Consider the following 115343-nt stretch of genomic DNA (forward strand, 5'->3'; position numbering starts at 1 on the left):
GTGGCGCGCTCATGGCCCAAGCCGCGGGCCATGCGCACCGAGGTATCGATCGCCGCATGGGGTTCCACGCGGGTATAAAGCAGCTGATAGGTGCCCAATTCCAGGACGGCGAGCAATTCGGGGGTGATGTCTTTGAGCGGCCGTGCAGCGGCGCGGGAGACGATAGCGTCCAGCACACCGCGGGCCCGGAGGCTGCCATAGGCCAGCTCGGTGGCAAAGGCGGCGTCGCGGCCGGAGAGCTTCTGCTCGCGCAGCAGGTTCGGCAGCAGCAGATTGGCATAGGCCTGATCGCGGCGCACCGCCATGAGTGTCTGCAGCGCCACGATGCGCGCCAGATCCACCTCATTGTCCCGCAGGCTCTTCACCTGCTGGCGGGGACTAAGCCCGCCAGATGTCTGCTGGCCGCCGCGGCGGCGCTGGTGCTCACGCCCGCGCCCGGCATCGCGGGAGTGCGAGATCACTGAGCCGCGCTCACGGCGCTCGCCCCGACCGCCCCGCTGCTCGCCGCGGTCAGCACCCCGCTTCGTCGAACGCGACCCTTTCTTCGCACGGGAACGGAATCCACCACTGTTACTCATCGCCACTGCATCCCTTCTGCGTCTGCTGCCTGCACCCCGCGCGCCCACGCGGTGGCCTCCATCATTTTCTTGCCCGGTAGCTGCACTTTCTCCACCACTAGCGGCGTGGTGCCGGTGCCGAGGAATACGGCCTTTTTGCTCAGCTCTACCGCCCCCGGCGCCAGAGTGGGCGCAGCATCGGATTCCTCGGCGATACGGGCAGCACCAATCTTGACTCGCTTCTCGGCCGCATCGAGCACCCAGGCACCCGGCGCCGGGGTGAAGGCGCGAATGGCGCGGTCGACGGCGATCGCCGGCTGGCTGAGATCCAGCTTGGCGTCCTGGGTGCTGATCTTCGGCGCATAGCTCGGCTCGCCCTGCTGGGCCCGCGCCTCGATAGCGCCGGACTCCAGGCCATCCATGGTGGCGACGAGCAGCTCCGCCCCGGCATAGGCGAGGGTGGTGAGCAGATCATCGGCATTATCGCGCGGGCCGATGCGCTGAGTGAGGGTGCCGAGCACCGGGCCGGTATCCAAGCCTTCTTCAATACGGAAAGTGGAGGCGCCGGTGATGTCGTCACCGTGCAGAATCGCGGATTGCACCGGGGCCGCGCCACGCCAGGCCGGCAACACCGAAAAGTGCAGATTCACCCAGCCGTGCGGGGCCGACTCGAGCATATCGGCGGGGATGAGCTGGCCATAGGCCACCACCGGAATACAATCCGGTGCCAGCTCAGCGAGGCGCTGGCGCACAGCCGCACCATCCTCACTATCGGACTTCAACGTGGCGGGTTTGAGCACCTCGATGCCGCGTTTTTCGGCGAGGGCCGCAACGGGCGAGGGGCTGAGTTTCTTGCCGCGACCGCGCCGGGCGTCCGGCTGAGTGATCACGGCAACGACCTCGTGGTCGGAGTCAAGCAGCCTGCTGAGGGCCACGACGGCGGGTTCGGGGGTGCCGGCAAATACTAGGCGCATGGGGTGAGGGGATGTCCTTTGACAAGCTCGCGAAGATGGGCAGTGATGCGTCGATAAGCATAGTGCAGCGGGAAACGATGCCGCTGCTAGAACCACTCGGAGGCGCGGATCTCGGCCATGGCCTCCTTGCGCAGCGCGGGGCTGAGGCGGGAGAGGAAGAGCACGCCGTCGAGGTGATCGGTTTCGTGCTGCACACAGCGTGCGAGCAGCCCCGTGGCCTCGAAGCTGATCTCCTTACCCTCGAGATCCTGCCCGGTGCAGCGGATACGGGCGGCGCGCTCGACGTCCTTATGCACCCCCGGAATGGAGAGGCAGCCTTCATTACCTAATTCGGTGTCCTCATCGAGGGCCTCCCACTGCGGATTAATGACGACCCCGCGGGCGCCCTCCGTCTCGTGGGAGCAATCGTAGACAAAGATGCGCTGCAGAATCCCCACCTGATTCGCCGCCAAGCCCACCCCGTGGTGTTCCTCCATGGTCTCGAGCATGTCCTCGGCCAGGGTGCGCAGCGCGCTATCGAAGGTGGTGATCTCATCGGCGCGACTGCGCAGCACGGGATCGCCGAATAAACGAACCTCTCGAATGGTCATGGTGGCAGAGTCTCCTTGGACGTTCACGGGGATAGATCAGAATTAACTCCCCCACTATAAGCACCGCGCCACTCGCAGCGGGCATAGTGCGCGGGGCTCGCACGCTTATCGACGCCGCCCTGGTTCCAGCAGCCATCCGCCGCGCCGGGCGCAGACGCCGCTGCCGCCGACAACGCCACGCGGCCCGCCCCAGCTTTCTCGCAGGGAGAGCGGGACGGGCCGTGGTGTCTCGACCGTATATATAAGGTGCGGCTAGCAGCTGTGCGCGAGCTGTTCGCCCTGGGCGGGTGTGATGGCGGCGATGGCGGAGGCGGCCGCGATGCCGCTGGTGCGCTCGAAGTGCACCGGCTCGGGCACCCCCGCCGCCTGGGCTGCGGCCGCAAGGCCCGCAGAGCGCGGGGTGGGCTGATGCGCCGCCGCCTTCTTCGTAGAGTGGGAGCGGGCAATCGCCAGCTGGATGGCCTTGGCCACCAGCCCGGGCTTATTCACCTGGGCCCAGGAGAGCAAGCGGGCGATGCCGTGGGTGCTCAGGCGGGTCACGCGTTGAGACAGGGTCATGGTTTAGTCCTTTTCTTGTCCTGCATGCACTGCCTCAACAATGCTGCTCACTTCTTCATAGGCTGCCTCGCGGTCACGTTCCACGAGGCCGATGCGGGTGCGGCGGTCGAGGATATCCTCCACCGTTAGCGCCCCTTCGTGGGTGAGGGCGAAGGCGATCTCGGCGCGGGTGATATCCAGCCCGGCCACCCGGTCCAGCGGGCGCTCGATCGGGGCCGCCGCCACCACCGTGGGGGCCTCATAGCCATAGCGCTCCACCAGCGAGGCGGGCAGGCCCTCCAGCTCGGCCGCGGTGACCCGCAGCATATCGGGATGGGTGGGAGCGCCCACATAGGGCAGGGTGTGGGTGCGGCAGGGGCCGGCACGCAGGCCCTTGCGGCGCAGGATCTCATCGATGGCTTCCTCGGCCATGAGGCGGAACTCAGTGTATTTGCCGCCGACGATCGAGATCAGCCCGGTGGGGGCCTCGATGGTGCTGTGGCGGCGGGAGAGATCCGCGGTGTTGCCATCCCCGCCGGCGTCGATGAGTGGGCGCAGCCCAGTGAAGGCGCCGATGACGTCCTCGCGGGTGAGCGCGGTACCCAGGCCGCGGTTGATGGCGTGGAGAATGAACTCGATATCCTCCTCCGGGGTGGGCGGCACATCTGGAATCGGACCGGGGGTGTCCTCGTCGGTCAGGCCAATGTAGACGCGGCCGAATTGTTGCGGCAGCAGGAACACGTAGCGAGAGATGGACCCAGGCAGCGGCACGGTGAGCGCGCCGGTGGGGTTGCCGAGGGTGGCAGCGTCCACCACGATGTGGGTGCCGCGGGAAGGGCGGATGGTGATCTCCGGATCCACTGCCCCAGCCCATACCCCGGTGGCATTGACCACCGCGCGGGCGGAGATGCTGAACTCGGAGCGATCGAGCACATCGCGCACGGTCACTCCGGTGCCGTGGGCCTGCACCACCTCGGCCTGGGTGATAATGCGCGCGCCTTCGCCGGCGGCGGTGCGGGCTACGGCGGTGACGATGCGGGCGTCATCGATCATCTGCCCGTCATAGTTCACCCACGAGCCGCGGAGTTTCTCCTGCGATGCGGTGGGACACAGCTTGAGGGTTTCTTTCTTGGAGGCGTAGCGGGAGCGCGGCAGCACCGCGGAGCTGGTGCCGGCCGCGATGCGCAGCATATCGCCGGCGATAAAGCCCAGGCGCATGGCCGCCTTTTGTACCAGGTTGGTGTCTGCGCCCAGCAGGGCCACCTGCGGCAGTGCCCGCACCAGGTGCGGGGCGTTGTGCTCCATGAGCAGGCCGCGCTCCTTGGCGGAGTGCAGCGCAATGCCGATCTCGAACTTGGCCAGATAGCGCAGGCCCCCGTGGGCCAGCTTGGAGGACCAGCGGGATGTGCCGAAACCGAGGTCGCGCCGCTCGAGCAGCACGGTGTTCAGGCCGCGGGTGGCGGCATCGAGCGCGATACCGGCGCCGGTGATGCCACCGCCGATAACCACGAGATCAATATCTGCGGGGTTGTCCTCGAGATAGGCAATATCCTCCGCACGACGAGCTGCGTTTAAGGCAGTGTTCATGGCAGTACGTACCCTTCTAGGATGATTCTCAATTCTTGGTCCCAGGTGCTGCTGGGCTGGTGCGCGCGAAGAATCGGCGCGAAGATGCGGGAGCTTAATGCGGAGTGCTGCAGAATCGAGCAGCACATGGTGGCTAGGGCGTGCGCATTGCGCTGGCAGATGGTCTCGGGCGCCTGCTGCTGCACGCGCTCGATCACCTGCTCGAGGATGGCGATGATCCTGATCTGTGACTCGCCGAGCCGCCGGAAGAAGTAGGTTCCCAGCAGCTCGGGCTGCTCCTCCACGATGATGGTGATCACGGGGTGCACGGCCACCATGCGGGCCGCATCCAGCAAGGCCTCCACCATCTGCGGGCCGGTGGCGGGCTGCCGCTGCAGCGACATCGTGACCTCGATCAATTCGTGGGTGAGCAGCTTGCTGATCACAGCGTCCTTGCCGGAGAAGCGCGCATAGAGCGTGGGGCGCGAAATCTTGGCCCCGCGGGCCACTGCGGACATGGTGGTACCGCGAATGCCCGCCTCGAGCACGAGCTCGCGGGCGGCCTGCATAATCGCTTGGTCAATATCGATCCCCATGGCTTCATTCTCGCCGACGCAGCTACGGGGGTGTCAACAACTCCCGCTTTACATCTTTTAGCCGCTCACCTCCGGCCAGCCCATCGCCGCAGTTCAGGCGGCCTCCCTGCATGCAGGGGTGAACTTTACACACCCCGCTCTACGACGCCTTTTGGCTGCTACACCCTCTTTCGGGCCCCCGAACGCGCTTGTAGCGTGAGCGATATGAACACTCTGCCCACTCCCCCCATGTCCTTTTCCATCTGGGGTACTGAACAGGAAGCCAAGCCTCTCAGCGCGAACCTGCAGTCGCTGGTGAGCAAGGTTGTCGGTTCCACCACTCCCCGACCAGCCCCCGCCCAGCCGGATGTGAAGATCACCGAGTCCGCGCTGAGCGAGGCCCAGATCGAGCAGCTGGCCGCGATCGTCGGCGCCGGCTATGTCACCCAGGATCGCGAGCAGCGCATCCCGCGGGCCCGCGGCAAGTCCTACTTTGACCTCCTCGATTGGCGCGAGGATGCCGTGATCGATGTCCCCGATGCCGTGATCGCTCCGGCCAGCAACGACGAGGTGCTGGCGATCCTGCAGTGGTGCACGAACGAGCGCGTGGCCGTGGTTCCCTTCGGCGGCGGCACCTCCGTGGTCGGCGGCGTCTCTCCGCTGCGCGGTGACTTCGATGCCGTGCTCAGCCTCGATCTGGCGCGCTTCGACGCCATCGAGGATGTGGATCCCATCAGCGGCGAGGCCACCCTGGGCGCGGGCATGTCCGGCCCCCACGCCGAGATCGCCCTAGCCGAGCATGGCCTGCAGCTCGGACACTTCCCGCAGTCCTTCCCCTACGCCACCATTGGCGGTTTCGCCGCCACCCGCTCCTCGGGGCAAAACTCTGCCGGCTATGGCCGCTTCGATGAGATGGTGGCCTCGATGGAGGTCGTCACCCCCACCGGCATCACCACCGTCGGTGATGCGGCCCCGGCCTCGGCCGCCGGCCCGGACATCAAGGAGATCTTCCTCGGCTCCGAGGGCGCCTTCGGCGTGATCACCAAGGTGCGGCTGAAGGTGCACCCCATCCCCGAGACCAAGGCGTACGAGGCCTTCGTCTTCGATGACTTCGCCCACGGCGTCGCCGGGGTGCGCGCGGTGGAACAACAGGGCACCGGCCCCACCGTGATTCGCCTCTCCGATGAGATCGAATCCGCCACCAACCTCACCTCCACCGACGCGATCGGCGAGTCCGATGCCGCCGCCCCGCACGGCTGCCTGTGCCTGACCATGTACGAGGGCACCCGCGAGCATGTGGCCTCCCGCCATGAGGAGACCCGCAACCTCTTGCTATCGATGGGTGCTACCTCCGTCGGAGAAGCCCCCGTGCGCAAGTGGGAGAAGGGCCGCTTTGGCGCGCCTGTGCTGCGTGATGCCCTGCTCGATGCCGGCGTGCTCTGCGAAACCTTCGAAACGGCCACCACGTGGAGCAATGTGCCGGCCCTGAAGAAGGCCGTCACGGCCGCTGTCACCGCCTCCCTCGGCGATGGCGATTCAGTGGCGCTTGTGCTCTGCCACGTCTCCCACGTCTACGCCAATGGCTGCTCGCTGTATTTCACCATCCTTGGTGCACAGAACGATCAGCCGCTCCAACAGTGGGGCACCGCCAAGCGCGCAATCCTGCAGGCCATCACCGATCATGGCGGCACCATCACCCACCACCATGCGGTGGGCAAGGATCACGCGGGCTTCATGGACAAGGAAGTCGGCGAGATGGGCCTTGGCGTGCTGCGCGCGATCAAGAGCCACCTCGATCCGGCCGGCATCTTAAACCCAGGAAAGCTGCTGCCATGAATGAGATCGCGATCTACCAACGAGAGATTTCCCGGGTAGCGCTCCTAACCAATCCTGCCGCCGGCAAGGGCGTGGCAAAGGCGAAAAGCGCCATCGCGGAGCGTCGCTTCAACGAGCTCGGCATCGATGTGGTGAGCATCTCGGGCGCTACTCCCGCCGCCTCGGCCGAGCTGGCCCAGGAGGCCGTGGCCTCTGGGGTGGATGCGCTGGTGGTCTGCGGCGGCGATGGGCTGATCAATCTCGCCCTGCAGGCCCAGGCGACCACCGATGTGCCGCTGGGTATCATTCCAGCGGGCACGGGTAATGATCACGCCCGCGAATACGGGCTGCCGCTGGACCCGGAGAAAGCCGCCGAGCTCATCGCCCGCGGGGTGTGCCTGCGCACCGATCTCGGCGTGATGCGCACCGATAGCGGCCGCGAGCGCTTCTTTGGCACCTGCGTGACCCAAGGCTTCGACTCGATCGTCACCGAGCGCACCAATACCATCTCCTGGCCCAAGGGCTCGGCCCGCTATGTGGTTGCGATTCTGCTCGAATTCCTCCACTTCCATTCCATTCCGTCGAAGATCTACCTCGACGGCACGCTGGAGATCGACGAGCCGATCACTCTTGCCGCCGTGGGCAATACCCGCTCCTATGGCGGCGGCATGAAGATCTGCCCCGATGCCCTCCACAGCGATGGCCTGCTGGATCTCACGGTATTGGGAAGGATGAACCGCTACAACGTGGCGAAGAAGTTCCCGCGCATCTACACCGGCAATATCCGCAGCGTCGAGGGCGTGCACCAGTATCGTGCGGAGGAGATCCGCATCGAGATGCCGAATATGCCTGTCTACGCCGATGGCGACCGCTTCGATTTGCTGCCCATCACCTACTCGGTTGCCCGCAACGCCGGCTTCTACCTCATCCCCACCCCTTAAACACCGATTCACCCCTCCCCGTGGTTGCACAGGGAGGGGTGTTTTTTACGCTTATCGACGCCTTCTCGCAGGCCACACACCCCTGCTGCTATAGCGAAGACACATCCGCCCCGTAGCCGATGCTACGGGGCGTCTGGGTACCGCTTTAGCGGGCGTCGACAAGCTCGGGCTCTGTATCCTCCTCGACCTCCATCACGGCCGGGCGCTGCCGGTAGCGGAGGATGAGAACGGAGATGATCAGGCAGAGCACCGTCATGACCAGCAGCAGGAACGCGGCGCTGAGATACATCGCCCCCGTATCGCCTTCCACGCCACCGATGAAGAGGTTGCGCGCATAGGTCATGGGGTGAATATCGTGCAGCAGGCGCAGCGGCTTCGGCGTGAGCTGAATGGGCCAGACGCCACCGAAGCTGAAGACGCCGTAGGCGAAGAATCCGAGCGCCAAGGTGCCACCGATGAGCCGGCCGAAGGCGATGCGCAGCAGCTGGAAGAATGCGGTGCCATTGACAGCGAGGATCACCAGACCGAGGGCGAAGGCGGCGCGGTGCTGCACGCTAAAGCCGAGCAGCGTGCCCAACCAGGTGAGCAGGAAGAGCAGCGCAGTATTCGCCGCCGCGACCAGTCCGAAGCCACTGAGCACCTGCCAGAGCGGGCGGCGCTCCGAATGGCGGCCCAGAATATGCGGGGCGAGCATACTCACCAGCACCATCATGAGGATGCCGAAGACCAAGATGAGGATGAAGGTCACGCCACCGGAGAGCTGCTTGGAGGTGGGATCGTTGAGGTCCTGCAGCTCCTGGACGGGGTTGCGGTAGTCCTGGGAGTACACCACGGGCACCGCCATCTGCTGCGAGGAGGCCGCGATATTGCTGATCGTAGGCGCCTGTGCGGCGCCATCGACCAGGCCGGTGCGCAGCTGGCCGGTGCCGTCTTTGAGCTGGCGGACGCCGTCGTCAAGCTGATAGGTGCCATCGAGCATCTGCCCCATGCCATCGTCGAGCTCCACCGAGCCGGAGCGCAGTTGCCCCGTGCCGTCCTTGAGTTGCAGCACACCGGAAAGATACGGGGCCTGGGGATTATTCAGGTTATAGCTCATCTCCGCCGTGCCGTTTTTCAGCAGCTGCAGCTGATTGGCGAGCCCCTCGGGGTTGTTATTGTCCAGCCCGGCGACGATCTCCTCGAGCTTCGCGGCCTCCTTGTGCAGCTGCACGGTATGCAGCACCGAGATCATGGGCCGTAGCTGCTCGGCGGCCGCACCGGCCTGGCGTGCCAGCGGGATGAGCTTATCGGTCAGCTGGCCCACGCCGGCATCAATCTGGGCCGCACCAGCGCCGAGCTGGCCCGTGCCATCGAGCAGCTGGGCCATGCCATCATCGAGTTGGGCGGCGCCATCGCGCACCTGGGCGGTGCCGTCCTTGAGCTGATGGGCGCCATCGATACCCTGCTCGGTGCCATCTTTGAGCATGGCGGCACCATCATCGAGCTGCACCGCGCCATCGGCGGCCTCATTGAGGCCATCGCCGAGCTGGTTCATGCCCGCGAGGATCTCGCTGGAATAGCCCTCGGTGATGCCGGCCTGGATACCGGCTTGGATGCCGGGGATCAGCCCCGCGGTCAGCAGCGGCGTATTGGTGCCGTAGTGATCGTTATAGGAGATCACCACCTCGGCCTGGTGGGGTTGATCATCAATCACCGTGGCCACCTGTTTCGAGAAATCACGCGGAATGGAGATGGTGGCCACATAGACGCTTTCTTTCATCCCCGTGCTGGCCGCCTCTGCCGAGATCGAATCCACATTGAGGTAGCTGGTCTCCACCAGCCCCTTTTCAATGTCGTCGCCAAAGTTCACCTGCTGCCCATCCTGAGTGGTGCCTTCGTCCTCATTGACTAGGGCGATCTGCACGTCATCGAGGAAGTGCGAGGGATCCCACATGGACCACATCCATGCGGCTGCCACCAAAAGCGGTGCAACAAGCACCAACACAATGGCAGAGCGGATGGCAACACGGCGCTTCCGGCCGTAGAGCGGGGGTGTGATTCGCCTAGTTTTCATGATGTATGTCTCGCCTCTACAACTCGCAGTGGACGGTGATACGGCGCGATACCCACCGCCTTAGGAGATCAGCAGGTGTATGCACCGTTGTTTTTTCGACACACTCCCCCTCACAATGCGGGTAGCCGGCGGGCCGACCCTATCCCGTGTTGAGAACCGAAGACGCCCATCAACTATCGGCGCATCTTCGCACGTCAAGCGTGGGAGCGGTGTCTTAGACCTGAGAGTATTAACCACAATGAGCGCTGAATAGGCGTTCTTTACAGCTTTATGCAGATACGTACATAGCGTGGGGTAGCCCGATCATCACTGCAGGTCACAGAAGAATCCGCAGCGTAGAGCCCGATATATCGTCACCCCCGTACCCTTTACAGGTGACAGAGCTAACCAGTACCCACATTGTGGGGGAAACGCCACATTTTCTGAGTGAACCTGCTAATCGCTCCACCGAGCGGTGCCCTAGGGCTGTGGGGCTGCTGGGGCCAGAGAAGCGTCGATAAGCGGCGGCGGCGCAGCTGGCCGATAGATTCAAAAAACTATAACTATGATGGGGCAGCATGGGTGATGCAGTAAGTAATGAGACCTACACGCCGCGACAGCGCACGCGCTATCGCCAACGCCTCATGGATGATCTGGAGGTGTTTGACCGCCACCTCCAAGACGCGGAGTTCATCAACGAAGGCACCATCGGGCTGGAGCTCGAGCTCAACCTCGTCGATGAGAAGATGCAGCCGACGCTGTGCAATGACGCGGTGCTCGCCGAGCTCTCCGATGAGTACCAGTCCGAGATCGGGGCCTATAACGTCGAGCTGAATCATCCGCCGCTGTCCATCGCGGGCACGGGGCTGCAGCAGCTGGCCGATGGGCTCACTGAGCGGCTCGAAACCGTGCGTAAGGCCGCGGCCACCGCCGGCGCAGAGGTGGCGATGGTCGGCACCCTGCCGAGCGTGAGCACCGATTTTCTGCGCGGGCCTTCCTGGATGACCCCCGAGAATCGCTATAAGGCGCTGTCCAATAGCATCGTGGAATCCCGCGGCGAGCTCGTCCGCATCGAGCTGGAGCGCCAAGAGTCCTATAACGAGGAATTCGAGGACATCGCCCCCGAATCCACCTGCACCTCCATCCAGCTGCATCTGCAGGTGGCGCCGGATCGCTTTGCCGATGCCTGGAATGCCTCCCAAGCCATTGCCGGGGTGCAGACCGCGCTCAGCGCCAACTCCCCGCTTTTCGCGGGCCACAAGCTCTGGCACGAGTCCCGTATCCCCGTGTTTGAGCAGTCCATCGACACCCGCACCCCGGAGCTGATTCATCAGGGTGTGCGCCCCCGTGTCTGGTTTGGCGAACGCTGGATTACCAGCGCCTTCGACCTCTTCGAGGAGAATGTGCGCTACTTTTCACCGCTGCTGCCCGAGGACCGCCTCGAGGCCGGCACCCCCGTGGTGACCGATGGCAAACCCGGGCTGCACTACCTGAGCATGCAAAATGGCACCATTTGGCGCTGGAACAGGCCCATCTACGATCCCAATACCGAGCTGGCACACATCCGCGTGGAAAACCGCCTCTTGCCGGCCGGGCCCACGGTGGCCGATATCGTGGCCGATGCCGCCTTCTACTACGGCATGGTGAAGTTCCTCGCCGATCAGACCCGCCCCGTGTGGTCGCGCCTGACCTTCGAGGATGCCGAACGCAACTTCTTCGCCGGCGCCCGCAATGGCCTCCACGCCAACATGACCTGGCCCACCCTCGGCACCATCCACGTCTCCGAGCTAGTCACCGAGCATCTGCTCCCCCAGGCCGAACAGGGTCTGAAGAACCTGCACGTCGACCCCGCACTGATCGACCGCTACCTCGGCATTATCGAAGGGCGCGCCCGCACCCGCCAGAATGGTGCCACGTGGCAGCTGGCCGCCCTCGACGATGCAGCCGCGACCATCATGGCCGAGGGCACACGCTCGCGCACCGCCGTCGAGACGCATAGCGACTCCCTCAACACCCCGGATTCGCCGGTGCGGCGTGCGGCCATCACCCAGATGCTCAAGGCCTATCTCCGCAACCAGAAATCCGGGGAGCCGGTGCACACCTGGTCCACCAGCACCTCCTAGGTGGTGGTGTGGTGACTCGCGGTGGCTCGCGGGCGGCATCATGTCGCTGAACGCGGACATGCACGGCCTAGACTAGGTAGACGTGAGCTGTTTTAAGAATCTCCCGTGCCGCTGTTCCTCCGACTCCATGCCGAACTCGCCGCTGCGTTCTGGCGTGTGGGCGAGCGTGTTTGGTCTCGCCGGAACCCTGCACTTTGTGCACCCGCACAACTTCGATGCCATCGTGCCTGAAGCTGTGCCTGGCACCAAGCGCCAGTGGACCTACGCCAGCGGCGTCGCCGAGTTGGCACTCGCCGGCGCTATTGCCGCCACCACTCTCGCACCCAGCCTGCGCCCCTATCAGAACAAGCTGGTGGCTCCGGCCGCTGCTGTATTCCTGGCAGCGGTGTGGCCGGCGAATATGAAGATGGCCTGGGACTGGCGGAATAAAAAGCCGCTGCTCAAAGCACTCGCCTTCGCCCGCGTGCCCGCCCAGATCCCCATGATCAACTCCGTGCGCAAGCTCGGCGCCTGAGTCGCTTAGCGACGCTTAGTGGCACTTAAAGGCACCAGTGGGTGCCGCTGAACGCCGTGACGCGCTGCTATTTCCACGCATCCATGGCGGTGAGCGCCTCACCAGAGCCCACAGCATCGGTGGTGATCACGGAGATCGTGCCATCGGTTTCCACGATCATCGCCGCGATCTGGCTGAGATCACCGCGGCCAGCCGAGCGCGCCGCCTGGTAGATATCGGCCGTGCCCACACGCGCCTTCTTCATGCCCGCATCGAGCATCACCCCGTCGCGCACCACCACAATCGCGTCGGCGGTGACGATCTCGCGCAGCGCCGTGGAGTGACGGATGACTTTGGCCACGACGTATTGCAGCGTAAGCAAAATGGCGATAGCCACAATGCCGGTGGCGTAGCTGAGATCCTTCGTCACCATCGCAGTCGAGAGGATCGAGCCGATGGCCACGGTCACAAGGAAGTCAAAGGCGTTGAGCTTCGCCAGCGAGCGCGCCCCTGCTATGCGCAGGAAAAACAGCAAGGTGACATAGCTGGCCGTGCCCACGGCGAGCGCTCGGATAATGGGAAACCACGAATCAAACCACATAGCTGCCAGTGTGCCCGACGAGCGCCGGCTAAGCGAGATCACCCCCGTTATGCGCCGCTAGATGAGAACGTCCTCTGGGTCGATCACCTCGAAACGCAGCAGCACTACCGGGGTGTGCGCGTCAAGCGATACTCCCGCAGCCCCTAGGTCTGCGCGGAATTCCTCCGATTCCCAGAACTCGCGGTGGGCGTGCTCCCACTCGGCCACACTGTCATAGCCCTCCCCTTCATCGCGGCAGTGCTGCAGATCCACCTGGTGCAGCGGCACTACCCGTACCGAGGTGGTACGGGTGACACACACCGGCTCATCCGCGCTATCAACTACCAGCTCATAGCCGCCGAGCAACTGCAGCGGATCTATGCCCTCGTGCTCGTACTCCACCACAAGGCCCGTGGTGGTCGTTTTCCGGCCATCCATAATCGCCGCCACCAACTGATCTCTCAGAGGGCCGGGAAAGGCATACTCCCCCACCGGAATACGCCCGCGCAGCGCCTGAAGCGCGGTGCTGTTCTGAGTGACCATGTACGCCATTCTGGCATGAGCCGCTCGATGTCGTGAGCGAGCAGGCGCCGGGCCGGCTGGGGCGCACGTAGTGGTGGCCACGCTAGAATCGCACTCGGCTCCGTCCTCTCACGGGGACGGCTTCTTTCGTCGCTGCGCGGTGTACCCGCGCGCGATCGTGAGTACCTCGCGCAGCACTGCTTGGCGAGAGGATCACAGCGAGAGAAAGGAGGTGCTATTGGCTTCAACGCCTGAACGCACGCCCGGTCGAGACGAAGAAAACCCCGGTGCCAGCCGGTCTAAGAAACTGACGCTGGCTACCGAGGTTCTACGCTTCTTGACCGCTATCGTGAAGCTCGCCGTGGCGATCTTCACCTAGGGTCATGTACCCGGCACCCTCACAGTGCTGCAACACCGTGGGGGTGTTTTTTAGTTCCAGCAGGGCGGTGGTACGTGCTCTGCTGTTAGCTCCGAGTATAAGACCCGTCCTCCCAGCGCCGCAACGGCGGGGTTCACCCCTGCCTGCCGCTGCGCTTAGGCGCCGCCACTCTCCCACTGTCCTTGGGAGTTGTCTTTCTCTGCGGGCGGGGATGTCGCCTTCTCTGTGGAGTCATCGGCGCTGAGTTTCGCGGCACCCAGCGCGCACAAACGGATGATCCATTGGAGGGTGAACAGAGCGAAAAGGAAAATCAGCAGCATCAAGATGACAGCGGCAATATCCAGCACTCGAGTCCATTCAAACGTAGCTGCAGCCACTCCAATGAACATTATGGCGATCCCCCACTTCAGCGTCACCCGCATCCGCTTCAACGCAGACTTGTGTTTGCGCTGTCGCCGTTGGAGCGTGGTTTCGTTGGGGTCCGCTGCGCGCTGCTGCTCTTCAGGGATAGCTGCGGCGTGGGCCTGGGCTGGCTTCTTCTCGTACGGCTCGTCGTCACCGTCCTTCTCGGGCGCTTGTTTCTTTTTCTCTTTCCCCTCCACGACGGCGTCGTCGCCATCGTCTTTATCGTCTTCCTTGTCGAATCCGCCGGCGTTCCACTCGTTCCGATCTGCATCCTCATCGGCGTCGGCGTCTCGCCCGTGCTCGTCGTCCTCGCTATCAGGAGTGGCTGCTTCGTCCTCCGACTCATCCCAGTCCGAGTCCTCATCATCATTGTCCTCGGCCAGGTGCGTATCGGGCTGCATTCGCAGCGTGTCAGCGAAGGGTTTCGCGGTCCACTGACTATCGTCTCCCTCCGCCTCGGCCGGCTGATGCGTCTCGTCCTCTTCATCGGAGACAGCCCGGCGCGACCGCGATCGAGGCGTGGTGTCGCTGGGGTTGTTCTCCGCTTGGAGTCTGGCGAGCATCGCAGCGAAGGGTTCTTTGCCCTCGGGGGTGTCGGCGCCGCCGTGGCTGCCAACCATGGCGTCATCATTATCGGTGTCGCTGGTCTGCTCGCCGCTCAACGACGTGGCGCTGTTGAAGCTGCTGCGCATCGAGGAGCTAGAGGCGTCGCCACTAGGTACGACACCGCCAAGGTCCATGCGCTCAGACATCGACCCCTCAGACATCGCATTCTCAGCTGTCCAGTCCGCGCTAGCTGGGTCCTCGCGGAGTGCTTCCTCGCTTCCCCACGGCGTATCGGGTTCGGCCTGGAAGTGAGTGCCCTGACCCTGGGTGGTCTCCTCCTCGGATGCGTCTTCTGCCTCCGAGAGGGCGTCCCATGCCGGGGCGAAGTCCCACGCTGTGGTGGCGTAGGTGAACTCTGGGGCGCTGTCCTCCCACGAGTGAACGAGCTCGCCGCGGGCAAGGGCGTCTAGGAATGTGTCGTCGTCGAGATCCTCGACGTTATCGATCAGCTCTGGCTCATCATCGAGTTTCTTCTCCGCCCATGCGGTGAAGTCTCTGGCGAGGATGAGCGGTGTGCCATAGCGCAGGGCGAGGGAGTTTTTGCCGTCGTCCGAATCAAGGTCATCGCTCACGAGCGCGTCGCAGCGGGTTTTGGACACGGCTTGTTTATATTCCAAACCGAGCAGCAGACATAGCTCATCGAGCACAGCCCCGTGTGGCCGGAGTTCTCCATGAACGTAGGTGGAGCCGCGAAACGCCACACGTGCCCCACTATCAAGCAGCTCTGCTGCTTCCTGCGGGCTGAGGACCCGCTGCCGCACCGTATCTGGGGCGGCTGCTTCTCCTGCGTTCTCGCTACGGGTGGCGGGATCATCGTCCGTATTCGCATCGTCGGCACTGGTGGCTGGCTCTGTCTCCGCCGCGGCCATCTCGCTGAGCGCAGCAGCGTCCCACTCCTCGTCACAGTCGCCATCCCATGCAGGCTCGTACGCACTGGTCTCGTTCTCGGCTTCTTTCTGCGTGGGAACGTCAGCCCCAGTCGCCTCACTGGGCGCTTGAGTAGTGTTGTCGCACCAGCTATCGAAAGCCGCGAGATCAATGATCGGGAGACCAAACTCGCGGGCGCGCTTGGCTTTGCGGGAGGTGGAGCTAGGGTCGCCGACGATGAGAACGTCGCACTTTTTGCGGGATACGCCCCAGCGGTGCTCGAGATCATGGGCTGTGCAGAGTTTCTCGAAGTCGCTGTCGGTGCGCTCATCCTCGCTGTTGTAGCCGCAGCCGCTAAACGCCACCCGGGTGCCGGGAACGAGCACGCTGTCGAGGTCGACGGTGCGTGGATCTACCTCGGGCAGCTCGATCTTCGCGCGGGTATTCGGGCGGGTTCGATCGAGGACTTCTCGGCGAAGGGCATAGTCCCACACCCCGCGCGAGATCGCCCATGCAGAAAGCAGCTCGGCGGTTTCTACCACCTCTTTGGCATCCTTCGCCTTGGTGGTGCCGCCGAAGCAGCTGGCCCAGGCGTTATCGGAATCGGTGGCGTGGTCCTGGTCGAGTTTCATCGGCTGCTGCTCGGCCCAGACCGGCTGGTACACCGCGCCTTCGGTGTGCGGGTTGGCTGGAGGTACAAGCACACCGCGTTCGATGGCCATGCCCTTGCGCTTGTGGTGCTCGTACATCTCCAGGCAGCGATCGCGCAGGCTGGTTTTTTCGAGCGTGATACCCAAGTCGGCGCAGTCGTAGCCCACGCCGAGGTTGACGGCGAGACCGCGCTCTTGATGGCGTATGACCCGCTCAAGTACAGCTAGGCGGTCTCCGACCACTAGCCCACCTGCGGCTTGGCGTAGCAGCAGCGGCCAGAAGTCGCTGAGATCGGGGGCTAGGGCGAGCCCGCGTGGCGGCACGTTCATGCGGCTGCCGAACTCCCCGAGATCGCAGTTGGGGTTGATCCAGCTCCCGAAGTCCGCCACGATCTTGCCCTTTTTCGCGATCACCACGTGCATGCGGGCGATGCGATCGGTAATACCCAGGCTCACCCCGTCGAAGGCGATGAACACAAGGCGTTCAGGATCGATGCGGGGGCTGATGTCTCGTCGCACGCGCCGCATCACCGCGTTGCTGGCCTGCAGGTGCTGTGGAGTCACTGCGCTGCTAAAGCGCAGATGCTCCATGTCCACTGCCCGCGACAGCGCCGCATACAACTGCCCGTTGGTGCCCATATTCTCGTGGACGTCTATGACGCAACGAGGAATGGTTGTCCCCTGTGCCTGATACACGGTCATTGCCCAGCCCGCCACGAGCGGGAATTGCGTGACACTGCCCGTCGATTCCGCGCACAGCCGGCCATCCTTCACCGCCGGTCGCGTCACCTCCCAGCGATGGCGCTGAAACTCCACGGTCTCTTCCGAGTGATCAAGACGCACCGTAATCGTTGTCTGCGTGGCATGGGTGACGGTGCCGAAACTACCGTTGTAAAAACGCCCCTCCGGATCGTCGATGAGCACCCGGACCCGCATGCCACGGCCATACCGTAGCTCTTCTACGCCATTGAACGAGTTTTCTCTGGCGTTGCCCTCGTAGTGCGCGCGGGAGACGAGAAGCTGCCCCTCTAGCTTCTTAAGCTGCTGTTTATTGATCTTGTTTACTCGGCGGCTATAGGAGCTCAGCGTCACCCACTCCCCCGTATCCCCCGCGTCATGATCCACGAGGGTGTTCAGCGCGGCCAGCACCCGTGGGCCCGCAGATCCTTCGCGCATCTGGTTGAGGATCTCCACAAAAGTTGCGTCGGTGTGGCGCCAGACTTTGCTCAGGGTGATCCGCTCCAGTTGCAGCGCCGGATACACCACTGCGGAGAAGAAATACGGGGTGGCCCAGCGCTCAAGAAAACCCTCCCGTTCATTTGCTCGGACAACAGGCGGCAGCTGTAGCTCATCCCCCACGAGCACCAACTGCACGCCACCAAAGGGTTGCTTGTTCTCCCGCACGAGGCGCAGCGCTCGGTCCATCATGTCAAAGTGATCGGCCCGCACCATGGAGATCTCATCCACGACCAGCACGTCGATGGCGCGCAGCGTGTCCTGTACCGCTTGCGAGGGGTTCCATGCCCCACCAGGAGCAACATCCTCGGGCCCTATATTCGGCCGGAACCCAAAGACCTTATGGATGGTGTAGCCATGCACCCTGTGTGCGGCCACGTTCGTCGGCGCAGTCACCATCACCGTGGGAACGAAGTCTGCTCCCGCATTGGTGGAAGGCTCGAGGTGCTCGAGATAGAGGCTGAGCAGCGTGGATTTACCGCTTCCGGGTTTTCCGCTAATGAGTACATTTTTCCCCGCGCGGATCGCGTCGAGCGCATAATGAAACTCGGCGGTCATCATAATCGACATGCACAAATCTTTCAGGTCACGATAATAATGCAGAGATTGATTCTAATATCTCCGCACCGGTCTGCCCGGGAAAATCACCACACGAGTTTTTTTACCTTCCTGTTTCGCGCTTATCGACGCCCCTTCCCACCCCGAGGACCAGCACAGTGCAGCCCGCTCACGCTGGGCCGAGACAGAACTAGGGACTGAGAGCCTCGTGGCAGCGTCGTGGAGCAGCCATAAATAATGGCGCCCACCCCACACCTCGCACCTCGCCCGCCGCCTAGGGGCTGCTGTGGCTCACTGGGTGGTTGTCTCTACAGGAAAAGACGAACCACTTTCGCTGCGGTCACAGTGTTTTACCGGTAGCGGGTGAATAAAGCACTCCACAAGAAACAGGAGCGGCAGTATCAAGCCGAACGTACCACCCAAATAGTCTTCGGCATCGTTGCACTGCTCGTCGGTGTCATTCCCGCCTTAGAGTTTATGCCCTTTTTCGGCAACGAATCTGGAGATCCGGCTATCTTCTACTGCCAGATAGGCACGGCTGTGGTGCTCTGTGGTTTTGTCTACTTGTACACACGCAGGAAAAATAGATCGACCAAGAGCAGAGATGAAAGCTAGCGAATAACCGTGAGAGCCTGAAGTGCCGCCTCGCGAATTTCGCTAACGGAACGCCTTAGATCGAGGGCCACACACCCCATAGGGTGACCATTCATCACCCAGCGCTGCTCGCGTGGAAACTCAGACTCATCGTTATATCCGAGGTCGGCGTAGACCAACATCCCCGCCACGGGTTCAACGAAGAACGCGATTCATGGATCAGTCACCGTGATACTAGCTGTAGAGGGTGATGTCGAAGTGTTCAAGAACAGGCGCGATCGATGCAAAGGTCTCACGATCGGGCTCATAATCGCTACCCGAGGATACAAACCCGGCTGCATATAGCTTGTCCTCAATGATCGCGAACGCTGGGCCACCGGAGTCACCATGGTCGGCCGGCGCATGGGCTTCAAACATAAGCTCACTGAACCCCTTGCGGTAGTCCCCGCAGCTAAGGCCAGTACGCCACCCTAGGCGGCAGATCTGGGGGCGGACCTCGTCCATCTGATCGACCGTCAGATATCCCACCAAGGAGGCTGTAAACGGCGGGGTGGAACGCCAGACTGCCTCGGATCGGGACACGTCCACCAGAGCCCAGTCTTTCTTGTTAAGAGTGAATTCAGACTCCACCACCCTGCCGAGAAACGCCTGCTCGCCGTATTCGTTGCGACCGTAGATGTCATCTCCTTGATCGCCACAGTGCCCCGCGGTGATCATGAAGTCTCGGCCTTTAGCGCGCCCGAAAAAGCCCGCGGAACACTCGGTGCCCGCGGCTTTGTTGTACACCTTTACTCCCGGCACCACGGTGGTGGAATCAGAAAGCCACTGCCAATCCGCACTGTTGTGGTAGCGCACTTTGCCCTCGGGCAGCGGGTGGCGTTCCTTCGCAGGGGGTGGCTGCCCTTCTGGGGTGAAGTTCTGGCTCGGAGCTGCAGCGGTGGACTCTGGGTTCGGTGCGGCGTTCGTCGTTGAAGTCACCGTGGTGGTGCGCGTGGACGTAGCAGCAGTGGCCGAGGTGTCCGCGATGTCATTGGCAGGCGAACCATTCCCACATGCTGTAAGCGATAGCGCAAGAACGGTAGTGGCCGCCACAGTAGCTGGACGTTGAAGTATGCCTGGAGACTGAGGATCTCGTTCGGCTAAGAAAGCTTTCATGGAACACTCCGACACAGGCGGCTATTGGATTCAAAGAGGCAGTGCTTTGGCGTCAAAGGCGCACCAGAACAGTGAGGATGAGGGAACCTCGTGACCATCGCTAGGACACAACCCACTTTCCGCAGACGATTTCTGCATAACAGCCTCGGAACGACTATCGGTTCTCATAGCAGCGCTACATGCCTTCGAACCCCATCATCAATCTACCGAAACGTTCTTTCGATTTACCGGCACCGGCGCGCCCTCGGGCGGCAAGATCTTCGGGTACTTCCTCCCGTTTCCTCCACCCGCGGCCTCATTCTGAGCATCACCGCCAGACGCACGCTCCTGACCGCTAGCACCGCCAACGGCCGAGTCCACTGCCCCACCGGCGTTGCGTCCAGGCGCCGGATCCCAGTGGCCGTCCACCAGCCGACGCTGGCATACCCATCCAATTCCAAATAGCGCAGCGCCAAGCACCGCAATGAGCATCAAGCCCAGAGCTCCGCCTCCTCGGGACGACCAGCCCAGAAGCAGTCCCAGCCAGCCGAAGTCGGCATCGCCGAAGGTGGTGTTCTCCTCCCCGAAGGCGCCGAGAACCCCAAGGAGGAACGCCGGCAGGAAGGTGATAAGCAAACCATTAGCGAAGGCACCGCAGACCGCACCGCGACGCCCGCCTACGGCGTTGCCGTAGACGCCGGCGGCACCACCGGTAAAGAAGTGCGGCACGAGTCCAGGCAGGATCAGCGCTGCCCCGAAAGCAGGGTTGAGCCATGCAGAGAGAACACCGAGTCCCACCAAACCGCCGAGGAAGGAGGAGATGAACCCAACCAGCACGGCGTTTTGGGCGTACGGGAACACGATGGGTGCGTCGAGCGCTGGGATGGCTCCGGGCACAACTTTGGCAGCGATTCCTTGGAATGCCGGCACCAATTCACCCAGAATGGTCCGCACACCGAAGAGGATCACGGCCACTGCTACGCCGAACTGCAGGCCTTGGGTGAGCGATTGCATGAGGTAGTTCCCCACCCCCGTCGCTCCATCAGGAAATGCGGTATAGGCTTCTTCAGTTCCGGCCCGTGCGATGAACAAAACCGCAAGCACCACGTACATCAACGCCATAGAGAGTGCTGTGGCCACCATGGAGTCGCGCAGGAACCGCAGTCCCTCAGGCAGATTGAGCTCTTCGGTAGAAGGCGATTGCTTACGTCCCTTCCCGCCCACGGCCTTGGCCACGGATCCAGAAAGCACATAGCCTGCGGTGCCAAAGTGGCCGATAGCAATCGAGTCGTCCCCGGTGATCTTTCGGGTCCATGGGTGTGCGATGGCCGGCAAGGAGACCATGACGATGCCCAACAGCAACGCACCTGCAATCACCACCACCCACGGGGAATACCCCGCCGGGGCAAGCACCATTACCAGCAATGTGGCCATGAACAGCACGTGATGCCCGGTGAGGAACACATACCGCATAGGAGTAAACCGCGCGAGCAGGAGGCTCACAACGAATCCAAGAATCATGATCCACGCGACTTGCCCGCCGAATTGGTCCTGCGCGATTCCCACGATCGCTTCATTGGTAGGTACGACGCCATGTGCACCTGTGGCCCCAGCGATCATGGTGCCGAGTGGCTCGAGCGATGCGGTAACCAGCCCCGCGCCAGCTCCAATGAGGAGGAAGCCAAGAGTGGCTTTGATCGCTCCGCCGAGTACGGTGCCGATTCCGCGCCCCATCGCCGCCAAACCCACGGCGGTGATAATGCCGATGAGGAATGCGGGCACTGACAGGATTTCGTTGACGAGGAAGTTCGCTACATCAAGAGTTATTTGGGTCACTGAACTCATCGGTTATGCCTTTTCGCGCCTTGTGATGTCTTGTCGTAGTGCTAGATGTCGTAGAGCTCGCGTAGGGCGGTGTCTACTTGTTGCGTGGATGTGAAGTCGTCGACCACGTATACCGGCACGCCCACATCGCCGAGGGTTGCCGCGATCGCGCCAGAGGTGAGCAGGAAGTCTGCCTCCCCGGCGCGGCCTTTGGCTGAGATGGTGTCTGTGGCTTCGACGGTGAGATAGGGTGCCCATCCCCACTCTTCGAGCACCTGCTCGAGGGTGTTTTTGAGGAAGAGTGATGTGCCCAGCCCGTTACCGCACACAGTTAGGATCTTCCCTTTGGAAGGCACGGAGTCGGCGCTAGGGGTGTGCTGTCTCGTGTCTTCTGTAGCTGTTCTCACAGGTGTGGTGCCAGCCGGTTTAGGCGCATCGTGTGCCTCGCCATTCAAAATGGCTCGCAGGCTTTCCTCGCTATCGGCACTGTCTAGGTCTTCACGCCGGGTGCGTAGCAGTTTGGCAAAGTCCTTCATCGCCTCAAGGTGGGCACTGGAATCTGTTGCGGCTAGTGCGGCAACGATATGCACAGGGTCGTTGCTGGCGTGGCCAAAACGTACTGGCGTCTCTAGTCGGAGCCATGCGAGAGCGGAGTGTGTCACGGCCTCGCTGGGCCGCGCGTGCGCTAGAGCGAATCCCGGCGCGAGCACGATATAGGGACCGTTGTCTTCCACGCTGCGTACCATCTGCGCGGTGTAGTCAGCGGTGGTCGCACCGGCATCCTCGAGTAACTGCCCAGCTAAGCGTATCGCTTCTTGCCAGTCGTGTGCCTCGCCGTGAAATGCCGTAGCTCCCGGGGCGAGTAGCGTGTCCAAGCCTGCCATGTGCTCTCCCTTCCTCACGTGTCTAGGACTTAGGCTACATCACTGTTTGCCGGCTACTTATCGACGCTCACAGTCACCCCGCCTTTTGTCTCAAATTTGAACCATTGTGGGTGTAAACCTTCTCCCAACGGTAAGACTATTGGCCATAATGGTCCTCATGTCTACCTTCGCTGAGGCCCTCGAGCAGCTCCGTGCCAACCAGCCCAATCCCGCCCGTTATGGCTATGCCTTTGAGCGGTTGATGGTCAATTACATCAAGGCTGATCCGGTGCTGAGCACCGAGTATTCGGAGGTATATCAGTGGTTGGATTGGCCGTACACCAATGGCCGCTCGGATTACGGCATTGATCTGGTGGCCAAGCGTGCCGAGGATGGCGCGTGGACTGCGATCCAGTGCAAGTTCTTTGACGATGCCACCACGCTGTCTAAAAGGCATCTCGATTCTTTCTTTGAGGCCTCGGGGCGTTCCTTCCGCACGGAGTCCGGTGTGGAGCAGTTCGCCAACCGCGTGATTATCTCTACCAAGGATGAGTGGAGTAAGAATGCGGAGTCGATGCTGGAGAATCAGGTTATTCCTGCGGCTCGCATCGGCTTGGCGGATATCGCCCAGTCCCCTATTGATTGGGATCTCACCTTCCCTGGCGACACGGTAGAGATCAACCTCACCAAGAAGGAAACCTTCGAACCGCGCCCGCATCAAGAACGCGCTATTGCTGCGGTGATGGAGGGCTTAGAAACCCACGATCGGGGCAAGCTGATCATGGCTTGCGGCACCGGTAAAACCTTCACCTCGCTGCGTTTGGCCGAGCGGGTTGCCGAGGCCAATGGTGGCCGAGCCCGTGTGTTATTTTTGGTGCCGTCTATCGCGCTGTTGAGTCAGACGATGAAAGAGTGGCTGGCCCAAACCCGCATGGACCTTAAGCCTTATGCGGTGTGCTCTGATTCGAAGGTTTCAAAGAAGGCCGAGGACATCGCGTCCTATGATCTGGAGATTCCCGTCTCTACCAATGGTGCGGCTATCGCGGAGCGTTTCTCCCACGGCCGCCGCGCCGCCGGGCTGCAGGTGATTTTTTCCACCTACCAGTCCATTGAGGCTATTCACGACGCCCAACAGCAGGGTCTCGATGATGTCGATCTCATCATCTGCGACGAGGCCCACCGCACCACCGGTGTCACCCTCGCCCACGAGGATTCCTCGAACTTCGTGAAGGTCCATGATCCGGACTACATCCGCGCCACCAAACGCGTGTACATGACGGCCACCCCGCGGCTGTTCGATCAAACGGTCAAGGACAAGGCCGAGGAACACTCGGCGGAGATCACTTCCATGGACGATGAAGCCGTCTTCGGACCAGAGTTCTTCCGTCTCGGCTTCGGCGATGCCGTCGATCACGGCCTGCTCACCGACTACAAGGTGCTAGTCATGACAGTCGACGAGGATGTCGCCGCCGAGGCTCTGGCTCGGAAAACCGGCACGGAGACCGGCGGCATTAACCTCGCCACGGCCTCCGCCATGATCGGCGTCTGGAATGCCCTAGCCAAACGCTCTGGCACGCTCCAAGGTGGAAAGGCAGGTTTCAGCGCCACCGAAGCACCCATGCACCGTGCCGTGGCCTTCGCCAAGGACATCAAAACCTCCACCACCATTGCCACCACTTTCCCCGCGCTGATCGCCAGCCACCAAGAGCAGCTCCGCGAGAACTCTGCGCTTGACGACGCCGCCCTGCACAACATCGACCTCAGCATCAACGCAGAACACGTTGATGGTTCGATGAACGCCATGCAGCGCAACTCCCGCATTTCCTGGCTGGAGTCCACCATGAACGAACATGAGGCTCGCATCCTCACCAACGCCCGCTGCCTCAGCGAGGGGGTGGATGTGCCGGCACTCGACGCCGTAGCCTTCTTCAATCCTCGCAACTCCATGGTTGATGTGGTCCAATCCGTGGGCCGAGTGATGCGCAAAAAGGAGGGCAAGGACTACGGCTACATCATTCTTCCCGTGGCGGTTCCCCCGAACACGTCGCCGTCGCAGGCGCTCAACGACAACACCCGCTTCAAGGTCGTGTGGCAGATCCTCAATGCGCTCCGCGCCCACGATGAGCGCTTCAACGCCAAGATCAACTCCATCGCGCTCAACTCCCCAGCCGACACACTGGATGCTGAGGCAAAGAACGGTGCCGAGGCGCTGCCTTTAGAAGTCGATCACGTTAGCAGCACCCGCGAGATGATCAACGAGACAAACACCGCCGCTGACTCCGCGAGCAGCGAGGAGGGCGTCACTGAATCCACTCTGGCGTTGTTCTCCCTCGAGCAGTGGGAAGAGGCCATGTATGTCAAAGTGGTTGATAAGGTTGGCTCCCGCACCTACTGGGAAGACTGGGCAGACGATGTCGCCGCCATCGCGCAATCTCAAACCGAGCGCATCACCAAGCTGCTAGCTATCGCAGACGTCAGCATTAAGGAAGAGTTCGATCACTTCCTCGCCGGTCTGCGAGGCAACCTCAATGATGCGATCACCACCGAAGAAGCCATCAGCATGCTCTCGCAGCATCTGATCACCGCCCCGGTATTCAACGCGCTCTTCAGCGAGCATGACTTCGCCCAACACAACCCAGTCTCTCGAGTGATGCAACGCATGGTCGACGCGCTCGAAGGCGCCAATCTTGACGCGGAAACAGAGTCCCTGCACCGCTTTTATGATTCCGTGCGGGTACGAGCCAGCGAAGTCACCTCCGCCTCCGGCAAGCAACAGGTGGTCAAGGAGCTCTACGAAAAGTTCTTCCGCAAAGCCTTTAAGAAGCAATCAGAGGCCCTCGGCATCGTCTATACCCCGGTAGAGATTGTCGATTTCATCCTCCGTAGCGCCAATGAGCTGTCTACCACACACTTCGGGAAGGGCTTGAGTGATCCAGGCGTGCATGTGCTCGATCCCTTTACCGGCACCGGTACCTTCATGGTGCGGCTGCTGCAGTCTGGACTCATCCAGCCCGAGGACTTGGCTCGTAAATACGCCACTGAGCTCCACGCCACCGAGATCATGTTGCTCGCCTACTATGTGGCCGCCGTGAATATCGAATCCACCTATAACGCCCTCAAGGCAGAAGAAGCACGGCGCAACAACGAGCCTGAACCAGAGTTCGTCCCCTTCGAAGGCATTGCACTGGCCGATACCTTCCAGATCACCGAAGAAGACGACACCCTCGATCTGGATTATTTCAAAGACAACAACGCCGCTATACAGCGGCAGATGGACGCACCCATCCACGTGATCGTGGGCAATCCGCCCTACTCCGTAGGCCAAACCAGCGCCAACGACAACAACCAAAACCTCAAGTACCCAACCCTCGACGCCCGTATCGCCGAAACCTACGCGGGTAGATCCACCGCGACCAATAAAAATAGCCTCTACGACTCGTACCTGCGGGCCTTCCGCTGGGCAACCGATCGCATCGGCGAGCGCGGCATCGTCGCCTTCGTATCCAATGGTGGCTGGATTAACGGCAACACCGCCGACGGCGTGCGCCTATCGATGGCTGAGGACTTTAGCTACATCTACGTCTTCAACCTGCGAGGCAACCAACGCACGGCCGGCGAGCTTTCCCGCAAGGAGGGCGGCAAGGTTTTCGGTTCTGGCAGCCGCAACACCGTAGCTATCACCATTGGCATCAAGGACCCCACCGCCTCTGGCTGCACCATCCACTACCGCGATATCGGCGACTACCTTAGTGCTGAGCACAAGCTCGAGATCGTCGAACATTCCTCCCCTGCCACTATCGACTGGACCACGATCACCCCCAACAATCACGGCGACTGGCTCAACCAGCGCGACGAGGACTTCGGAAAATGGCCCGTTATTGGCTATAAAGGAAGCTCCGAATCGTCACGGTTTTTTAATATCTATTCTGCTGGGCTTAAATCTGGCCGGGACCCATGGTGCTATAACTATGCTGGCGACAAAATCGAAACCAATATGCGCCAGCTCATCGACATTTACAATGATGTCCGCGCCGCGTTCCATTCATGGGCCAAAGACCACAACCTCACTAAGCCTAAAGAGTCGGACGTAACACGCTTCCTCACCACGGAGGCGCCTGACCGAGCCAATAATATTTCCTGGAATCAGAGTCTCAAACAGCAGTGTGCCCGCGACTACTCGATTACGTACGCACCTCAGAGCAAGAGGCGCTCGCTCTACCGCCCCTTCTCCAACCAAGTGTGCTACTTCGATTCTGCGGTCAACGATAGGTTGTACCAGCTCCCCTCGATGTTCCCCACCCCAGGGCACGACAACATCGGTTTTGGCATTTCTGGCCGTGGATCCTCGGCCCCGTTCACCGCTCTTGGTTCCGATAAAGTAGTTGATCTCGTCGGTATCGCTGGCGCTGGCAATCCAATTCAATTCTTCCCCCGCTGGACTTGGGAGCCGGTTGATGCGCCAGAGGGTGAGCTTGATTTGATGGGAGCTATGGCATCGGATCACTCAGAGGCCGTGCCGGGCTGTGAGGGCGAGATCCTCGATGGGTACCGGCGGGTGGATAACATCACCGATGAGATCCTCGCCGTGTACCAGAAAGCGATCGGCGAGGATGTGATTAAGGACGATATTTTCTATTTCGTCTATGGGAAGTTGCATGATCCCTCCTACCGCGAGACCTATGCGGCAGACCTGAAGAAAATGCTGCCCCATATTGAGACGCCGAGCTCTCGGGCTCGCTTTGACCAGCTCGCTACCGCAGGCCGGAAGCTCATGGATCTCCACGTGAACTATGAGCAGGTTGAGCCTTGGCCAGTGAAACAGGGGGGGGGGGGAAGAACTCTGCCGATCTGTCTTCGCGTGAGGCATGGCGGGTGCAGAAGATGAAGTGGGCCAAGGTCCGCGACCCAGAGACGAACAAGTTGGTTAATGACACCACAACGATCATCTATAACAAGCACCTGACTATTTCCGGCATTCCCGAAGATGCGGAGCGCTACCAGCTCGGCTCCCGTTCGGCACTGGCGTGGATCATTGACCGCTACCAAGTGAAGAAGGACAAGAACTCCGGCATCATCAACGACCCCAATGATTGGGCGGATGAGCAGGAGGATCCTCGCTACATTGTGGATTTGATCGCCAAGGTTACTCGCGTCGCTGTAGAGACCGTGCGGATTGTCGATTCGCTCAGCGATAACGCGTAGTAGCTAGTGCACTGATCCTGAGCCGCCGGGCTTGTACAGGGTTAGGGCCGACACCTCGCCGGTGGGGTTGAGTAGCATGCGCAGCACAGTCTCCGGCTGGGCTCTGAGCGTCCAGCGCGCCTCGGTGGGGCTCATCCAGCGCAGATCCTCCAAAGGGTTACTCTCGCAGCCTTCAAGGCATGCCTGCTGCAGGATCTCGCGTCGGGCGCTGCGTTCTGTGTCGAGGTCCATGTTGAGTGCGAAGAGCTCATCGGCAAGGCTATCGTCCCAGGTGTGGATGAGCTGTTCCACTTTTCTGGCGCTAGCCAGTGCTTGCTCGCTTACTGAGATGGATTCAACCACTGGGCACATCCCTTTGAAGGGTGTTTGGCTGCGCTGATATCCGATCTCGTCGAGCCAGTAGTAGAGAATTTCCTCGGCGTATTTCTGGGCTGGGTAGTAGGTGATGTTGCCTGCGAGCACCACCCCGAGTTCTGTGGCTGGGTGCCACAGCATATGGGAGCCGAAGCCGGGATAGCCGCCAGAGTGGAACACAAACCGGCCGTACTGTTCATCCTCGCGCACGTGCAGCCCGTAGCCATAGGCGTCCGCTACTGCGCGCCCATTCATTGTTGTGACCTTCTCGAGGTTTGCGATGTGTTGCTGCTCGTAGTGCACCGCGGGCCAACCAGTTGTGTGGCTCTTCCATGCGGTGATCATCTGCTGCACCCAACGGGCGAGATCGTTCATGGTGGCGCACAGCCCGCCAATGGGCGAGAACGCACCGGGGCCGGTGGGGATTACCTCGATTAACTTGTTAGGGCGACAGCGGTGCAAGCCCCTCACGAGAGTGTTGGGGGCAAGCGACGTGGCGTCGAAAAGCGACTGGCGTAGGCCGCTGGGACCTAAGATATGTTGCTCGACGATATCGGTGAAGGGTTGGCCCGTGGCGTATTCAATAGCCCGGCCGATGAGGGCGTAGCCAAAGTTAGAGTAGGTGTAGGTGCTACTGGGGTCGGCGCTGAGCAGCAGCGGCGAGCTGGCAAGCTCGATGAACTCTTCGCGGCTCATGGCTTCGACGCGGTCTGCCCAAGTGTCATCGGTAGGAAGGCCGGAGGCCATGCTGAGCAGTTGGCGGATGGTGACGGCGGTGATACTCGCATCCGCGCCAGGGATGAACTGCCCCACTGTCGTCTCGAGAGTAACAGGGTTGGTGGCGGGGATGAGGCCGTGGATGACGCCAAGCATCGCACTGGCAGTGAAGGATTTGGTGATCGAGGCGACGCGGAAGATGTCATCGGCGTTGTCGGCGGCTGGGATGCTTCGACCGTTGATCAGCGCCCAGCCGGTGTGGGTGGCGCCGGTCTCCTTCCGCGAGCCAGCGATGATCTCCGCAGCGTGCGCGGGAAGCGCCTCGGGGGTGGGAAGATGCGCGGTGGTGTGTTGTCTCGACTCCATAGGTGTCCTCACACTTAATTCTGATCGTGGGAGCTGCCCGTGGTGCGGTGACGAAGCTGGTGGTAGCTATCGCCCAGCATCGCCCCGAGCGCGTCGTGATCCTCCAATCTAGTAGAGAACGCATAAAGGGCACCGCCAAGTAGCAGCCACACGCCAAGGATGATGTATTCGGCAGGCCAGACCAGCGTGGCTGGAGTACCTGGTAGCAGAGCCCACACCACAATCAGGATGGCGCCCACGGCCCCGATGGCAGGCAGCCACGACAGCTTAGACACATAAGGCCGCTGCATCTGTGGATACTTTTTAGGCAAGGTGTATTTGGCCCACACGACCATCAGCCACACCACGCCGAGATACACCCCACCGGTATCGAGGAACCACACCACCGCGCCTGGTCCAAGCCAGCCCAAAGCGAGGGTGACGATGGTGGTAAACAGCAGTGCCACGGTGGGGGTTTTGTGTACGGGGTGGACGTGCGCGAGCGCACTGGGCAACAGTTGGGCACGGCCCATAGCTAAGAGGATGCGAGAGGACGCAACAAACAGCCCAAGGAAGCTGGTGAGTAACCCGAAAATGGCGATAGCGTAGCCGCCCATGGCGAGAGTGGGATGGCCGGCCTCAGTAAACGCAGAGATGGTGCCCAGGCGCATCACGGCGATGTGCTGCCACGGGTACACCCACGCGGTGGCAGCGAGAACGAGGAGGTAGAAACTACCGGCACCGAGAACGGTAACGAGCACAGCCACACCGATACGCTTGGGAGGAAGATCGGCGTCCTCAGCGAGCACCGCCACCAGCCCGAAACCGGCCATGAATGTCATGGCGGGGATGACAAACCTCAGCACATCAGTGATCGCGGTGGAATCAGATTTGAAGGCCGGGAAGAAGTTATCCACCGAGCCGGTGCCAAAGCCCACCACAATCAACGCTGTACCGACGATGATGATGCCGAAAAACAACAATAGCTGGACTTGGGCACCGAGCTTTACCCCGAACCAGTTAAGCGCCAAGTAGACGAGAGTGAGCGCGAGGCCGATGAGCAGCACCGGAAGGTAGACGGTCACGCCGTTGATCTCATAGAGCGGCACAGTGTTAATGGCGGGAATGAACTCGCCCAGCAGGAAGCCGAAGGCGGTGACCTAAAACGCTAAGGAGGATACATAGGCCCCGAGGAGCATCCAGCTGGCTACGAAAGCAGCCCGACGCCCGAGGACGGTGTAGGCGAACACCACTTCCCCACCGGCTCGGGGAAAAGCTGTGGTCAGCTCCGCATAGGCGATGGCCACACACGCGGCGAGACCGCAGCCGATGGCAAGGCCCAAAAGCACCCCGCCGGCCCCATAGTCAGCGAAGAATAGGGAGTTGGTATAAATCCAGCTCGACCCCACCACTCCGGCGACACCGAAGGCGATGAGCTGCCAGATAGAAAGGCTCTTTTTTAGATCATTCCTATCGCTTCCTCATTCACATGTATTCGGTGATATCGGGGAATCCGCCACAGGGGTGGGCCTGTGGCGCTTTCTCCTTGAAAACCTTTTTAGCAAAAGCTGTGTTCACCTGCAGCGCGGCTGCAGCTCAGCTACGCGCTGGTGGGCGGCTAGATGGCGTCGATAAGCGAAGCCGAAAAAACCCTCCCAGAACAGCGGGGCGTACTGCTACGCTGGGGCCCACTATCCACTCGCGTGACACGGCCCACCCAATGCCGGTCAAGTGTTTTGTACCCGACACACAGAGAGGACGTGGGGCACACCATGCCAATCCGCCTGAATGATGACCTTGAGCAGATCACCGACAGCGCTATTGCGCGGGCGCAACGGTGGATGCGCGAAGCCGAGAACGCGTCGGTAAGCAGCAAGGAAGCGAAAAACACCGAGCTTTTATCCGAGATGGTGCGCTCTGAGGGCGGCATTGACTTCACCATGGGGTTTGTGGACCGGGTGGCACGGCCGGAAGATAATGCGGTGTCGGCGCGGGAGCTCAACCGGCTCGCGAGCCCGCTTGATGCGCAGCGGCGCACGCAGAACGCGATTCCGGACTTTATGGGCGTGGTGAATAAGTCGCTGATCACCGCCGGCTCCCTTCTCGCCCCGGCAATGCCGCATGTTGCTATGCCGATCGCGCGCGCCAAGCTACGCCAGATGGTGGGCCACCTGGTATTTGATGCCCAAGGATCGAAGCTGGATAAGCTGCTCGATCGCGCCGCAGAGCAGGGCTTTCAGCTGAATGTGAACCTGCTTGGCGAGGCCGTGCTGGGTGAAAAGGAAGCGGATAGACGCCTAGAGCGCACCCTTGAGCTGCTGCAGAATCCGAAGGTCACCTACGTCTCCATTAAGGCCTCCGCGGTGGTCTCGCAGCTGAACCACTGGGACTTTGAAGGCTCGGTCGAGGCGCTCAAAGACAAAATCCGGCCGCTGTATCGCGCCGCGCAAGAACGCGCCGATCGGCCCTTTATCAACCTCGACATGGAGGAATACAAGGACCTCGAGCTCACGCTGCGGCTCTTTACCGAGCTCATGGCCGAAGAGGAGTTCCACGATCTCGAAACCGGCATCGTGATTCAGGCCTATCTGCCGGACTCGGTGGGCGCGCTGGAACAACTGGTCACCTTCGCCCGCGAGCGCGTGGCCAACGGTGGCGCGCCGATTAAGGTGCGCATCGTCAAGGGCGCAAACCTCTCCATGGAGCGCGTGGAGGCCGAGCTGCACGACTGGCCGCAGGCGCCGTATATGAGCAAGGCCGAGGTGGACGCCAACTATCTTCGCCTGCTGGACTATGTGCTGACTGAGGACAACGCCGATGCCATTCGCATCGGTGTGGCCAGCCACAACCTCTACACCCTCGCCACCGCCATCGAGCTAGCGGATAAGCGCGGGGTGAGCCGGCAGCTCGATATCGAAATGCTCCAAGGCATGGCCCCGGCCCAAAGCCGCGTGGTGCAGCGCGACGCTGGGCGCATCATCCTCTACACCCCGGTGGTGCACAAGGAAGACTTCGATGTGGCCATCTCTTATCTGGTGCGCCGGTTGGAGGAAAACGGCGAGCCGCAGAACTTTATCTATGCGATGTTCGCCCCTGATGTCGAAGGGCCCGACCAGCACACCCCCTTAGAGCAACAAGAGCAGCGCTATCTCGACGCGGTGCGGGAGCGCTGGGAGGTGCGCGATAGCGCGCGGCGCACCCAAAACCGCGCCGAGAACACCGAGGCCCAGCTGGGTCATGACGGGCATTTCCACAACGAGCCCGACACAGATCCCGCCCTCGCGGCCAACCGCGCCTGGGCGTTGGCAGCACTCGCTCAGGATCCAGGTGCGCCGGTGTCTGAATTGATCACCGATCCTGCGGTGATTGATCAGGCTGTCGCCCGTGCCCAACAGGCGCATGAGGCGTGGGCTGCGCGTTCTGGGGCGGAGCGCGCCGAGGTGCTCGACCGCGCCGCTGAAGCGCTGGGACGCTACCGCGGACAGCTAATTTCTGTGGCAGCGCACGAGGCTGGCAAAACTGTCGACCAAGCCGATCCGGAGATCTCCGAGGCCATCGACTTCGCCCGCTACTACGCAGAATCTGCTCGGGCGATCGACGCGCACTCCGGTGCACAGTTCACGCCCTACTCAGTAGTGGTGGTGACCCCACCGTGGAACTTCCCCATCGCCATTCCCATGGGCGGGGTCTTCGCCGCGCTGGCGGCAGGCTCCGCGGTGATCATCAAGCCCGCGCCACAGGCCTTGCGCTGCGCTGAGGTGGCGGTCGAGGCCCTGCGCGAGGCCGGCATCGGCGAGGACATTCTGCAACTGGTCAATGCCGATGAGGACGAGGCCGGCAAGCGGCTGATCGCGCACGAGGATGTAGAGTCGGTGATTCTCACCGGCGCCTCCGATACCGCAGAGCTCTTCCGCTCGTGGAAGCCGGAGATGGTGATCAACGCCGAGACCTCAGGAAAGAACGCGCTGATCATCACCCCCGCCGCCGATCCTGATCTAGCGGTATCGGATCTCTATCACTCCGCCTTCGGCCACGCCGGGCAGAAATGCTCCGCCGCCTCCCTTGCCATTCTGGTGGGCAGCGCGGGGAAGTCCGAGCGCATCATCAACCAGTTGGTCGATGCCGTCTCTACCCTCAAGGTGGGTGTGGGCACCGATATCTCCACCACCATGAACGGGCTCATCGAAGCACCCAATGAGAAACTTCTGCGCGGGCTGACCACCCTCGAACCGGGCGAGCGCTGGCTGATTAAACCACGCAAGCTCAACAAGGAGGGCACGCTGTGGAGCCCCGGTATCCGCGATAACGTCCAACCCGGCTCCTGGTATCACACCCACGAATGCTTCGGGCCGGTGCTCGGCATCATGCGGGCCCGCGATCTCGACGAGGCCATCGAGTGGCAAAACTCCACCGGCTATGGCCTGACCGGCGGGCTCCACTCCCTCGACGAGGAGGAAATCCGGTACTGGGTGGAGCATGTGGAAGTCGGCAACGCCTATGTCAATCGCGGTATCACCGGCGCGATCGTGCAACGCCAGTCCTTCGGCGGATGGAAGAAATCCGCGCTCGGCGCCGGAGCCAAGGCCGGCGGCCCGAACTACGTGGCCCAGCAGGGCGTGTGGAGCGAGACCGAGGCAGTCGAGGTGCCGCCGGTATCCCTCGAGCCGAGCATCAACCGGGCACTGCGCGATATCGCAGAACGCGCCCACGATGGGCGCTTGGATCTTAACGCCGCCGATCTGGAGTGGCTGCGTCGTGCCGCCCACTCGGATCAGTACTGGTGGGAGCGGGAGTTTGGTCGCACCCACGATCGCACTGGGCTGCAATCCGAGAGCAATATCTTCCGCTACCGGCCGCTACTCGAGCCGCTGCAGGTGCACCTCGGTGCTGGCTGGAGGCTACGGGATCTGCTGCGTATTCACCTCGGCGCACTACGCACCGGCACCACTGTGGTCGTCACCGGCGATGCCGAGGCGACAGCTGTGGCCCGCGCCGCAGGGCTGAGCGCCCAAGAAAGCGAGCAGGTAGCGCAGCTGCGGGTCCGCGTGCTCGGTGAGCCGAGTGACGCGATGCGCGAGCACGCCGTGCGCTTGGGCGCCACCCTGCTCACAGCGCCGGTACTCTCCGATGGCCGCCGCGAGCTGCTGCCGCTGCTACTGGAGCAGGCGGTGTCTATTACCACCCACCGTTTCGGTCATCTCACCCCCAACCCGCTGGGATAGATACCCGAGCTAGTCGAGGGGGATCCCACGGTTGCACGGCGGGTCCGGTGCCATAGTGGCGCGGGCCCGCCTGTGCATGTGTCGATGGAAGGCCCGTGAGGAAGTCCCGTGGTGACAGTCCGTGATGAGGGCCCCGAGCACAACGTACCGCTTCCCTGCTCTCGCGACTCCACGTATCCGCTAGCCGATACGCAGCGGGCCCACCTGGACGCGCAAGGGCGGGTCCTCCGAGCGGACCTCGCGTTTGATCTGTCCGGCCTTCAAGATCCGCCCCAACTGTTGGGCGGGGAGGCTACCGCGAATAATCATCCGCTCGGGCGGGCCAAAGGCGCGCTCATCCCACTCCCCTGGCAAATGCACTCCTGGGGGAAGATCCACCGGCCCCAACACCTCTACCTGCTCGGGTAGCTCGAGCAGTTCCACGAAACGATCCAAGCTGGCGCGGCCGCCGTCCACGACGGCCATGGTGGTCGTCGGTGGCAGCTCCACCTCGGCGCGCTCGGCCAGCTCCCTGTGGGCAGCGCCGATGGGATCCCAGCGCAGGAGTGCCTGCACCACGGGCACATCCTGATCGGCCACCACGATTAACTGGCCATCATTATCCCGAGAGTCCACCAAGGAGCCAACGCGCAGCCAGCTCGCTAAAGCCTCCTCGCCGGCGCGGAGATCCTGCTTACTCAGCAGCCCCCAGGTATCGAGCAGAATCGCAGCACCGTACCGGCCCCCGACGACGCGGGGCTCCGCGCCCGAGGTCGCCACCACGATGGTGGGGCCGGGGTCGATCTCGGAGACGATCTTCTCCCCACTCGAGGTCACCACCCGCACCCCGCTGAAGGCGCGGCCCAGTTCCTCGGCGGTGCGATCGGATCCGATCACCACGGCGCGAATCTCTGTGGAGCCGCATTCAAGACACTCGTGGTGGGCGTCGATACGCCCACACCACCGGCACTGCGGAGAAACCGGCACGTGGGGATCGCCGGAGGCTGGAAGCTCAAGGGGACCATTGCAGTGGCGGCAACGGGCGGCGGCGCGGCAGCGTCGACACGCAAGAGTAGGCGCATAGCCCTTGCGGGGAACCTGCACCAGCACCGGCCGCTGGGCCTCCACGGCGGCGCGCACCGCCTGATAGGCCCTGCTGGGAATCCGCCTACTCTTCGCCAGCGGATCGCCGCCGCCATAGGCGGATGCGCCGGTGGCCATGGTCAAGGGCGCGGCTCGGCGGATGTGTCCGCGCTCGCCGGCGCAGTCGAAGGCCCAGCCGCGCTCCACCATGAGCTGCACCTCGGCAGTGCGGGCATAGCCGCCCATGATGAGCGCGCATTTTTCCTGCGCGGAACGGGTGCTCAACACCTCGCGGGCGTGCCAATAGGGGGCGCGCGGATCGACGAGATTATCATCGCCATCGAACATGATCGCCGCTAGGCGCAGATCCTGCACGGGGGCGAAGGCCGCAGAACGGGTGCCAATCACCAGCCGTGACTGACCATGCAGGATCGACAAAAAACGCCGGTAGCGCGCCTGCGGGCCCAGCGTGGCGCTGAGTGTGGTGATCTGCTTCGCCGACACCAGCTCGCGCAGCGCGGCCTCGAGACGATCCAAGGCGCGTTGATGCGGCACCACCGCTAAAGCCCCATGTCCGGCTCGCACGGTGTGCACCAAGGCGGCGGCGAGCTCGGCGGCCCAGTCGCCGTCGGGGTTGATCTGCCAGGCAATGCGGGCGGGTTTGCCCTCCTCCACGGCCTTGAGAAACGTATGGCCGCGCACATAGTTATCCCAGGCGCTCATGTCCGGCTCGGCGGCGTCGCCAAGCGTATCCCAGGAGGTGGTGAAGTCTGTTTTCTCGGCGGCGGCATGGCGATTCGGCACCGCGGCGCGGATCATATCCGAACGGCAGCCGGCATAGCGTTCGGCGAGTTTCTCCACGAGCGCCTGGGTGCTGGGTGGATAGACCACCTCGGGCGAGATGACCCGCTCGATATAGCGCAGGGAGCCCTGGTGCTCGGAGGTCTCGTGCCGAGAAATCAGGATGGCATCCACCAGCCGCCCGCCGAAGCGCACCCGCACCTTCACCCCAGGTTGGGCGCTTTCAGAATCGGCCTCGCTGAGGCGGTAGTCGAAATAGCGGTCGAGGTGAATCAGCCCCAGCAAAGGCAATACCCGCGCCACCGGCAGGGATTCTGCTGGGGTGCGCGGGTGGGTAGCCATGCGGGAGATTCTAGTCTAGATCCCCGCTGCGGCGCGCAACTCCTCCACACGGTTGGTGTGCTCCCACGGGAAGTCCACATCGGTGCGGCCAAAGTGGCCATAGGCGGAGGTGTCCGCGTAAATCGGGCGCAAGAGATCCAGCTCGCGGATAATCGCCGCCGGGCGCAGATTAAAGACCTCAGCCACAGCGTGCTGGATCTGCTCATCGCTCAGACCATGCTTGGCGGTGCCGAAGGTTTCTACATACAGCCCCACCGGAGCGGCGCGGCCAATGGCATAGGCCACCTGCACCTCGGCCTTATCGGCCAAGCCGGCGGCCACGATGTTTTTCGCCACCCAGCGCATAGCGTAGGCACCGGAGCGATCCACCTTCGAGGGATCCTTGCCGGAGAAGGCGCCACCACCGTGGCGGGCCATGCCGCCATAGGTGTCCACAATGATCTTGCGGCCGGTCAGCCCAGCATCGCCCATCGGCCCGCCGAGTACGAAGGAGCCGGAGGGGTTAATGAGCACGGTGAGATCCTCACTGAGGAAGCTCTCCAGCCCGGCATCGGCGATCACCCAGTTAATCACGTGCTTCCGCAGCTGCTCCTCCAGCCACTGCTGGGTGATATCCGGATCGTGCTGGGTGGAGATCACGATGGTGTCGATATGGCTGGGATTATCCGCCTCGTCATAGGCGAAGGTCACCTGGGTTTTGCCGTCCGGGCGCAGATGGGGCACGATGCCCTCCTTCCGCACCTGGGTGAGACGCCGAGACAAACGATGCGCCAACGCAATCGGCAGCGGCATGTACTCATCCGTCTCGTTGGTGGCATAGCCAAACATCAGGCCCTGATCGCCCGCGCCCGCGTGATCATCATCGTGCTGGGAGGTACCGCTACGCACCTCCTGGGAGGTGTCCACGCCCGAGCCGATCTCAGCACTCTGCTCGCCAATAGCCACGGTTACTCCACAGGTGGTGCCATCGAAGCCCACCTCGGAGGAGGTGAAACCGATCTCCTTCAGCTTGGTGCGCACCAGCTGCGGGATCTCCACATAGCCGGCGCAGCGCACCTCGCCCACCACGTGCACTAAACCGGTAGTGACCACAGTTTCCACGGCCACCCGAGAGTGCGGGTCCACCTCGAGCATGGCGTCGAGAATGGTATCTGAGATGGCATCACAGATCTTGTCCGGGTGACCTTCCGTCACCGACTCGCTGGTGAAAAGTCGAGTATCTTTAGCTGCGCTGGTCATAGACAACAAACATAGACTAAGCGGTCTAATTTAGCAATACATGCAGGGCACGCGCTTCCATATGCGCTCCTGCGCCGCTCTAGCGCCGAAGCGCGCTGACCCCATCGAGAATCCGATGCGCCACCGCGCTCTTCGTTCCCGCGGGCACGGCGGTCTCCGTATTATCGGCGCCGAGCAGCCAGCCCTCGTTGGTGTCTTGACCGAAGACGCGGCCACCGCCGACGTGATTGACCATGAGCAGATCTACCCCTTTACGCTGGAGCTTTTCTCGCCCGAGCTGCAGCGGGCTGGTGTGCTCATCGCCGGTTTCGGCGGCGAAGCCAACGATGATCGTCTCCGCGGGCACCACGCCATCGCGACGCTGCTGCACCAAACCGGCGAGAATATCGGGGTTTTGGGTCATCTCAATCACCGAGAGATCCGCCTCAGCCTTGCCCTTTTTCATCTTGGACTCCGCCCGGTGGGCGGGGCGATAATCCGCCACCGCGGCGGCCATAATCACCACATCGGCATCAGGCGCCTCGCGGTCCATGGCTGCGTGGAGCTCGGCGGCGGAATCAATGCGGATGATCCGCGCCCCGATGGGATCCACCATCGTGTCCGCCGCCCCGACAACAAGCACCACCTCTGCACCACGCTGGGCGGCGGCATTGGCCAGGGCATAGCCTTGGCGGCCGGAGGAATGATTGCCAATAAAGCGCACGGGGTCGATCTCCTCGCGCGTCCCGCCGGCAGAAATGAGGACCCGCACGCCCTCGAGATCGCGCTGCGGGGCGCGGCCCTCCTCCTGTACTCCGAGCGCATAGTCCACCACCTGCTCCGGTTCGGGCAGCCGGCCTGGCCCGCTATCACGGCCGGTGAGCCGACCATGGGCGGGCTCCATCACGGCGATACCGCGCTGCCGCAGCACCTGGATATTTTCCCGGGTAGCGGGGTTATTCCACATCTCGGTATGCATGGCCGGGGCCACCACCACGGGGCAGGTGGCCACCAGACAGGTGGCGGTGAGCTGATCATCTGCCATGCCCAAGCGCAGCCGAGCCAAGAAATCAGCGGTGGCCGGTACCACCACCACGAGATCGGCCTGCTGGCCCACCATCACGTGCTGCACCTTATCCACATTCTCAAATACATCGGTGGCTACCGGATTGCCGGACAGCGCGGTGAAGGTGGCCTCCCCGACGAATTTGAGGGCATTGCGGGTAGGCACCACCCGCACGCTGTGTCCCGCTTCGGTGAAAGCACGGATCACATGGCAGGCCTTATAGGCGGCGATACCGCCGGTCACACCAACGACGATGGAGAGTTTCTCGCTCGAGCTCATAAGTGTCAAGGGTAGCCGATACCCCTACGGCCGCTGGATGCGCACAGCACAAAACCCAGCACGCACCGTTGGTGTGGGCGTACTGGGTTGGTGATGCCGACCGGGGCAGCGTCGAGCTGGCCCCTTGTAGTAACCGTGCGAACACGGAGGCCGATCAAGGGATACGGCTATTAGCCTTCCTCGTGGTGCAGCATTCCAGCGTCGATCTCGCGCAGGGCGATAGACAGCGGCTTCTCGCCAGCTTCGGGGGTAACGAGTGGGCCAATGAATTCAAAGACGCCCTCGTCCGCCTGCTGGTAGTAGCTGTTGATCTGACGGGCACGCTTCGCCGCGAAAATGGCGAGAGCGTACTTGGAGGACACATGGTTCATAAGGCTGTCGATGGGCGGTGCGGTAATGCCTACCGGATCATCGAAAACAGACTCATTGCCTGTGGTTTGGTTACTCACTGTCATCCTTTTTCTGGATTGCTATCTGTAAAAGTTCTCTCTGCACCATACTGCTCACTGCGGTCCACTACGCTCGCGGGCCCGAGTGGCACCCTCGACGGCTAGTGGCCGGTGAGAAGCTGGTGAATAGCCTCGACTGCTGCGTCCACATCATCGTTGACCACCACGTGGTCGAATTCGCTTTGCGAATCGAGCTCCTTGCGCGCCGTCGCGAGACGACGATCAATCACCTCTTGGGACTCGGTACCACGACCGGTCAGGCGATCAACCAGCACCTCCCAGGAGGGCGGGGCGAGGAACACGGTGGTTGCCTCGGGCATGGACTTCACGATGTTGCGCGCCCCCTGTAGATCAACCTCCACGAGCACGGGCCGTCCAGCCGCAAGGGCTTCGGTGACCGGTCGCGCGGGGGTGCCAGAGCGCTGCAATCCGCCGTGAATATCCGCCCATTCGAGCATCTCCCCTGCCTCAATCATGTCGTTGAACTGCTCCATCGACACGAAGAAGTAGTCCTGACCATCCACCTCACCGGGGCGAGGATCGCGGGTGGTCATGGAGACGCTGAAATACAGCGAGGGCACGTCTGTGCGCAGACGATGAACCACGGTGGATTTACCCACCGCAGAGGGACCAGCTAAGACGACGAGGCGGGGCGTCGGGTTCTCGCCGGTCATCTGAATTAGTCCTCAGAGAAACCGAAGCGCTCGAGCAGAGCACGACGCTGACGGTCGCCCAAGCCGCGCAGACGGCGGGTCTGAGCAATCTCGAGGTCCTCCATGATCTCCTTAGCCTTGACCTTGCCCACCTTCGGCATGGCCTCGAGGAGAGCGGAAACCTTGGTCTTGCCAATGATCTCGTTGTCCTGGGCCTGGTCCAGAACTTCCTTAAGGTTGGTGCCGCCGCGCTTCAGCTTTTCCTTCAGCTCAGCACGGGCCTTGCGGGCCTCAGCAGCTTTCGCGAGGGCTTCCTTGCGCTGCTCGTCAGTCAACTTGGGAAGGGCCACGTTGGTTCCTCCGATTCGTAGGCGATTAATTACTTGGGCTATCTGGTGGAAACCGCCTCGACACAGCGTGTGCGCCGAGCGGATTCCTTGAAGCTCGCATCAGTCTAGCACTACTTGGACAAAAGCCAAGGTGACAGGCCGCGGGCTTGTCGCGCGCTCTCTCTCGATAACGCTTCTAGCTGGGGATTCCCGGAAATTGGCCGGCTAAGTCCGAAACGGCCTTTTCTAGGGCTTTCACGCTTGCACCGGCCTGCAATACCCCACGAGAGACGTTGGGAAATGCCATGTGTGTCATTCCCTGTGCGAGCTTATCGACGTCCTCCGCGCCGGCTCCTTGGGCCCCTACCCCAGGCATCAGGATAGGGCCATTGAGCGCCGCGAGAGCGGGGGCGTCGCGCAGTGTTGCCCCCACGACGACGCCGACGTTGCCGGGGCTGCCGGCGGCTGCTCGCGCCGCATTGCAGGCGGCAGCCTCATCGACGATGTGCTGGGCGACTGTCAGCTCGCCCTGCTTCACCGCCCGCTGGATGCTCTGCCCCTCTGGGTTGGAGGTGGCGGCGAGCACGAATAGCCCCTTGCCCTGCTCCGCATAGTCCAGGGCCGGTGCGAGGGCACCGAAACCCAGGTAGGGAGAGACCGTGAGGGCGTCCACCTCCAGCGGGGAGCCAGGGCGCAGCCACGCATCCGCGTAGGCCGCCATGGTGGAGCCGATATCGCCGCGCTTGGCATCGGCTACCACGAGGGTGCCGGCCTGCCGAAGCGAATTGATGGTCTCCTCGAGCACGGTGTAGCCGGCGGCACCATAGGCTTCGAAGAAGGCCACTTGGGGCTTTACCAGGGCCACAGAGCCCGCGAAGGCGCGCACACAGGTGGCGCTAAATTCACGCAGGCCGGCGATGCTGCGAGGCAGCCCCCAGGCGTCGAGCAGCGCCGGATGAGGGTCGATGCCCACACAGAGCCGGCCGTGCTCGAGGGAGGCCTGGTGGAGCTGGGATCCGAAGTCGCTCACTTACTCCCCCGCCTTGGCTGCGATGTTTTCGTGATTGAGCTCCTGCAGGGGCAGGATGCTCAGCTCGTTGTCTCGCATCGCCTCGATGCCCTGCACAGCGGCGGTCACGCCCTGCACGGTGGTCACCAGCGGCACCCCGGCACTCACGGCGGCGGCGCGAATATCGTAGCCATCGTGGCGGGCACCGGCGGAGCCGGCAGGGGTGTTGAGGATGAGATCCACCTCGCCGGCGGTGATCTTGTCCACGATGGACAGCTCCTCGCTGCCTTCGCGTACCTGGCTGGCCTTGGCCACCACTTCGCATTCGACGCCATTGCGGCGCAGCATATCGGCGGTGCCCTTGGTGGCCATCATCTTAAAGCCGAGCTTGGCCAGCTGCTGGATCGGGAAGTTCAGGGTGCGCTTATCGCGGTTGGCGACAGAGACGAACACCGTGCCGGAGGTGGGCAGCGCGCCGAAGGCGGCATCCTCGGCCTTGGCATAGGCGGCACCGAAGCTATCGGCCAGGCCCATCACCTCACCGGTCGACTTCATCTCTGGGCTAAGCAGCGAGTCCAGCATGGAGCCGTCGGGGCGGCGGAAACGGGTAAACGGCAGCACGGCTTCCTTCACCGCGATCGGGGCGTCCATGGGCAGCGAGCCGCCGTCGTGGGTGGTCGGGATGAGCTTTTCTTCCTTCAGCTCGGCGATGCTGGCGCCCATCATGATGCGGGCGGCAGCCTTCGCCAGCGGCACCCCGGTGGCCTTCGAGACGAAGGGCACGGTACGCGAGGCACGAGGATTGGCCTCGATGATGTAGAGGGTGTCGTCCTTCAGCGCGTACTGGACGTTCATCAGGCCCTTGACTCCGATGCCGTGGGCGAGAGCCACGGTGGACTGGCGGACCTTCTCGATGTCCTCGGCGCCGAGCGTCATCGGCGGCAAGGCGCAGGAGCTATCGCCGGAGTGGATACCGGCTTCCTCGATATGCTCCATCACTCCGCCGAGGTAGACCTCCTCGCCATCGCAGAGGGCGTCCACATCGATCTCGATGGCGTTGTCCAAGAAGCGATCCACCAGCACCGGGTGCTCATTGGAGAGCTCGGTGGCGCGGTTGATGTAGTCCTCGAGGGTCTGCTCGTCGTAGACGATCTCCATGCCGCGCCCGCCCAACACATAGCTGGGGCGCACCAGCACGGGGTAGCCAATGCGGGCGGCGACGTCGCGGGCTTCGCCGAAGGAGGTGGCGGTACCGAATTCGGGCGCCGGCAAACCGGCCTTGGCCAACACCTCACCGAACTCGCCGCGATCCTCGGCCAAATCGATGGCCTCGGGCGTGGTGCCCACCACGGGCACCCCGGCGTTGCGCAGCTGCTCGGCCAGGCCCAGCGGGGTTTGGCCGCCGAGCTGCACAATCACCCCGGCCACGGTGCCGGACTGGCACTCGGCGTGGTAGACCTCCATGACGTCTTCGAAGGTCAGCGGCTCAAAGTAGAGGCGATCGGCGGTGTCGTAGTCGGTGGAGACTGTCTCGGGGTTGCAGTTGACCATGATGGTCTCGTAGCCCACCCGCGAGAGCTCCAGCGCGGCGTGCACGCAGGAGTAGTCGAACTCGATGCCCTGGCCGATGCGGTTCGGGCCCGAGCCGAGAATGATCACCTTCTCCTTCTCGGTCTGCGGGCTCACCTCGGATTCCGCCCCAGCGTCGAATTCATAGGAGGAGTAGTAATACGGAGTCTTGGCTTCGAACTCGGCCGCACAGGTGTCCACGGTCTTAAATACCGGGCGGATACCCAGCGACCAGCGCAGCGAGCGCACGCCGGTCTCACCGGCGAACTCTGGGCGCAGGGCCGCGATCTGCTTATCAGAAAGGCCATAGTATTTCGCCAGGCGCAGCAGCTGCTCGGTGAGCACGGGGGCGTCGATAAGCTGCTGGCGCAGCTCTACTAGGTGCTGGATCTCGGCAAGGAACCAAGGATCGATGCCGGAGGCCTCGTGGACCTCAGCGATGGTCTTGCCGCCGCGCAGGGCCTGCTCGACCTCGTACATCCGGCCGGCCACGGGGCGCTTGAGGGACTCCAGGGCGGCGTCGGCATCGGCGCAGCGATCGGGCGCGGTCCAGAAACCGGTGTCCTTATTCTCCAGCGAGCGCATCACCTTATTGGTGGCTGCGGCGTAGTTGCGGCCCAGGCTCATGGCCTCGCCCACCGACTTCATGGTGGTGGTGAGCGTGTCATCGGCGCCGGGGAACTTCTCAAAGGCAAAGCGCGGGGCCTTGACCACCACATAGTCCAGCGTCGGCTCGAAGGCCGCCGGGGTTTCACCGGTGATGTCGTTGGTGATCTCGTCCAAGGTATAGCCGATGGCCAGCATGGCGGCGATCTTCGCGATTGGGAAGCCAGTGGCCTTCGAGGCCAGTGCCGAGGAGCGGGACACACGCGGGTTCATCTCGATGGTGATGATGCGGCCATCGGTGGGGTTGATGGCGAACTGGATATTACAGCCGCCGGTATCCACGCCCACCTCGCGGATAATGGCGATGCCCTGATCGCGCATCTTCTGGAACTCGCGGTCGGTCAGCGTCAGAGCCGGCGCCACGGTCACGGAGTCGCCGGTGTGCACGCCGAGGGCGTCGACGTTTTCGATGGAGCAAATGACCACCACGTTGTCATCGCCATCGCGCATGAGCTCCAGCTCATATTCTTTCCAGCCGAGGATGGATTCCTCGATGAGCACATTGGCCTCCGGCGAGGCGGCCAAACCGCCGCCGGCGATGCGTTCGAGGTCATCGTTATCGAAGGCCAAGCCGGAGCCGAGACCACCCATGGTGAAGGAGGGGCGCACCACCACGGGCAGGCCCAACTCGGCGACGGTCTCGTGGACTTCGTCCATGTTGTGGCAGACGCGCGACCGCGCGGATTCGCCGCCGATCTTGGCCACGATGTCTTTGAACTTCTGGCGATCCTCGCCGCGCTGAATGGCGGGAATATCGGCGCCGATGAGCTCCACATTGTACTTCTCTAGGCTGCCGCGTCGATCCAATGCGATAGCGGCGTTGAGGGCGGTCTGGCCGCCGAGGGTCGCCAGCACGGCGTCGATGGGATGGCCTTCGGCGATCTCTTTGTCAAAGATCTTCTCGATGTAATCGGGGTGGATCGGCTCCACATAGGTGTGATCGGCGAACTCCGGATCGGTCATGATCGTCGCCGGGTTGGAGTTGATGAGGGTCACCCGCATCCCCTCCTGCTTGAGCACGCGGCACGCCTGGGTGCCGGAGTAGTCGAACTCGCAGGCCTGGCCGATCACAATGGGGCCGGATCCAATAACCAGGACGTGATTGATGTCAGTGCGCTTGGGCATTGTCTGTATTCCTCTTTCTCTTCCTGGTGTGCTTAGTTCTGGCCGTCGCCGGAGCCGGAGTTTTTCGCAGCAATATCCGCGAGAACCAGCTCCACGAATTGATCGAAGAGCGGGTTGGCATCATTCGGGCCGGCGGCAGCCTCGGGGTGGTACTGCACCGAGAAGGCCCGCCCATTCTTCAGCGCCACGCCCTCGACCACGCCATCGTTGAGGCAGGTATGCGTCACCAGCGCGGGGCCATAGGGGGTAGCAAACTCCTGGCCTTGTTCACCTTCGAGGGCGAAGCCGTGGTTTTGAGCGGTGATTTCGATGTGGCCCTGCACGTGGTTTTTCACGGGGATATTCACGCCGCGGTGGCCGAACTTGAGCTTGTAGGTGTTCATGCCGAAGGCCCGGCCCAGGATCTGGTTGCCAAAGCAGATGCCGAAGATCGGCACATCCTTGTCCAGGAACTGCTGCACGATGCTCACCATCTCATCTGCGGTGGCCGGATCGCCCGGGCCATTGGAGATGAACACGCCATCGGGCTGGAACTCCATGGCCTTCTCACAGGGGTAATTGGCCGGCACCAGCACGGTGCGGATGCCGCGAGCAAGCAGGTTGCGCGGGGTATTGGACTTAATGCCCATGTCATAGGCCACCACGGTGGCGCGGACCTCGCCCTCGGGTTCGAGAACCTGCGGCTCAGTGATGGAGACATCGGCCGAAAGATTCGCGCCTTCCATATCTTCTTGGGCCTGCACGCGGCGCACCAGCTCTTCGGTATCGAGCAGGGCGTCCTCGCCGGTGAACACGCCCGCCTTGATGGAACCGTAGTTGCGCAGGTGGCGCACGATAGCTCGGGTATCTACATGCTTAATGCCCACCAGGCCTTGGGAGATCATTTCCTCCTCGAGGCTGCGGCGGGCCCGCCAATTAGAGACGGTATGGGAGAGATCGCGAATAATCAGACCGGCGATCCAGATCTTGTCCCCGCGGGACTCATTATCTTCGTCATTCCAGCCGGTGTTACCGATCTGCGGGGCGGTCATCACCACCATCTGCTTGTGGTAGCTGGGATCAGTCATCGTCTCCTGATAACCGGTCATGGCGGTGGTAAAGACGGCCTCGCCAAAGGCGTTGCCGTCTGCTCCGAAAGCAAGCCCGCGGTAGGTGTTGCCGTCGGCGAGCACGAGCACTGCGGGCCGCGTGGTGGCCGAGTGGGTGGTCTCAGTAGTCACTGTGTGAGGGCCTTTCCATGAAGTTTTTTCTGGGGTGTGGGAGTGTGCTGTGGCTTAGCGACGCTGATAGGTCACGGTGCCGCGCAGGATGGTGTGGGTGACCTGGGCGTTGAAGTCCATACCCTCATAGGGGGTGTTATCGGCCTTGGAGTCCATTTCCTCGCCGCGGGCGGTCCACGGGCTGTGCGGATCCACCACGGTGAGATTGGCGGGCTCGCCGACGGCAATGGGACGGCCGTGGCCGGGCAGGCGCACGATCTCGGCGGGCTTTTCGCTCATCACCTTGGCCACGAAGCGCCAATCGGCGAGCCCGGATTCCACGAAGATCTGGTGCACGATCGCCAGCGAGGTCTCTAGGCCCAGCATGCCGTTTTTGGCCTCAGAGAATTCGCAGCATTTCTCCTCGGAGCCGTGCGGGGCGTGGTCGGTGGCCACGCAGTCGATGGTGCCGTCGAGCAGCGCATCGCGCAGCTTCTCGGTATCGGACTTCTCGCGCAGCGGCGGATTCACTCGGTCGCGGCCGTCGAAATTGTGCAGGCGAGCGTCGTGAAGCAATAAATGGTGGGGTGTGACCTCGGCGGTGAGCGGAATGCCGCAGTCCTTAGCCCAGCGCACGAGCGTGACCGTGCCGGCGGTGGAGGCGTGGCAGATGTGCATGCGGGCGCCATAATCGCGGGTCATGATCGCATCACGCGCCACAATCGACTCCTCCGCCACACGCGGCCAGCCGCGGAGGCCGAGCCGGGCAGCCATCTCGCCCTCGTGGGCCACTGCCCCTTCGGTCAGCCGGGCATCCTCGCAGTGCTGGGCGAGCAGCACGTTCTGGCCTTTGGCGTATTCCAAGGCGCGGCGCATCACCTGCGGATTATTCACGCATACGCCGTCATCGGAGAACATGCGCACCTTGGCTGCGGAGTTGGCCATCATGCCGAACTCGGTGAGCGTCTCGCCCTTCAGCCCCTTGGTAATAGAGCCCACGGGGTGAACATCGCAGAGACCCACCTGCTGGCCTTTGAACCACACGGACTCGGCGATCACCGGCTGATCCATCACCGGCTGGGTATTGGCCATGGTGAATACGGCGGTAAACCCGCCCTTGGCAGCGGCCGCGGAGCCAGTGGCGATGGTCTCCGTATCCTCGCGGCCGGGCTCGCGCAGGTGCACGTGAATATCCACCAGCCCGGGCAGCAGCACCGCCCCGGCTGCGTCGATGGTGCGATCGGCGGCAGTATCGGCGGCGGCGTCGAGGCTGTCGATCACGCCATCGCGGATCAGCAGGTGGCGCGGCTCGCCCTCGCCATAGGGGCGGGCGTTGAGAATGAGGAGGGTGCCCTCGGCAACAGGCGCGAGTTCCCCAGTGGCAGGATATGTGGTCTCAGTCGTCATTATTTTCTCCTTTGGGACTTACTCGCGCGGGCTGCCCTGGCCACAGAGCAGGGTAAAGAGCACGGCCATGCGCACGTGCACACCATTGGATACCTGTTGCAGCACGGCGGTTTGCGGGGCGTCGGCAACATAGTCGTTAATTTCCATGCCGCGCAGCATCGGCCCGGGGTGCATCACGATGGCCTCGTCCTTCAGCTGCGCTAGGCGGGCCTTGCTCATTCCGTACAGGGTGGCGTATTCGCGATGCGAGGGGAAGAATCCGCCGTTCATGCGCTCTTGCTGCACGCGCAGCATCATCACCACATCTTGGTCGGCGAGCACCGGGTCCATCTCATAGGAGACGGTCACCGGCCAGTTCTCCACGCCGAAGGGCAGCAGCGTGGGCGGGGCGACGAGGGTGACCTCGGCGCCCAAGGTGGTGAGCAGATCCACATTGGAGCGCACCACCCGCGAGTGCAGGCAGTCGCCTACGATCGCAATCTTCTTGCCTTCGATGCGGCCCAAGCGCTGGCGCATGGTCACCGCATCCAGCAGGGCTTGGGTGGGATGCTGGTGGGCGCCATCGCCGGCGTTGATCACGCTCGGCCCCTCCCCCTGCGGGGCCACCCAGCGGGCCAGCTGCTCGGCAGCGCCCGAGGCGGGGTGCCGGATGATGATGGCATCCGCCCCCACCGCGCTCAAGGTCAAGCCGGTGTCCTTGAGTGATTCGCCCTTCTTCACCGAGGACGAGGAGGCGGAAATATTGATCACGTCCGCACTCATCCACTTGCCGGCGGTCTCGAAGGAGGAGCGGGTGCGGGTGGAGTTTTCGTAGAAGAGGGTGAAAATGGTGCGGCCGCGGAGTGTCGGCAGCTTCTTGATCTCGCGGTGAGACAGCAGTTCTAGGAACTTATCCGCCTCATCCATGATGGTCAGGATCTCGTCTTTGCTGAGGTCCTCGATGGAAAGCAGGTGTTTCATTAGCCTCTAGCTCACTAGGTTCTCGACAGCACGTGCAGGCCGTGGCGGCGTTCGCAGCTGCCGCGGCTGGCGCGCGCTACTCGCGGGTGGTGGCGGATTCGCCGGAATGATTCGTACGGGAGATTTCCACGGCATCCTCGCCGTCGATCTCTGCGAGCAATACGCTCACGCCCTCGCTGACGGCCGTGGGCAGGTTTTTGCCCACGTAGTCCGCGCGGATAGGCAGCTCACGATGGCCGCGATCCACCAGCACCGCGAGCTGCACGCAGTGCGGGCGACCGATATCGCGCAGCGCATCCAGGGCGGCGCGAATGGTACGACCGGAATAGAGCACATCATCGACCAGCACCACCGTGATGTCATCGATGCCGGTATCAGGAATGGTGGTGGGCTTGAGCGCGCGGTGCGCACGGTGGCGCAAATCATCGCGGTACAAGGTGATATCGAGGGTGCCGACGCTCACAGCCACACCCGAGAATTCTTCAATCTTGGCCGCCAAGCGCTGGGCCAGCGGCACTCCCCCCGAAGGAATACCCATCAGACACACCTCGGGGTGCGCTGATTCCTTCTCAGCATCAAGTGCTGTTTTTTCAATAATCTGGTGCGCGATGCGCGCAATTGTGCGCCCGACATCGTCGGCGCTCATTAATTGCGTTGCCATCGTGACCTCCTTCCCCGCCTCTCTGTGCGGTCCGTTAAAGGATGCCCTCAGACACCGAGACTGCAGTCTCTATGCAGCCACTGAATCCTATGAACTTTATCGTTTTCTTAGCTTAGCACTCGCCTTCGCCCACCACTAGGAAATGACCACCACCCCTCACCCCACCCGCGGGGCTATCGCTTATCGACGCTCACCTGCCCCGCGTCCCACACCACGCGAGAGCGGAATCTCATGGCAGTGTCCGGCTGTCTCCGTATAATCGACACTCATACACTTGCCGCCGCTTTGAGGAGGTCACCAACCCACGTGGGTATTTCAACCGAGCACATTCTTCCCTTCCCCCGCTCAGATGTCTGGCAGTGGCACACCCGCCCTGGTGCGGTAGTGCGGCTGACCCCGCCTTTCGTACCCATGACCCCTGTGAAGCAGGCTAGCTCGCTAGCCACTGGAACCACCGAGTTTTCCCTACCAGCAGGCCTGAAATGGGTGGCCAAGCACGATCTTGCCGGCTACCACGAGGGACGCCAATTTACCGATGTGTGTATCAACGCCCCCATGCGAGCGCTCTCGCAGTGGCGCCACATACACGCCTTCACCGACGCCCCGGCCGGCACCCGTATCACTGATACCGTGCATACCCGACTTCCCGGTAGTTTCCTCGAGGCCACCTTCGCCTATCGGCAGCACCAGCTGCTGGAGGATCTCACCCGTATAGCGGAGTTCGAGGCCCTCGACGGTGCCCCCACCGAGCCGCTTACCATTGCTCTCACCGGCTCCGGCGGCTTCGTGGGCACCCATCTCGCCGCCCAGTTGCGCACCTCCGGGCACACCGTGATCGAGCTCAAACGCGGCTCCGATCTGAAACCCGGCCAGCGCCGCTGGCACACCACCCTGCCCGATGAGGACCTCCTCGATGGTGTGGATGTGCTCATCCACCTTGCTGGCGAGTCCATCGCTGGCCGCATGAGTGAATCCCACCGCCACAAGATCCGCCACTCCCGCGTCGCGCCCACCCGCCGCCTCGCGGAATTGGTGGCCGCGTCTGAGACCTGCCAGGCCATGATCGTCGCCTCCGCAGTGGGCTTCTACGGCCCCGACCGTGGCGATGAGCTTTTGGATGAGTCCGCCGAGCGCGGCGAGGGCTTTTTGGCCGATGTGGTCGCCGAATGGGAGGAGGCCTGCGCTCCCGCCCGCGAGGCCGGAAAGCGCGTGGTGAATCTCCGCACTGGGCTGGTCATGGGCGCCGCCGGCGGCATGTTGCCCGGGCTGCGCGCCGCCTTCGGCGCGGGTCTGGCCCCGCAGGTGGGTACCGAGGGCGGGTATCTGCCCTGGGTGAGCATCGATGATCTCACCTCCATGTATTACCGCGCTGCCGTTGATCCGCAGATGTCCGGCCCCTTCAATGCCACCGGCCCGCAGCCGGTGCGCTCCGAGGAATTTGGCGAGACCCTCCAGGGCGCGATGCACCGCAGGTTCGTGGTGCCGATTCCGGCGGTGGCCCCCAAGCTGATGATGGGCCCCATCGCCTCCGAGGAGCTGCTCATGACCTCGCAGAACGCGGTGCCCACCAAGTTTGAGCAGCTGGGCCACCGTTTTACCCACGCCACGCTCGCGGCGGCTTTCGCCCATGAGCTTGGTGGCGAGGCGCTTTTCGACGCCACCTCCGGCGACGATTCCTAACCCTTGTCCGCATCTCAACCTATCCCCCATCACCTGTGCTTTAAGGAGTGAATCAGTGGATTCAGCCGACACCGCTGCCGACGAGCAGCTACTTATGCCCCTCACTATCGAGCGGGTGGCCGCCGTGCTACGCGAACAGGACCTCGAGTTCGACGCCATCGAGGGCGCTATTCGCACCGGCTTCTATGACGCCGCCATCGGCATCGTGGTGCACGAGGGCACCCTGCTGCTCGACGCCCGCTGGCGCGGCGAGCCGAGCCCCGATCAGGGCAATGATCTGCTCCAAGCCGCCCATGAATGGAACGTGCTGGAGATCAAACCCACCATGTATGTCGGGGCCGCCTCCGGCAGCGAGGACGGTGTGGAGGTGCACCTGCAGCGGGCCTTGCCGGCGCTGAATAAAGCCGGCGGCTACACCCATAACCAGCTGGGGCTGTTCGTGGTCTCCTTCTTCACCGCCACGGCTACCGCCTGCGACTATCTGGCCAATTCCTTCCCCGATCTGGTCACCTGGGAGCGCCCCGAGGCGGAGCCCGCCTCCGAGGCCGATGCGCCCGCCCCCACCTCCGAGAACGACAACGCTTAAAGGATCACGCCGTGCCTGAACTCAACGCAGTCACCTATGCCCGCGTCAAGGACGCCTTGGCCAGTGTCGATGTGGAGCTGGAAGACATCGACTTCCCCGATGTGGGCCATGCCCGCCTCAATAACATCGATACCTTCATCGCCGTGCTGGACAATCAGTCCGTGATCGTGCGCGCCGAATATCCGCTCGAGTCCCTCGAGGGCCCGTGGTTTGCCGCCTGCAACCACTTCAATGCCCGCCTGCACGGGGTCAAAGCGGTAGTCGCCACCTCCGGCGATACCCACGGCCTGCGCACCGAGTCCGAGTTTCCTGTCTCTGCCTATATGAGCGATGCGCAGCTGCAGGAGTCGCTGGAGATCCGTATCGACCTAGTTCTTGCCGGCATGAAGGCCCTGCAGGATCTCGGGAAAAAGTAAGTTCACTATCGTGGCGCGCCGCTCCCATCCCGCAGCACTACGCATCTTCGAGGCTGTTCATGCCTGGTTGCGTAGTGTGCGCCTGCCGGTGAGGTTCGGCCATGAGTCCTTTCTCGTCACCACCGACCACGCGGCGGTGGAAATCACCTACGATCCCTACCGCGATGCCCTGGTGGTGCACGGTATGTGGCCCAAGGAGGCCACCGTCGACACCCTCGAGCGCTTGACGAACTTCGTGGACTTCTGGAACGTCAACCGCATCCAGCCCATCGGCTATATGCTCACCGGCGAGGACGCCTCCCTCGGCGTGGGCTGTGTGGTGCATCTTCCCGATGCCTCCCAGTGCAGCGCGGAAGAATTGGGCGATGCCGTGGATCACTACCTTGCGATGGTGGACATCTTCTTCATCGAAATGGAGCACTTCTTGCCCGATGTGTGTGGTACCACCGTGGATCACCACCCCTACATGCTGCGGCTGCCCACCATGCCGATTATCGAAAGCCCGCCCCGATGAGCGTTCACTATCTCCATCTCGTGGAGGCGATCTCCGCCCACGCCCGCATCATCGATCGGCACCGCGGAATACGGTTCTGCTTTCCCGATCATCCCTTGGTCTTTCACGCCCATCTGCGCGCCCCGGCGGTGATGTTCATTTCCGCGAGCGAAGCCTTACGGGAGTGCTATACCGCCGAGCAGCGCCACGACGCCGTCCTCGCCGCCAATGGCTACCACCAGGAGGGCCATCACGCGAAGCTCGGGATAGCCCAGTTCGGCCAGTCCGAGGCGCTCACTGCTATGGGCACCGCATCGACCTTCCTCGTGGACTCACTCACCACCGCCCGCCTGGAGCGGCATGTTCTACGCTGCTGCTACGACATAGCCGACGCGCTGCACTGGCTGAGCACCACCCTCGAGACCTCCACCATCGTTCCCGCCCCCAACCCCGAGTGGTTGCCCCTGACTCTCAACGGGCCGTGGACGGAACCGGATACACGCGCCTAGAACGGGCCAGCACAGACAACAACCGCCGGGAACTCTGCTACTACGCAGCGGAGTTCTCGGCGGTATTCGGTATGTGGGAAGAGGAGGAACCTCAGCGACCAGTGCGGGTGCTTAGCGCTCCTGATCCTGCTCGGGCTCCTGCTCTGGCTCCGCCACTGCGGCAGCATCGCTGTCGGCGGGAATATCCTCATCGTCGACCGTAACGGGCACGGGGCCTTCGAGGGTCTCATTAGCCTCGTCGAGGGTGTCCTCGTCTGCGTCGTCTTCCACGGGCTGCAGTTCCTCGGCCTTGATGTCCTCGAGGTTCTTCGCCACCGCGTCGAGCACGGCATTGATATAGGGCGAGGCCACGGGGGTGGAGTATTCGCTGCCGAGCTCTACCCCCTCCACCACGGCGGTGCGACGCGGCACATCCGGGTTGAAGAGCAGCTCCCAGCCAGAGACACGCAGGATGGCGCGGTCGACGGCAGGCAGGCGATCGAGTTCCCACTCGGCGGCGAGGAAACGCTCGATGACCTCATCGATGCGGTCGAGCTCGACCGCCACACCCTGGACGATCTCGCGGGTATAGGGCTTGATGGGAGCCACCCCGGCATTCTGGTCCTGGGAGAGCGTCGCGCGCTCCTCCACCAAGGCCACGGGATCGATATCGCGGGCCTCTGCCTCGAAGAGGATATCGACGGCGCGGCGACGCGCCTTATACCGAGTTCCCCGCCGCTTGAAGTCAGTCACAGTCTCCTCAGAACTTCCTGATAGTAAAAAGAATGCGCACGCCGCGCGGCACTTGTCCGCGAGACGTGCATGTGCAGTGTGGTGCTTAGTTGTTCACGCGGGACAGGTACTCGCCGGTGCGGGTATCGACCTTCACCACGTTGCCAGTCTCGAGGAACAGCGGCACCTGGATCTCGGCGCCGGTCTCGAGGGTGGCGGGCTTGGTGCCGCCGGTGGAGCGGTCGCCCTGCAGGCCCGGATCGGTGTGCTCCACCTTCAGCTCCACGGCCACCGGCAGATCGGCGAAGAGGGCCTCGCCCTCGTGGAAGGAGACCTGCACGGGCATGTTCTCCAGCAGGAAGCGGGCGGAGTCGCCGATCAGGTGCGGCTCCAGTTCGACCTGCTCGAAGGTCTTATCGTCCATGAACACGTAGGCGGTGCCGTCGTTGTACAGGTAGGTCATGTCGCGGCGATCCACCAGCGCGGTCTCTACCTTCACGCCGGCGTTGAAGGTCTTGTCTACGGTCTTGCCGGAGACAACGTCCTTCAGCTTGGTGCGCACGAATGCGGGCCCCTTGCCCGGCTTGACGTGCTGGAACTCGATAATCTGCTGCAGCTTGTTATCAATCTTCAGCACAAGACCATTCTTGAAATCGGCGGTAGTTGCCACGTGTTTAGCTCCTTCGGGCCCGCGCCCAACGACGTCGGCTGCGGGAAAGGTTTCCCCGCCGCCGCGCGGCGCGAGCACTCAACAATATGAAAGCGTGTACTTGACCAAACCAGACTACACCACGGTGAGCTGCTTGCTCACCTTGGTAATAATCTCGGGCTGGCCGTCGGTGATGATGAGGGTGTCCTCGATACGCACGCCACCCTTGCCGGGAACGTAAATACCCGGCTCGATGGTCAGCGTCATGTCCTTCTCCAGCACGTGGGTGCTGGTCTGGGCGGCAGCGGGGGCCTCGTGCACGTCGAGGCCAACGCCGTGGCCGGTGGAGTGCACGAAGTACTCGCCATATCCGGCTTCCTCGATGACCTCGCGGCAGGCGCGGTCGATATCGACCAGCTTCGCGCCAGGTCGCGAGGCCTCCACGCCGGCGAGCTGGGCCTTGAGCACCACCTCGTAGATCTCGCGGGCGAAGTCGCTGGCCTCGCCGATCATGATGGTGCGGGTCATATCCGAGTTAAAGCCGCGGTCGTGGGCGCCGAAGTCGATGGTGACGATATCGCCGTGCTCGAGCACCCTATCGCCGGCGCCGTGGTGCGGCTTCGCCGAGTTCGGGCCGGAGGCCACGATGGTATCGAAGGACACCCGCTCGGAGCCGAGCATGCGCATCCGGTACTCCAGATCGGCGGCGACCTGCCGCTCGGTGCGGCCCGCGGCCACCTCGCCGGCGGCGAGCATGTCCAGATAGGCCTGGGAGGCTAGTGCCGCGACGTCGCGCAGCCGCTGCTTTTCCACATCGTCCTTAATCAGCCGCAGCTTCTCGATGATGCCGCTGACCGGAACCAAGGTGACGTCCTCCGGGCAGGCCTTCTCGAGGGCCTCCAGCTCAGAGACGGTGACATAGTCGGCCTCATAGCCCACGCGGCGATGCCCTTCGACCCGCTTGAGCAGACCGGTGGCGCAACGACGCTCCAGCACAGCCTCAATATCCGGGACTTCTTCTGCGATCTGAGTGGTATAGCGGCCATCGGTGGCGATGCTGGCGGTGAGATCCTTATTCACCAGCAGTGCCGCATTGGATCCGGAGAACCCGGAGAGATAGCGCACGTGGGTGAGATGGGTAACCAGCATGACATCGACGCGTTGGCTATTCAGCTCGGCAGACAGCGCGCGGCGGCGGGTGAGGAATCGGGTATCGCTCAAAGACATCTATTCAGGGCCCCTCTCGGCTCAAATCGTGTGTGGTCTGGATCTAGCTCAACTCTAGGTGATGCGCTCGGCGAGGTACTCGAGGGCGAGTTCATAGCCTTTTACCCCGAGGCCGGCGATCACCCCGAGCGCGATAGGGCTGAGATAGGAATGGTGGCGGAAAGGCTCGCGGGCGTGCACATTCGAGATATGCACCTCGACGAAGCCCTGGCCATCCGCGATCTCGGCGAGAGCATCGCGCAGCGCTACCGAGCTGTGGGTCAATCCGCCGGGGTTGATGATGACTGCGGCGCCCTGATCGGCGGCGTCATGCACCCAATCGATGAGCTGGCCCTCGTGATTGGATTGGCGGCACTCCACCGCGAGGCCCAGCTGCTGGGCGCGGCTGGCGAGCCGCTGCTCGACGTCGTCAAGCGTCGTGCTGCCATAGACCTCGGGCTGGCGCTTGCCGAGACGGTTGAGGTTCGGACCGTTGAGAATTAGGACGTCCATGCCACCACCTGCTCATATGCCTGGCGCAGCTGCTCGTAGGTGGTGTCCTCTAACCGGGTGGTCTCCCCCACCCCGGTGAGGCCAACGAAGCGAATGGAGCCGCCGCGGTTCTTTTTATCCTTGCGCATGCCGGCGAGCAGCTGCTCAAAGCTGGCACCGTTGTAGCCGGTGGGCAGGCCCACGCTGGAGATGATCGCGCGGTGGCGCTCCACCTCGGCCGCGGAGAGCTCGCCGCGGATCTGCGAGAGCGCGGCAACATACATCATGCCCACCGCCACCGCATTGCCGTGGCGCCAGCGGAACTGCTCATTGAGTTCCACAGCGTGGCCGAAGGTGTGGCCATAGTTGAGGATTTCGCGCAGGTTCGATTCCTTCAGATCGGCCGCGACGACCGCGGCTTTGACCGCCACGGAGCGAGCAATCAACTCCGGCAGATGCCCAGTGGGGTCCACGCAGGCGGCCGGATCGGACTCGTAGAGGGCGAGAATCTCCGGATCGCGGATGAACCCAGTTTTGATGATCTCTGCGGACCCGGCGATGATCTCCTCCCGCGGCAGGGTCGCGAGGCAGTCGAGATCAATGAAGACGCCGAAGGGCTCGTGGAAGGCGCCCACGAGGTTTTTCCCGGCCGCGGTATTGATGCCGGTTTTGCCGCCGACAGCGGCGTCCACCATCGCCAGCAGCGTGGTGGGGCAATGAATCACCTTGATTCCACGCATCCAGGAGGCGGCGATGAAACCAGCGGCGTCGGTGCAGGCACCACCGCCCACAGAGACCACCACATCGCGGCGGGAAAATTCGAGCCTACCCAGCTCGTCCCACATGCGCCCCGCCTCGGCGAGGGTTTTGCCGGATTCCGCATCGGCCAGCTCCAGGGGATGCACCTCCATGCCGGCGGAGCTGAGGGCGGCGCCGATCCGCGCCGCGATGTGCTCCACGGAATGCTGATGGATGATCGCCACCTTGCGGGCGTCTGCGGCGCTGCTCACCAGCTCGCTCAGCGCCGGCGCGATACCGTGATCGATGACGACCTCATAGGGGGAGGCGCCGTTGACGGGGATGGAACGCATGATTGTCCTTGCTACGGGGTATTAGACGCTGGGCTCGGGTTCGCAGACGGTCTCGAGATAGGCGAGCACGTCGGCGACCACCCGCTGTGGGCTGCGCTCATTGGAGCGAACGCGGAAGGTGGCGACATCCTTGTAATAGCCGATGCGCTCGTCGTAGAGCTGCTGATAGCGCTCGCGCGGATTCTCGGACTGCAGGATGGGTCGCGAGGAATCCTGGGCGGTGCGGCGCAGCCCCTCCTCGACGGAGATATCGATCCACACCACGGAGTGATGATCGAGTGCGGCGCGCACGGAGTCGGTGACCACTGCCCCGCCGCCGAGGGAGACAATGGCGTCCTGATCGAGCGCTTCTGCGACCACTTCTGCCTCGAGGGCGCGGAACTTCTGCTCACCGAGGCGGGAGAATACCTCGCCACAGGGCTCGCCTTCGCGCTCCTCGATCATCTGATCAGTATCCACAAGGGGGATGTTCAGCGCCCGCGAGAGGCGGCGACCAATGGTGGATTTCCCCGCACCAGGCAGGCCAACGAGAACAACTCGAGGGGTTCCCATGTGTTTTTAGAACTCCAATCGCTTAGCAACGCTTTCGGTATAAGTATCGACATTTCGCTTAGTCTCGGCAAGCGAATCACCGCCGAATTTCGCCAGCACAGCGCGGGCGAGCACGAGAGCAACCATCGCTTCGGCCACCACTCCGGCGGCGGGGACGGCGCACACATCGGAGCGCTGGTGGATGGCGGTGGCAGCATCGCCAGAAGCCATATCCACCGTCTGCAGGGCCCGCGGCACAGTGGAGATCGGCTTCATTGCGGCCCGCACGATCAGCGGCTGGCCATTGGTCATACCACCCTCGAGGCCACCAGCCCGGTTGGACAGCCGATCCACACCATCTGCGGTGCGCACCATTTCATCGTGAGCCTGGGAGCCGGGGCGGACGGCCTCGAGGAAGCCATCGCCGATCTCCACGCCCTTGATGGCCTGGATGCCCATGATCGCCCCCGCCAATTGGGCGTCGAGGCGATCCTCGCCGGAGGTATAGGAGCCCAAACCGATGGGCAGGCCATTGACCACGACTTCCACCACGCCGCCGAGGGTGTCGCCGGACTTTTTCGCCTTGTCGATATGCGCGATCATGGACTCCTCAGCGGCCTTATTGGCGGCGCGCACCGGGGAGGCATCGATATCCTCAAGCTGCTCGAAGCTGGGGGTGGGGCCATCATAGGGCTCGGATTCGCCAATCGAGATCACATGGGAGAACACTTCCACTCCGATGGTCTCGCGCAGGAAATTACGCGCTAGCACGCCAAGCGCCACCCGGGCTGCGGTTTCGCGGGCGGAGGCACGCTCCAGCACGGGGCGGGCCTCGTCGAATCCGTACTTGATCATGCCGGAAAAATCGGCATGCCCAGGTCGGGGCCGGGTGAGCTTGGCACCGCGGCCGGAGGACATCGCCTTCTGCACCTCGGGGTCGTTTTCATCCAATGGCGAGGCGGACATGATGGTGGTCCACTTGGGCCACTCGGTATTGCCGATCATGATGGCGATCGGCGCACCCATCGTTCTGCCGTGGCGCACCCCAGTGAGCAGGGACAGCTCATCGGCTTCGAACTTCATGCGGGCGCCGCGGCCATAACCGAGGCGACGCCGAGCGAGATGCGCCGAGATCTCCTCCAAGGTGATCGGCACGCCCGCAGGCAGGTGTTCCATGGTGGCGATTAGGGCTTGACCGTGGGATTCCCCAGCTGTAGTCCATCGAAGCATGCCCCATATTCTTGCACGCCGCGGCTGGATACACGCACATCTACCCCCGTTTAATTTCGCCGCCCTTAAACCGCGGCGCACAGCAGCGCGGCCATGAGCGTCGCCGTGACCATCCCCGGCCCGTGTGGGACGCGGCCGCGCGCTGCTGCCGCGGGCACAAGCTGCAGGTGCTGGAGGGCGGCGTCGATAAGCGTGAGTACTGCCGCACCGGCAATGACCCACGGCAGCACGAGCGCCCCCTGAGCTGCGGCGATAATACCTAGAGAGACGGCGAGTTTGACGTCTCCGCCGCCGATTCCCCAGCCCCGCCACCACGCGAGCGCGTAGCTGGCGCCCCAGAGCAGACCGCCCCACCACGCGGCGGGAAAGAGCACGAGCGCCATGAGAATGGCCGGCAGGGTGAGCGCATTGGGCAGGCGAGCGTGAATGCGATCCCAGCCGGCCGCAAGAATGAGCAGCACGCAGATGGCACTCAGCAGCAGCAGCTGCGGATTGCCGCCGAGCGCGGCGTAGACGATTGTGAACACATACTCCCCCTCGATATGTGCTGAACTATCCGGCCCGCTCCCCCGCGCTGTCACAGGGGAGGGAAAAACTTACCCGGCGCCGGCGATCTCGGTGGCCGATACCCCGGTGGCTTCGGCGAGCGCGGCCACCATGGAATCCTTGGGTGCGGCGACGCCGGTGAATTGTTCGAATTGGCTCAAGGCCTGAAAGGCGAGCATGCTCAGCCCGCCCACGCACGCCAGGCCGCGTTGTCTCCCCACCGCGACGAGCGGGGTGGGCCAGGGATCGTAGATGACATCGAAGATCGGCGCGTGGGCGATATGCTCTTCCTTGCCCTGGACCACGGCGGCGGGCACCGTGGAGATCACCACGGCACTGCGGCGACAGGCCTCGGCAATCGCCGTCGTGTCCTCCCAAGACAACCAGCGCAGCGGCGCCTCGCAGAGCGAGCGCAGCTCCTCGGTTTTATCGCTGCGGTTAATCACGGTGATCTCCGCGGCACCGAGCTGGCCTGCGGCGTAGATGGCAGGACGGGCGGTACCGCCACCGCCGATAACCACCACGGGCTGAGCGGCCAGCTCCACGCCGAGTACCCCGAGCCCGCCGTAGATACCCTCCACATCGGTATTATCGGCGCGCCAGCCGTTCTCGCAGCGCACAAGCGTATTGGCTGAGCCGATGGCCCGGGCGCGCGGGCTGCGTTCCACAGCGTGAGCAGCGGCCTCGAACTTGCAGGGCATCGTCACCGAAAAACCGGCGATCTCTGGGTCTGCGGCGGCCTCGGCCATGACCGTAGCCATCTCCTCGGCTACGGTCTCGCGGCGGCTATAGCTCCACAGGCTCAGACCGGCGGCTTGGTAGCCGGCGTTGTGCAAGACCGGGGAGAGGGAATGGGCGATCGGGGATCCTAAAACTGCGGCGCGTGGCATGTCTGCCATTGTCTCGCCTCACTCGGGCGCTGTCCACACACGGTGGCGCGGTGGGGGCGGCGCGGGTGATGCGCGCCGACGCTTGAGCCCACCTCCTGCCCCATCGCTCCCGCCTTTTCGCGGACATGCGCGCGCCCACGCACACGCAGACAAGCAGACATGCACAAACGCCCGCCCCCACTACATGGGAGGCGGGCGTCGTGTGTGCCTAGGGCGTACACCCCAGAGCGGAGCTAGCGCCCTAGCACCTTATGGCTTAGGGAGCCTCCGGCGCGGGCGGCTCCGGAGCTGCTGGGGGCTCGGGTTCTTCCCGGGCGCTGTCGAGCACGCCGTTTTGGATAGCGCGCTGGGTATCGGCCTGGTGCTGATCGAAGTTGTCGTTGAACACGGTGGTGCCGTCCTTATCCACCGTCACGAAGAACAGCCAGTTGCCCTCGGCTGGGTTCTCCATGGCGCGCAGCGCCTCCTCCGAGGGGGCCGCGATGGGAGTCTCGGGCAGACCCTCCTTGGCATAGGTATTCCACGGGGTGACGCGGGAGCGGTCCTTATCGGTGGTGGCCACCTCCACCTCGGGCAGGCCGTAGTTCACGGTGGAGTCGAACTCGAGGCGCATCGGCTTATTGAGGCGGTTGAGAATGACTCGGGCCACCTTGTCGAAGTCACCGGCCGGGGCCTCGCGCTCGACCAGGGATGCGGCGATGAGCAGCTCATAGGGGCTGAGCCCCACGGCCTGGGCGCGGGTGACGATATCGGTGTCGTTATAGATCTTGGTGGAGCGGGCCACCAGATCCTTCAACACGGCAGTGGCATCGGCCTTGGGGTCGATCACATAAGTGCCGGGGGCGATGAGCCCCTCGAGACGCTTCGGATCCGCGCCGCGGGCGCGCACCGGCTCGAGCGCCCATGCGGGCACGCCGAGCTCTTCGAGATTGGCGTTGGCGGCCGCCTTTTCCAACTCGGGCAGCGGGATGCACTCCCCTGCCGCGTCCTCGCAGCTGATGCGGGAGATCTCGGAGAGAATACCGGGACGGATTTCGCCGCTGACAGCGCGCACATCCATTAGGGTCTGGCCGCCGGGCACCTGCAGCGCCTCGGCCTTATTGGCGGGATCCACCAGCGCCGCCACGGCCGCCTCGGCGCTCATCTCGCCCTGCAGACGGTAGAAGCCGGGCTGAATGCTGGCGGCATCGGGGTTCGCGCCGGCAGCCCGCTGGAAGGCACCATTGGACTTCACGATGCCGCGCTCGACCAACTCCCCTCCCAGCTCGGAGACGGACTCGCCCTCGTTGATCTGCACGAGCTCGATCTCGCCATTGCCCTCGCCGGAGTAGTCGGCGAGGCTCGGTGGATTTGCGCGCATCACGGCGATGTAGATGACGGAGCCGATGATAAGCAGCAGAGAGGCAACCAAAATAGCCACACCGCGCTGGCGCCTTTTGACATACACCGGTTCCATGCGCCTACCGCGCCGGGCTTGAGGACGTTGAGCCATAACTTATTTGAGCCTCTCAGATTCTTTACTCCTCGCCCTCGCGGCAGAGGCGGTTCTTCCGCGCGTCCAGCCACGATTGCAAGATTTCCACTGCAGCTGCCTGATCAATCACGTCTCGGCTCGTGCGGCTAGAGCGCCCCGCCGCGTGCATCGCCTGGGTGGCCACGACGGTGGTGAGGCGCTCATCGGCGAAACGCACGGGGATGCTGTGCCCCGCGCGACTCAGCCGCCGGTTGATCCGGAACGCGATTTCTTTGGCATGCTTGACTGACTTGGAGCCATGTCCCTTGAGATCGCGCGGCAAACCGACCACGACCTCCACTACCTGACCGTCTTCGATGATCTCGATCAGACGGTCAATATCCGCTAGGTCTCTGCCCCCGAACCCCGTCTGGCGCTGCACAGTTTCCACCGGCATAGCCAGCGAGGCGTCACGATCCGACATGGCGAGACCAATACGCGCCGTCCCGACGTCAATACCGAGCCGTCGACCCACTCCGGGATCATCAACCCCAGGCTCATCGGGTACTGGTTTATTGGCCATTCGCATCTTTCTATCTTCACAACGGGCATTGAGCACATAGCTACACCTACAATGTAGCGATTCGTAACCGTTTAGTGATAAATATTCCGGCGTGTGTTGCCCAGTAATATGGCTTTTCGACGCCCACCTCCCCCACACCACCCCTATTCATTCAAGTTTCACACCTTGACTAATAGGCCTGTGAGGAGCGGCGAGCCGTATCGATTCAGCGCGGAATATTTCCCAAGAAAAACGAAACACCCATCCCTTCTACCTCGGGATGGGTGCACGCGTTGCGGGCGTCTAGCCCTCGAGCGCTGCGGCTACTGCAGCGAAACCGGCAGCGATGCCGGAGGCGTCAGAGCCAGAGCCCTGGGCCATATCCGGCTTGCCGCCGCCGCGGCCACCAATGTGGCTGCCGAAGGTCTTGACCAACTCGCCGGCCTTGATGCCGTGGGACACCGCCTGCGCGGTGGCAGCAACGATGAAGGGCACCTTGCCGCCATTATCGCTGGCCAGCACCACCACGCCGGCGCGCTCGCCGAGGCGGTTCTTCAGATCAGAGGCCATCTCGCGCAGGTCTCCGCCGGAGAGGTTCTCGGCCGGGGTTGCGGTGATCAGCTCATAGCCGCCTACCTGGCGGGCCGAGGCGAGGATCTCGCCGGTCTGGGCGGCCAGCTGCTGCTTGTGCAGCTGGGCGATCTGCTTCTCGGCCGACTTGAGCTTCTCGGTCAGCTGGGAGATGCGCTCCGGCAGCTCCTCGCTGGGGGCCTTCAAGGAGCTCGCCAGGCCGGCGGCGAGGGCACGTTCGCGGGAGAGGTAGGAGAAAGAATCCAGACCGGAATAGGCCTCAATGCGGCGCACTCCGGAGCCCACCGAGGACTCACCCAGCACGGCCACGGGGCCGATCTGCGAGGAGTGCTGCACGTGGGTGCCGCCGCAGAGCTCCATGGAGAAGGGGCCACCGATCTCCACCACGCGCACATTGCGGCCATAGTTCTCGCCGAAGAGCGCCATCGCGCCCATGGCCTTGGCCTCATCCAGGGTGGTTTCGATGGTATTGACCTGGTGGTCGGTATCCACAGCCTGATTGGTGATGTACTCGATCTGCTGCATCTGCTCCGGGCTCAAGGCCTGGGTGTAGTTGAAGTCGAAGCGCAGATAGCCCGGCTTATTCATCGAGCCAGCCTGGACGGCTGTGGGGCCGAGCACCTCCCGCAGCGCGGCGTGAATGAGGTGGGTGGCGGAGTGCGCCTGGCGGGCGGCGTGCCGCCATGCCGGATCGACGGCGGCGTGCACCTGCGCGCCTACGCCCAATTCACCGCCGACCACGCGGGCCTTGTGTACCCACAGCTTCTTGCCGATCTTCTGCACATCGCTGACTTCTAGATCGGCGGAACCGGCGGTGATCCGGCCGCGATCACCCAGCTGGCCGCCCGCCTCGGCATACATCGGCGAGACGTCGAGGATCACCTCGACCTCCTCGCCCGGGGAGGCGGCGTCGAGACGCTGCCCCTGGCGGATCAGGCCGAGCACGCGGGATTCGGACTCGAGGTTGTCATAGCCGACGAACTCGGTGGGGTGATCGTCCACGAACTCGCGGTAGACGGACATATCGGCATGGCCGTGCTTCTTGGCCACGCTATCGGCCTTAGCGCGGGCGCGTTGCTCGGCCATGAGCTGATCGAAGCCCGCGCGATCTACGTCGAGGCCCGCCTCGGCGGCCATCTCGAGGGTGAGATCGATCGGGAAGCCATACGTGTCGTGCAGGGCGAAGACCTTATCGCCGGAGAGGCTGGTCACCCCAGCGGATCGGGCCTCGGCGGCGGCATTATCAAAGAGGTGCGTGCCCGATTCGAGCGTGCGCAGGAAGGCCTTTTCCTCATTAGTGGCCACCTGCAGAATGCGGGCGCGGGCATCCGCGATCTCCGGATAGGACAGCTCCATGGTGTCCATGATGGTGTTCATCAGCTGTTCCATGGTCTCGCCGGTGGCTCCGAGCAGCTTGGCGGAGCGGATGATGCGGCGCAGCAGCCGGCGCAGAATATAGCCACGGCCCTCATTTCCCGGGGTGACACCATCGAGGATGAGCATCATGCCGGTGCGGGAGTGATCGGCAATCACCCGGAAACGAATATCGTTCTGGTGGTTCTTGCCATAGGTGGAGCCGGTGAGGGTCTCGGCCACGTCGATGACCGGGCGCAGCAGATCCGTCTCGTAGACATTGTCTACGCCCTGCATGATGCAGGCGACGCGCTCGATACCGAGGCCAGTATCAATGTTCTTCTTCGGCAGCGGGCCGAGGACCTCGAAGGAGTCCTTGCCGGTGCCCTCGCCGCGCTCATTCTCCATGAACACGAGGTTCCAGATCTCCATGTAGCGGTTATCATCCGCCACCGGGCCGCCCTCCTGGCCATACTCAGGGCCGCGATCATAGTAGATCTCGGAGCAGGGGCCGCAGGGGCCGGGGATGCCCATGGACCAGTAGTTATCTGCCATGCCTAGGCGCTGGATGCGCTCGGTGGGCACACCGATCTTCTTATGCCAGATATCGGCGGCCTCGTCATCGTCGAGGTACACCGTGACCCAGAGGCGCTCTGGGTCGAGACCATAGCCGCCCTCGGCTACATCTCCGGTGAGCAGCTCCCAGGCATGGGTGATCGCGCCTTCCTTGAAGTACTGGCCAAAGGAGAAGTTGCCGGCCATCTGGAAGAAGGTGTTGTGGCGGGTGGTAATGCCCACCTCCTCGATGTCGAGGGTGCGCACACACTTCTGGATGGAGGTGGCCGTGCCATTGGGGAAAGGCGGATTCTGCTGGCCTAAGAAGTAGGGCTTGAAGGGAACCATGCCGGCGTTCACGAACAGCAGGGTGGGATCGTCAAGAATCAGCGAGGCGCTCGGCACGGCCTCGTGGCCTGCCTTCACGAAGTGCTGCGTAAAACGCTCTCGGATCTCATGAGTCTGCACGAAAAATTCCTCGCTTCACCGTGGTATGAGTGTCAATCTCTGGGTAGTTTACTCTTTAGCCGCGCACGATCCTGCGCAGGCGGCCGATAAAATCATACAGACGTTTTTCCGCGCCGTGCGTGCTCGGCTCATAGTAGACGGCATCCTCCAGCGCTTCGGGGATATAACGCTGCGCCACCACCCCGCGCGGATCATCATGCGGATAGCTATACCCCACCGCATTACCCAGCTTCTTTGCGCCTTCATAGTGCCCATCGCGCAGGTGCTGCGGCACCGGATAGTTCTTGCCTTGGCGCACATCCTCCAGCGCCCGGTCGATGGCCCGGTACACCGCATTGGACTTCGGTGCCGTGGCCAAATGCACCACCGCTTGGGCGAGCACGATACGTCCCTCGGGCAAGCCGATCAACTGCACAGCCTGGGCAGCAGCGGTGGCGGTGCTCAGCGCGGTGGGATCGGCCATGCCGATATCCTCGCTGGCGGCGATCACCAGCCGGCGGGCAATAAAGCGAGGATCCTCCCCCGCATCGATCATCCGCGCCAGATAGTGCAGGGCCGCATCCACATCCGAGCCGCGAATGGACTTGATGAAGGCACTGGTGACGTCATAGTGCTGGTCCCCGTCGCGGTCATAGCGCACGATCGCGCGATTGACGTTGTCCGCGATGGTCTCCAGAGTAAGCGTGCCGCCATCCTCGACGGCCTCCGCGCAGGCCTCGAGATAGGTGAGGCTGCGGCGGCCATCGCCGCCGGCGAGCAGCACCAGCTGCTCTAAGGCTTCATCATCGGCGCTAATGCGGCCACCGATGCCGCGTTCATCCTCGAGGGCGCGAGTGATCAGCTGCTTAATGGAGTCATCCTCCAGCGGGTTGAGCTGGAGCAACAGCGAGCGTGAAAGCAGCGGCGAGACCACCGAGAAACTCGGGTTCTCCGTGGTGGCGGCTACGAGCAATACGGTGCGGTTTTCCACTGCGGCCAGCAGCGCGTCTTGCTGAGTTTTCGAAAAACGGTGCACCTCATCAATAAAGAGCACGGTTTGCTGGCCCTGGATGAGGCGGCGGCGCGCCTCATCGATGACCGCGCGCACCTCCTTCACCCCGCTATTGAGCGCCGAGAGCGCCACGAAGTGGCGACCGGTGGCCGCACTCACCAGCGATGCGATCGTGGTCTTTCCTGTCCCCGGCGGGCCATAGAGAATCACCGAGGCGTCGCCGGAGCCCTCCACCAGCCGCCGCAGCGGCTTGCCTGGGCCAAGAAGGTGATCTTGTCCCACCACCTCGTCGAGGCTGCGCGGGCGCATCCGCGCTGCCAAGGGGGCGGCGGCACCGGGGTGGAAATAGTCCGCGGCGGAGGATCCTGCCGACATCCCTGCGGTACCGCCCGTGCCGGCCACGTCCGCACCGGCCGGTTCAAACAGGCCTTGTTGGGGCATGTGTGCTCTACCTACTCCTAGTGCGTGTTCTCGCGCAGCGTCTCGGCCAACTCGGCACCGACGAATCGATCAATGACGTGCTGGGCAAAATCCACCACGGCGGGGAAACGGGGATCGTCTGAACGCTGGGCAAAGCGGATCAGTGCATCGAAGGTTTCGTAGATATCGATCTTCGCCAGCCGCTCCAACTCGGCGGTGTCATCGAAGGAGTCGAGCATTTGCTGCGCGGACCAGCCCAAGTTAGTGTTCTGCGCGGCCTCGTCGACGGAGTCCTCGGCTGGGCTCATCTGATCGAGAATGTTGAGCGGGCCGAAATTGAGGTGCCAGATCGACAGCACTGCCCAGCCCACGAGCGCGGTCACAATGCGGGCGCGCAAACGATCCGGGTTATTCACATTCGGCCACATGGCGCTCACCTCTTGGCGCCAGGCCTCGACGAAGAGATCCGCTTCCTGGTCGCTGAGCCGGTGAGAGAACACGAACTGGGGGAAGCCGGCGACCACGCAGGCCACATCGAAGGTGGCATCGCGGAAGCCCGCCCACTCATAGTCCAAGAATTCCGGGCGCTCCGAGTAGACGATGTTATCCGGAGACAGATCGAAGGGAGTGAACGCGCGGTGCTGACCGGAGACCAGGCGGCGCTGCGCCTCGTGGGCGAAACGTCGCACGGTGTCATCAACGACCACCCCGTGCTTCTCCAGGAACTCCAGGCCAGACAGCACCCCGGTTTCCAGTGCCTGGTCCCGGTAGCCGGCGTGGGAGGCCTGCGCCCCATGCTTGGACACCATGCGGCGAAAGAGGATGTCAAAGTCTTGTTCGTGATCGGCAGAGGCCGAGTGCAGCAAACCAAGGGCGCGGCCGAGGCGGCGCAACAGGGAGCGGCGCTGCTCGGTATCGGCCCGATCCATGAGATCGGCGAAAGTGTCCACATCGCCGCAGTCGGAGATCACCAATAGGCGTTCTTCCATGTCATAGGCCAAGAGCACCGGCCCTGGCCGGACATCATTCGGCAGCGAGGTGGTGAATTGATAGGCCACCACTTCCCGCAGGAAGCGCGTGGGATCAAGAGGATCGTCCGAGGACGGCGAGTGTTTGACCACCACCGTGCGCTCTTGCAGATAGGGCGAGGGGGTGAGCTTCAACCGCAGCACGGTGGAATTGCCCGATCCCTCGAGAATCTCTGCGCCGACCAGCCTGAGGGAACCACCGTACCGCTTGCACAAGAGCTTTTCTGCACGAGCAACCACATGCTCGTGGATCTCTTCGACGGCCGCGGTGGGTGTGATTGTCGCCGACATGGGCGTGATCTCTCCTCGGTGGGGTTATGAGCTAAAAGTAATGTTCGGTTAAGACACCCGCGCATGAGCACCGCTCCCCTACGGGGCTATGCACGGCAGTACGCACGCACTCAATTCCTTACAGTCATGAGCACCATTGTGCCTGAGTGGCCGCTCCTACCGGTAGGGCCTGGGTGATATTCACAGCGACATCACATCCGCAGCCCCGCGGTTCAGCATCGCGCCAGACGGCGGGAGGATGCCCGCCATCTGGGTGCGCGCATGCGAAAGCGAGGGCGCTTCGCCCGCCGCACACTGTGCACGAGACTGCCACCCTCGCTGAGCGCGCTACCGCCACCACTGCGGGTGGCGGCCGCGATGCGTGCGGATTAGGACTGCGCGTCCTTCTCCTTCGGCTTGGCGTCGATACCCGATTCCTTACGCTGCTGCTTGGTGATCGGCGCCGGGGCCGCGGTGAGCGGATCCACTCCGCCACCCGACTTCGGGAAGGCGATGACATCGCGAATGGAGTCGAAGCCGCCCAGCAGGGAGACGATACGGTCCCAGCCGAAGGCGATACCGCCGTGCGGCGGGGCGCCAAAGGCGAAGGCGTCGAGCAGGAAGCCGAACTTCTCCTGAGCTTCTTCATCGCTAATGCCCATCACCTTGAACACGCGCTCTTGCACATCGCGGCGGTGGATACGGATGGAGCCGCCACCGATCTCATTGCCATTGCAGACAATGTCATAGGCGTAGGCGGTGGCCTCACCCGGGTTCTCATCGAAGCTATCGATCCACTCGGGCTTCGGGGAGGTAAAGGCGTGGTGCACGGCGGTCCACTGGGAGTGTCCCAGAGCCACATCGCCGGAAGCGGTGGCGTCGGCGGAGGGCTCGAACAGAGGTGCATCGACAACCCAGGTGAAGGCCCAGTCGCCCTCCTTGATCAGGCCGAGCTTCTCGGCGATCGCGCCACGGGCCGCGCCCAGCAGAGCACGGGAGGACTTGGCATCGCCGGCGGCGAAGAAGATGCAGTCGCCGGGCTTGGCGCCCACGTGCTCGGCAATGCCGGCACGCTCGGCGTCGGTGATGTTCTTGGCCACCGGGCCGGCCAGCTCGCCGTCCTCGCCCACGAGAATATAGGCCAAGCCCTTCGCGCCGCGCTGCTTCGCCCACTCCTGCCAGGCGTCCAGCTGACGACGCGGCTGGGAGGCGCCACCGTCCATCACCACGGCACCCACGTAGTCATTCTGGAAGACGCGGAAGGTGGTGTCCTTGAAGAACTCGGTGCATTCCACCAGCGGGATGTCGAAGCGCAGATCCGGCTTATCGGAGCCGTACTTCTCCATCGCCTCCTTGTAGGTCATACGCGGGATCGGGGTGGAGATCTCGTAGCCGATCTCCTTCCACAGCGCCACCAGGATGTCCTCGGCCAGGGCGATCACGTCTTCCTGGTCCACGAAGCTCATCTCCACGTCCAGCTGGGTGAACTCCGGCTGGCGATCGGCGCGGAAGTCCTCATCGCGGTAGCAGCGCGCGATCTGGTAGTAGCGCTCCATGCCGGCCACCATGAGCAGCTGCTTGAATAGCTGCGGCGACTGCGGCAGGGCGTACCAAGAGCCCGGCTTGAGGCGCGCCGGAACGAGGAAGTCGCGGGCGCCCTCCGGGGTGGAACGGGTCAAGGTGGGGGTCTCGATCTCGAGGAAGCCGTGGCTATCGAGCACCGAGCGCGCCGCACGATTGACATTCGAGCGCAGCTTCATAGCGGCGGCCTGGCTGGAGCGACGCAGATCCAGATAGCGGTACTTCAGGCGGGTTTCCTCGCCCACCTCACCGGAGGAGGATGCGTCCTCGATCTGGAAAGGCAGCGCCGAGGCCTCATTGAGGATCTCCAGCTCGGAGACGTTGACCTCCACATCGCCGGAGGCGAGGTTCGGGTTCTCGCTTCCTTCCGGACGCGGCTCGACCACGCCGGTGACCTGCACGCAGAACTCGCTGCGCAGCTTGTGCGCCTGCTCCGCCACCTCGGACTCGCGGAACACAACCTGCGCCACGCCGGAGCTATCGCGAAGATCAATAAAGATCACACCACCGTGGTCACGGCGACGCGCGACCCATCCGGTCAGCGTCACGGTGCTACCCGCGGTTTCTTTCCTTAAATCCCCTGCATAATGAGTACGCAACACTGAAGGCTGTCCCTTTCCTTTACATAAATATGTAGATCCGTGCTGAGTTTACCCGCCAGAGTGGACATATTCGACACCGGCCCCTGTGCACGCTTATCGACGCCATCCTCGCCCCCGCACAGCGCTAGCGCCTCGCGACTGCAGCGAGAAGGCGTCGATAAGCGCAAAGAATGTGAGAATATAAACGCATGACTTTTCGTAAAGACGTTACGAGCGAGGGCAGCCGCGCCCGCACCGGCGGCGGTGGCCGAGCGGTAGCGCTAGGTGGCGGCGGCATTGGCACCCTGCTGCTCGTGGGGCTGTATCTATTCATGGGCGGCGATATTGGCAGCCTCGGCCAGCTCACCGCGCCCGAGCAACAAGTCCAGGGCGAGTCCGGCACGCTGGAGCACTGCCGTACCGGCGAGGACGCCAACGCCTACGACGATTGCCGCGTGATGTTCACCGCCTTGTCGGTCGATGATGTGTGGCGCGAGCAGCTGCCGGCCCAGGCCGGCATCAACTACACCGAGCCCACCCCCGTGCTTTTTGAGGGCGCCACCCAATCCGGCTGTGGCATCGCCCAATCCGCCACCGGCCCCTTCTACTGCCCGCGGGATAACTCCGCCTACTTCGACACCTCATTTTTTAGCCAGCTGGATCAGCTCGGCGGCGATTCCGGCCCACTCGCCCAGATGTATGTGGTGGCCCACGAATACGGCCACCACATCCAGAATCTGGAAGGCACCCTGGGCTTGAGCAACTACAACGATCCCGGCGCGGACTCGAATGCGGTGAAGATCGAGCTGCAGGCCGATTGCTATGCGGGGCTCTGGGCGCACTACGCCGATAAGGGCGAGGACGCCTATCTGGAGCCGATTACCGAAGAGCAGGTGCAGCAGGCCGTGGATACCGCGCGCGCCATTGGCGATGACAATATCCAACAGCAGTCCGGTCGAGAGGTGCAGCCGGATAGTTGGACGCATGGTTCCTCCAAGCAGCGCCAGCAGGCCTTTATGACTGGCTACACCAGTGGACGCATGTCCACCTGCGACACCTTAGAGCGCGGCGGCTATACCAACTAGCGTTTCCGCCCGCCGCCGTGACACCCCGATGCGAGGAAAGAGGATGGCCCCATGAATGACCCCCGCCCCGCCGAGCGCGACGCCGCGAATGAACCGGCACACCGCGCCCATCAATTCATTGCGGCATTTAACGATATCGAGGCGCACTTTCGCTCGGTATTGCAGCCGAAGGGCTATGAAGCCTTTGGCTCGATGGCGCGCCGCATGGAAAATAGCGGGGCCATCACCTCCCTGCAGTTGATGGAGCTTGAGGCCTTTGTGGATCTGCGCAATGCGATCAGCCACGGCTCCTATCGGGATGGCGAGCCCATTGCGGAGCCGCGGGCCGATACGGTGGCCGCTATAGAGAAGCTGCGCGATGTATTGCTCAGCCCGCCGCGAGTGGTGCAGGTGATCGGGCAGCAGAAGATCTATAGCTTCACCCCGGAGGACTCACTCTCCGAGGTATTTCGCATTATTAATGAGAAGGGTATTTCGCAGTACCCGATCTATCACGAGGGCTCCTATCAGGCGCTGCTGACCACCACCATGGTGGCGCAGTGGTTTGCGGATTGGTCGCTTCGCCGCAGCGCGGGCGAGGATGTGGGCGCGCTCGAGTCCGTCCGGGTGGGCGAGGTGATCGATTTCGCCCATAGCCGCGCCTTGCGCGATCATGCGGTCTTTGCCGCCGCCGATGTGGACGCTGCCACGGCGGTGACGATGCTGCGGCATCCGAAGCTGCCGCGGGTGCTGATTGTTACCGAGCACGGCAAGAAGTCGCAGAAGCCGATTCGTATCGTCGGCGCCGCTGATGTGATCCCGCTGCTGGATGCGCTGGAGGAGTTTTAAGCCACCGCGCAGCTTGTGCTGGGCGCGCCTAGAGGCGTGTGCGCTTCGTATTCTCCCCCTCCCCCTGCCGCTTCTGCACCGGCTGGGCTACCCTAAGAAACCATGCCATCTCTGCTCGTGATTTCTGCTGGGCTCTCCTCGCCATCCTCCACGCTTTCCTTAGCGCGCCGTATCGCCACTGCCGCCGAGGACTCGCTGGCGCAGCAGGGTGAGACTATCTCCCGCTCCGAGCTGGAGGTGCGCACCCTGGCCTTCGATCTGGCCTCGTATATGACCGAGGGTTTTCAGCTCAGCGAGGCGCTCAGCGCTGCGCATCGCCAGGTCGAGCAGGCCGATGGGCTGATTATTGCCACCCCGATCTTTACCGCCAGTTTCTCGGGGCTATTGAAGATGTTTGTGGACTCGCTGCCCCGCACCGCGGTAGTGGGCACCCCGACGACTTTGGCGGCGACCGCCGGCAGCCCCCGCCATCTGCTCGCGGTGGACTATGCCTTGCGCCCGCTGATCACACACTTGAAGGCCAGCGTCTTGCCCACGGCGGTATTTCACTCCACCGATAGCGCGGATTCGGCCGAGTTTGAGGAGCGTGTGCAGCGCGCCGCCGAGGAGCTCTCGGAGGCGATCATGATGGAGCACCAGGCAGGCTCCTCTGCCCCGTAGAGTCCGCGGCGCCTGACGTCGTGGCGCGTCTGGAATACCAGATCCCCACCCCCGCACATAGTGCTGTTTTCCCAGCTCAGATGCCGTTCTCACATACCAGACCAGAGGGTAGTTCTGGGGAGGTTTATGTGATGTAGCCCGCAATAGACTAGCAACTATGACTATTTCAGCGGTTGATCTTTTTAGCATCGGCATCGGCCCCTCGTCATCCCATACTGTCGGACCGATGCGCGCTGCCCTGCAGTATGTGCGGCAGCATCAGCCCCGGGCCGTGGCGATCACCCTGCACGGCTCACTTGCCGCCACGGGTCTCGGACATGGCACCGACCGCGCCACGCTGCTTGGACTGATGGGCTACGAGCCCGATACGGTCCCCCACGATATCGAGCCCGCCCCTGGGGCGGCGATTCCGGAGAGCGGCACCATCGATACCTTCGACGGGCCTATCGACTACCGGATTGTCTTCGATAACGCTCCTCTGCCGCAGCACCCCAATGGCATGACCTTCCAGCAGCTCGACGCGCACGGCGAGCCACTCGGGGCGCCGCAGCGCTATTTCTCTGTCGGCGGCGGGTTCATTCTGCGGGAGGAGGAGATGGAGGAGATCGCAACCCTGCCCGCCGGGGCCGCCACTGCCGGCCGCGAGGGCGAGCTGCCCTATCCCTTCACCACTGGCAATGAGCTACTGGAGCTCTGTCGCCTGCACGACATGTCGGTCGCCGCCATCATGCTGGCCAATGAGTCCCAACTGCACTACGAGCACGGCGGCGCCGATTATGTACTCGGCCATCTCGACCGGGTATGGCACACCATGAGCGAGTGCATCCAACGCGGCACCGCCGCCACCGGCGAGCTGCCCGGGGGCTTGCGGGTGCGTCGTCGCGCCGCAGCCATGCTCGAGCGCATCCGCGCCGAAAAGCAAAACGATGAGGGCGATGCGCTGCGCGCCATGGAATGGGTGAATCTCTACGCGCTGGCGGTAAATGAGGAAAATGCCGCCGGCGGGCGGGTAGTAACGGCCCCCACCAATGGCGCAGCCGGCATTATCCCCGCAGTGATGAACTACGCCCGCGACTTCCGTGTGGACTTCACCCGTGACACCGCCCGCGAGTTTTTGCTCGCCGCCGCGGCCATCGGCCTCATCATTAAAGAAAACGCCTCCATCTCCGGCGCCGAGGTGGGCTGCCAAGGAGAGGTGGGCTCCGCCTCCGCTATGGCTGCGGCGGGACTGGCGCAGATCATGGGCGGCTCCGCTGCCCAAGTAGAAAACGCCGCGGAAATCGCCCTCGAACACAACCTCGGGCTCACCTGCGATCCCATCGGCGGCCTAGTCCAGATCCCTTGTATCGAACGCAATGCCATCGGCGCGGTGAAGTCCATTAACGCCGCCCGTCTCGCCTGCTTCGGCGATGGCCAGCACTGGGTGTCTTTGGATGATGCGGTCAAGACCATGAGCGATACCGGCAAGGACATGCTCTCCAAGTACAAGGAGACCTCCATGGGTGGGCTCGCCGTGAACATCGGCTTGAAGGTCAACCGCGTGGAATGCTAGCCACGCCCCGTGTGGCGTTCCGGCCTGGCATGCGCAGCGGCGCTGCCGCAGTTCCCGTGTGTAGCACGAGGAATCGCGGCAGCGCCGTTATCTGCGTTCAGAGCGTATTAGGCCAGCGCGGTGCGCAGGTGCTCCACCAGCGCGGCGGTAGAGACCTCCTGCTGCTCGTGACGGCTCAGATCCTTCACCGCCACCACGTCATTGTCCAGCTCCCGATCACCGATCACGAGCGCGAACTGGGCGCCGGCGCGGTCCGCACCCTTCATCGCGCCCTTCAAGCCGCGATCGCCATAGGCCATATCGGCCGAGATACCGGCCACGCGCAGCTCATTGATCACAGCGGCGAGCCGGCGCTTGGCGTCTGCGCCCATGCCGACACCGTAGACATCCACCCGGGAACCGGTGGTCAGGCTCACTCCCTCGGCCTGCATGGCCAACAGGGCGCGATCCACGCCCAAGCCATAGCCGATACCGGAGAGATCCTGCCCGCCGAGCTGCTTCATCAGCCCGTCATAGCGGCCACCGCCACCGATACCGGACTGTGCGCCCAAACCATCGTGCACGAACTCGAAGCAGGTCTTGGTGTAATAGTCCAAACCTCGCACCAGGCGCGGATTGATCTCGAAATCGATACCCATGTCCTCGAGCAGGCCGGTGACCGTCTCGAAGTGCTCCCGGCACTCGGCGGAGAGATAGTCCAGCATGAGCGGGGCGTCGGCGGTCATCTCCTTGACCTCCTCGCGCTTATCGTCCAAAACGCGCAGCGGGTTCAGCTCGGCGCGCTGCCGGGTGGCCTCATCCAGCGGCAAGGCGAAGAGGAACTCTTGCAGCTTCTCCCGATAGGTGCCACGGCAGCTGGCATCGCCCAGAGAGGTCAGCTCCAGCCGGTAGCCGCGCAAACCCAGGGCGCGGAAGGAGCGATCGGCGAGCGCCACCACCTCGGCATCCAAGGCGGGATCATCGACACCGATGGCCTCCACGCCCACCTGCTGCAGCTGGCGGTAGCGCCCAGCTTGGGGGCGCTCATAGCGGAAGAAGGGGCCGGCATAGGCCAGTTTCACCGGCAGCTGGCCACGATCGAGGTTGTGCTCGATCACCGAGCGCATCACCCCGGCCGTGCCCTCCGGGCGCAGAGTCACTGAGCGCCCACCGCGGTCGGGGAAGGTGTACATTTCCTTGCTCACCACATCGGTGGACTCGCCCACCCCGCGGGCAAATAGGCCGGTGTCTTCGAAGATCGGCAACTCAATGTGCTCATAGCCCGCCCGATGCGCCTGCTCCACCAAGGTGTTCTGGACAGCCTTGAATTCAGCGGAGTGCGCCGGAACATAATCCGGAACGCCCTTGGGAGCGGAAAATGCCTTGAGTTTCTTCGAATCAGTCACGGATGACAGTGTATATCAGGCGAGGAAGGGGTTGGACTTCAACTCCGTGGCCATCGTGGTCTCCGGCCCATGCCCGGGCAGCACGTGCAGCTCGGGCGGGAGCTGAGAGACGACATCGGCCAGGCTGCGCTTCATCGCGGCAGGATCCGAGCCCGGCAGATCGGTGCGGCCAATCGAGCCGGCGAAAAGCACATCGCCGGAAAAGCACACCTGCCGCCCCACGAAGAGCACCGAGCCTGGGGAATGGCCCGGGGCATGACGCACCGTGAAGCGCTCCTTAGAGATGTGGACCTCAGCGCCGTCATCGAGATAGTGCAGCGTGTCCGGAAAGGGCATGGAGGCGGCGTCGAAAAGCTGCTGTGCCTGCTCAGACACCCCGGAACCATCTTTGAGCATGCCCGCATCCTGGGGGTGAATGAAAACGGCGCAGCCATGCTCATTGGCGAGGGCGGCCGCATCGCGGGTGTGATCAATGTGGCCGTGGGTCAGCAGCACCTGCTCCAAGGTGAGATTGTTCTGCTGTAGGTGCTGGGTGATCGCGGCGGCGGCGCCGAGGCCGGGATCGATCACGGTCGCGTGCTCGCCATCAGAGATGACATAGCAGTTGGTCTGGAAAGGGCCGGTGACCATCATCGCAAGATTCATTCTCACCATCATAGGTTGCGGGCGGTACCACCACTGCGCCCGCGATACTCTAAACTGTGTTCAGTTAGCACGGAATCTACGAGCACATGAGGCTAGGTGAGCACCCCTAATGGAGAGCAATAAGAAGCGTCGCGAGGAGTCGATGCGCGCCCTCGAGCGCGAAATCAAGTCCCGTGATCGGAAGGAAAAGACCCAGCCTCTCGGCGTGGCACTGGCCTCGCTGGCGGTGATTGGTCTCGCTACCGCCGGTATCTACTGGGCTTCGACGCACGACAGCGATGATGCGGTGGAGGCCTCCGAGGAGACCAGCACCACCGAGGCAGCAGAGCAGGACATCACTCCCCTGGCCACCGAGCGCACCACCCCCCTTGCAGAGACCGTCACCTGCTCCTATGAGGATTCCGGCCGTGAGGCCAGCCGCGAGGTCTCCCGCCCCAACCAAGAGGATGTGCCCGCCCGCGGCACCGTCACCGTCACCCTCGAGACCAGCCAAGGCCCCATCGGCATGAAGCTGGATCGTTCCGTGTCTCCCTGCACCGTCAATGCGGTGGAGCATTTGGCACAGGAGGGCTTCTACAACGATACGATCTGCCACCGCATCACCACCTCCGGTATTCACGTGCTGCAGTGCGGCGATCCGAGCGGCCAAGGATCGGGCGGCCCGGGCTTCCAATTCGCCAACGAGTTCCCCACCGATGAGGCCTCGGATCAGGCCAAGCAGCAGCCCGTGAACTATGAGCGCGGCACCATCGCCATGGCCAATAGCGGCCTCGATACCAATGGCTCGCAGTTCTTCCTCAACTACGACGACTCCCCGCTGCCGCCGATGTACACCTACTTCGGCACCATCGATGAGGCCGGGCTGAAGACCCTCGATTCCATCGCCGAGAAGGGTGCCGCCGAGGGCGCCGGCGATGGCGCTCCCGCGGAGGAAGTAAAGATCACCACCGCCACGGTGAGCTAGAACATAACCCGCCCGGCCGCAGCCGCTGCGGCCGGCACAAGGCAATAAAGGCCCACACTCTCATTCCCCAACGGGGAGAGTGTGGGCCTTCGCATTGCGCTGAGGGCAGCGACTCCGCGGTTTATCGCTCTTTAGCCGCCGGAGGTGACGCGGTAGACGTCGAAGACGCCTTCGATACTGCGCAGATGGTGCATCAGGGATCCCAGCTGCTTGGAATCCGAGACCTGGAAGGTAAAACGCAGCATCGCCACGCGGTCATCGGCAACGCGGGTATTCATCGCGGTCACCGTCACCTTCTGCTCCGCGATCACCCGGGTAACCTCCAGCAGGAGGCCATTGCGGTCAAGGGCCTCGACTTGCAGCGTGGCGGCGAAGACCGTCCCCGAGGACTCCGAGGCCCAGGACACCTGAATCAGCCGCTCCGGCTCCTGCTGGAGCTTCTCGGCATTGGTGCAGTCGGCGCGGTGCACGCTCACCCCACCACCGCGGGTGACGAAACCGAAGATGGTATCGCCCGGCACCGGGGTACAGCACTTGGCCAGCTTCGCCATCACATCCGGGCTGCCTTCCACCAGGATGCCGGTGGAGGAATCCTGGTTCGCTCGCTGCTTCGAATTCACCAGCTCATGGAAGGGGGTGCGCGCGGCGAGGGCGTCCTCGGCATCGTCGGCATCGCCGAAGGTCGCCATGAGGCGATTCATCACATGCCGCGCCGAGACCGAACCATTACCGATCGCGGCGTAGAGCGTCTCCACATCCTGGTAGTGCAGCTCCTCGGCCACCGCCCGCATGGACTGCGAGGTGATCAGCCGGTGCAGGGGCAACCCACCGCGCTGCACTTCGGTGGCGAGGGCATCACGGCCGAGCTCCACATGCTCTTCGCGGCGTTCCTTGGCAAACCATTGCCGGATCTTCGCCTTGGCGCGCGGCGAGGCCACGAACTTCTCCCAGTCTTGGCTGGGTCCTGCGGCCTGATCTTTGGAGGTAAATACCTCTACCCGATCGCCGGAATTCAGCTTGGTTTCGAGCGCCACCAATTTGCCGTTGATCTTCGCGCCGATACAGCGATGCCCCACCTCGGTGTGTACCGCATAGGCGAAGTCCACGGGGGTGGCATCCACCGGCAGGTTCACCACATCGCCCTTGGGGGTGAACACGAAGATCTGCGTGCTGCTGAGGTCATAGCGCAGCGAATCGAGAAACTCATTCGGGTCGGCGGCTTCTTTTTGCCAATCCAGCAGCTGGCGCAGCCACGCCATCTGATCCAGATCGGCTTTATCGCCCTTGTGCGAGCCCTTGGTCTCCTTATAACGCCAGTGCGCGGCGATACCGAACTCGGCGTTGTAGTGCATCTCGTGGGTGCGCACCTGCACCTCGAGCGGCTTGGTTCCCGGCCCCATCACGGTGGTGTGCAGCGACTGATACACCCCGAAGCGGGGCGCGGAAATATAGTCCTTGAAGCGCCCGGGCATGGCGGAGTAGAGCGAGTGCACCGCACCGATGGCGGCATAGCAGCTATTGATGTCATCGACGAGCACGCGGATGCCGATGAGATCGAAGATCTCGTCGAAATCGCGGCCCCGCACGATCATCTTCTGATAGATCGACCAATAGTGTTTGGGCCGGCCCATCACCTCGGCGTGGATGTTGTTGTCCTTGAGGGTGGTACTGAGCTCGTCGATGATCTGGGTGATATAGCGATCCCGCGAGGGGGCACGATCCGCCACCAAGCGCACGATCTCTTGATACTTCTTCGGATACAAAATGGCGAAGGAGAGATCCTCCAGCTCCCACTTCACCGACGCCATGCCGAGCCGGTGCGCCAGCGGCGCAATCACCTCAAGGGTTTCGCGCGCCTTTTTGGCCTGCTTCTCCGGGGGCAAAAAGCGCATGGTGCGCATATTGTGCAGGCGGTCGGCCACCTTGATCACCAACACCCGCGGATCATTGCTCATGGCCACGATCATTTTGCGGATCGTTTCCGCCTCCGCGGCCGCCCCGAGCGCCACCTTGTCCAGCTTGGTCACCCCATCAACCATGCGGGCGACTTCCTCACCGAAGTCCCGGGTGAGATCCTCCAAGGTGTAGTCGGTGTCCTCCACCGTGTCATGCAGCAGCGCCGCCAACAGGGTGGTGGTATCCATGCCGATCTCCGCGGCGATCGTGGCTACCGCCAAGGGATGGGTGATATAGGGGTCACCGGACTTGCGGTACACGCCCTCGTGCAGCCGCTCGGCGGTGGAGTATGCCCGCTCCAAGAGGGCGATATCGCACTTCGGGTGGATCTCGCGATGAATGCTGATCAGCGGCTCGAGGACAGGATTAGCCTTGACCTTGTTGCCGGTGAGGCTACGGGCGAGCCTGGCAGACATGCTGCGGACACTGACTTGGTTGCGTCCAGGTTTGTTTTCCGGCATAGCGCTAAGTGTATTAGATAAACCTAGGCGATATCCCCATTGTTGAGGACAACCAAGGGTACGTCTTCGAGCTTCTGCCGGCCGCCGAGGCCGCCGACCTCCAGCACGAGAGCATTGCCCACCACGGTGGCCCCGGCCTTTTCCAGCAGGCTGCGCGCCGCGCAGAGAGTTCCGCCTGTCGCGAGGACGTCGTCGACAAGCGCAATCTTGCGCCCCTGCAACTCCACGCCACTGCCGGGGATCTCGAGCGCTGCCGAGCCATATTCCAAGTCATATTCCGCGCTGAAGACCGGCGGCGGCAGCTTGCCCTTTTTCCGGATCGCCAGCACGCCCATGCCGAGCTTATAGGCCACCGCAGAGCCGAGCAGGAAGCCGCGGGCATCGAGGCCGCCGATCATCTCCGCACCCATTTCTTTCACAGCCTGGGAGAGCTCATCGACGATCACCCGTAGCGCCTCCCCATCGGCGAGCACCGGGGTGAGGTCCTCAAAGATCACGCCTTCGGCGGGAAAATCGGGCACATAGCGGATGCGATCGGCAAGGGCGTCGCGGGCGGTTGCATACGACATGGCTATACGTGTGGCCTTCCTGTCAGGTGCTGGGCAGCCGCAGGCTCACCCAGCGGGCACCAAAGGTGCACGGGATTCATCGAGCATGAAGTTGGGACGCTCCCCCACGAACGCGATCGACTGCCACGACCGCACCGCGGCGATACGACGCCGGCGCCGCGAGAGGCGAGCGCAGGTTATGTGACCTGCCAGCGCGACATGTTCCAGCCGATCCCCGCTCGTGAGGTGTTAGGAACAACGTTACCCACCGAGTTGTCCACCACAAACGTGCGGGGTTGGGCAGCGAGCGGAATGGAGGGGATCTCATCCCACAGCCGCTCCTCCGCTTGGCGCAATAGCTCGCTATTATTCGCGGGCGCATTCACTGAGGCGTACTCGGTGCGGGTATCCACGGCCACCAAAATCGCATCGGCTTTCCCCTCCAGATCGGCTGGGCCGCCCCACTCATTCGTGGCGGTGCGGGAGAGATCACCGAGATCATTGGTGATATCCGAGACATCCGTGATCGTGATCCCGGCTTTGGCACAGCTTTCCCCAATGGCTTCCACAATCGCTTTTTTCCGTGGATCGGGGGCGGTATAGCCGATACGGATCGTCGCTCCCTCTAGCTCGGCACGGGCCTTGGCCATATCGGTGCCGAGATTGCGATCGGAAATATCGCGGGTGCTCTCAAAGGTCGGCGCGATCGCCGGGCTGAGGCGGGTGCCTACCGGCGGCACATCCACGCCGGAATACCCAGAGGACAATTGGGCGATCTCATTTTGATCCACGCAGGCGGCAAAGCCCCGCCGTTTCTCTGGGGTGGCGAGCACCCCCGAGTTGGCGAGATTGAGTTGTTCGATCAGCTGCCCCACCTCGCGGGTGACCTCATAGGGGTTGGCGGTGTCATTGCGGTCCACCCAGTCGATCGAGGAGGCATTCACCAGATCCGCGATCTCCAAGGAGTTCTGCTCGGCCTTGGCCACCCGGTCCACCCCGGCGGGATAGACCACGATCTTATCCAGGGAGGGGGCGTCTCCTGCGTAGTGCGGGTTAGGCACGAGCACCACCGAGCCATCGTCGAGCACCTCGGAGATCTTCATCGGGCCTGAGGAGGCGTGCAGCTCGGGGTCAAAGTTCTTCAGCAAAAAGGCATCGTTCCATGCGGTGCCAATCTTGTTCATCTGCTCGGGGGCGCCGCTAGTAATCGCCTGCCACATCTCGTCTTCGCTCAGCCCAGCGGCGCGGGCGATGATATGGGCGGGCAGCACGGTGCCGGGGCCGAAAAGCTGCTTCCACCGGGAGCCGAAGGAGTCCTTGAACTGCACCGTGAAGTTTTTGGAGCCGCGCTCGCATTTCACATCGGCGACCTGCTGCATCAGCGGGTTATAGGCTTTGAAATAGGCTTCCTGCGTCGCGGCGATGAAGGAGAGATAGAAATCATCGCAGGTCACCGGCACCTCATCGGAGAAGATGGCGCTCTTATTAATGGTGTAAATGATCTGCACGCTTTGTCCCGGCAAGGACTGGCCCTGCGCCAGATCCATATTGGGGATGGTCTGCCCTTGCGGGCCGTGCACGAATACCGGCGGATATAGCCGTGAGGCCAGCTGTTCCGCGTTGGTGCTCACCCCGATTGTGGAGGCCGCATTGGTCGTCACCAGCGGGGTGTCCACGGCATAGCCGAAGACTTCCTGCGGCGGCTGTTCTTCCTCCGCGCAGCCGGCCAGCCCGAGAACCCCCACAGCTAGCATCACGATCACGCGGCGCAGAGTCATTCCTGCACTCATCAGGGTTTCCTTCATTCTTGCTGTGCTTATCGACGCTCACCTGCGCCACCGCAGCCGACGTGCCCCGCAGGACACCGCCGCTGCCGTGGCCATGCGGTCCGCACCGCCAGGCACATCACTAGTGGGTGGTGGGGCGCCAGCTGAGCGCCTCCGGCTGCCCGTGCTCCGCCGGCTGCGGGGCCTGAACCGTGCGGCCGGTATCGACCGGAGAATCTTCCGGATCCTCTGCTGCCCCGGAGCGATAGCGCTCCACGGCAGCGTTGTGCTCCCGTACTTCCTTGGTGCGGTTTTTCATCGACACCAAGCAGGGAGCGGCGAGGAAGATCGAGGAAAGAGTACCCTGCACCACGCCGATGAGCTGCACCAGTGCGAGATCCTTCAAGGTGCCCACACCGAGCATCCACACCGCGACCACCATCAGCGAGATGATCGGCAGCGCCGAGAGCACCGTGGTGGAGATCGAGCGCATCACCGTCTGGTTAATGGCACGGTTGGCCAGCTCCGCATAGGTGCGCCGGCGCGAGGACTGAAAACCGGCGGTGAGTTCGGAGACCTTATCGAAGACCACCACGGTGTCATAGAGCGAGAAGGCCAGCACGGTCAGCAGGCCGATCACGGTAGCGGGGGTGACCTCGAAACCGATGAGGGCATACACACCGGAGATCACGATCGCGTCCACCGTGATACACGCGATGGCGGATACACCCATGAGCTTCTCAAAGCGCAGGGCAATGAAGGCGAAGACGAGCGCCAGGAATACGCCCATGGCCAGCAGCATGCGTTCGGTAATGGTCGAGCCCCAGGATTCGGAGACGGTGGAGTCACCGATGGCATCCGGGGAGGGCTCTCCCTGCGAGTCCTTGGGCTGGAAGGCATCATAGAGCGCCGCGCGGGCGTCATTGATCTGTTCCTCGCCGAGCCGCTCCGAGGTGATCTCCAGGATGCGGGCATCGCCCGAACCGACGACCTGCACCGCGTGCGGGTCCACCCCGGTGGCGTCTTCAAAGACCTGCTCCACTCGGGTCTCGTCGAGATCCCCGGCGGGCATATTCATCTTGGTGCCGCCCTGGAAATCGATACCGAGGCTGAATCCCCGGATCGCGATCGAGGCGAGGGCAATAAGGATGACGATGGCGGCGATGGTGTACCAGCGCTTGCGCTTGCCGATGAAATCGACGCCGCCCTCGCCGGTGTAGAGCCGCTTGATGATAGAGGTATCACTCATGGTTACTTCTCTCCTGCCGCATCGTTCGAGCCGTTGCCGGCGATAACCTCATTGGCATAGGGCGCCTCCGGAGCGGAGCCGGCGGCGGCGCGCTCATCGCGCACCTTCATCACCGCGCCAAAGCCATTGCGGGACGTCTTATTGAACCACGCGCGGCGGCTGGCGAGCAGCACCAGCGGCGCGGTCACCAAGAAGGTGACGACCAAGTTGAAGATCGTGGTCAGACCCAAGGTAAAGGCGAAGCCCTTGACGGATCCGACTGCGAGGACGTAGAGCACGATGGCCGCGATCAGCGACACCGTATTACCGCTGAGAATGGTGCGCTTGGCAGACTGCCAGCCGCGCGGCACCGCCGAGCGGAAGGTGCGGTTATTATCGCGGATTTCATCCTTGATGCGCTCATAGAACACCACGAAGGAGTCGGCGGTCGTGCCCAGACCGATAATCAGACCAGCGATACCGGCCAAGTCGAGGCTATAGCCGATCCAGCGGCCCAGCAGCACCAAGGCACCGTAAACCAAGGCATTGGCCGCCACGAGGGTGAAGATCGCCAGAGCGCCGAAGACGCGGTAGTAGCTGAAGGCGAAGACGGCGATAAGGACCAGACCCACAATGCCCGCGATCAGGCCCGCCTGCAGCGAGGCGCTACCCAGCGAGGGCGGGATCGTGGTGGTGGTTCCGCCGAGCTCGCCGTTTTCGCCGGCGAAGCTCAAGGGCAGCGCACCATAGCGCAGGTTATTGGCCAGCTCGGTGGCCTCCTGCTGCGAGAAGCTACCCGTAATCGAGGTGCCCGATCCCACCGGGGTGGCGGATTGGATCACCGGGGCGGAGATAATCTGCGAGTCAAGGGTGATCGCGATCTGCCGTTGCAGGTACTCCTCGGTCAGCTTCGCCCACGTCGAGGAGCCCTGCTCGCCACCGGAGGACTTAAAGGCGAAGTTGATCTCCATGGTGTTGCGCTCGGGATTGAAGCCACCGGTGATCGGCTGGGAGGTATCGATCTCATTACCGGTCAGGCGCGTGCCCTGCTCCTCATCGGTCTGGCCCACGAGCAGCGGGACGGCGTCGAGAAGCATCACCTGGCCCACGCTCGGATCACAGGCCACCAAGGGCTTTTTCGGATCATCGGTACCGGCGAGCGGATCCAGCGGTGCCGGCTGCGAGCGATCTTCTTGTTGCTCACACACCATGAGCTGGCGGGCCGCTACCTGCCGCGCCAGATCATCGGATTGGCGGTCCTCGCGGAGTACCTCCAGCTCCTTATCGCGCTGTTCGGCCTGCTCCAAGGAGTTCTTTGGCTCGGCCGGCGGATTCTCGCTCACCTTCGGGGCATCGAAGGTCTTTTTCTCGCCCACGAGCTGCTCCGAGTTATTCGACAAGGTGGTGGCGACCTCGTCGAGCACGCTCTGGGCGTACTCCTTGGTGCTCGCGCCGACGCTGACCCAGCGATTCGCCATGGTCTCCAGCGCCGAAAGATTATCTTCCGGGGATGGGATCTCGGTCGGGGTGAGCACGGGGCGGAACATCAGCTGCGAGGTCTGCGAGAGCGCCTTGGCCTGGGCGGTATCTTCACCCGGCACGGAGATCACGAGCGTATCGCCATCGGTGATCACTTCCGCGCCGCTGACGCCCATACCGTTCACGCGGTTTTCCAGAATGGTGCGCGCCTGCGCCAGCTGCTCCGAGGTGGGATCCTGGCCCTGTGGGACCAGGGTCACCCGGGTCCCGCCTTGAAGATCAATACCCAGCTTGGGGACGGGCCTGCGGTCTCCAGTGAACAAGACCAGGGCGTAAACCAGCACGAGGATCAGCGCAAACACGCCGATCGCCCGCTTCGGCCACGCCGATGGTCCCAGCTGCGACCGCTTGCTGCGGGATGCCACGAACGTTTCCTCCTCCAATGAACAGATGAGCCTCGCCACGGGCGCCGTGGCCCGCGTACCTCATCAACCGGCGTGAATCAGCCGCCGCCACAAGGATGTACTGGGGCGGCGGTTGCGCGCCGCATGCACAGCGCGCGCAGGTCATTCGACCATAGTACGGCATAGGACACGCCCCCACTGAATTAGTAGCCAGTGGAGGCGGTGAATGAAATCAACAGCTTAGTCGCGGCGGTTCTCAGCCGAGCCTTGCCAACCTTCGGGGTGCTGCTCGGGGGCCGGTGCATCCTGCTGTTCCGGATGCGGCTGCTCCAGATTCTCCGGGTGTACCCCCTCAGCGGACTGCTCCTCGTACTGCGGTGCCAGCGGCTGCTCGCTCGTCTCCTCCATCACCGGGGCGGACTCGGCGCCAGGGGCCTCGAGTGTGCGCACCACGGCGATCAGCTCGAAGGTGGAGACCACGCCCTCGGCGATCTCGAGATCCACGGTGTTCTCGCTGCGATCGCGCACCGTGGCGTAGAGCCCAGCGCTGGTGACCACGCGGTCGCCGGGACGCAGGGATTCTTGAACCTGGCGGATCTCATTGAGACGCTTGCGCTGAGTGCGCATCTGTAAAAAGGCGGGCAGCAAAAAGAGCGCCAGAATAATGAGCAGAAATAGAGTCGACATAGTGCCTACCAGTGTGCCAAACTCTGGCGCCGCGAACAACGGGATCTACACCCGCCGGTGTTCGCGGAGGCGCTAGAACAGCCCCACGGTTCCCTCCGGCGGCTCTAGGCCGATATGGCGCCAGGCAGCGGCGGTGGCCACTCGACCCCGCCCGGTGCGGCTGATCATGCCGGCGCGCACGAGATAGGGCTCGCAGACTTCTTCCACGGTCGAGGGCTCCTCACCCACCGCGATGGCGAGGGTGCTCACTCCCACCGGTCCGCCGCCGTGGCCCTTGATCAACGCGCTGAGCACCGCCCGATCCAGGCGGTCAAGCCCCATCTCATCGACATCAAAGACCACGAGCGCGGCCTGGGCTGCAGCGAGGGTGATATGCCCATTGGAATGCACATCGGCATAGTCGCGCACCCGCCGCAGCAGCCGATTGGCGATACGCGGGGTGCCGCGGGAGCGGGAGGCGATCTCGTGGCCGGCATCCTCATCGATACTCACCCCGAGGATCTTGGCGGCGCGCAGCACCACGCAGGTGAGATCGGCGGGACCATAGAACTCCATTTGGGCGGTGAAGCCAAAGCGATCACGCAAGGGGCCGGTGAGCATACCGGAGCGGGTGGTCGCCCCCACCAAGGTGAAGGGAGCTAGCTCCAAGGGGATCGAGGTGGCCCCGGGGCCTTTGCCGACGATCACATCAATACGGAAATCCTCCATCGCCATGTAGAGCATTTCTTCTGCCGGACGGGCCATGCGGTGGATCTCGTCGATAAACAGCACATCACCCTCGGTGAGATTGGAGAGCATGGCTGCAAGATCGCCGGCGCGTTCGAGTGCGGGACCAGAGGTCATACGCAGATTGGAGTTGAGCTCGGCGGCGATGATCATCGCCATGGTGGTCTTGCCCAGCCCAGGCGGGCCGGATAACAGCACATGATCGGGCGCCACTCCCCTGCTCCTGGCGCCGCCCAGCACCAGCTCGAGCTGCTCGCGCACCTTGGGCTGGCCGATGAACTCGCCCAAGCTTTTCGGGCGCAGATTCACCTCATCATCGTGCTCGCCCTCGTTGAGCTGCGGGCTCAGAGCAGAATCCGGCGGGCGCACTGCCCCCTCGGGGAGCTGAAACTCGGTCTTTTCTACATTCGACATAGCGCAGGTGTCCTTCCCACTTGCTCCTCGAGCCTAGTTGCTGCTCAGCGTGGCGAGGCAGGCGCGCAAGGCGGCGGAGACGTCCAACTCCGGCTGGGCGGCCAGCACGCTCGCCACGGCCGCATCGGCATCCTTGCGGCTAAAGCCCAAGTTCTCCAAGGCCTCGGCCACATCCTCGGCCACCCCACCGCTGAGTGCGGGGGCGGCGGTGCTGGGCTGCGGGGCGACGGCGCCGACGAAGGGCTCGACCTTCTGCTTCAGATCCACCACCATGCGCTCCGCGGTGCGCTTACCCACGCCGGGGATCTTCTCCAGCGCGGCGGCATCGCTGCGGCTGATATATCCGGCCAGCTCGGTGGGGCTGGCCATGGCGAGCGCGGCCAGCGCCAACTTGGGCCCCACCTTGGAGACGGTGCAGAGCAGATGGAAGAACTCCTTTTCCTCGCTATTGGCGAAAGCGAAAAGCTCCATGGAGTCTTCCCGCACGATCTGCGCCACCACCACGAAGCACTCCTCTCCCTGGCGCATGGTGCCGAGGGTGCGCGGGGTGGCGCTGATGCTATAGCCCACTCCGGCGCATTCGATGATCGCGCCCGAGAGGCCGAGATCAATACAGGTTCCGCGCAGGGATGCGATCATGTGCTGCTGCTCCTTTGGTGTTGCTTGGCCAGCTCCGCTTGGTGCGCCAGGGCGGGGGCGCGCCAGCAGTGGCATACCCCCAACGCTAAAGCATCGGCAGCATCGGCCGGCTTGGGTGGTTCCGCCAGCCCCAGAATGCGGGTGATCATGGCGGTCATTTGTTTCTTATCGGCGCGGCCATTGCCCGAGATGGCCTTCTTCACTTCCGAGGGGGTGTACATGTGCACTGGGATGTGGCACTCGGCGGCGGCGAGCACGAGTACCCCCACGGCGTGGGCGGTGTGCATCACCGTCGAGACGTTACCGCGTTCGAAGACGCGCTCGATGGCCACCACATCTGGATCATAGTCTCGGATCCATTCCTTCACCGCCTGGCTGAGCTGGAGCAGACGCGCCGTCAGCTCATCTTTCGCCGGGGTGCGCACCACCCCCACAGCCACGGGATATACGGCCCGACCCCGCCCTGCCTGCACCACAGACAGGCCACAGCGGGTCAAGCCTGGGTCAATGCCCATCACCCGCAGGCCCTCCATGGTGTTTGCAGCGCGCACCCGTGTGTCCTCCTCGTTGTCTCAGACCATGTTTAGCACATTTTTTCGCACGATCCCGTATCAGCGGTGTGCGGGGCGCAGAAAACGCCCTCGCCGCCGCAGTGGCTGCAGGGAGAGGGCGTTGATCATGCCGCAGACGGGATGCGCCTGGCGGGCGGCGTCGCTAAGCGTCGAGCTGAGCGGCCACCTCGTCGGAGATATTGATATTGGAGTAGACGTTTTGCACGTCATCGGAATCCTCGAGCAGATCCACCAAACGCAGGATCTTGCGGGCGAGATCTGCATCGGCCTCCACCTCGACGGAGGCGCGGAAATCCTGGTCGGCGTCATCGACCTTCATGTCGTTTTCCTCCAAGGCAGCGCGCACGCCGCGGGTATCAGAGGGAGAGCAGACGACCTCGAACTTCTCGCCGAGATCATTGACCTCTTCGGCGCCGGCGTCGAGCACAGCCATGAGCACATCGTCCTCAGTGAGCTCGCCCTTGTCCACGACCACCACGCCGACGCGGGTAAAGAGGTAGCCCACGGCGCCGGACTCGGCCATGTTGCCGTTGTTCTTCGACATAATGCTGCGCACCTCGGAGGCCGCGCGGTTGCGGTTATCGGTGAGGCACTCGATAAGCATGGCCACGCCGCCCGGGCCATAGCCTTCGTACATGATGGACTGCCAGTCGGCGCCGCCAGCCTCTTCGCCGGAGCCGCGCTTGCGGGCGCGCTCAATATTGTCATTGGGCACCGAGGCCTTCTTGGCCTTGCGGATCATGTCATCGAGGGTCGGGTTCGCTGCCGGATCGCCACCGCCAGTACGGGCCGCCACCTCGATATTCTTGATCAGCTTGGCAAACTCCTTGCCACGCTTGGCGTCGTTAGCGGCCTTCTTGTGCTTGGTTGTTGCCCACTTTGAGTGGCCTGACATCAGCGTTCCTCTTCTCTTGAAAAAACTTCGCGTTCAACAGTCGTTAGTAAGCGGTTTATCAGTATAGCGTGAGTGCTTCAGGTGCCGAGTCAGGCCTTCCTGTGTGGCGATAGCAACGAGCTGCCCAGCGGCATCATAGATCCGCCCCTCACAGAAGGAGCGGCCGCTGCCGGCCGCCGGCGAAGTCTGCACATAGGCCAGCCACTGATCCACCCGCACCGGGCGGAGAAACCACAGGGAATGATCCAAGGAGGCCATCTGCAGCGGGGTATGCGGGTGGCGCACCTGGGCGGCGGAGAGCAGGGTGGCATCCGAGATATAGGACAGCGCACAGCTATGCAGCAGCGCATCTGCCGGCAGCGCCGCGGTGGAGCGCATTCACGCCACTTGGGTGGCGGCGGCGGTGAGTGGGGCGCTTAAGCGCTCGCGGGGAACAATGCGGATATCCCACTCCGGCCACTCGCGATCGAAAAACGCCGCCCGCGCCGAGTCGGCGCGGGAAATCTCCTCCGGAGCCGGCAGCACTGGAGCGGGCTCGTAGTGGCTCAGCCCAGCATCCCTGCCGTGGTGCAGACTCACCTGCGCGCTGCACAGCAGCTGCCCGGATTGGGAGAGGCTCACCAGCCGGGAGTGAAAGGAGCGCCCCTCGCGCAGTCGCTGCACCCTCACCTGGGTGGGCTGGGCCGGATCACCGGGGGCGAGGAAATAGCAATGCAGAGAATGCGGAGAAAACTCCGCATCGACGCTACGCGCCGCCGCCGCCACAGCCTGAGCCACGAGCTGGCCGCCGAAGGTGCGCTCCAGCGAGGTGGGCACCACCGGCGCCTGAAACTCATCCGTGGCGATGGCGCGGAGATCGCAGAGCTGCTCGATCTGGGAGGGCTGTGGCTGCTGCATAGCGTGGACGGGGCCGGCGGTGCTTAGCAGCCGCGATCGGCCATGCGCTGCTGCTCGCTGAGATCATCGCAATTGATGCCCACCATGGCCTCGCCAAGGGAGCGCGAGACCTCGGCGATCACGCTGGGATCGTTGTAGTGCGCGGTGGCCTCGACGATGGCCCGCGCCCGCTTTTCTGGATTACCGGACTTGAAGATGCCGGAGCCGACGAATACGCCCTCGGCACCGAGCTGCATCATCATGGCGGCATCGGCCGGGGTGGCCACGCCACCGGCGACGAAGAGGGTCACCGGCAGCCGGCCGGTGGAGGCGGTCTGCCGCACCAGCTCATAGGGGGCCTGCAGCTCCTTGGCGGCATGGTAAAGGGCCGTCTCATCGAGGCTCGCCAGCTTCGCGATCTCGGCGCGAATGGTGCGGATATGCGTCACAGCATTGGAGACATCCCCGGTGCCGGCCTCGCCCTTGGAACGAATCATGGCCGCGCCCTCGGCGATACGGCGCAGGGCCTCGCCCAAGGTGGTGGCACCGCAGACAAAAGGCACCTCGAAGCGATGCTTATCCACGTGATGGGAGTGATCGGCGGGAGTGAGCACCTCGGACTCGTCGATCCAGTCAATACCGAGGGCCTGCAAGACCTGTGCTTCCACGAAGTGGCCGATGCGTACCTTGGCCATCACTGGGATGTCCACGGCCTTCTGGATACCGGCGATCATGTCCGGATCGGACATCCGAGACACGCCGCCATCGCGGCGAATATCGGCGGGGACGCGCTCCAAGGCCATCACGGCCTTCGCGCCTGCTGCCTGAGCGATCTCTGCCTGTTCGGGAGTCACCACATCCATGATCACTCCGCCGAGCAGGCGGTCAGTAACGCCTGCGTGTACTCCATTGGTGTCTGCCACTGGGAATAAACCAACCCTTCTTGAGCCGATCGAACATCTTTAGCCACATAATGCTAGCTTTTTTTGCCCGTATCGTGGGAGGTTTTTTCCATAAAGGGGGTGGCAAGCGGCAATTCCACGTATTGCGGCATGGGGGCGCGTCCCCCCAGGTGCAGCACGCGCACCACGGGGCGAATCCGGAGCGCACGGGTGTCCACCACCGCATCGTTGTAGAAGCGGTGGGTCAGCTGCACCCGCACCACCGCGTCGATAATAGGTCTGGGCAGGGGCTCATCCGCGTGAGCCGCGCTGTATTTTTTGAGGGCCTTGATGAGTTCTTTTTCTTTATCCACCCGCAGCGACACATGGTGCGGATCCAGTGGCTCGTTCTGCGCGGCATAGGCGTAGGAGGCCACCTCCTCGATACTTGCCGCGATCACGGCGGCCCGCATATCGAGCGCCGCCTGAAGGTTCACCAAGGCGGCATCGAGCCGAATATGCATCCGGTTGAGTCGCTGAGCGGTAAAGACGGCCCAGAGCACCACCGTGGTGAGGACAATGGCAAGGAGTACATATACCGCGCTCATGACGTACCTTTCACTTCAGTTTTACGCTGGTGCCATCGGCGACGGCCTCATACACCTGCAGGATCTGCGTGGTCACTGTATCCCAGTCATAGCTGGCGGCGCGGGCCACACCGGCGTCTACGAGGCTGCGACGTTGTGCGGGCGAGTCGATGAGCCGCCGCAGCTGTGCGGCCAGATCCGCAGCATTACCATTGGGGAACAGCAGCCCGGCGGGGGTATCGCTATAGGCGTTGGTCACCGCGGCGAAGGCTTCTAGATCGCTGGCGAGCACGGCACAACCGGCGGCCATGGCCTCGACGAGCACGATGCCGAAGCTCTCCCCGCCGGTGTTGGGGGCCACATAAATATCGGCCCGGCCGAGAATCTCGGCCTTCTCCGCATCGGAGACCTTGCCCGCATAGTGCACCCCTGGCATCGGCCGCTGGGTCCCGGCCCCGATCACCGTGCAGCGGAAGGGACGATCCAACTGCGTCAGCGCGCGCAGCAAAATATCGAGGCCCTTGCGGGGCTCATCGAGCCGCCCGAGAAAGACAATCTCTGGCACCTGCTCTGCGCTTATCGACGCCGCCCCGCCGGCCTCGTCCTCCTCGCTGCGGCGGCGCGCCGCAGCGAACTGCCGCGTATCCACCCCATTGGGGATGAGCACCGGATCGCCGCCAAGCTGCTCCACTTGCCAGCGCCGCGCCAGCTCGGAGACCGCGATGCCGCCGCGGATCTTTTCCAGCAGCGGCCGCAGTACCGGAGTGGAGAGCTTCAGCAGCTTCGACCCGGAACTGGAGGCGTGATAGGTGGCCACGATCGGCCCGTGGGCCAGGCGCAACGCCGTCATTGAAAAGCTGGGCGAGTTGGGCTCGTGAATATGCAGAATGTCGAAGTTGTTCTCGGTGATAAAGCGCTTCAACCCGCTATCGACGTGCGGGCCAACGGAGATGCGCGCCACCGAGCCGTTATAGGGAATCGGCACCGCTCTGCCGCCGCGAACCACCCAGTCGGGCACCTCCGCAGCGTTGGTGGCCGGGCCGATGGCGCGCACATAGTGTCCGCGTTCGCGCAGGGCGTGCCCGAGATCCAAGATATGGGCCTGGACGCCGCCGGGCTCGTCGAAGGAATAGGGGCACACGATACCAATACGCATTAATTGCCCTCCCCAGTGTCTCCGGCGCCCGGTGCTGGCGGGTTCTCGGACTGCTGGGCGGCGCGGCTCCGGGCGAGGCGCGCCGGATCGAGGTCGGCGAGCCAGAGTGGCTGCAGCATGTGCCAATCGGCGGGGTGGGCGGCGATATTGGCCTCGAATCCCGCGGCGATGCGCTGGGTGGTGGACTGCAGATCATCCACCTCAATTTCTGGGGAAACATCAAGCCCCCAGGTATCGGCGCTGGGATAGAAGCTATGCACCACGTGCAGGCTGGCGCCGGTGTCCAGGGCGAGCCGGGCGGGACCGGCTGGGAAGAGGGCGGGCTGGCCAAAGAAGTCCACCTCTACCCCGCTGGCGCGCAGGTCGCGTTCGCCGAGCAGGCACACCACCCCGCCATTATCGAGGGTCTGCTTGAGCTTCTGGTAGGGGCCCGTGCCCTGTTCATCGCGGTGCGGCAGTACCTGAAATCCGAGGGAGCTGCGATAGTCCACGAAGGCTTCGTAGAGCTCGGCGGGTTCGAGGCGTTCGGCCACGGTGGTGAAGCTGCCGTGGCGATGGACCAAAAACACCCCAGCCATGTCCCAGTTGCCACTGTGCGGCAGGGTGAGGATCACCCCGCGTCCTGTGGCGAGGGGCTCGTCTAAGTGATCGAAGCCGCGCACGGTGGAATTGAGCGAGTCCAGCAGCTGCGGATCGGTGGCGATGCGCGGCAGCCGGAAGGCCTCCATCCAATAGCGGGTATAGGAGCGCATGGAGGCGCGCATCAACGCTGGGGTTACCGCAGCGGGGCCCACGACGCGCTCGAGGTTGCGGCGCAGCTGGATAGGGCCGCGGCCCCGCTTGCTCGCGATATCGGCGCCGAGGGTTGCTAAGGCGCTGGCGACCGGGCGGGGCAGCTGGGACAGCGCCGCCCAGCCGAACATGTAGCCGGCGGCGGCCCAGTGGCGCTCAGCAAGGGCGTAGCGTAGGCGGCTCCAGGGGGTCATCGTAGGGCGGGCTCCTCACACAGCACGGGCAGCGCCGCGCCCACGCTGTGAGCGACGACGCCGCCCAGTGGATGCACAGTGTCGTGGGCGGATGGGGTCTAGCGGGTCCTCGGGGTACGCGCCCCCGCGGGAGGCGCGATCCTGTCCTGGCCGTGGGTGGAGTTGGCGGCCATGGCGAGACGTTGGACCACGGTGAATACCGATCCTACCGCCAATACCCAGATGGCCACGTCCACCGCATAGGGAACGCCGAAGCCCTGCAAGCCAATGCCCAGAAGCCCGATGATGAGCCTCTCGGGGCGCTCGATAAGCCCGCCGACCATCTTCAGGCCGCTAGCCTCGCCCCGGGCTTTGACATAGGAGATCACTTGGGAGCACACCAGCACCACCAAGGAGGCGACCACCAGCGGCTGGGGTGCCTCGTAGCTATAGATCAGCCACCAGGTAATCGCCGCGAAGAGCGCGCCATCGGTGAGCCGGTCGCAGGTGGCATCGAGAGTGGCGCCATATTTGGTGCCGCCGCCGCGCAGCCGCGCCATGGTGCCATCGACCATGTCGAAGGCCACGAATAACCCGGAAAGCACGGCTGCTGCGACCAGATGGCCGGTGGGGATGAGGACCACGGCGAGCAGGGTGGAGACCACTGCCCCGAACACGGTGACCACATTGGGGGTGAGATTCCACTTCACCAGGCGCTTCGCGATGGGCTCCACCACCACGGCGGCGGGTTTGCGTCCATGCACGCTAAGCATCGCTATCAGCCTCCCACGCCTCGGCGAGGAGCTGGCGGGTATCACGCAGCAGCTGCGGCAGTACCTTTACTCCATCGATCACCGTCATGAAGTTGGAATCGCCGCTCCACCGCGGCACCACATGCAGGTGCAGGTGCTCCCCCACCGAGCCGCCGGAGGCGCGACCCAGGTTGAAGCCGACATTGAAGGCATCGGGGGCCGAGACGGATTTGATCACGCGCACCAGCTTTTGGGCGAAAGCCATCAGCTCGGCGGTCTCCTCCACGCGGAGATCTTCTAGGTTGGCCACTTGCCGATAGGGCACCACCATGGCGTGCCCAGAGTTATACGGGTAGAGGTTCAGCACGCAGTAGACGAGCTCGCCGCGGGCCACGATCAGCCCTTCCTCATCGCTCATCTCGGGGATGGCGAGGAAGGGATTGCGCGGCCGCGCCTCCGCGCTGCCCGCACCGCCCGCGCTGGCGTCGCGAATATAGTTCATCCGATAGGGCGCCCAGAGCCGCTCGAGGCGGTCGGGAATCCCCAACCCAGAATCCTTATAGGACTCTGCGGGCTGCGTCTCGGGTTTAGCTTGGCGTTCCACGGAACTCCTCAACGAGTTCTTTAGTCGGCTGAGCGTTGATGCGCTGGTCCACCCAGTTGCGGATCAGCGTCTGCGCCTGCTCAACCGGCACCCCATTGACCTGGGAGCCATCCAAGAAACGGAAGCTCACGGCGTTGGCCTCCACATCGCGGCCACCGGCCAGCAGCATGAAGGGCACCTTGCCGGTGGTGTGGTTGCGGATCTTCTTCTGCATACGATCATCCGAGGTGTCCACCTCGGCGCGGATGCCGGACTGGCGCAGGCCAGCGCAGACATCCTCGAGGTAGCCGGAGAATTCATCCGCCACCGGAATGCCCATCACTTGGTGCGGGGCCAACCACGCGGGGAAGGCGCCGGCATAGTGCTCGAGCAGCACACCGAAGAACCGCTCAATCGAGCCGAAGAGCGCGCGGTGAATCATGATCGGACGCTGCTTGGAGCCATCGGGGGCGGTGTATTCCAGGTTGAAGCGCTCGGGCAGGTTGAAGTCCAGCTGCACGGTGGACATCTGCCAGGTGCGGCCGATGGCATCGCGTGCCTGCACGGAGATCTTCGGACCATAGAACGCAGCACCGGCCGGATCGGGCACCAGCTCCAGGCCGGAGCGAGTAGCTACGTTTTCGAGAATCTCGGTGGAACGCTCCCAGATCTCGTCGGAGCCGACGAACTTCTGCGGGTCCTTGGTGGACAGCTCGAGGTAGAAATCATCCAGGCCGTAGTCCTTGAGCAACGAGATGATGAAGTCGAGCACCCGGGTGAGCTCATCTTCCAACTGCGCCTCGGTGCAGTAAATATGCGCATCGTCCTGGGTGAAGCCGCGGGCGCGGGTAAGGCCGTGGATCACACCGGACTTCTCGTAGCGATACACGGTACCGAACTCGAAAAGCCGCAGCGGCAGCTCGCGATAGGACCGTCCCCGAGAGGCGAAGATCAGATTGTGCATCGGGCAGTTCATGGGCTTGGCGTAGTAGTCCTGCGGGGGCTTGACCACAGCGCCATCATCGTCGTACTCGCCATCGAGCTGCATGGGCGGGAACATGCCGTCCGAGTAGAAGTCCAAGTGCCCGGACTTCTTGAAGAGATCCCCCTTGGTCAAGTGCGGAGTATTGACAAAGGAGTAGCCGGCGCTGATGTGGCGGCGGCGGGAGTGCTCCTCCATCTCCAGGCGGACGATACCGCCGGCGGGGTGGAACACCGGAAAGCCGGAACCGATCTCATCGGGGAAGCTGAACAGATCCAGCTCCGCACCGAGGCGACGGTGATCGCGCTTCTCGGCTTCGGCGAGCATCGTCTGGTATTCCGCGAGCTTTTCCTTGGACTCCCACGCCGTGCCGTAGATGCGCTGCAGGCCGGCGTTGTTCTGATCGCCGCGCCAATAAGCGGCCGAGGAGCGGGTGAGCGCAAAGGCCGGAATGTATTTGGTGGTGGGCACGTGCGGGCCGCGGCATAGGTCGTACCATTCCACATCGCCGGTGCGCGGATTGCAGTTGGCGTAGCTGGTGAGCTCGCCGGCGCCGACCTCGGTGGCCTCGTCCGAGTCGGGATCCACATTGCCCTTATCCTCGATCAGCTCGAGCTTATAGGGCTCATGGGACAGCTCGGCGCGGGCCTCATCCTGGGTGGCGTAGACCCGGCGCTCGAACTTCTGCCCCTGCTTGATGATCTTCTTCATGCGCTTTTCAATGCGCTTGAGATCCTCGGGGGTAAAAGGCTCGGCGGCGTCGAAATCATAGTAGAAGCCATTGTCGATGGCCGGGCCGATGCCCAGCTTGGTGCCGGGAAACTCTGCCTGGACCGCCTGGGCGAGCACGTGGGTACAGGAGTGACGGATGACTCCGCGCCCCTCTTCGGAGCACGCAGGAACGGGGGTGAACTCGGTGTCCTCAGTGGGGACATAGGACAAATCGCGCAATGTTCCCTCGGGATCCTTCGCCACCACGATGGCTTCGGGGCCCTTATTGGGCAACTCGAGCTCGCGCATGGCCTGGCCCACAGCCTGGCCGGCGGGGACGAGGAAGGGATCCACACTGCAGTAGACCGGGTCTGACATACTCACGTTTCTTCGTGCTCCTCACACATCTTGTGCCCCGGCGACATACCTGGTCGCTAGGGCGTTTCCTAGGCGGGGGTCGCCCACCCAGACGTCGTCTCTCTGTTTAGGGAGTTGCAGACGCCACCGAGGGCAGCGTCGATAAGCGCTGCTCCCATGGACGTCTGCACACACGTCTGCGGGGTATCTTACCCCGTGCCGCTAGGATTCCAGCAGCCCCCTGCCCCAATAGTCATCCTCGGTGGTGCCAGGGAAGATGAAAAAGACGGAGGAACCGATGTGCGTGATCCACTGGTTCAAACGATCGCCTTCGTCGAGACGCCGTTGAATCGGGGTGAATTGCTCATCGGGGTTCTTCTGGTAACAGATGAACAACAGGCCCGAATTGGATAGCTGCTCCGAGCCGGGTTCCGGCTGCAGATCATAGCTATACGGGCGGCGCAGAATCTTCTGCTCCGGCTTATCCGCTGGCGGATGCGAGCGCGCCATGTGACTCATCGGGTCGATCACCGGCAGCCCGAACTTATCGGTGGCCTCGAAATCGGCGGGGGTGTGCTCCTCGCCGCCGGTGAGCGGGGCCCCGGTATCGAGGGTGCGCCCCACAGACAGCTCGCGGGAACCACGGTCCAGAATCTCCCAGGTGTCAATATTCATGGCGATACGGCGCAGCACCATGCAGCTACCACCGCGCATCCAGTCGGGCCCCTCATCGATCCACACCTGCTCCTCATACTCTTCTTCCGTATGCGGATTGATGGTGCCATCGATCTGGCCGAAAAGATTGCGCTGCGTAGTATCGGCCGTCACCGTGCCATCGGCATTGGAAAAGCCCTGCTGGATCCACTTGACCGTGACATAGTGGTCGCCGGCGCGAACCATGTGCCGCATCGCGTGCGCCAGCGTCAAACCATCATCGGCGCAGATCTGCAGCACAATATCGGCCTCGCCCCACTTCGGATCCAGCTGATCGCGAGAAAAGGCGGGAATGGGGTGCAGCCACTCGGGGCGCAGCTCGGGTCGGCCGATGATATCGAAGAAGCGCTCGCCCACCCCAGCGGTGATGGTGAGGTTCGCGGGAATCTCCGCAAGCTCTTCCTCGAGATCACCCAGCGGGGCCACGCCCTGGGTCAGGCGGCGGGCATCCATGGTCCACAGCCGGAAGAGACGCTGCATGTCCTCAACGGTGCTATTGGGGCGCACCGTAAAGGCGCAGACCGCTACTCGGGCCTGCTTGGATGTGGCGATACCCGCTTGGTGCGGGCCATCGAAATCGACGGTGGCGTGGCGCAGCCGGGTGGATACGTCCTTATTCTCTGCCGCGGTGCCGACCTCGGGATTGTCCTGGCCACGCGCGCAGGACGCCAGTCCCGCCCCAGCGGCCAAGGTGGTGGCGCCGCTGAGGAAGGCGCGGCGATTGACTCCGCCGGAGCGGCCCGGGCTCGCCGATCCGTGCGGTTGGGGGTTCTCGTCCACGGGTTTGCCATGGGACATATTGGAAGACACCATCCTCCTCTATAGGTTTCCGATCCCGCTCTTGCGCCTCAGAAATAACACACACGACGAGGCCCCAGATGCGGGCACGCTGGGCACTATGTATGAAGTTGTAGACACGCGTAGAGGTGCAGGCTTATCGACGCCACCCTCTCGCCCACTCCACTGACGGAGAGGCGGTGGCAGCGTGAAGGGCGCCCGTCGGCGGCCACGCCGCGAGCTAGACACACGATCTAGCGCACTTTCTGGTCGAAACAGGCGCCCTCTTTTAGCTAGCGACGTCCATCATCTCCTAGCGGCGAGCACTGCTGGAGCCGCGGCTGCGGCCCCGACAGAGCTAGGCGCTGGGAGGTGACGGCGACGGTGCTTAGGAGTGATCGTGGTCCATGTGGTCGTGGTCCATACCATCGTGGTCCATACCGCTGTGGCCCTGGACGCCACCATCGGCGTCGTAGCTCTCCTCGCCGGAGGCGATGTCACGAACCTCGACCTCGTCGAAGGTGTAGGAGGTGCCGTCGTCGAGGGTAATGGTGATGGAGACGGTGTCACCGGGCTTGATGGCCTTGTCATAATCCATGATCATGAGGTGATTAGCGCCCGGCTGCAGCGGAGCCTCGCCATTAGCGGGGATCGGCAGGCCGCCCTCGAGCTCACGCATGACACCATCGGCCACCTCGTGGATCTCGTTCTTCGGTGCATCCAAAGAGGTGGTGAAGGAGGTGACCAGGATGTCCTGATCGGTGTTATTCACCAGGGTGCCGAAGACGGCGGTCATGCTCTTATCGGCCGGCTTTGCCTTCACGTAGGCATTCTGGAACTCGACGTCCTTGGAGGAGGCCTCGGTAGAGGTCTCGGTGCTCTCAGTACTTGCCGGAGCGGAGGAGCTCATCGAGGGGTTATCGGTGGGATCCTTGGGCATGTCGGAGTCTTTTTCCATCTCCGGGGAGCATGCAGCGAGAGTCAGGGAGCCGGTTGCGAGTAGAGCTGCGGCAACTGTGGCGAATTTACGGGTAATCATTTCTATGATTCCTTTCTTTTGGTGAACATCAGGATCGATCCAACGATTGCGACCAGTAGCACTATGCCACCGGCGATAAATATCGTCGGAGCTGAGCGTTCTTCCTCCGAGCCTAGCCTGTTTGCCTCGGAAGACTCGGAATTATCCGACGTAGCGTCAGTGGCCGGGGCGGTTGCGCCCTCACCAGAATCCACGCTAAAGGTGGTGCCACCACGGGTGGCATGGCCGTCGGAGGAGGTAATTTGAAATCCGACGAGATAGTTTCCATCACCGGGATCCAGCCCCTCGGGCAGATCGATGATGACTAGTTGCTGATCCAGCTCGGGCTCTCCTTGGTAGAGAATCTCGCCGGAATCGCTATTACTCACTGCCACTCGATTAAAGGTATCGAGCGGGATAGCGGAAAATTCTAGCACGATTTTCTCGGGAAATTCTTTCACCGTGGAGCCGTCCCCAGGCGTGGAGTTAATCACCACGTCATGCGCCGCAGCCAGCGGCGCGCTCAGCACCGCGACGACAGCAGCAATCGCAATACCCACTGAGGTCAGTACTGCCCTAGCCCGCGAGGGCCGAGCTGTGCGTCCCCGGCTTCTGCGCATACACCATTCTCCTTCGAGCCGACACTGCATTGTTGTGCTTCCACGACAAGTATGGCGCACTAGCCGTGCCGCCTAACCACCACCCGCGATTGAGGACGTGAATCAGACTAAGCCTGCGCCTCAGTTCGGCATCACCCCTATCCCCACCACATGCGGCAGGAACTCTGCAATACCCCAAGGCATCAGGCTCTATGACAGCAGTCGGAGATCCCCACACGATAGTTCCCACCCGATCCATCACGTGACATATGACACAGTTGGAGAGATGGTGGGTCGTACCGCCCCGCCCCACCGCAGCGACCGCACGCCGGCAGTGAGCGACACTATTGCGCGCGCCGGTGCGTCCCACACCTGAGCGCGGTGGCCGGACAAAACGGAACTGGGGACCTCCGACGTGGAGACCCCCAGAAACAAAAAAGTGGTCCCAGCTGGGATCGAACCAGCGACCTTCCCGGTGTGAACGGGACGCTCTTCCACTGAGCCATGGGACCAGAAATGACGAGAACTGAAAAGAATCAGCGCGTCGCTTCCGAGTAGATAACCTAGCACGAGATTCGCGGCGAGGACTAATCACCAGTTCAGGGCCCTAAATGCCGCCCCGAGAGCGTGGCCCAGCGCGGCCCAGCGCAGCGCCGTAGCCCGCAGAGGCCATATCTATCCCCTGCCCCACCTGCACCCTGCGGGCTGAGTGGCAGACTGGGCGGCAGGCGCGGCATGAGACCCCGCACCCACGAAACCCACACCTACGGACCGGCCCCAGCCTGCAGCTAAATCACATCACTGTCACTTCCTTCGCGCCGTGGCCACTCCGTGTTCATACGGCGGCTAACACGGCGTCACATGCAGATTTGTCATTTCACTTGCTCTCACGCTATTGTTTTCAACGCACCACAGCTCAAGGAACTGTTGATACAGAACCATCGAGTGGTTGATGCAATGCGGATGTAGCGCAGCTGGTAGCGCATAACCTTGCCAAGGTTAGGGTCGCGGGTTCGAGTCCCGTCATCCGCTCTGGTTCATTTATGGGCACTGATCACGATCATGTGCTTGGTATCTGAACAGCGCACGCGCGTTTAGCTCAGCGGGAGAGCGCTTCCCTGACACGGAAGAGGTCACTGGTTCAATCCCAGTATCGCGCACGCAGAACAAGGCATTGTTCTCTAAAACAACATGCATGCGGATGTAGCGCAGCTGGTAGCGCATAACCTTGCCAAGGTTAGGGTCGCGGGTTCGAGTCCCGTCATCCGCTCTCTTAGAACTCCCGTCTTCTCCTTTCCGGAGAGGGCGGGAGTTTTCTCTGCGTGGCACAATGACCGTTATGGCCCCCACTCCCCTCACCCGCAGTGAGATCCTCGGTACTGAGTGCTCGCCCTCGCAGCCCGAGATCCGCGCTGTCTGCGTCTCCTCGCTCAATGGCTCCGCCACGCTCGAGGGAACCTCCGGCTCCCTGGGCAATGCCAACGACACCCGAGTGCTCAGCACGCTGCGTGCCTGGGCCGATGTGGTACTCGTTGGCGCCGGCACGGTCCGCGCCGAAAACTACGGCGGGGTGCAGCTTAATCCCGAGCAGCGCCAGCACCGCCGCGCCCAGGGGCAGGCGGAGACTCCCCCGCTAGCCGTGATCACTGGCGCAGCGGAGATGGACACCACCTCCCGCTTCTTTCGCCACAACACCACCCCACCGATCGTGATCACCGGCGCAGACAATGCGCACACCTCAGCCGAGTTCGCGGCCGCGGGTGCTGAGCTGCTCCTGCTTGAGGATCTCTCCATCGACCACGCCATCACGGCGCTGCGGGAGCGTGGCTATCACCGCATCAGTATTGAGGGCGGGCCCAGCGTCTACGGCCATGTGCTTGCCCAAGGGCTGATCGATTACCTCCACTTAAGCCTCGCCCCGGTGATCACCCCCATGGATCAGCCGCTGTTTAGCTATCCCGCTGCCTCCACCCGGCTGCAGCTAGATGCCGTGCACCACGATGAAGAGGACTATCTTTTCACCCGCTACCGGCTGCCACGCACCTAGTCCAGCAGTGGTTGCTGTGATGACCACAGTCTCGTAGCCACTGGGTGTGCCGCAGCAAATACCGCGAGGCGAAGCGATTACACTCACTGGGGTGATCGCACCCAATTCCCTCCAGCATCGTGGCCTGATGATCGCGCTGTGGCCGATCGCGCTCGTGATCATCGCCTACCGCGTGGCCATCCAGGCCGCTGCCGGCGGCCGCGCCGATGATTTCTCCACCGTCTATTTCGCTATTCGACGCCACCTCGACGGCGTAAACGTCTATAGCGAGGATTACTCCACCGTGGATCCGCACTACCTCTATAACCCCGGGGCCACGCTCATCCTCTCCCCGCTCGGCTGGTCCACGGATTGGACCACCGCGCGCATGCTCTTTATCTGCGCCAATGCCGTGGCCATTATCGCCGCGATCGTGCTGCTCTTCCGCCTTACCGGGCGCTCGATCCGTACCCCGTGGCTACCGCTGGCCATTTCCCTGGCCTTTTGTACCGAGTCCGTGATCAACACCCTGTTGTTCTCCAATATCAACGGGCTGCTGCTATTGGCGCTGGTGAGCTTCTACGCCCTCACCCACGCCTCCAAGCCCTGGGCGGCGGGGCTGGTTCTCGGCCTGGCCATCGTGATTAAACCCCTCTTCGCGCCCCTGATCTTCATTCCTGTGGTGCTACTGCGTAGTCACTGGCCGAGCCTGATCGGCGCGGTGGGTGTGCCGGTGATCGCGAATATCATCGCCATGCGCATCGTCACCGGAGCCGGCGAGTATTTCTCTGTGGTCGTGCCCTATCTCAGCCAGGTGCGTGACTACGCCAATGCCTCCCTGCGCGGGCTCACCCTCTACTTCGGGGTGCACCCGGTCGTGGCCATGGCGCTATGGCTGCTGCTCGCCGCCTTTGTGGGCGCCGGATTGATCGCCCTGTTCGCAATCCGCAGCAGCAATCAGGTGGTGTGGCTGCTCACCACTGGTTCCCTGCTGCTCGTCGGGGTGTTCGTGCTGTCCTCGCTGGGGCAGATGTATTACTCGATCCTGCTACTGCCGCTCGTTGCCACCGCCGGCATGCACCGCAGCATGCTGCACAATCCGCTGACTATCTTGGCGATGTTCCTGTTCTACTTCCACTTCCGCACCGATGATCTCGGGGTCTCCCTCTGGGGCTATCTGCTCGGCACCACCATCGGCTACGCCGGCTGGGTGCTGCTCATTGTGGTCATTGCCACCACCGCGGTGAGCTGGCTATTCTGGGAGCCCGATCGGGCCGCGGCACTCGCCGGCCGACTGGGAGACCCCACCTTCGTCCCCGCGGCCCACAGCGCCCGCGCCAGCAGTCACGCCGGCGCCCCACACCGCACCCATACACAGCCTGGGCCGAGTATCGCCCACCGAGAGGAACAGACACAATGACGGATTATCGCGAACTCAGCGACAGCGAATGGAAGCGCCGCCTCAACCCCGAGGAGTTCCGTGTGCTGCGCATGGCCGGCACCGAAGCTCCCCATGTGGGCGAATACACCGATACCACCACGGCCGGGGTGTATTCCTGTAAGGCCTGCGGCACCGAACTATTTCGCTCGACGGAGAAATTCCAGTCGCACTGCGGCTGGCCCTCCTTCTTCTCCCCGCTCGCCGGGGAGCGCATCATCGAACGCGAGGATCATAGCCTCGGCCGGGTGCGCACCGAGGTGCTGTGCGCCAACTGCCATTCCCACCTCGGCCACGTCTTTGCCGGCGAGGGCTATGACACGCCGACGGATCTGCGCTATTGCATCAACTCCATCTGCCTCACCCTCGAAAGCGACCCTGATGCGTAGTACAGGTACAGCAGAATAGACACCGGCGCCCAGCGGCGAGACATCATCTCGCACCGCTGGGCGCCGGTTAGTTATGCGGACATAACCGCATCGCTGCGTTTTTAGGGCAGCATGCTCACGATCTCTTCGATATCGGAGACGCGACGGCCGGTGAAGAAGGGGGTTTCTTCCCGCACGTGCAGGCGGGCCTGGGTGTAGCGCATGCGATGCATGAGGTCCACCAGACGGTGCAGCTCGGGGCCTTCGAAGGCGAGCACCCACTCATAGTCGCCGAGGGCGAAGGCCGGCATGGTGTTCGCCCGCACATCCGGGTAGTCACGCCCCGCCATGCCGTGCTCGGCCAGGATCTTACGCCGCTTGGACTCGTCCATGATGTACCAGTCATAGGAACGCACGAAGGGATAGACGGTAATCCAATCGCCTGGCTCCTCGCCCATGATGAAGCTGGGCAGGTGGGACTTATTGAACTCCGCCGGGCGGTGCATGCCATTGCCGGTCCACACCACCTCAGTGAGCTGACCCAGCGTGGTCTCGCGGCGGAAGCGGTTATAGGCCTCCTGCAGCTGCTGGTACTCCTCGGCGTGCCACCAAATCATGAAATCCGCATCAGCCTGGATACCGCTGATGTCATAGATCCCGCGCACGACCAGCTGATCGCCGTCGTCAATGCTGGCGAAGAACTGGCGGGCTTCGGCGATCACTTCCTCGCGCTCGGAACCGAGAGCGCCCGGAATAGCCCGGAATACCGCCCACTGGGTGTAGCGCTGGATGGAGTTGAGCTTGGCGTAATCTGGCCGTTCACTCACGAAAAAGACCTCTTTTCACTCTGTTGAGAAAAGTACTGGTCGCGTGGGGAGAAACCACGGGATTTCCTGCATATCTGAGAGTCGACTATCCACGCGATTGCTGACTGTGCAAAGTCTAGCTAACCTCCACGCAATTTAGCCATACCCACCCCGCGTTCAGTGCCGCGGCGGCGAGGCGGATGTGACGGCGAGATGGCGTCGATAAGCATGCATAGCGGCCATGGAGAGCGCTGACAAGGCTCGGCGCGCCTCCCGCGCGGCCCCGCGTGCAGAAGCTAGCTTGGATCACGTGAAGGAATCTGACGCAACCCTGGCATCCGCCCCGAATAGGACGTCCTCGCAGGGCTACCCGCAGGAATTTGCTGCGGCTGTGGAGTCGCTGCATAGCGTGTCGCTGCGGCCGGAGATTTCTCTGGGCACGATTCGCCCACCCCAAAAGCTCGCGCCGTATTCCCATGCGATCGGGCTGGAGGTCGAGCATCCCCTGCGGGAGAACGAGCCTATTCCCACCGAGTCCGAGGGCGACGCCTTTGGCCGCTTGATCGTGCTCTACGATCCCAACTCGGAGGATGGTTGGAACGGCAATATGCGGCTGGTGGCCTATATTCAGGCCGATATGGACGATGCCGTCGCCAACGATCCGCTCCTTCCCGAAGTGGCGTGGCAGTGGCTCTCCGAAGGACTCGACGACTCCGGCGCCTCCATCACCGATGTGGGCGGCACGGTCACCTCCACCGCCTCGGTGCGTTTCGGCGATATCGGCGGCTCTCCCCGCTCTTTCCAGCTGGAGATGCGCGCCTCGTGGACCGCACTGGATCAGGACCTCAGCGATCACGTGCGAGCTTTCGCCAATGTGCTCGCCCTCGTGGCTGGACTGCCACCCGAGGGAGTCCGCACGCTGCGCTAGCACTAGAATGCTTCTGGAGCCAGCCATGCCTTAGCCGCTGGTGCGGCTCATTTTGCTTATCGACGCCAACCTCAGGAAGCACAGTGCAGCTTGACGAGCCACGAGACGGCCTGCCCCCTGTTCTCTCCACGCCCACTGAATTTCAGCACGCCGCGACTGCCTTGGCTGCCGGTTCCGGCCCCATCGCTGTAGACACCGAGCGGGCCCAAACCTATCGCTTCGACGATCGTATTTTCCTGCTGCAGCTGCGCCGCGCGGGGGCGGGAACATTTCTTATTGCCCCTGAGCGCCATCGCCGCGAGGTCGCGCGCATCCTTGGCCCCGTGCTCAACCCAGAAACGTGGATTTTGCACGCCGCCCACAATGATCTCCCCATGCTGCGCGAACTGGGTGTGTATCCACGCGGGCTCATCGACACCGAGATCGCTTCGCGTTTGCTCGGCCTGGACAAACCTAATCTCTCCTCCTCTCTGGAGCACTTCCTCGGCATTTCTCTTGCCAAGGGGCATGGTCGAGAAAACTGGTCGCGCTGGCCTTTGCCCTCCTCCTGGCGTAACTACGCAGCACTCGATGTGGAGCTGCTCATTGAGCTTGCGCAGGCCCAAGCGCTGCAGCTTAAGGAGGCTGGGAAGAGCGAGTGGATGGCCCAAGAGTGCGCCCACATGCTCGAGTTATGCGATGTCGATTCCCCTTCCCCCAGCTGGACCGAGGTCAAGGGCGTGGGCAAGGTCCGCAGCCGCAAACAGCTCGCCTATGTGCGCGAAATTTGGCTGGCGCGGCGCACCATTGCGAAAAAGCACGATCTGCCGCCCTTTAAGGTGCTCGCCAATCAGCTCGTGCTGGATCTGGCGCGGCGCCAACCGCGCAGCAAAAAAGAGCTGAAGGATGCGGTGCAGCCGCAGCGGCGGCTGAAAGATCTCCCCCAGCGGGTACGCATGGAGTTACTCGATGAGCTCAGCATGGGGCTCGGCCGTGCCCGCTCTATGAAGAAGGACAGCTGGCCGCAGCGCCCCAGCGATGGCCCCCGCCATCCCGAGTATTGGGTGAAAAAAAGTGATCCCCTCTACAGGGCGAGCCTGCAGACCGTGCGCGAGGATCTCGACGATCTAGGCCAGGAGTTAGACCTCGATCGGAGTTTGCTGATCGACGCCCGCGCGATGAAAAAGATCGTCGCGCACAGCGTGAATATCGGCCCTCTCGATGATTCCACCCTAGATGCGGATTATCAGCGCTTCGGGGTGCGCCCCTGGCAGCAGGAGCTCACCCGCGCCGTATTCCACCGGCATCTCCAGGCCTCGAGCAACTACTAGTTACGGCCGGCCCAGCTTAGGACTGATCGGCTGCGCCAGCACGCCAGCCGCGCAGGACGCGCGGCATGGTGGTGAGCATGAGACCGCCGAGCACATTGAGCGGGATCACCCACCACACCCAGCCGAGCCAGGCGAGGAAGCTCACCTCCGGTGCGCCGGAGAAGATCGCGCCAAAGATGATGATGGAGTCCAATACCGAGTGAAAGAGCGGCGGACCGGCAAGCAGGAAGGCGCCGGCGACCGCGGCAGCAATGGTGGTGGCGCCGTCTTGGGAGCCCACCTGCATGCGCGTCATCAAGGTAATAGCCCCGCCGGCAAGGAATGCTAGGGCCACTCCCTGCACACTGAGTCCCGTTTCGAGGAAGCTGTGCGCGCTCTCGGCCATGGTGCCGTGCAATTCCGGCAGGGCCAGCTGCACCAACCAAATGGAGAAGGCACCACCGATGAAGTTCGTCACCAGGGTAATCGACCACATCCGCAGCACTTCCCACCAGCTGCCCTTGCCGGCAGCGACGGCCACGACGGGATAGTAGAAACCTTCGGTGAACAGGTCAGAGTGGGCCAAAAGAAGCGCCACGAAACCGATGGAGAAGGCCAGGGCCGCCAATAAGTGGCTGCCCGTTTCATGCAAGGTCAGCAGGTAGGCCAGCACACCGAAGGTGATCTCGATACCACCCAATAAACCCGTGGCCGTCATCACCCGCCAAGACCGTTGCAGGCGTTCGGCGCCCGTGACGGCGGCATCGACATAGGCGTCAATGATCTCTTCTTCGAGACTTTCCCGCCCGCGCTCGTACTCCGCCTGATTATGCTCTTTGAGCTGCCGTTTTTTTAATTCAGAGTTTTCTTTCTCAGCCACGAGCTCACAGTATAGGTGGCGCGCGGAGAAAGTGATAAGCGCCCCGCGTGGGGGTGGCTAGCTCTCCGCGGAGTCGGCGTCTGCGTCGGTGTCCGATCCGGGGTTCTCCGCGCCACTCACGGTGGCGCCAATGCCGTCGAGCCAACCGCGGGTGGAGGCGGCGATGCCGGTGGCGTCGAGGCCGATCTCCTCCATGATCTCGGTGCGGGAGGCGTGCAGCAAGAAGCGCTGCGGTACGGCCGCATGCCGGGTGGGCACATCCACCTCGGCGGCGTTGAGGGCTTGGGCGATGCTGGAGCCCACTCCGCCGTGGGCCACACCGTCTTCGATGGTGACCACGAGGTCGTGATCGGCGGCCAGCCCGATGAGCGAGGCGGGCACGGGGATCACCCAACGCGGGTCGACCACCATGGTGGATACCCCCTCCTCCTCGAGGGCACAGGCGGCGTCGAGGGCCGCATGGGCCATCGGGCCCACGGCGATGAAGAGCACCTTGGGGGCGTCACTGTGCTCATCGTCGTGATAGCGCAGCACATCTACCCCATCGTTGAGCGTGCCGACAGCGTCGAGCTGCGGTGGGCGCGCCCCCTTGGGAAAACGCACCACGGTGGGACCGTCGCTGATGTCGAGGGCTTCGCGGAATTGCTCGCGCAGCTGCTGTGCATCGCGGGGTGCGGCGAGCCTCAGCCCCGGCACAATACCGGTGACGGCCATATCCCACACGCCATTGTGGCTGGGCCCGTCCGAGCCGGTCACCCCCGCCCGATCGAGCACAAAGGTGGCGGGCTGCTTGAGCAGCGCCACATCCATCAGGAGCTGATCGAACGCCCGGTTGAGGAAGGTGGAGTAGATGGCCACCACCGGGTGTGTCCCACCGAGCGCCAGTCCCGCTGCGGAGGTGGTGGCATGCTGTTCGGCGATACCCACATCGAAGAAACGATCGGGGAACATCTCACCGAATTCGGCCAGGCCGGTGGGCCCCGCCATGGCGGCGGTGATGGCCACAATATCGGTGCGTTCCTGACCGGCCTTGATCAATTCTTCGCTGAAGATCTTGGTCCACCCCGGCGCGGATTTGGCCAATGGCTCGCCCGTGGTGGGGTCGATGGCGCCGGTGGAGTGCATGAGATCGGCGACGTTGGCTTCGGCGGGAGCATAGCCGCGCCCCTTTTCCGTGACCATGTGCACGATCACCGGCTTGTCGTACTCCTTGGCGTATTTCAGCGCGGAGTTCACCTGTTCTTGATCGTGGCCGTCCACGGGGCCCACATACTTGATTCCCATTTCGGGAAAGAGCACGGTGGGCAGCACGGCGTCCTTGAGGCCCTCTTTGACGGCGTGCATGGTGGTAAAGGCGCGGCGGCCTACCCAGCCCATGTTCTTCAGGGTGGATTTGCCCTGTTCCATAACACGGTCATAGAAGGGCTGCATGCGCAGTTCGGCGAGGTTATTGGCGAAGCCGCCGATGGTGGGTGAATAACTGCGGCCATTGTCATTGACCACGATCACCAGGTTGCGGTCATTATCCGCGGCCACGTTGTTCAGGGCTTCCCAACACATGCCGCCGGTGAGTGCGCCATCGCCGACGACGGCGACCACACAGCGGTCCGTGTCTCCCTGCAGGGTGAAGGCCTTGGAGAGGCCATCGGCCACGGAGATCGATGCCGAGGCGTGCGAGGATTCGGTCCAGTCGTGCTCGGATTCCCCGCGATCGGTGTAACCAGAGAGACCACCCTTTTGGCGCAGGGTGGCAAAATCATCGCGGCGTCCGGTGAGCATTTTATGCACATAGGACTGGTGCGAGGTGTCGAAGATGAGCGGGTCGTGCGGCGAGTCGAATACGTAGTGCAAACCGATGGTCAGCTCCACCACGCCGAGATTGGGGCCGAGATGGCCGCCGGTTTGGGAGACGTGCTTAACCAGGAACTCCCGAATCTCCCGCGCCAAGGCCTTTTGGCCGGCGATGGTTAATGCCTTGACGTCATCCGGAGTCGAGATGTGTTCCAAGAACCCCATGGATCGGTCTTCCTTTCAAAAGATCTCGGCGCCGTGTTCGGCCGTGGCACAGCGAAGGTGCCCACAGTGTGCTTCCACGTCCGCGAGGCTCACATGGTGCCCTCGGCGGGGCTCATGGTGCGGTGAACATACGCGAACTCACGCGCGGGCCACAAGGCCGCGGTTTCATTCCTGTCTATTGTACTAGGCAGCTCCGCTCGGGTTGCCGAGCGGTAGCCGCGCGCCGTGGGCGTGCTCAGTCGCGCCCGCTGGAGCCGGTATCCGCTGCGGCGGGGCGTAGCAGTGCGATGCTCTCGCAGTGGTGGGAGCCGGGGAAGGCATCCACCACGCTGAGCTGCTCGACGCTATAGCCGTGCTCGGCCCATCGCGCGAGGTCACGGGCAAAGGTGGCGGGGTCACAGCCGATGTGCACCACGGCCTGTGGGCGGCGGGCGGCCGTGCCGGTGATCACTGCGTCCTCCGCGCCGATGCGGGGCGGATCAAGCACCACCACATCCGGATCGGGCAGCACCCCGGCGGTGGTGACGGCCTCGGCGCAATCCCGACGGTGAAAGTGCACGCCCGTGTCCTCAGCGAAGGCGCGCCGGCCGCATGCGGCGCCGTGCTCGGCGAGCTCGACCGAGTGCACCTCACGCCCGGAGTCGCCGCGCAGTGGATCGACGAACAGACCCACACCACCGTAGAGATCCCAGGCGACATCTCCGCCGATATCGCTGAGAGCCTCGGCGATGAGGCGCTGATAGGTCTCTGGTGCCCGCTGGTGGGCTTGCCAGAAGGCGTCGGCGGGGAGGGTGAATGTCCTCCCGCCGATGGTTTCTTGAGCCTGGCCACTGCCCAGCAGCACCTGCCCTTTCGCCATCGCGTGCACCTGCCCCGCGCTATCGAGGCAGACACTGAGCTCTCTGGCTCGGGGCGCGGTGAGCGCGGAGAGGGCGTCGTGAAGCTGCGGCGCGAAAGCCGAGCAGCGGTGATCGTGCACCACCTCGTGGGAGCCGCGGCGGCGCACGCCGATGCGGCCCAGGCGGTCCACGCCGAGCCGGGCGCGGGTGCGCCAGCCACTATCCATCCCCAGATCGATGGTGGTGACCTGCTCTGGGGCCTCGAGTTTCGCCAGCCGGCGCAGCTGTTCGAGCACAATGCCGGTTTTGGTCTCGGCCTCCACGGCGGGGTCAAGATAGGCGAAGTCGCAGCAGCCGCCACTCTGGGCGGCCGCTGGACAGCGGGCCTCCACTCGGTGCGGCCCGGGGGTGATCACCGTGAGCACCCGCGCCCGCAGGAAGCGTTTTTTGGCCTGGGTGATTTCTACCTCGAGCTCATCGCCGATCACGCTATCGCGGACGAAAACGATGCGCTGATCCTCGGCTGCATCGCTAAGCCGCGCAATCGCTTCGCCGCCATGGGCCATGCGCAGCACCTGCACGCGCACGCGGGAGCCTTTAACCACATCGAGCACTACGAGAACCTAGTTATCCTTGTCCAGCTCTTTGATCTGCTGCACACCGCTGCCGGGCTCAGACTCCTCCGGGGAGGGCGCCTGCGGCTGCTGCGGCACCTGCGGCTGCTGCGGCTGCGCCTGTTGGGGCTGCTGGCCTGCACCACTGTTCTGCTGGGCCAGGTTGTACTGCGCCAGCGCCTGGGCGGCCTGCCGTTGCTGGCTCTGCTGCTGTGCCTGCTGGGCGTCATTCTTGCGCTTGACCATGGCCTCTTGTACCTGGGCGACGAGCTGCTCCGGCAGCACAACGGGCAAAGAGGTGCCGGCCATCATCGGCTGATCGCCGCGATAGACGAAGGTGCGGGCGAGCACATCGCGGGCGAGATCGCGCAGATCATCGGCGCGTTCTTTGGGGCCGACGAGGGTGGTGCGCAGCATCCAGCGGGGACCATCGCAGCCGATCATGCGGATCTGGGCCTGGTCGGTCACACCGACGAGCTCGGTGCCCCACGGGCCCTCCTCGGCGTGTACCGCGAGTCCATCGTTTTCCATTCCCGCGCGGATCTCATCGATCACGGTGGGCCACTGGGGCTGGGATGCGGCGGCGGCAAAGCCCACCGGGGTGATACGGCCGTGCTCGGTAACGATGTGGAGCATGCGGGGGCCGTTCTCCCCCATTTCCACCTGCACTTGGCTGGGCTTGGGCAGGGCGATCTTCATCGAGCCCAGATCCAAGGTGCCCACAGAGAAATCAGAGAAGTCGAATTCCTCGATATCGACACTCTGGCCATCGAAGGGGCCGTACTCCTCGCCGGCGGCATTGCTATCGGAATCAACCGCGGAGTCACCATAGCTGGCGTCGGGTTGCTCGGTGGCAGACGCCGCCGTCTCCTCAGCTGCTGCGTGCTTCTCTTCGTTCTTCTTGCCAAATGGCCACATGGGCGTCACTACCTAACGTTTATTCGGGTTCTCTTGCGATATGGGTACTACTTTTGCCGAGCCTACTATTTAATTCAGCCCTGTCGAACCATAGCCGCCGGTGCCACGAACGGTGTCGTCGAGTTCCTCCACTTCCTCGAAATCCACCAGCTCGACCTTTTGGATCACCAGCTGGGCGATGCGCATCCCGCGGGTGACCGCAAAACTCTCGTGGCGATCATGGTTAATCAGGCACACCTTGATTTCGCCGCGATAGTCCGCGTCGATGGTGCCCGGGGTATTAACCACGGAAACGCCATGTTTCGCACCGAGTCCAGAGCGCGGATGAATCAGTCCCACATATCCCAGCGGCAGGGCCAGAGCGATACCAGTGTTGATGAGCGCGCGCTCCCCTGGCGCGAGGGTGAGAGAGTCTGCTGCATAGAGATCCACTCCGGCGTCGCCGCGGTGGGCTCGGGTGGGCAAGGGCAAGTCGGGATCGAGTCGCTTGATCTTAAACACAGCACACAGCCTAGTCCTTCTCCCCCGTGACACCCGAAGGGGCAGCGGGTCGATGGTCCGCGGCTCTAGCATCTAGCCGCGGACGTTAAGGACGGTGATCAGCAGCGCAGCGTGGGCACTGGGCGCTGCTCAGCGCCACCGCAGCGTAGGAAATACTGAGTACATACTGAGAGGAGATTATGAGTGGTGAGGCTAAGTTGGACGTGGTGATAACTGCACTACACTCTAGGGATGTGACTACGTCTACGGAGAAGCGCGCCGCGACCCTCTACCGCGAACGGCAATGGGTTCCGTGGTACTGGTGGGCCCTTGCGCTCACGATGGTGACAGTGTTCTGCCTGCAGTTGATGTTTAACCGCAATGTCTGGTGGTTCATTATTCCCGAGATCATTCTGGGCGCCGCAGTGATCTGGTATCTGTGGTGGATCTCCTCGACCACCGTGGTGGTGGAAGAAGACGCCGACGGGGTGCGCTGGCTCAGCACCGATGGTGCGTCCCTGCCGCACACAGTGGTGGATCGTTCCCTGGCCGTGCCCGCCTCCGCGAAGCAAAACGCCATGGGCCGCCAGCTGGACCCGGCAGCCTTTTTGGTCTCCCATGGCTGGGTGCCCCAGATGGTGATGTTGGTGCTCGATGATAGCGACGACCCCACCCCCTACTGGCTCATTAGCGCCAAGGATCCCGCCGCCGTTTTGGAAGCCTTTGTGCCGGACCAGGCCGAGACCGCCACCGCGCCGCTACGCCGCGGCCAGCACTAGCACCGCTAGGTCCGTAGAACGCATAACGCCGACGATGACACATTCTCATCGCCGGCGTTCGTCGTCTACACAGGGCTATGCTTATCGACGCATCCCTGCTGGATCTCTGCGTACTAGGCGCAGTCGAGACAGATCTCGGAGCCATCGGACTCCACGTGCGACATGCGGTTGCGCTTTTGCACGAGGAAGCAGCTTCCGCAGGTGAACTCGTTCTCCTGGCGAGGCTTGACGTCCACGTTGAGTTCCTCGCCGGACAGATCCAGTGCCGGAAGCTCGAAGGGCTCCACGATCTCGCCATCATCATCAATATTCGAGGAGCTGGTATCAGCGGCGGCCTTCAGGCTTTCCAAAGAATCCGCGTCAAGCTCGTCTTCAACTCGGCCGCGGGGAGCGTCGTAATCAGTAGCCATGGGGAAACTTCCTTGTGTGTCTCGGGCTAGACGGTCAGGTCACACTTCTGGCGAGTTCGATACGCGCTTTAAGGGGTGAACAGGTGGTGAACTCGCTATCGACGCGCATACTAAAACACATACTCAGCTTTGTCACCTTCCCACTCGGACACAGTCGGCACACCCCACCCCCGTTTCCGTGACCGAGCACAGATTCAGCAGCTCAACGCTCATTCCTAGCGGCGTCGACCACCCCCGCTAATTGAGCCGCAACGCCCGGCTGGGCGGCGAGAACCAGCGCATTATCGGCGCTGGAGGTAGACAGCGGCGGACAGGTGACCGCGGCGCCCGCCTCCCGCGCGATGAGCATGCCGGCCGCATAGTCCCAGGCATTCAAACCGCGTTCATAATAGGCATCAACCGTGCCTGCGGCGACGGCCACAAGATCCAAGGCTGCCGAGCCCATGCGTCGAATATCGCGCACCTGCGGCAGCAGTGTTGCCAGCACCGCGGCCTGTTCGGCACGGCGCTCGGCAGAATAAGAAAATCCCGTGGCTACCAGCGCGGTGGCCAGGTGGGCGCTATCCCCGCACTGCAGCGGGCGAGGGTGCTGCGAGGTGGCGTCGTCACGCATATCAGCACCGAGCCCCACCCCGGCGCTTGCGCACGCCCCGGTCGCCACGTTGAGCACGGCCCCGGCCACCACCTCCCCGTCGATGGCGGCGGCAATGGACACCGCGTATTGCGGCAGGTTGTAGAGGAAGTTCACGGTGCCGTCGATGGGATCAACAATCCAGACCACCCCTGTGGCACTGCGCTTCTGGGCGCCTTCCTCCCCGATGAGGCCATCGCCTGGGCGCAACTGCTCCAAGCGGGTGGCGATGAACTCCTCGCTTGTCTCATCCACTATCGTCACCGGATCCACGGCCGAGGACTTGGTGCGGGTGACCGCCCGGAGATCACCACCGAACTCAGCGCGGGTGCGCATAATCACCTCGCGGGCCTCATAGGCCACGGTGATCGCCGTGCGACGCAGCTCGTGAACAGTATCCGTACTTAGGGTGTGCGATGTGCCAGTCATGATCTCTATTGTGCACCCTAAGCGGTCTACCGGCTGGGCCCTGCGCGCCCGCCTGGCTGGCCTGCGGACGCTCTAGCTACTCGCCCCGCCGTGGCCAGCAGCCAAGCGGCGGAAGAAGCGCTGGCAGAGCGGCCATGTCTGAAGGGTGACCACCGCTGCAGCACCGAAGGCGTTTTGTAAGATGGGGGCTATGACGCGCACAGGTTTTGGTATTGACATCGGCGGCTCGGGCGTGAAAGGCGCCAAGGTTGACCTTGACACGGGTGAATTTATTGGCGATCGCCTGAAAATAGCGACTCCGCAGCCAGCAACCCCAGAGGCAGTGGCCGAGGTTGTCGCCGAGATCGTCGCCCACTTCGAGTGGACCGGACCGGTGGGCATCACCGTTCCTGCCATCGTGAAAAACCAGGTGGCGCTGTCCGCCGCCAATATCGATCCCTCGTGGATCAACACCGACGTCGCCGATCTCTTCTCCCGCCATATCGATAATGAGCAGATCGTCGTGCTCAATGACGCCGACGCCGCCGGCCTAGCCGAGGTGCGCTATGGCGATGAGCGCGCCCGCCAGGGTGCAGCCATCCTGCTGACCATCGGCACCGGCATTGGCTCCGCCATGCTGGTCGACGGCAAGCTCTTCCCCAACACCGAGCTGGGGCATATGAATGTGGGCAAGAAGGAAGCCGAGCAGCTCGCCTCTTCGG

Annotated in this window: 97 protein-coding genes, 4 tRNA genes and 2 pseudogenes (2 of these 103 running past the window's edge); 28 read left to right on the plus strand and 75 right to left on the minus strand. The window is 63.1% G+C overall.

Annotation, left to right across the window (positions count from 1 at the left end; genetic code table 11):
* The 6 genes from KR227_RS00770 to KR227_RS00795 form a co-directional block, all read right to left on the minus strand.
* On the minus strand, positions 1–578 hold the 5' end (the start) of the coding sequence (locus KR227_RS00770) for an RsmB/NOP family class I SAM-dependent RNA methyltransferase (protein WP_218363301.1). The gene continues 1009 nt to the left of window position 1, outside the view; 578 of the gene's 1587 nt are visible here — the first part of the coding sequence; the start codon lies at positions 576–578; the stop codon falls past the left edge of the window.
* A complete protein-coding gene (fmt, locus tag KR227_RS00775; RefSeq protein WP_218363302.1) occupies positions 575–1531 on the minus strand; it encodes a methionyl-tRNA formyltransferase in 957 nt (318 codons plus the stop codon). The genes KR227_RS00770 and fmt overlap by 4 nt, the downstream gene beginning before the upstream one ends.
* Positions 1532–1617: 86 nt before the next feature.
* A complete protein-coding gene (gene def / locus KR227_RS00780) occupies positions 1618–2121 on the minus strand; it encodes a peptide deformylase (protein WP_218363303.1) in 504 nt (167 codons plus the stop codon).
* Between the two features lie 252 nt (positions 2122–2373).
* On the minus strand, positions 2374–2679 hold the full coding sequence (locus tag KR227_RS00785) for a hypothetical protein (protein WP_218363304.1): 306 nt from the start codon (positions 2677–2679) through the stop codon (positions 2374–2376).
* A 3-nt stretch (positions 2680–2682) separates the two neighbouring features.
* On the minus strand, positions 2683–4245 hold the full coding sequence (locus tag KR227_RS00790; protein ID WP_218363305.1) for a glycerol-3-phosphate dehydrogenase/oxidase: 1563 nt from the start codon (positions 4243–4245) through the stop codon (positions 2683–2685).
* Positions 4242–4820, minus strand: coding sequence for a TetR/AcrR family transcriptional regulator (locus KR227_RS00795; RefSeq protein WP_218363306.1), 579 nt, complete (start codon positions 4818–4820; stop codon positions 4242–4244). The genes KR227_RS00790 and KR227_RS00795 overlap by 4 nt, the downstream gene beginning before the upstream one ends.
* A gap of 228 nt (positions 4821–5048) precedes the next feature.
* Between KR227_RS00795 and KR227_RS00800 the strand changes: the two genes are divergently transcribed.
* Positions 5049–6635: an FAD-binding oxidoreductase gene (locus KR227_RS00800; protein WP_218363655.1), complete on the plus strand. Its 1587-nt coding sequence runs from the start codon at positions 5049–5051 to the stop codon at positions 6633–6635.
* Entirely contained in the window at positions 6632–7555 is a 924-nt protein-coding gene (locus KR227_RS00805; RefSeq protein WP_218363307.1) for a diacylglycerol kinase, read from the plus strand. The genes KR227_RS00800 and KR227_RS00805 overlap by 4 nt, the downstream gene beginning before the upstream one ends.
* Positions 7556–7700: 145 nt before the next feature.
* Here the strand turns inward: KR227_RS00805 and KR227_RS00810 are convergent, their stop codons facing one another.
* Positions 7701–9608: a YhgE/Pip family protein gene (locus tag KR227_RS00810; protein WP_218363308.1), complete on the minus strand. Its 1908-nt coding sequence runs from the start codon at positions 9606–9608 to the stop codon at positions 7701–7703.
* Positions 9609–10165: 557 nt separating this feature from the next.
* On the opposite strand from KR227_RS00810, the gene KR227_RS00815 reads away from it, so the two are divergent.
* A complete protein-coding gene (locus KR227_RS00815) occupies positions 10166–11710 on the plus strand; it encodes a glutamate-cysteine ligase family protein (RefSeq protein ID WP_218363309.1) in 1545 nt (514 codons plus the stop codon).
* Positions 11711–11792: 82 nt separating this feature from the next.
* On the plus strand, positions 11793–12224 hold the full coding sequence (locus KR227_RS00820; RefSeq protein ID WP_370625115.1) for a hypothetical protein: 432 nt from the start codon (positions 11793–11795) through the stop codon (positions 12222–12224).
* 67 nt (positions 12225–12291) lie between these two features.
* Here the strand turns inward: KR227_RS00820 and KR227_RS00825 are convergent, their stop codons facing one another.
* Together KR227_RS00825 and KR227_RS00830 are read right to left on the minus strand one after the other, a co-directional pair.
* Entirely contained in the window at positions 12292–12804 is a 513-nt protein-coding gene (locus tag KR227_RS00825) for a DUF421 domain-containing protein (protein WP_218363310.1), read from the minus strand.
* A gap of 57 nt (positions 12805–12861) precedes the next feature.
* Positions 12862–13326: an ASCH domain-containing protein gene (locus tag KR227_RS00830; RefSeq protein ID WP_255549000.1), complete on the minus strand. Its 465-nt coding sequence runs from the start codon at positions 13324–13326 to the stop codon at positions 12862–12864.
* Between the two features lie 217 nt (positions 13327–13543).
* Between KR227_RS00830 and KR227_RS00835 the strand changes: the two genes are divergently transcribed.
* On the plus strand, positions 13544–13684 hold the full coding sequence (locus KR227_RS00835) for a hypothetical protein (protein ID WP_218363312.1): 141 nt from the start codon (positions 13544–13546) through the stop codon (positions 13682–13684).
* 155 nt (positions 13685–13839) lie between these two features.
* Here KR227_RS00835 and KR227_RS00840 read toward each other — a convergent pair whose 3' ends face one another.
* The gene (locus KR227_RS00840; RefSeq protein WP_218363313.1) at positions 13840–18018 is read right to left on the minus strand and encodes an AAA family ATPase; all 4179 of its coding nucleotides are present in this window, start codon (positions 18016–18018) and stop codon (positions 13840–13842) included.
* Between the two features lie 351 nt (positions 18019–18369).
* Here KR227_RS00840 and KR227_RS00845 point away from each other — a divergent pair, with 351 nt between their 5' ends.
* Entirely contained in the window at positions 18370–18621 is a 252-nt protein-coding gene (locus KR227_RS00845; protein WP_218363314.1) for a hypothetical protein, read from the plus strand.
* 213 nt (positions 18622–18834) lie between these two features.
* On the opposite strand, the gene KR227_RS00850 is transcribed toward KR227_RS00845, so the two are convergent.
* The 3 genes from KR227_RS00850 to KR227_RS00860 form a co-directional block, all read right to left on the minus strand.
* A complete protein-coding gene (locus tag KR227_RS00850) occupies positions 18835–19578 on the minus strand; it encodes a S1 family peptidase (protein ID WP_218363315.1) in 744 nt (247 codons plus the stop codon).
* A 375-nt stretch (positions 19579–19953) separates the two neighbouring features.
* A complete protein-coding gene (locus KR227_RS00855; RefSeq protein WP_218363316.1) occupies positions 19954–21579 on the minus strand; it encodes a PTS ascorbate transporter subunit IIC in 1626 nt (541 codons plus the stop codon).
* Between the two features lie 41 nt (positions 21580–21620).
* Positions 21621–22442 (minus strand): PTS sugar transporter subunit IIA, encoded by an 822-nt coding sequence (locus KR227_RS00860; protein ID WP_218363317.1) that lies wholly within the window; start codon positions 22440–22442, stop codon positions 21621–21623.
* A gap of 157 nt (positions 22443–22599) precedes the next feature.
* Between KR227_RS00860 and KR227_RS00865 the strand changes: the two are divergent.
* A pseudogene (locus KR227_RS00865) lies at positions 22600–27623 on the plus strand (DEAD/DEAH box helicase).
* A gap of 3 nt (positions 27624–27626) precedes the next feature.
* Here KR227_RS00865 and KR227_RS00870 read toward each other — a convergent pair.
* Positions 27627–29060 carry a serine hydrolase gene (locus tag KR227_RS00870; protein ID WP_218363318.1) on the minus strand — a complete coding sequence of 478 codons (1434 nt, stop codon included), beginning with the start codon at positions 29058–29060 and terminating at the stop codon, positions 27627–27629.
* Positions 29061–29074: 14 nt separating this feature from the next.
* Positions 29075–30484: pseudogene (locus KR227_RS00875) on the minus strand (APC family permease).
* 327 nt (positions 30485–30811) lie between these two features.
* On the opposite strand from KR227_RS00875, the gene KR227_RS00885 reads away from it, so the two are divergent.
* On the plus strand, positions 30812–34261 hold the full coding sequence (locus KR227_RS00885; protein WP_218363321.1) for a proline dehydrogenase family protein: 3450 nt from the start codon (positions 30812–30814) through the stop codon (positions 34259–34261).
* A gap of 180 nt (positions 34262–34441) precedes the next feature.
* On the opposite strand, the gene KR227_RS00890 is transcribed toward KR227_RS00885, so the two are convergent.
* The 12 genes from KR227_RS00890 to pyrR all read right to left on the minus strand — a co-directional run bounded on the left by KR227_RS00890 (position 34442) and on the right by pyrR (position 49056).
* Positions 34442–36466, minus strand: coding sequence for a primosomal protein N' (locus KR227_RS00890; protein WP_218363322.1), 2025 nt, complete (start codon positions 36464–36466; stop codon positions 34442–34444).
* A gap of 15 nt (positions 36467–36481) precedes the next feature.
* Positions 36482–37705 (minus strand): methionine adenosyltransferase, encoded by a 1224-nt coding sequence (metK, locus tag KR227_RS00895; protein WP_218363323.1) that lies wholly within the window; start codon positions 37703–37705, stop codon positions 36482–36484.
* A gap of 79 nt (positions 37706–37784) precedes the next feature.
* Positions 37785–39029 (minus strand): bifunctional phosphopantothenoylcysteine decarboxylase/phosphopantothenate--cysteine ligase CoaBC, encoded by a 1245-nt coding sequence (gene coaBC / locus KR227_RS00900; RefSeq protein ID WP_218363324.1) that lies wholly within the window; start codon positions 39027–39029, stop codon positions 37785–37787.
* A 170-nt stretch (positions 39030–39199) separates the two neighbouring features.
* Positions 39200–39484: a DNA-directed RNA polymerase subunit omega gene (gene rpoZ / locus KR227_RS00905; protein ID WP_151548649.1), complete on the minus strand. Its 285-nt coding sequence runs from the start codon at positions 39482–39484 to the stop codon at positions 39200–39202.
* A gap of 95 nt (positions 39485–39579) precedes the next feature.
* The gene (gene gmk, locus KR227_RS00910; protein ID WP_218363325.1) at positions 39580–40152 is read right to left on the minus strand and encodes a guanylate kinase; all 573 of its coding nucleotides are present in this window, start codon (positions 40150–40152) and stop codon (positions 39580–39582) included.
* 5 nt (positions 40153–40157) lie between these two features.
* Positions 40158–40481 carry an integration host factor, actinobacterial type gene (gene mihF, locus KR227_RS00915; RefSeq protein WP_018019814.1) on the minus strand — a complete coding sequence of 108 codons (324 nt, stop codon included), beginning with the start codon at positions 40479–40481 and terminating at the stop codon, positions 40158–40160.
* A 175-nt stretch (positions 40482–40656) separates the two neighbouring features.
* On the minus strand, positions 40657–41490 hold the full coding sequence (pyrF, locus tag KR227_RS00920; protein ID WP_218363326.1) for an orotidine-5'-phosphate decarboxylase: 834 nt from the start codon (positions 41488–41490) through the stop codon (positions 40657–40659).
* On the minus strand, positions 41491–44829 hold the full coding sequence (carB, locus tag KR227_RS00925) for a carbamoyl-phosphate synthase large subunit (RefSeq protein WP_218363327.1): 3339 nt from the start codon (positions 44827–44829) through the stop codon (positions 41491–41493).
* Between the two features lie 32 nt (positions 44830–44861).
* Entirely contained in the window at positions 44862–46049 is a 1188-nt protein-coding gene (gene carA, locus KR227_RS00930) for a glutamine-hydrolyzing carbamoyl-phosphate synthase small subunit (protein WP_218363328.1), read from the minus strand.
* A gap of 54 nt (positions 46050–46103) precedes the next feature.
* The gene (locus KR227_RS00935) at positions 46104–47435 is read right to left on the minus strand and encodes a dihydroorotase (protein WP_218363329.1); all 1332 of its coding nucleotides are present in this window, start codon (positions 47433–47435) and stop codon (positions 46104–46106) included.
* Between the two features lie 18 nt (positions 47436–47453).
* Complete coding sequence (locus KR227_RS00940; RefSeq protein ID WP_151528686.1) at positions 47454–48395, minus strand: aspartate carbamoyltransferase catalytic subunit; 942 nt, start codon at positions 48393–48395, stop codon at positions 47454–47456.
* 76 nt (positions 48396–48471) lie between these two features.
* A complete protein-coding gene (pyrR, locus tag KR227_RS00945) occupies positions 48472–49056 on the minus strand; it encodes a bifunctional pyr operon transcriptional regulator/uracil phosphoribosyltransferase PyrR (protein ID WP_218363330.1) in 585 nt (194 codons plus the stop codon).
* Between the two features lie 306 nt (positions 49057–49362).
* Between pyrR and KR227_RS00950 the strand changes: the two genes are divergently transcribed.
* Genes KR227_RS00950 through KR227_RS00970 form a run of 5 tightly spaced genes read left to right on the plus strand, consistent with a single transcriptional unit; the run spans position 49363 to position 52740 of the window.
* Complete coding sequence (locus tag KR227_RS00950; protein ID WP_218363331.1) at positions 49363–50736, plus strand: TIGR01777 family oxidoreductase; 1374 nt, start codon at positions 49363–49365, stop codon at positions 50734–50736.
* 55 nt (positions 50737–50791) lie between these two features.
* A complete protein-coding gene (locus KR227_RS00955) occupies positions 50792–51322 on the plus strand; it encodes a YbjN domain-containing protein (RefSeq protein WP_218363332.1) in 531 nt (176 codons plus the stop codon).
* A gap of 11 nt (positions 51323–51333) precedes the next feature.
* Positions 51334–51738, plus strand: coding sequence for a YbjN domain-containing protein (locus KR227_RS00960; RefSeq protein ID WP_151528682.1), 405 nt, complete (start codon positions 51334–51336; stop codon positions 51736–51738).
* A 10-nt stretch (positions 51739–51748) separates the two neighbouring features.
* Positions 51749–52252: a hypothetical protein gene (locus KR227_RS00965; RefSeq protein ID WP_151548658.1), complete on the plus strand. Its 504-nt coding sequence runs from the start codon at positions 51749–51751 to the stop codon at positions 52250–52252.
* A complete protein-coding gene (locus KR227_RS00970; protein WP_218363333.1) occupies positions 52249–52740 on the plus strand; it encodes a hypothetical protein in 492 nt (163 codons plus the stop codon). Before KR227_RS00965 ends, KR227_RS00970 begins: the two co-directional genes overlap by 4 nt.
* Before the next feature lie 111 nt (positions 52741–52851).
* Here KR227_RS00970 and nusB read toward each other — a convergent pair whose 3' ends face one another.
* The 15 genes from nusB to aspS form a co-directional block, all read right to left on the minus strand.
* On the minus strand, positions 52852–53472 hold the full coding sequence (gene nusB / locus KR227_RS00975) for a transcription antitermination factor NusB (protein ID WP_218363334.1): 621 nt from the start codon (positions 53470–53472) through the stop codon (positions 52852–52854).
* 85 nt (positions 53473–53557) lie between these two features.
* The gene (gene efp, locus KR227_RS00980; protein ID WP_151528678.1) at positions 53558–54121 is read right to left on the minus strand and encodes an elongation factor P; all 564 of its coding nucleotides are present in this window, start codon (positions 54119–54121) and stop codon (positions 53558–53560) included.
* 114 nt (positions 54122–54235) lie between these two features.
* Positions 54236–55327, minus strand: a complete 1092-nt coding sequence (locus tag KR227_RS00985) for an aminopeptidase P family protein (RefSeq protein ID WP_218363335.1) — start codon at positions 55325–55327, stop codon at positions 54236–54238.
* A 54-nt stretch (positions 55328–55381) separates the two neighbouring features.
* Positions 55382–55819: a type II 3-dehydroquinate dehydratase gene (gene aroQ / locus KR227_RS00990; RefSeq protein WP_218363336.1), complete on the minus strand. Its 438-nt coding sequence runs from the start codon at positions 55817–55819 to the stop codon at positions 55382–55384.
* Positions 55807–56889 carry a 3-dehydroquinate synthase gene (gene aroB / locus KR227_RS00995; RefSeq protein WP_218363337.1) on the minus strand — a complete coding sequence of 361 codons (1083 nt, stop codon included), beginning with the start codon at positions 56887–56889 and terminating at the stop codon, positions 55807–55809. The genes aroQ and aroB overlap by 13 nt, the downstream gene beginning before the upstream one ends.
* Before the next feature lie 21 nt (positions 56890–56910).
* Positions 56911–57441: a shikimate kinase gene (locus tag KR227_RS01000; RefSeq protein WP_218363338.1), complete on the minus strand. Its 531-nt coding sequence runs from the start codon at positions 57439–57441 to the stop codon at positions 56911–56913.
* Between the two features lie 6 nt (positions 57442–57447).
* Complete coding sequence (gene aroC, locus KR227_RS01005) at positions 57448–58650, minus strand: chorismate synthase (RefSeq protein ID WP_151528673.1); 1203 nt, start codon at positions 58648–58650, stop codon at positions 57448–57450.
* Between the two features lie 65 nt (positions 58651–58715).
* Complete coding sequence (locus tag KR227_RS01010) at positions 58716–59177, minus strand: prepilin peptidase (RefSeq protein WP_218363339.1); 462 nt, start codon at positions 59175–59177, stop codon at positions 58716–58718.
* A 69-nt stretch (positions 59178–59246) separates the two neighbouring features.
* Positions 59247–60095 (minus strand): shikimate dehydrogenase, encoded by an 849-nt coding sequence (locus KR227_RS01015; RefSeq protein WP_218363340.1) that lies wholly within the window; start codon positions 60093–60095, stop codon positions 59247–59249.
* A 247-nt stretch (positions 60096–60342) separates the two neighbouring features.
* Entirely contained in the window at positions 60343–61542 is a 1200-nt protein-coding gene (gene mltG, locus KR227_RS01020; protein ID WP_255549045.1) for an endolytic transglycosylase MltG, read from the minus strand.
* Between the two features lie 61 nt (positions 61543–61603).
* Complete coding sequence (ruvX, locus tag KR227_RS01025; RefSeq protein WP_218363342.1) at positions 61604–62122, minus strand: Holliday junction resolvase RuvX; 519 nt, start codon at positions 62120–62122, stop codon at positions 61604–61606.
* Between the two features lie 282 nt (positions 62123–62404).
* A complete protein-coding gene (alaS, locus tag KR227_RS01030) occupies positions 62405–65068 on the minus strand; it encodes an alanine--tRNA ligase (protein WP_218363343.1) in 2664 nt (887 codons plus the stop codon).
* A 55-nt stretch (positions 65069–65123) separates the two neighbouring features.
* Positions 65124–66500: a replication-associated recombination protein A gene (locus KR227_RS01035; protein WP_218363344.1), complete on the minus strand. Its 1377-nt coding sequence runs from the start codon at positions 66498–66500 to the stop codon at positions 65124–65126.
* A 17-nt stretch (positions 66501–66517) separates the two neighbouring features.
* Positions 66518–67798 (minus strand): phosphotransferase family protein, encoded by a 1281-nt coding sequence (locus KR227_RS01040; RefSeq protein ID WP_218363345.1) that lies wholly within the window; start codon positions 67796–67798, stop codon positions 66518–66520.
* A gap of 368 nt (positions 67799–68166) precedes the next feature.
* Positions 68167–69960 (minus strand): aspartate--tRNA ligase, encoded by a 1794-nt coding sequence (aspS, locus tag KR227_RS01045; protein ID WP_218363346.1) that lies wholly within the window; start codon positions 69958–69960, stop codon positions 68167–68169.
* Between the two features lie 188 nt (positions 69961–70148).
* Between aspS and KR227_RS01050 the strand changes: the two genes are divergently transcribed.
* The 4 genes from KR227_RS01050 (at position 70149) to KR227_RS01065 (ending at position 74064) form a co-directional block, all read left to right on the plus strand.
* Positions 70149–71024: a neutral zinc metallopeptidase gene (locus KR227_RS01050; RefSeq protein WP_218363347.1), complete on the plus strand. Its 876-nt coding sequence runs from the start codon at positions 70149–70151 to the stop codon at positions 71022–71024.
* A 51-nt stretch (positions 71025–71075) separates the two neighbouring features.
* Positions 71076–71852 carry a CBS domain-containing protein gene (locus KR227_RS01055; RefSeq protein WP_218363348.1) on the plus strand — a complete coding sequence of 259 codons (777 nt, stop codon included), beginning with the start codon at positions 71076–71078 and terminating at the stop codon, positions 71850–71852.
* A gap of 102 nt (positions 71853–71954) precedes the next feature.
* Positions 71955–72512: a CE1759 family FMN reductase gene (locus tag KR227_RS01060; protein ID WP_218363349.1), complete on the plus strand. Its 558-nt coding sequence runs from the start codon at positions 71955–71957 to the stop codon at positions 72510–72512.
* 157 nt (positions 72513–72669) lie between these two features.
* Positions 72670–74064 (plus strand): L-serine ammonia-lyase, encoded by a 1395-nt coding sequence (locus KR227_RS01065; RefSeq protein ID WP_218363350.1) that lies wholly within the window; start codon positions 72670–72672, stop codon positions 74062–74064.
* A 107-nt stretch (positions 74065–74171) separates the two neighbouring features.
* Here KR227_RS01065 and hisS read toward each other — a convergent pair whose 3' ends face one another.
* Together hisS and KR227_RS01075 are read right to left on the minus strand one after the other, a co-directional pair.
* Entirely contained in the window at positions 74172–75458 is a 1287-nt protein-coding gene (gene hisS, locus KR227_RS01070) for a histidine--tRNA ligase (protein WP_255549048.1), read from the minus strand.
* A gap of 6 nt (positions 75459–75464) precedes the next feature.
* The gene (locus tag KR227_RS01075; RefSeq protein ID WP_370625147.1) at positions 75465–76103 is read right to left on the minus strand and encodes an MBL fold metallo-hydrolase; all 639 of its coding nucleotides are present in this window, start codon (positions 76101–76103) and stop codon (positions 75465–75467) included.
* Positions 76104–76203: 100 nt separating this feature from the next.
* On the opposite strand from KR227_RS01075, the gene KR227_RS01080 reads away from it, so the two are divergent.
* The gene (locus KR227_RS01080; protein ID WP_218363353.1) at positions 76204–77058 is read left to right on the plus strand and encodes a peptidylprolyl isomerase; all 855 of its coding nucleotides are present in this window, start codon (positions 76204–76206) and stop codon (positions 77056–77058) included.
* 131 nt (positions 77059–77189) lie between these two features.
* Here the strand turns inward: KR227_RS01080 and KR227_RS01085 are convergent, their stop codons facing one another.
* The 23 genes from KR227_RS01085 to KR227_RS01195 form a co-directional block, all read right to left on the minus strand.
* Positions 77190–79475: a bifunctional (p)ppGpp synthetase/guanosine-3',5'-bis(diphosphate) 3'-pyrophosphohydrolase gene (locus KR227_RS01085; protein WP_218363354.1), complete on the minus strand. Its 2286-nt coding sequence runs from the start codon at positions 79473–79475 to the stop codon at positions 77190–77192.
* Positions 79476–79498: 23 nt separating this feature from the next.
* A complete protein-coding gene (locus KR227_RS01090) occupies positions 79499–80044 on the minus strand; it encodes an adenine phosphoribosyltransferase (protein ID WP_218363355.1) in 546 nt (181 codons plus the stop codon).
* Between the two features lie 176 nt (positions 80045–80220).
* Entirely contained in the window at positions 80221–81813 is a 1593-nt protein-coding gene (locus KR227_RS01095) for an ABC transporter substrate-binding protein (RefSeq protein WP_218363356.1), read from the minus strand.
* A gap of 118 nt (positions 81814–81931) precedes the next feature.
* Positions 81932–83038, minus strand: coding sequence for a protein translocase subunit SecF (gene secF / locus KR227_RS01100; protein WP_218363357.1), 1107 nt, complete (start codon positions 83036–83038; stop codon positions 81932–81934).
* A 2-nt stretch (positions 83039–83040) separates the two neighbouring features.
* Positions 83041–84921: a protein translocase subunit SecD gene (secD, locus tag KR227_RS01105; protein WP_218363358.1), complete on the minus strand. Its 1881-nt coding sequence runs from the start codon at positions 84919–84921 to the stop codon at positions 83041–83043.
* 219 nt (positions 84922–85140) lie between these two features.
* Positions 85141–85587, minus strand: a complete 447-nt coding sequence (yajC, locus tag KR227_RS01110) for a preprotein translocase subunit YajC (protein ID WP_218363359.1) — start codon at positions 85585–85587, stop codon at positions 85141–85143.
* A gap of 72 nt (positions 85588–85659) precedes the next feature.
* Positions 85660–86727 carry a Holliday junction branch migration DNA helicase RuvB gene (gene ruvB, locus KR227_RS01115; RefSeq protein ID WP_218363360.1) on the minus strand — a complete coding sequence of 356 codons (1068 nt, stop codon included), beginning with the start codon at positions 86725–86727 and terminating at the stop codon, positions 85660–85662.
* Positions 86728–86760: 33 nt separating this feature from the next.
* The gene (gene ruvA, locus KR227_RS01120; RefSeq protein ID WP_218363361.1) at positions 86761–87366 is read right to left on the minus strand and encodes a Holliday junction branch migration protein RuvA; all 606 of its coding nucleotides are present in this window, start codon (positions 87364–87366) and stop codon (positions 86761–86763) included.
* Positions 87363–87899, minus strand: a complete 537-nt coding sequence (gene ruvC / locus KR227_RS01125; RefSeq protein ID WP_151528863.1) for a crossover junction endodeoxyribonuclease RuvC — start codon at positions 87897–87899, stop codon at positions 87363–87365. Before ruvC ends, ruvA begins: the two co-directional genes overlap by 4 nt.
* 181 nt (positions 87900–88080) lie before the next feature.
* Positions 88081–88833 (minus strand): YebC/PmpR family DNA-binding transcriptional regulator, encoded by a 753-nt coding sequence (locus KR227_RS01130; protein ID WP_218363362.1) that lies wholly within the window; start codon positions 88831–88833, stop codon positions 88081–88083.
* Positions 88834–88866: 33 nt separating this feature from the next.
* A complete protein-coding gene (locus tag KR227_RS10870; RefSeq protein ID WP_218363363.1) occupies positions 88867–89211 on the minus strand; it encodes an acyl-CoA thioesterase domain-containing protein in 345 nt (114 codons plus the stop codon).
* Entirely contained in the window at positions 89212–89730 is a 519-nt protein-coding gene (locus KR227_RS10875; protein WP_218363364.1) for an acyl-CoA thioesterase domain-containing protein, read from the minus strand.
* 23 nt (positions 89731–89753) lie between these two features.
* Positions 89754–90632, minus strand: a complete 879-nt coding sequence (gene pdxS / locus KR227_RS01145) for a pyridoxal 5'-phosphate synthase lyase subunit PdxS (RefSeq protein WP_218363365.1) — start codon at positions 90630–90632, stop codon at positions 89754–89756.
* Between the two features lie 53 nt (positions 90633–90685).
* On the minus strand, positions 90686–91198 hold the full coding sequence (locus KR227_RS01150) for a hypothetical protein (RefSeq protein ID WP_218363366.1): 513 nt from the start codon (positions 91196–91198) through the stop codon (positions 90686–90688).
* A gap of 10 nt (positions 91199–91208) precedes the next feature.
* Positions 91209–92333, minus strand: coding sequence for a glycosyltransferase family 4 protein (locus KR227_RS01155; protein ID WP_218363367.1), 1125 nt, complete (start codon positions 92331–92333; stop codon positions 91209–91211).
* Positions 92333–93319: a phosphatidylinositol mannoside acyltransferase gene (locus KR227_RS01160; RefSeq protein ID WP_218363368.1), complete on the minus strand. Its 987-nt coding sequence runs from the start codon at positions 93317–93319 to the stop codon at positions 92333–92335. The genes KR227_RS01155 and KR227_RS01160 overlap by 1 nt, the downstream gene beginning before the upstream one ends.
* Before the next feature lie 98 nt (positions 93320–93417).
* Positions 93418–94071 carry a phosphatidylinositol phosphate synthase gene (gene pgsA / locus KR227_RS01165; protein ID WP_218363369.1) on the minus strand — a complete coding sequence of 218 codons (654 nt, stop codon included), beginning with the start codon at positions 94069–94071 and terminating at the stop codon, positions 93418–93420.
* A complete protein-coding gene (locus tag KR227_RS01170) occupies positions 94064–94654 on the minus strand; it encodes an HIT domain-containing protein (RefSeq protein WP_218363370.1) in 591 nt (196 codons plus the stop codon). The genes pgsA and KR227_RS01170 overlap by 8 nt, the downstream gene beginning before the upstream one ends.
* A complete protein-coding gene (gene thrS, locus KR227_RS01175) occupies positions 94638–96704 on the minus strand; it encodes a threonine--tRNA ligase (protein WP_218363657.1) in 2067 nt (688 codons plus the stop codon). The genes KR227_RS01170 and thrS overlap by 17 nt, the downstream gene beginning before the upstream one ends.
* 201 nt (positions 96705–96905) lie before the next feature.
* The gene (locus KR227_RS01180; protein ID WP_218363371.1) at positions 96906–98195 is read right to left on the minus strand and encodes a Dyp-type peroxidase; all 1290 of its coding nucleotides are present in this window, start codon (positions 98193–98195) and stop codon (positions 96906–96908) included.
* Positions 98196–98562: 367 nt separating this feature from the next.
* Positions 98563–99213: a copper chaperone PCu(A)C gene (locus KR227_RS01185; protein WP_218363372.1), complete on the minus strand. Its 651-nt coding sequence runs from the start codon at positions 99211–99213 to the stop codon at positions 98563–98565.
* 2 nt (positions 99214–99215) lie between these two features.
* Complete coding sequence (locus tag KR227_RS01190) at positions 99216–99752, minus strand: copper resistance protein CopC (RefSeq protein WP_370625119.1); 537 nt, start codon at positions 99750–99752, stop codon at positions 99216–99218.
* Positions 99753–100231: 479 nt separating this feature from the next.
* Positions 100232–100303 (minus strand) — tRNA-Val (locus tag KR227_RS01195).
* Between the two features lie 447 nt (positions 100304–100750).
* On the opposite strand from KR227_RS01195, the gene KR227_RS01200 reads away from it, so the two are divergent.
* The 6 genes from KR227_RS01200 (at position 100751) to msrB (ending at position 103644) form a co-directional block, all read left to right on the plus strand.
* A tRNA-Gly gene (locus KR227_RS01200) sits at positions 100751–100823 on the plus strand.
* A gap of 56 nt (positions 100824–100879) precedes the next feature.
* Positions 100880–100951: transfer RNA gene (locus tag KR227_RS01205), tRNA-Val, on the plus strand.
* Between the two features lie 37 nt (positions 100952–100988).
* Positions 100989–101061: transfer RNA gene (locus KR227_RS01210), tRNA-Gly, on the plus strand.
* Positions 101062–101130: 69 nt separating this feature from the next.
* Positions 101131–101838: a pyrimidine reductase family protein gene (locus tag KR227_RS01215; protein WP_218363374.1), complete on the plus strand. Its 708-nt coding sequence runs from the start codon at positions 101131–101133 to the stop codon at positions 101836–101838.
* Between the two features lie 91 nt (positions 101839–101929).
* Positions 101930–103237: a glycosyltransferase family 87 protein gene (locus tag KR227_RS01220; protein ID WP_218363375.1), complete on the plus strand. Its 1308-nt coding sequence runs from the start codon at positions 101930–101932 to the stop codon at positions 103235–103237.
* Positions 103234–103644, plus strand: a complete 411-nt coding sequence (gene msrB / locus KR227_RS01225) for a peptide-methionine (R)-S-oxide reductase MsrB (RefSeq protein ID WP_218363376.1) — start codon at positions 103234–103236, stop codon at positions 103642–103644. Before KR227_RS01220 ends, msrB begins: the two co-directional genes overlap by 4 nt.
* 101 nt (positions 103645–103745) lie before the next feature.
* Here the strand turns inward: msrB and hemQ are convergent, their stop codons facing one another.
* On the minus strand, positions 103746–104450 hold the full coding sequence (gene hemQ / locus KR227_RS01230; protein WP_151528636.1) for a hydrogen peroxide-dependent heme synthase: 705 nt from the start codon (positions 104448–104450) through the stop codon (positions 103746–103748).
* Between the two features lie 289 nt (positions 104451–104739).
* Here hemQ and KR227_RS01235 point away from each other — a divergent pair, with 289 nt between their 5' ends.
* Together KR227_RS01235 and KR227_RS01240 are read left to right on the plus strand one after the other, a co-directional pair.
* Positions 104740–105357 carry a DUF3000 domain-containing protein gene (locus tag KR227_RS01235; RefSeq protein ID WP_192795872.1) on the plus strand — a complete coding sequence of 206 codons (618 nt, stop codon included), beginning with the start codon at positions 104740–104742 and terminating at the stop codon, positions 105355–105357.
* A gap of 83 nt (positions 105358–105440) precedes the next feature.
* Positions 105441–106667 (plus strand): HRDC domain-containing protein, encoded by a 1227-nt coding sequence (locus tag KR227_RS01240; RefSeq protein WP_218363377.1) that lies wholly within the window; start codon positions 105441–105443, stop codon positions 106665–106667.
* Positions 106668–106683: 16 nt separating this feature from the next.
* Here the strand turns inward: KR227_RS01240 and KR227_RS01245 are convergent, their stop codons facing one another.
* The 5 genes from KR227_RS01245 to dut form a co-directional block, all read right to left on the minus strand.
* A complete protein-coding gene (locus tag KR227_RS01245; RefSeq protein WP_370625120.1) occupies positions 106684–107526 on the minus strand; it encodes a formate/nitrite transporter family protein in 843 nt (280 codons plus the stop codon).
* Positions 107527–107583: 57 nt separating this feature from the next.
* The gene (gene dxs / locus KR227_RS01250) at positions 107584–109542 is read right to left on the minus strand and encodes a 1-deoxy-D-xylulose-5-phosphate synthase (RefSeq protein ID WP_218363378.1); all 1959 of its coding nucleotides are present in this window, start codon (positions 109540–109542) and stop codon (positions 107584–107586) included.
* A 235-nt stretch (positions 109543–109777) separates the two neighbouring features.
* Positions 109778–110995, minus strand: coding sequence for a class I SAM-dependent RNA methyltransferase (locus KR227_RS10880; protein ID WP_370625121.1), 1218 nt, complete (start codon positions 110993–110995; stop codon positions 109778–109780).
* Positions 110996–111004: 9 nt separating this feature from the next.
* Positions 111005–111913 carry a DUF3710 domain-containing protein gene (locus KR227_RS01260; protein WP_218363379.1) on the minus strand — a complete coding sequence of 303 codons (909 nt, stop codon included), beginning with the start codon at positions 111911–111913 and terminating at the stop codon, positions 111005–111007.
* Positions 111914–111982: 69 nt separating this feature from the next.
* Positions 111983–112414: a dUTP diphosphatase gene (gene dut, locus KR227_RS01265; protein ID WP_370625122.1), complete on the minus strand. Its 432-nt coding sequence runs from the start codon at positions 112412–112414 to the stop codon at positions 111983–111985.
* A gap of 233 nt (positions 112415–112647) precedes the next feature.
* On the opposite strand from dut, the gene KR227_RS01270 reads away from it, so the two are divergent.
* Positions 112648–113172: a DUF3093 domain-containing protein gene (locus tag KR227_RS01270; protein ID WP_370625123.1), complete on the plus strand. Its 525-nt coding sequence runs from the start codon at positions 112648–112650 to the stop codon at positions 113170–113172.
* 113 nt (positions 113173–113285) lie between these two features.
* On the opposite strand, the gene KR227_RS01275 is transcribed toward KR227_RS01270, so the two are convergent.
* The gene (locus KR227_RS01275) at positions 113286–113582 is read right to left on the minus strand and encodes a DUF4193 domain-containing protein (RefSeq protein WP_151528629.1); all 297 of its coding nucleotides are present in this window, start codon (positions 113580–113582) and stop codon (positions 113286–113288) included.
* 202 nt (positions 113583–113784) lie between these two features.
* Positions 113785–114642, minus strand: coding sequence for an inositol monophosphatase family protein (locus KR227_RS01280; protein WP_218363382.1), 858 nt, complete (start codon positions 114640–114642; stop codon positions 113785–113787).
* A gap of 190 nt (positions 114643–114832) precedes the next feature.
* Between KR227_RS01280 and ppgK the strand changes: the two genes are divergently transcribed.
* A protein-coding gene (gene ppgK / locus KR227_RS01285) for a polyphosphate--glucose phosphotransferase (protein WP_218363383.1) crosses the window boundary here: on the plus strand, positions 114833–115343 show its 5' portion. Its footprint extends 242 nt past the window's final position; the window shows 511 of its 753 coding nt (coding positions 1–511); the start codon lies at positions 114833–114835; the stop codon falls past the right edge of the window.

Origin of the sequence: Corynebacterium sp. TAE3-ERU30, assembly GCF_019209925.1 — a bacterium.
GTDB classification, from domain to species: Bacteria; Actinomycetota; Actinomycetes; order Mycobacteriales; family Mycobacteriaceae; genus Corynebacterium; species Corynebacterium megadyptis.

Bases quoted from the DNA above. Each gene is read 5' to 3' on its own strand.
- fmt (WP_218363302.1), bottom strand. From the start codon at position 1,531: ATGCGCCTAGTATTTGCCGGCACCCCCGAACCCGCCGTCGTGGCCCTC.
- def (WP_218363303.1), bottom strand. From the start codon at position 2,121: ATGACCATTCGAGAGGTTCGTTTATTCGGCGATCCCGTGCTGCGCAGT.
- KR227_RS00785 (WP_218363304.1), bottom strand. From the start codon at position 2,679: ATGACCCTGTCTCAACGCGTGACCCGCCTGAGCACCCACGGCATCGCC.
- KR227_RS00790 (WP_218363305.1), bottom strand. From the start codon at position 4,245: ATGAACACTGCCTTAAACGCAGCTCGTCGTGCGGAGGATATTGCCTAT.
- KR227_RS00795 (WP_218363306.1), bottom strand. From the start codon at position 4,820: ATGGGGATCGATATTGACCAAGCGATTATGCAGGCCGCCCGCGAGCTC.
- KR227_RS00800 (WP_218363655.1), top strand. From the start codon at position 5,049: ATGTCCTTTTCCATCTGGGGTACTGAACAGGAAGCCAAGCCTCTCAGC.
- KR227_RS00805 (WP_218363307.1), top strand. From the start codon at position 6,632: ATGAATGAGATCGCGATCTACCAACGAGAGATTTCCCGGGTAGCGCTC.
- KR227_RS00810 (WP_218363308.1), bottom strand. From the start codon at position 9,608: ATGAAAACTAGGCGAATCACACCCCCGCTCTACGGCCGGAAGCGCCGT.
- KR227_RS00815 (WP_218363309.1), top strand. From the start codon at position 10,166: ATGGGTGATGCAGTAAGTAATGAGACCTACACGCCGCGACAGCGCACG.
- KR227_RS00825 (WP_218363310.1), bottom strand. From the start codon at position 12,804: ATGTGGTTTGATTCGTGGTTTCCCATTATCCGAGCGCTCGCCGTGGGC.
- KR227_RS00830 (WP_255549000.1), bottom strand. From the start codon at position 13,326: ATGGTCACTCAGAACAGCACCGCGCTTCAGGCGCTGCGCGGGCGTATT.
- KR227_RS00840 (WP_218363313.1), bottom strand. From the start codon at position 18,018: ATGTCGATTATGATGACCGCCGAGTTTCATTATGCGCTCGACGCGATC.
- KR227_RS00855 (WP_218363316.1), bottom strand. From the start codon at position 21,579: ATGAGTTCAGTGACCCAAATAACTCTTGATGTAGCGAACTTCCTCGTC.
- KR227_RS00860 (WP_218363317.1), bottom strand. From the start codon at position 22,442: ATGGCAGGCTTGGACACGCTACTCGCCCCGGGAGCTACGGCATTTCAC.
- KR227_RS00870 (WP_218363318.1), bottom strand. From the start codon at position 29,060: ATGGAGTCGAGACAACACACCACCGCGCATCTTCCCACCCCCGAGGCG.
- KR227_RS00885 (WP_218363321.1), top strand. From the start codon at position 30,812: ATGCCAATCCGCCTGAATGATGACCTTGAGCAGATCACCGACAGCGCT.
- KR227_RS00890 (WP_218363322.1), bottom strand. From the start codon at position 36,466: ATGGCTACCCACCCGCGCACCCCAGCAGAATCCCTGCCGGTGGCGCGG.
- metK (WP_218363323.1), bottom strand. From the start codon at position 37,705: ATGACCAGCGCAGCTAAAGATACTCGACTTTTCACCAGCGAGTCGGTG.
- coaBC (WP_218363324.1), bottom strand. From the start codon at position 39,029: ATGAGCTCGAGCGAGAAACTCTCCATCGTCGTTGGTGTGACCGGCGGT.
- rpoZ (WP_151548649.1), bottom strand. From the start codon at position 39,484: ATGACAGTGAGTAACCAAACCACAGGCAATGAGTCTGTTTTCGATGAT.
- gmk (WP_218363325.1), bottom strand. From the start codon at position 40,152: ATGACCGGCGAGAACCCGACGCCCCGCCTCGTCGTCTTAGCTGGTCCC.
- carB (WP_218363327.1), bottom strand. From the start codon at position 44,829: ATGCCCAAGCGCACTGACATCAATCACGTCCTGGTTATTGGATCCGGC.
- KR227_RS00935 (WP_218363329.1), bottom strand. From the start codon at position 47,435: ATGACGACTGAGACCACATATCCTGCCACTGGGGAACTCGCGCCTGTT.
- KR227_RS00940 (WP_151528686.1), bottom strand. From the start codon at position 48,395: ATGAAACACCTGCTTTCCATCGAGGACCTCAGCAAAGACGAGATCCTG.
- pyrR (WP_218363330.1), bottom strand. From the start codon at position 49,056: ATGGCAACGCAATTAATGAGCGCCGACGATGTCGGGCGCACAATTGCG.
- KR227_RS00970 (WP_218363333.1), top strand. From the start codon at position 52,249: ATGAGCGTTCACTATCTCCATCTCGTGGAGGCGATCTCCGCCCACGCC.
- KR227_RS00985 (WP_218363335.1), bottom strand. From the start codon at position 55,327: ATGTCTTTGAGCGATACCCGATTCCTCACCCGCCGCCGCGCGCTGTCT.
- aroQ (WP_218363336.1), bottom strand. From the start codon at position 55,819: ATGGACGTCCTAATTCTCAACGGTCCGAACCTCAACCGTCTCGGCAAG.
- aroB (WP_218363337.1), bottom strand. From the start codon at position 56,889: ATGCGTTCCATCCCCGTCAACGGCGCCTCCCCCTATGAGGTCGTCATC.
- KR227_RS01000 (WP_218363338.1), bottom strand. From the start codon at position 57,441: ATGGGAACCCCTCGAGTTGTTCTCGTTGGCCTGCCTGGTGCGGGGAAA.
- aroC (WP_151528673.1), bottom strand. From the start codon at position 58,650: ATGCTTCGATGGACTACAGCTGGGGAATCCCACGGTCAAGCCCTAATC.
- KR227_RS01015 (WP_218363340.1), bottom strand. From the start codon at position 60,095: ATGGCAGACATGCCACGCGCCGCAGTTTTAGGATCCCCGATCGCCCAT.
- mltG (WP_255549045.1), bottom strand. From the start codon at position 61,542: ATGGAACCGGTGTATGTCAAAAGGCGCCAGCGCGGTGTGGCTATTTTG.
- ruvX (WP_218363342.1), bottom strand. From the start codon at position 62,122: ATGGCCAATAAACCAGTACCCGATGAGCCTGGGGTTGATGATCCCGGA.
- KR227_RS01035 (WP_218363344.1), bottom strand. From the start codon at position 66,500: ATGCCCCAACAAGGCCTGTTTGAACCGGCCGGTGCGGACGTGGCCGGC.
- KR227_RS01040 (WP_218363345.1), bottom strand. From the start codon at position 67,798: ATGTCGGCGACAATCACACCCACCGCGGCCGTCGAAGAGATCCACGAG.
- KR227_RS01050 (WP_218363347.1), top strand. From the start codon at position 70,149: ATGACTTTTCGTAAAGACGTTACGAGCGAGGGCAGCCGCGCCCGCACC.
- KR227_RS01055 (WP_218363348.1), top strand. From the start codon at position 71,076: ATGAATGACCCCCGCCCCGCCGAGCGCGACGCCGCGAATGAACCGGCA.
- KR227_RS01060 (WP_218363349.1), top strand. From the start codon at position 71,955: ATGCCATCTCTGCTCGTGATTTCTGCTGGGCTCTCCTCGCCATCCTCC.
- KR227_RS01065 (WP_218363350.1), top strand. From the start codon at position 72,670: ATGACTATTTCAGCGGTTGATCTTTTTAGCATCGGCATCGGCCCCTCG.
- KR227_RS01075 (WP_370625147.1), bottom strand. From the start codon at position 76,103: ATGGTGAGAATGAATCTTGCGATGATGGTCACCGGCCCTTTCCAGACC.
- KR227_RS01080 (WP_218363353.1), top strand. From the start codon at position 76,204: ATGGAGAGCAATAAGAAGCGTCGCGAGGAGTCGATGCGCGCCCTCGAG.
- KR227_RS01085 (WP_218363354.1), bottom strand. From the start codon at position 79,475: ATGCCGGAAAACAAACCTGGACGCAACCAAGTCAGTGTCCGCAGCATG.
- KR227_RS01090 (WP_218363355.1), bottom strand. From the start codon at position 80,044: ATGTCGTATGCAACCGCCCGCGACGCCCTTGCCGATCGCATCCGCTAT.
- KR227_RS01095 (WP_218363356.1), bottom strand. From the start codon at position 81,813: ATGAGTGCAGGAATGACTCTGCGCCGCGTGATCGTGATGCTAGCTGTG.
- secF (WP_218363357.1), bottom strand. From the start codon at position 83,038: ATGAGTGATACCTCTATCATCAAGCGGCTCTACACCGGCGAGGGCGGC.
- yajC (WP_218363359.1), bottom strand. From the start codon at position 85,587: ATGTCGACTCTATTTCTGCTCATTATTCTGGCGCTCTTTTTGCTGCCC.
- ruvB (WP_218363360.1), bottom strand. From the start codon at position 86,727: ATGTCGAATGTAGAAAAGACCGAGTTTCAGCTCCCCGAGGGGGCAGTG.
- ruvA (WP_218363361.1), bottom strand. From the start codon at position 87,366: ATGATCGCATCCCTGCGCGGAACCTGTATTGATCTCGGCCTCTCGGGC.
- ruvC (WP_151528863.1), bottom strand. From the start codon at position 87,899: ATGGAGGGCCTGCGGGTGATGGGCATTGACCCAGGCTTGACCCGCTGT.
- KR227_RS01130 (WP_218363362.1), bottom strand. From the start codon at position 88,833: ATGTCAGGCCACTCAAAGTGGGCAACAACCAAGCACAAGAAGGCCGCT.
- KR227_RS10870 (WP_218363363.1), bottom strand. From the start codon at position 89,211: ATGCGCTCCACCGCGGCGCTGCCGGCAGATGCGCTGCTGCATAGCTGT.
- KR227_RS10875 (WP_218363364.1), bottom strand. From the start codon at position 89,730: ATGCAGCAGCCACAGCCCTCCCAGATCGAGCAGCTCTGCGATCTCCGC.
- KR227_RS01150 (WP_218363366.1), bottom strand. From the start codon at position 91,198: ATGAGCGCGGTATATGTACTCCTTGCCATTGTCCTCACCACGGTGGTG.
- KR227_RS01155 (WP_218363367.1), bottom strand. From the start codon at position 92,333: ATGCGTATTGGTATCGTGTGCCCCTATTCCTTCGACGAGCCCGGCGGC.
- KR227_RS01160 (WP_218363368.1), bottom strand. From the start codon at position 93,319: ATGACCCCCTGGAGCCGCCTACGCTACGCCCTTGCTGAGCGCCACTGG.
- pgsA (WP_218363369.1), bottom strand. From the start codon at position 94,071: ATGCTTAGCGTGCATGGACGCAAACCCGCCGCCGTGGTGGTGGAGCCC.
- thrS (WP_218363657.1), bottom strand. From the start codon at position 96,704: ATGTCAGACCCGGTCTACTGCAGTGTGGATCCCTTCCTCGTCCCCGCC.
- KR227_RS01180 (WP_218363371.1), bottom strand. From the start codon at position 98,195: ATGTCCCATGGCAAACCCGTGGACGAGAACCCCCAACCGCACGGATCG.
- KR227_RS01185 (WP_218363372.1), bottom strand. From the start codon at position 99,213: ATGATTACCCGTAAATTCGCCACAGTTGCCGCAGCTCTACTCGCAACC.
- KR227_RS01215 (WP_218363374.1), top strand. From the start codon at position 101,131: ATGGCCCCCACTCCCCTCACCCGCAGTGAGATCCTCGGTACTGAGTGC.
- msrB (WP_218363376.1), top strand. From the start codon at position 103,234: ATGACGGATTATCGCGAACTCAGCGACAGCGAATGGAAGCGCCGCCTC.
- dxs (WP_218363378.1), bottom strand. From the start codon at position 109,542: ATGGGGTTCTTGGAACACATCTCGACTCCGGATGACGTCAAGGCATTA.
- KR227_RS01260 (WP_218363379.1), bottom strand. From the start codon at position 111,913: ATGTGGCCATTTGGCAAGAAGAACGAAGAGAAGCACGCAGCAGCTGAG.
- KR227_RS01275 (WP_151528629.1), bottom strand. From the start codon at position 113,582: ATGGCTACTGATTACGACGCTCCCCGCGGCCGAGTTGAAGACGAGCTT.
- KR227_RS01280 (WP_218363382.1), bottom strand. From the start codon at position 114,642: ATGACTGGCACATCGCACACCCTAAGTACGGATACTGTTCACGAGCTG.